Raw genomic sequence first — 86,035 nt, 5'->3', positions numbered from 1 at the left:
TCATTGGAAAAGCTTTACCATGAAATTGATAATTAGGAGATAAAGTAATCATATCCCCCTGGTTACCACCTAAACCTATGTACGTATTTTTATCCAATAATTTACCATATACAAAGGTTACATGTCCCTATAATTTTATATTGATTCCCGTAGAATCACAATCGGAAAATACAGCCATAGCTCCATAAAATACTTCACAACGCTCTACGAAATTATGGGTTAGAAAAGATCTGGAACCAGCTGAATGCGGTGAATCAAATTTTGGGGTTGAATTTCTAATACCCAGCATACAAAAGATGCACACCAAGCGGTATCACTTGCATAGTTAGAGGTCCCTGCACCGTCTTTATGATAAAATAATTTACTTTATATATTTAGCTCTTGATTCATAATCTGAGGGTTGGGGATCATCTTCCATTCCTTTGCCTCCATTAAAGTAGTCTTTTTCTTTTTTGGCGGCTTCATACCATTCTTTAAATTTGGGTAAGCCGTAATAGTTATTCTTTATAAACTCTTTTTCGTATAAATCTTTTTGATAATTATAATTGTAGAATCGGGTCATGAACATTTGATTATAATTATATTGTTTATCGTATTTATATTGTTCTCCCCAATATAAGATATATGCTGCTATCTTGGCTTGTTGTTCAATAGTTAATTCTTCTTCTTTAAATGGAAAAGATACCATATAATTAGATATATACTCTGCTATATATTTAATATAAAGATTATCATCCGGTGTGGATAATTCCTTTATTAAATCTAAAGTATTCTGATGAACTCGTATGTTTCCATTACAATCTTTTGTCCATATTAGTTTACTTAAATCCTTTAAATTTTCTGTTTTGGCATTCTTATCAAAATATGGTAATTCTGTATTTTCTATTACCCATTTGAGTAATTTTTTATCTTCTGTATAGCCAAAGGTGGTCACTAAGCTCCTCATAAAATATTTATCATTATTGATTAGCCAGGCAAATTGACTTTGATCATCGTTAAATAAATATTTATTGCGGGAAATAAGTAATTGCTGGTTAAATTTTCTTTGTTTTGATAAACTATAATCGTCATTTCTTGAATCTAAATCTTTCCATAACTCTATGGTATAATTATTTTCATTTAAACTATAATGTAACTGTACTTGATTTTCAATTTTAGATACATTAGGGTAGTTCTTTTGATAATCTATGAGTTCTGGAATGTAGTAAAATTTAGAAATTATTTTTCTAACTTTATCTATATAAATTCCATTATAATCTACTCCATTATTAGGGAAATAATTAAAATCTCTGTCACATTTATTAAAAAAATTAATATATAAAAATTGTTTATCTGAATTGTTATCAATTATTCTATTTAATTTTAATTTAATATTTTTATTGAAATCAGATTGAATTGGTGTTTTATATCCATTTGAATTTAATAAACTATCTACTAAAAACATAGATACATTTAGTTCCTCAAATTCAAAAGCTTTCTTTGGAATTTCAACTCCTGGATCATCAATATAATTATTAGCTCCTTGTTTAAGTTGTTTTTCCAATATAATTTCAATATTTTTATTGTCTTTTTCCATTTTTGATACTATATTACTTTTCTGTTTTTCTTGACAACCCATAATATTAAACACAAATAAAAAGAAACTTATATATTTAAATTTATTACTTAACATAATTTAATTTTTAAAATTTTATCTTGAACTAGCTTTTGTATTTTCTTTATTTACATCATATTTTGGAAGTTTTTTATCATCTTCCATAACTATATATTTTTTTGGTTTTGTAATTCCCAAAATCGACTTACTTTTTTTCGATACAGATCCCAAAGATATTTTTTGGTATCCAGCTCTTTTATCACCATTTCCTTGATTTCCTCCTAAATATACGTATTTGGTTCCATCTATATTTTCACCAACAATAAATGCTACATGAGAAAAATCAAAAATAATAGTTGCACCAACAAAAGCTTCACAATTTTCACCATTTTTCCAATTATTTGCTAACCATCCAAATGCAGCAGCACTCTTAGGATTATTAATATTTTTAAATTCTTTTGTCTGCTCAAAACACCAAACTATATAAGCTCCACACCAAGGATTTTTATGATTGTAATTCAAACCTTTTGCAGATGAAATTTCAAAATATATAGGAATTTTTTCTTTTAATGGGCTTTCTTGTTCAATCAATCCTTTATATTTTTCATATTCATCCCATGCAATTATCATCCAAGGAGCTCTACCTTCATTACTAAATTCCAATTCTTTTTCTCCCTTACAAACTTCCTTATCGTATTTAAACCATTGCTTTACTTTTCGTAATCCTTCTTTTCGTTTTGTCCAACCGTGGGGATCTGGAGAATCTCTGTCTGATAATGTATATCCATTTAATATTTTTGATTGAAACCAAAAGTATTTATCTTCTTCTGTTTCTTCATATACTAAAGCTATTTCATTTAAAGATTTACCCAATCCTTTCGGAAAAGTATCTCGTTTCCATTTAGCATCTGCATTTTTTGATGCAACGCCATAATCTCTCTCGTATGTTAGTGCCTTTTTATATACATTCCATTCCCAACCGGAACTATCTACTGCGTAGTGCAAATCTGTAGCTATTAATTCCGGATTCGTAATAAATATATTTTCTTGTCCGTTTTTCAGATAACCGTTTTTTACTAAATAAATTCCGTATTTTTCATAAGGCCCGGGAAGATCATAATTCTTGGTTGCATCATTAAAGTCTCCGGTTAACTGTATTAAACCACGTCCTTTATAAAAAGATTTACTCGATTTGTAAGCACTTTCTTTTTCTTTAGATAAGGTGAAAAATCCTATCTCTGCGTTTACCTGTGCTAAAAAGGTTATCTTTTGTATACACTTGTCTATATGATATCTGCGGAACATTAGATTTAATTCACGGGTAAGGCTTTTTATGCTTTTATCTGTTATCAATCCGTCTAACCAAATCTTATCATTTCCATTCATATGAATAAGTAGACTTTTCATTTCTTCTTCCGTAAAGTCTCGCTCGCAATAGCAGGTTCTTGTCTTTTTACTTTCTCCTCTTTCTACTAATACCGGAGAGATAACCTGCTGGTCTTCTATCGTTCCGGTTTCAGACACATAGAGCGGGTTATAAAAATGGAAAAATTTAGAAACAATGGCTTTCAGCTGTTCCGCCGTAGGGGTTTGACCTTCTTCCAGAGTGGGCATTACAATACCTACCTGCGTGGCATCTTTATTAAGCTCTTGATCAAACGGAAGGCTGTCCAATGATTTTAGCTGAGAGCCTAGTTCCATCAAAACCGTTTCGTCTTTCTCATTTTTTTGTTCTTTAAACACTGCCACATAGAACAATTGAGGGTCTCCGTCGGCATCCTTTTTCTCAGGAGTAAAATCCAGTGTCAATAAGCCGTCGGCTCCTACTTCTTTTGCTTCATATTTTTTCACCTGTGCCGTAGCGGCAAAAGCTTTTTCTTTATGGTTGTAGGTCTCCTTCAAATCTTCTTTCAGCAATTGTTTATATACTATGACGACCAGCTTTTGTTTGGGCATACCTACGGTGTGTATCCAGATTTTATGCTTTTTCCCGTACTGGGTTACCCCTACCTGTATATCGTCTGCGGCTTCATTAGAAAAGTTAATGGCTTTTATGCGGGGAACTGCCGGCAGTTTCAGATCTTCGTCAGGGTCCAGTACCAGGTGCTGGATTTTGCCTTGAGTTGCTACCGTGGGTACTTCCTGCTTGTTTTCCTGGTGTATCAGCGGGATGTCAGATAAGTCCAAGAGTTCCCCTGCGGTAAACTCCAGTGTAAAAAACAGCGAAACCTGCTTATTTTCTTCCGGTATAACTTTCTGTATTTTTTCTTTGATTTCCTTATCGGCAATAAAAGGTATCTGGCAGCTTCCCTTATCATTCAGGGTAGCCTCCATTTCTTTGAGCAGGCAGGCATCCTTAGCGATACTTGCTTCTTTTCCGGCCTCGGGATGTGCTACCCATACCCTGAGCTTAACGGGAGTACGTGTAAGCCCTTCCAAAGATACATGAATAAAGCATGGTTCCTCCCAGCCCGTTTCAGCTCTTCGCTTTCCGTTGCTGTAACACCAAAGGGCCTTTTTCAAAAAAACATAGGAAGCCTCCACGGTTTTCTGTATAGGCTGCGAGCTTACCTCGGCCCCTTCTAAAGAAGCAGACAAATGCGCCTTTCCCTGCTGGCTGAGTTGCAGCCGGGCTTCTTTCCGGTCTGCGGATAAGGAAAATTGTATAAACGGAGCCAGGGGCTGGGCCCACGCAACAGACTCGCCGGCTGCCAAAGACATTAACGCTTTAATTTTATAAGTTACCTGAGCTCCCACCGGTATTTTTTCGGGGCCTTCAATGCTTTCCATGCGGTTTTTACCTACCTCTACTACTGCCGTGTCTGAAGTGCTGCCAATGGATATCAGATTTTTTTCTTCCCCGTCAATCTGAAATTTATAAAGTCCATACGGGCTACTAATCAGCACCTGCTGCTTTTTAAATTCTTCTATCAGTTGGGAAACGGTCATGTTCACATCTTTACGAAGTCCTAAGTTAATAATTTTCCCGCTATCTTTCTGTACATGCCAGTAGGCTTTTTGTCCCAATCCTTCAAATCCGTAATCAAATTTAATACCGGAGGCTTCCAGATGGATACGACCGTTTTTCCGTATTTTTAAAGACTCACCGCTTTTATTTAGGATGGCTCCGGCTGTACGGTTTTTTATCGTAACCGACTGTGTTTTTTTCACTGACACCTGCGTGACTGAACTAAAGGTAAAATCTTCCAGGGTAACCTGATAGCTTCCGCTGTTGATAAACATGGCAACTAAGGTTTCTTCTGCGGTACTTATAGCAACAAGCCCCTGGGGGTAGCTGGACAATGGCCCCAAGGCGCTGGAATATAAAATCGTTCCTTTGTCATCCGCAATGGTCCATTTAGTCTTTCTTTTCCAGTTAATAGGGAAACCCTTTTTCGCAGGAAGAGGAAAGCTATATTGGGGGGTAAAGAGCACCGGAGTTTTTTTAGGTGCGGTTCCTGCAATTTCCATAGGAACTCCCGACAGGCTTACCCCAATCCCTTCCAGCTGATTATGCTTGCGGTTGATAATTATTTTGGTAGAGTCTCCGGAAGGCGTTTTTCCGTATCCGAAAATGGTGGTTTTGCCTTCGGGCAGCTCTTCCAGATTCAGATCTAACGTGCTTCCGTGTTCCAGATAGGTTTTTATCCTGTTTTTTTGATCGTCGCCCCGATATACTGCCCAGCTAACCAGGCTTTTATCATCTTTTTTACCCACGGTAGCAACCAGCGTAATTTTTTTAAGGGCTCCGCCTATTTCAAAAGCTACTTCTCGGTTGGCAGGAATAGTCTTGGAAGGTAAAACCACCAGATCTATTTTACTTACGGAAGGTGGCTGTTTGCCTTGGGTAGCAGCCACTTGAGGGCTGAGCATAAAAATTTCATAGGAATTTTTATTGTTTTTTTTATATAGCTGGGAAGAAGGCTGGCTTTTCTGCCCATGCTGGGCTATGGTTACCGTCCCTTTATATTTACATGTCCCCCGGGATTGATCAATCAGTATTTTTTGTTTTCCGAATTCGGCATTTTCGTAATAATCCTTCCAGGAAATATCAGGAGTGCAGGCAGGCTGTGGATTACTTCTTTTACAAGTTCCAAAATTCATGTGTTGTATGCTTTCCTCCCGCCAGGTGGCTATTTTCTTCTGGTTGATAAAATATTTATCATCTTCTTTATGATTTACCGTAAGGGGCACTTGAGATAAGTTACCCAGGGAACAGTTCATTTTCGCTCCTTCCACTACGATAACTCCGGTAATTTTTGATTTATTATCTGGCATATGAATGTACTGTTTTATATATCTTCTTCTTTTTCAGAAAGCTGAAAAGAAAAAGAGCGGGGATGCGTAATTTCCCTCATACTTATACTATGAAAGTTAATTTCTATTTTTTCTGAATAAGAATACTCCTGATCGATAGAATACACTTTTACATCTGCAGCTTTGGCAAGCAATTTTCCCGTATTTTTTTCCCAATGCGCCGTAACCGTACAATCGGCATTTAACTTTTCCGCAGTAAGAAATAAAGGCGTATTTTTTTTAATTTTCAAAAGTCTGTTAAGGTTCTCCGTAAAATTATCTTCCCAGAGCTCCGGAATTCCGGTATACCGGGAAAAAACTTCATTTTCTTTGATTGCCGTTTGAACGGCTCCCTGAAAATACAGGGTTCCGGCCTTCAGTATATTCCAACGGCAGGATTTCTCTTTTTGCTCTTCAGATATACCTAAAAAATACAATCGCCAGAACGCTTCTTCCTGAATTTTCTGCTTCAGTTTTTCTTCTGTTTCCATCATTTCCCGGTACTGGTTCCGCAAATTTTCAGCAAAGTCTCCCTCATATTTATTTTTTAAAACTTCCTCCGACTTTTTCCACCAGTCATTTTTCCATAAGCCAAAAGCGGGTATTCTTTCATAATTTTCATAGGGGCTGACTTCTATCACCAACGGATATAAGGCTTGCTCCAGATCACACACTAAACGAATATGATGATCGTTAGGCAACTGCGAATTTATCCGGTAATTTTCTTTGGTAAAAATCCTTTGAATGCTGCCTTCCTTCGAAAGGCAGCCAATTCCCATATCAAAAGTAATTCGGCTCTGCTTGTTTTGTGAGCGTTCCTTTACCTCCAACGTATGGTTTACTTTATATATCCGTGTATTTTTCCAGTCCTTTACTTGCATCGCTTATTTACATTTTAGGTCACTTTAATAAAACGTATTCAATCCCGTAGATCAAAAAAATGATCACAATCAGGATTCGACAGGGATATAAGCATCTATATATAAAATTTCATCAGGAATATAGTTTTTAGTTTCATCTCTGTCCAACAATAGAATTTGCAGTTTTCGTTGAGCACACAAAGTATCAATTTGATTAGTAATCTTTTTCCAGGCACTATTGGATGTATGCACTGCAAAAGCATTACTTTTCGGATCTAAGCTTGACGGATCTAAACTTTCAGATGCTTTTCTTGCCAATTCGGGAGTAGGTAAAATATTTTCTTTTTGTATAAAACCAAAACAACCATAGGATCCTCCCAAACGTTTCCCTAATATATCCACCGTATAATACCCTCCTATATGTACCATGACATCTGTTGCAAATCCAGGGTCTGTTCTGGTTCCGCTAATTTTTCTTCCGTCAAGGGTTTGCATTGTTTCTAATGGTTGGGCAGCAATCTTTCTGTTTCCGGAACAAGTCAGAATATAGGCTTTGGCATGAGCTCCAAAAATGGTAAATTTTGGATAATTGGCAACTTCAATAGTATCATATAAATTTTCAGTGTAACTGGAGGGAACAAAAGCTCTGTTTAAAAGTTTATATTTACCCTCTACGGGTATATTATACTCTTTAAATTCTGTAGCTCCTAAATAATACCAGGCATCCCGGGTTACATCAAATTCTCCGGCTGTTTCCTGAGATAAAATATTACCGTCTTTAGTTATTTTTACCTTTTTTATATTCGTTTTATAGGTAGGAACAATCACTGCTGTATCATAATAGGAAATACCAAAATCGCCATTGGTTTTCACTACGGCTTTTTCAAACCCTTTCAAATCCTGAAGGGTATATCCCGTAATTTCCTTGGTAATTTCTAACTGGATAACTTCAGTAACCTTATCTTCCTCTTTTTCCGGAACATAATCATTCCTATATTCTACTCCTCCTTGCTTTCCGTTAATTACTACCTGGGTGGGTGAATTAAAAGTGAGGTCACCCTGAGTAGCTGTTAATCTAAGGGAATAACTTGCCTTTTTTACACTTTCTCCCCCAATAGTTCGTATGATTTTGCCTTCAAACATGACTTTTTTTAATGTAAACTGGTTTGTTGCGCACTATTGGACTTCACCATGGAACCACTTTCCAAACGTACCAGATCTGTATCGGCTGAATAAGTTCCTTTTTCTGAGGTTTCAACTATTTCTTTAGCCTTACTTTCCCTGTAGGATCCGGCACTTTCATAAATATTAACGGCTGCCAGATGATAATCTTCCCCTGCCATCGTGGATATATTTTCTCCGGCACTCAGGCTAATATTCTGGGAAGCGGAAACCACTACATTCCTGGCATCCATAAATAGGGTTTCGGGTGCATGAACCTTTATATTCCCTTCCCCATCTAAAAACAAGGTATTTCCACTAGGATCTTCGATCAATATAGAGCCCTGTCCCTCAGCATCATTAAAAATGATCTTGGTTCCGCTTCTCGTTTGTATCACTTTAACATCATTCCCCTGCGTGTAGTACGCTGCAATCTCTCCTCCGTTATAGGCGGTTCCTAATACAATAGGACATTCCGCATTACCCCCCTGAAACGCACATAACACCGTTTCCCCTATCTCCGGATTGAAGTAGGTTCCTTTGCCTGTTCCGGCATGGGGCTGTATTACCTGTATCCAGGGAGTTTGCTCGTTGTCGGTCTGCTGCCAGACAAACTGTACCCGTACCCTCCCCATCTTTAACGGATCCTGATTATCGGTTACCGTGGCATGTTGCAGATCTGCTTTAGGGAAAAGAGTATCTTCAAATAGTAGAGGAACCGTCAAATCCCTCGGAACTCCTATCAGGCTGTTACTGTACCCTTCTCCATCGGCAAAACGATGGGTGATTTCTATTATTTTATAGGATTCTATCGGAACTTTCCCGGATTTGAAGGTCTCATGCCCCGGCATCCAGGCCATCATTTTGACTATATCTCCTACCTGTAAACCCGGATGATTGGTCGTGGCTTCCATAAAAACCAGATTCTGCCTTTTCTTTCCTTCCCTTTCCATCGTTTTTTGCATATCCATCTGATTTTGAGGCAGAAGATTCTGAGTAAAATGCCCTGTGGGCTCTACATTGAATATCTGTTCGGAGGCATTCTGGGCAAATTGCTGGAAAGGATTCTCCGAGGGTTGTATTCTCAGATTTTGGGAAGCGGTTGTATAGGAGGTTCCCTGTTGGGGGTCGTAGGCGGTATAGCTGAATTTCTGAGGCTGAACTTCCATCTTCAGTTCAAAATCATAGATGTCTTCCCCTTCTACCAATTCCACAATTTTACCTCCCCAGGCTGAAAAGATAAATTGCTCACCGGAATAATAAAAATACTCCCCATACCTCGCAGCCAGAGATTGCAGAAACTGATAATCACTCTGGTTATACTGCGTAGTATACGCCAGCTTTTCTTTATAGTTAGAATTCACATCAAACTGTATCAGGTTCCGCGGATAATTCCGGCTTACCTGTTTTATAATTTCTTCCAGGGTCTTTTGTTCAAAACTGCGACAGTGCCGTCCGTTCTCCATGAGCATAGAGGGAGATTTTCCCCTAAGAATGACCTGCTTGATGCCGTCCTTTTTGCTTGTGGACAACTGGGTGATAATACCGGTAAATACTGAAGCCGTAGATCCGGACTGACGGAATTGCAGAGTAATGCGACTCCCCAAATGCTCACGGGAATGCTGTAACAAATAGGCGGAACCTTCTCCGAATTCATCCGGATCGGCGGTTAATTGAAATTGATGTTCTCCATAAATGCTCTGTGTAAGTTCCAGCTGAACATGAGTCTGCTCAAAATAATCTTTTCCGTTAATCTGTACTTTCACTGACACCAGCTGAGAGTCTCCGTACTGGCTGTCTTTACTGCCTCCGTAGCGGGCGTAATATTTTTTTTCTTCTTCTTCCGGTAAAAGGCGAAACGGAAGACCGGCAAAATCTTCGGGATCATAAGTTTCCATGAAATCAGTTTATTAAAATTTATAAAAAAATTCAATTATTTAAATAACAAAATTAAAATTTATTTTAAGATAATAATAAAAATAATATTAAATTTTTATTAGAAATTATAACAATGTTATACAAATTAAACAAAATAACAGGGAATTTATCCCTATAAAAATTATTTTCTTTTTGTTTAGCTATTAAGAATCAGGCATTTATTTTTTCAAAATTTGTACTGAGTTATTATAAATTCGCGTAGGGATATAAAAATAAAAAAAGGCTAGCGGGTACGTTTGACTCCGGCCTGGCAGACTCCATACAAAAAACCATCTGGATTGCAGATGGTTTTTTATATTTCAGATTGTAGCCCCAGCGAGGATCGAACTCACATCTAAAGTTTAGGAAACTTTTGTTCTATCCATTGAACTATGAGGCTTTTTTGAATTTGATTTTGCAAAAGTATAAAAATTATCGGAAATATGCATAGTATAAATTTCATCCATAATTGTATAAGGAAGTTTCAAAACCTAACTTCTACCTTTGCTTTAATTAAAAACGGAATAACTTTTGACCGTTAGTAGTTAATTAACTCTAATACAACCCCATGAATAACACACATATACATACTAAGAATACCGTTTATATTCCTTTGGAAAATGTAGACAGCGAACATTGTGCCTTAGTGGTAGAAAAAGGATTGGAAAAACTTCCGGAAATTACGGAGCATCAGGTAGAACTGAATAACCGTCGGGCTAAAATAACGTCTGATAATCTGGCGGAGGCTATCCCCAAAGCTGTAAAAGAAATACGCGACCTGGGATACGAAGTGTCCACCGTGAAAAAAAATTTCCCGGTAATGAAGCTGAGCTGCGCATCCTGTGCCAACAGTTCGCAGAATATTCTTAAACAACAGCCCGGAATTATATCAGCTTCGGTAAACTACGCCAATGAAACCGCTTCTGTCGAATATATTCCCGGCCTTATAAGTCCCGAACAGTTAAAACACTCATTACAGGGAGCTGGCTATGATCTGCTCATTGATGAAAGTGAAGAAGCCCAGGATACCCTGGAAGATATACACAAAAATAATTTTAAAAAGTTAAAAGCCAAAACCCTGGGAGCCGTTGTGTTTTCAATTCCTTTAGTAGTATTGGGAATGACTCCCGGACTGATGCATGCCGGGTGGGCAAACTACGCCATGTGGCTGTTAGCAACTCCGGTCGTGTTTTTTTACGGAAGGCAGTTTTTTATAGGAGCCTACAAGCAGACCAAACACCGTTCTGCCAACATGGACACTCTGGTAGCCGTAAGTACAGGTATTGCGTATATATTCAGCGTTTTTAATACCTTATTTCCTTCATTCTGGACCAGCCGGGGATTAGAATCTCATGTGTATTTTGAAGCCTCAGCTGTCGTGATCACTTTTGTTCTATTAGGTAAAATTCTGGAAGAAAAAGCCAAAGGCAACACTTCTTCCGCCTTAAAAAAGCTGATGGGTTTACAACCAAAAACCGTTACGGTTGTTCATGAAGGCGGGCATCAGATGGAAATGCCGGTAGCTACGGTAAAACCGGGAATGATCTTATTGGTGAAACCCGGCGAAAAAATAGCCGTTGACGGAATCCTGACTTCCGGTTCTTCCTTTGTAGACGAAAGCATGATTAGCGGAGAACCAATAGCTGTAGAAAAGACCAGAGACTCACAGGTATTTGCAGGCACAATAAACCAAAAGGGAAGTTTTCAGTTTCGGGCTGAGAAAACAGGAGGTGATACTCTTTTATCTCAAATTATTAAAACCATACAGGAAGCACAGGGAAGTAAAGCTCCGGTTCAGAAATTAGTTGACAAAATAGCCGGTATATTCGTTCCGGTAGTTTTTTCAGTGGCTTTACTCTCCTTACTTTTGTGGATCCTTTGGGGGGGCAGCCACGGTTTTATCTACGGACTACAGTGTTTCGTTACCGTACTGGTAATTGCCTGTCCTTGTGCGCTGGGATTGGCTACGCCTACAGCGGTTATGGTAGGTGTAGGTAAAGGAGCGGAAAAAGGAATACTTATTAAAGATGCCGAAAGTCTGGAAACCACTAAAAATGTAACTTCTATGATCCTCGATAAAACAGGTACCATTACCGAAGGTAAACCCACAGTGAATGACTGTTTCTGGCTGGCTGATGACGATACGCAAATGAAAAGCATCCTGTACAGCATTGAAAAATCTTCCGAACATCCGCTGGCTGATGCTGTGGTAAACTATTTATCTGCGGAAGCCGTTACTTTTATCAATGATTTGAAAATTGAAAATGTATCCGGTAAAGGGATATCTGGAAGTTATCAAAATAAAAACTATTGGGTAGGAAATCCCTCACTTATCAACGAGCAAAAAATTCCAATACCTGAATCAGTAGTTACCTGGATTGATGAAAAAGAAAAACAGGCAAATACCGTCATCATTTTTGCCAGCCAGGAGAAAGTTTTAGGATGCCTTGCCCTATCAGATCAGATCAAAAAAACTTCAACACAGGCTATCCGTTTATTGCAGCAACAAAATATTGAGGTTTATATGCTAACCGGAGATAATGCTTCAACTGCAAAAGCTATTGCAGCGCAGACAGGAATCAAAAATTACGAATCAGCTGTATCTCCGCAGGGGAAAATAGATTTTGTGAAAAAATTACAAACTCAGGGAAAAGTGGTAGCTATGGTAGGAGACGGAATAAATGATAGTGCAGCTTTAGCACAGGCAAATGTAAGCATTGCAATGGGAAAAGGTTCGGATATAGCTATGGATACCGCTAAAATGACCATTATATCCGGTGACTTAATAAAAGTTTCCGAGGCAATAAAATTATCGAAACAAACTGTTACTACAATTAAACAAAATCTTTTCTGGGCTTTTATATACAATGTGATAGGGATACCTATTGCTGCCGGAATTCTGTATCCTGTAAACGGTTTTCTTCTGAGCCCTATGATTGCTGGTGCTGCCATGGCCCTCAGCAGTGTAAGTGTTGTGACAAACAGCTTGCTTCTGAAGCTTAAAAAGTAGCCTTATACGCTACCCTTTTTCTATCCTTTATTTATGGATTTAAAGGCAAATTTGTACTTTTTCGATTAATAATAAACTCAAATTTCTTAATATTTATTAAGAAATTTGAGTTTTTTTATTTACATATTTCTTCTCGCCTATACTTACATAAGATTTATGAATAGCTAGTTATAACTATTTACAATTAAATTATATTTATACATATTGATTGGTAATTATAACAAATATCAATTATTTATATAATTATTCAATAAATATATATTGTATATTTGTTCAATAAAAATTAATACTCCAGTATTCATTAAAACGAGTATTACTATTTAATTTTTTATTAACATGAAAAAACTTTTATTTACTTTAGGGACTTGTTCCCTATGTACAACTATGTACACTCAGGTAGGCATCGGAACAGACCAGCCAACAGCTATGCTGGATGTTGTAGGACAGATACGAATGCGCGATGCCGACCAAATTACTACATCTTCTACTAAAACTTCTAAAAGTGTAAAACAAATCATAACTATTGACGGAGACGGATACGTTAAACGGGGAGAGGTTACGGAATTTGTTAAAATGCCCCGCATATTTGTCAGAGGTTGCAGCAAATCAAAAAGTACTGTATTAGGATTAAATTTATTAAGCGGATGGAGAACCATTAATTTTGATAATGTAGCTTCTCCGGGATTTAATATTGGAAATGGTTTCGATATATCCACCTATCAATTTACGGCTCCTGAAGATGGCATTTATAATTTATATGCACAATTTACCATGGACAGCAGCTTTCTGGGACTTTCTGCTAATGCTAATACGGGCATAGGAATATTTATTACTCCTGTAGGAACAAAATCCCCCACTCTGATTGCAGAAGAAACTTTTACCAGCCTGAACATATCCGTGTTAGGAATTAGCCTGGGAAACATTTCTTCGCCGATACGCAAAGTATCGAGTGTTGTAAGTTTAAACGCCGGAGACAAAGTAGCTTTTGGCGCCAAAACCGTTTTAAGTGTAAGTGCTTTGAGTTCGGTTTCACCAACTTCGGATACTTTTTTCACAATTTCTCAAATAAAGTAATTTTTTCATTAAGTTTACTAGGAAAGGTAAGTTAGTTTCTAACTTACCTTTTTTATAATAATTATCTATAAATTTAATCTTACTTCAGTCTGTTTCCTGACATTTCGGATCCATCCTGAGGCTTTAAAAATTTAAATGTAAAAGCAGACAGTAGGGTAATTATTCCAAGAGTCAAAAATGAGGCTTTAAAAGCTCCGGATACAGAGTTGAACATGGGTATAGCTGTATAGGTTCTTAAGATCATGGCACTTAAAGATATACCAAAGCTAATGGATAATTGCTGCATGACAGACAGCATAGTATTTCCTCCGCTGGCACCTTCCGGAGTTAAATCGGCAAGAGCTATGCTGTTCATGGAGGCCATTTGTACTGAATTAAAAGCTCCGTAAACTACTAAAATAGGAATAAGCCAAAGCAATGAGGTTTCCCGATTGGGAAGGGCAAAACAAGAAATAGCTAATCCTAAAAAAAAAGTATTATACATTAATAACTTTCTATAACCAAAATATTTAACCAGAGGAACTACCCAGGATTTTGCTATAATAGTAGTTATGGCTGAAAAAATCAACATCATCCCGGATACCGTTGGACTTTTTCCAAATCCTACCTGCAACATTAGCGGAAGCATAAATGGTACCCCTCCTATTCCCAGTCGGGTAACCAGGTTCCCTATTAAACCTATTCTTAAGGTTCGTATTTTAAGCAGATTTAAATTGACCAGCGGATCTGAGGTTCTTTTTGAATAATATACATAAATCCTGAGAAGAATAATGCCTAATATAAACAATAAAAAGATGCTTGTTCCACCTGCCAGTCCGTCACCGGCAAATTCAAGGCTCAGTGAAAGCAATACCAGACCTATACTGAAAAGAAAAAGGCCTTTGAAATCAAAGGGTCCTTTAAGTCTTTTGTAATTAGGAACAATTTTCCATGCCAGCACTATGCCCAAAATTCCAATCGGTAAGTTAATTAAGAATATCCAATGCCAGGAAGCTACTTCTACCAGCCATCCTCCCAAAGTAGGGCCAATAACAGGTCCTACCAGTCCCGGCATAGTTACAAAATTTATTATTTTCAATAATTGGTTTTTGGGATACACATAAATAAGTACCAATCGTGATACGGGAACCATCATAGAGCCTCCTATCGCTTGAACAATTCTCATGGCTATAAGCATTGAGAGTGAAGTGGATAAAGCACAGGCTAAAGAACCTATCGTAAATATAGCTACTGCCAGTATAAATATATTGCGTGAACCAAACTTATCGGAAAGCCAGCCGCTTAAAGGTATCAATAAAGCCAGAGTTAAGGTATAGGCTATAATAATGGATTGCATCTCCAACGGAGACTTGTTTAAATTATGTGCAATGGATGGAAGTGCTGTATTAAGAATAGTACCATCCAGCGATTGCATAAAGATAGCCATAGCTCCAATCCAGGGAAGCCATTTTGAAATTTTTACCTCAGACATAATTAACTTTTTAAACTCTGTTGTAATTCAACACAGCCGTAATAATTTGTAATAATAAAAAGAAAAGATTCATCAAAAAATATTCCGTTGTGTATTATTGGAAAAAATTTTAACTACCTGATAAACCTTTTAGAGATTTGCTCTGCCTTCTTTGTTTCTGTATAATCATAAAAACCTTCTCCGCTTTTACATCCCAAGTTTCCGGAAGTAACCATATTGATAAGCAAGGGACAAGGTGCATACTTTGGATTTCTAAATCCTTCGTACATGATGGTAAGTATGGACAAGCAAACATCAAGACCTATAAAATCAGCCAGTTGCAAGGGTCCCATAGGATGTGCCATTCCCAGTTTCATTACCGTATCAATTTCTTTAATACCGGCAACACCTTCATACAAAGAGTAAATGGCTTCATTGATCATGGGCATTAAAATACGGTTAGCAACAAATCCGGGGTAATCACTTACTTCTACCGGAATTTTTTCTAACTTAGTGCATAGCTGTTTTACAGTTTCTATTGCTGATAAGCCGGTATTATAACCTTTAATGATTTCGACCAGCTTCATAAGAGGAACCGGATTCATAAAATGCATACCCACTACATCGGCCGGACGGCGGGTTACTGAGGCTATTTTTGATATGGATATTGAAGACGTATTGGAAGCTAATATAACTCCGGGTCCGGATAGCTGATCGAGCTGTCTGAAAATATTAAGTTTTATCTCCATATTTTCCGTAGCAGCTTCAATAATAAATTCTGCATCTGGAACTACATGTTCCAATGATTCATGAAAGGTTATTTGATTAAGTGTTTTTAACTTATCTTCAGGAGTAAGTTTTCCTTTGTAAATCATCCGATCCAGATTGCTCTCTATATTTTTTTGGGCTTCTTCAAGCATTTTATGAGAAATATCCACTAAAGAAACTTTGAATCCGTACTGGGCAAAAGTATGAGCAATACCATTCCCCATAGTTCCACCACCTAAAACAACTACCTTTTGTATCATTTATATGATTTTTGGAATAATTAATTTAAATATACGAATTCTTCTCTCGCAGATTTATCAAAAACAAACTTTTTTAAGTAGAAGGTTACTTTTTATATAATAACTGTTTTCGTAATGACTGAATATATTTTACTGATTGAAGAACATATGCGTTTTCTGGTTCCACTGCCCTCCAAAATGACAGATATCCTAGTATTTTTTCTAAATACCAGTCTTCTGCATCTTTGGAATTTATATGCAACAAATGTTTTGATATACCGCGTGTTTTTATGTAATATATAACTTTTCTAATCTCTCTCTTTTTACTCTTGGGTATTGTTAATTTTCCGGAGCTAATGGAAATTCCGGTAATAATTTTACGTTTAGCACCGGTTATAAACCGGGTTTTCTTTTTGTTAAGAATGAGTTTTTCTTCCTGAACTGTTTTTGAAATTTCAGCCAGCAATTCATTTTTTGATAAAATGTTTCCTGAAAATGAAAGATCGTCTGCATAACGGGTATATATAAATTGTCTGTTTCCGGCAATTTCACTTAATTTAGAATCCAGTCGCAATAAAGCCAGATTGCTCAATGCGGGACTGGCCGGACTGCCTTGCGGCAATTTTCCGTTTAAACAGCATAGATAGGCTAACTGATAAGCTAAAGTGTATTCGTATCCTAAATTTCTGAAGATAGCTACTACCCGGCTCTGATGTATAGATGGGAAAAAATTTCGTATATCAACTTTTAATAAATCTTTGGCATGTAGATGCTCTCTCGCATTGTGTACGATAGAAGTACTTATGCAAAAGCCTTTGGCTGCAGAATGCACACGCGCATGGATCAGTATTTTTTCATAAATTTTTTTTTGTATACGGTACAACGGAGTAAAAGGAGCGGAAATTAACCTTGACTTTCCATTTCTTTTCGGTATTCTGAAAGTTCGGTAATACTCTTCAGGATGTAATAGTATCGGAGCTAATTGAGTTTTGTTATCAATTTCCAATAGTTCACACAAATGTCCCAAATCTTTTGTTAGTAAATACTCTACCGAAGGTCTAAGACTTTTACTATTAATTTTATTATTTTGTACTTGGGTATCTGCATGCACGTCCGGAACATCCTCTTTATGAAAAGAGGTACTGAATAAAGACTTTAGTAGTTTCCATACCATACTCAAGAACTTTTTTAAGAAAAAGAGTGAGAATATTTACTTAAGTATATGTTTATCAATACTTAACTAAGTATAAAGATACTTTGTATCTTTTTTACTTGCTACTAAATATCCTCAGTAAACGAGGCGAATACACCTCTAATGCTAAATTTTGATTCTCACTCTTTTCTAGTTATAAATAAATTAAATCTTCAGAATTAAACATTGAATTTTTTTGCGTCTTCCAGGAACTGAGCCAGTCCTTTATCGGTTAACGGATGATTTAACAATGCGGTAATGGCATTTAATGGTGCTGTAATAACATCTGCACCTATTTTAGCACAGTTAATGATGTGTAATGGCCCTCTGATAGAAGCTGCGAGAATTTCAGTTGTATAACCGTAGTTATCAAATATAATACGAATATCTTCAATCAAAATAAGCCCGTCAGTAGACACATCATCCAGCCTCCCTAAAAAAGGAGATACATAAGTGGCTCCTGCTTTTGCTGCAAGTAAAGCCTGACCGGGAGAGAATACCAAGGTACAGTTTGTTTTAATTCCTTGTGATGAAAGCTTTTTTATAGCTTTAATTCCTTCGGCAATCATAGGAATTTTGATCACAATTTTCGGATCTATGTTACAAAGTTCTTCTGCTTCTTTAAGCATACCTTCGGTATCCGTTGAAATAACTTCTGCAGAAACATCACCATCTACAATATCACATATTGCTTTATAATGTGCCAGTATATTACTTTTCCCGGTAATTCCTTCTTTAGCCATTAAAGACGGATTAGTGGTTACACCATCCAGAACTCCCAGATTTTGTGCTTCTTTTATTTGAGCTAAATTAGCTGTATCTATAAAAAATTTCATCGTTTTTTGAGTACCAATTTACGCAATCCCGATTTAACTGCAAAAAATTTATCGTATTTTAATGCAAATCACTTTTATTCGTGTCATCTAAACCCTGGTAAAGATCTTTAATTAAACCAATTACTTTTTGGGTAGAGTAATAAAGTTGTCTTTGTTTTGTAGTGTCTGGCTTTATGATTTCCACACGCCAGACAAAACGACTGAAAGGATAAATTTTAATTTCAGTTTGAGTGTTTATAAGTAAACCTAGTATAATTGCCTCTTTTGAATCCAGCTTACTGAATATTTCCAGTACCTGTGATTGTTGTGCAGGCAGCGCATTTTCCCGGCTTACAGACAACAATTCGGGCTTATTTTCCAGATAAAGGCAAATCATAGATATATTAAATCTTGGTTTTAGTTAGTTTTAGAAAACGCCATAACAGCATGGTTCCGGCAAATGCCAGGCCTATACATAATCCTATCCAGGTCCCTACTGCTCCCATTTCCTGATGGATACATAAATAATATCCGATGGGTATGGCAAAAACGACATAAGCGATAAAGCAGATAAAGGTAGGTATAACCACATCTCTCATTCCTCTCAAACAGGCAAGGCTGACAACCTGTATTCCGTCAAAAATCTGAAAAAAGGCAGTTACAATGACTAACTTGGAGGCAATGCTGATCACTTCAATTTGTGTATTTTTAAAATAAATTAAGGGAAGCTGGTTCCTGAAAATAATGAAAAATATACCACATAAAGTCATAAATGCTGTAACTAAATACATGCTGGCCAAGCCGGCTTTACGAAGATCGTCACGGTTTTTAACACCATAAAAACCTGCGACACGAACTGTTGCCGCTACTCCGAACCCTACACAAATCTGAAACGTTATGGAGGCCAGATTGGCTGTAACCGAATGGGCTGAGGTATCCAGATAACTGTGTCTTCCTGCTATAAAAGCAGCTATGGCAAATGAACTGATTTCAAATAAAGATTGTAATGAGGAGGGTAATCCTATAGATATAAGTTTTCTGTAATAAATAGTTTTAATTTCTTTCAATTTAATAAAACTTAGGTAAAAGGAGGCTCTTTTGTTCATGTGCAACACCACCACAATAATAATCATCATGACAATACGGGCAATAAGCGTGGCTGTGGCTGAACCTTTTACTCCCATTTCCGGTAATCCCCATTGACCGTATATTAATCCGTAATTTAAAATTACATTAACAACATTGGACGTTACGGTTGCTACTGTAACCAGTATGGTCATAGAAATACCTTCTGAAAACTGGCGATACGACTGAAATATCATTAAAGGAAGTAAACTATAAGCACTAATATTTAAAAAGCTTATAGCATCAGGAATAACCATAGGGTTTTGTCCTGTTTTATATAATAAGGGGGAACAAATTTCCAATAAAAGGATAATGAAGATTGCCAAGGTCACATTCATTGTCATTCCATGTGTGAAAATTTTAGCTACTCTTTCGTTGTTGTTGTTTGCAACTGAAGAGGATATTAAAGGAGACATAGAATAAGAAAATCCTAGTAAAAAAACTAAAAAAATAATGAAAACACTGGTTGCGAGTGAGGCGGAAGCAATAGCTTTTTCACCCAGACCTGCAATGATGATGATGTCTATAAAATTTACGGAAACCTGCCCCAGCTGAGTAATAACTACAGGGAGTGCTAATTTCGTATTGGCTTTAAAATGTTCTTTAAGTTTCATTATTTCTGATTATGAGAGCCTGCAAAGGTACTAATTTTAACAGAGAAGTAAAAAAATCAGTACTTAATTTTATATTATATATTTATTTAAACTTTGTTTATTTCTATAAATTTTATATCACTGATACATTTATCCCAGGATACGTGTCATTATTTATAATCATAGATAATTTTTTAATTAAACAAATATACTACCTTTGCCCTGCATCTATTATTTTAATCTAAGCCTGAATTTATCATGAGCAATTCCGCAAAAGAAAATTATTCTTTTCAAAAAATTGTAGTTATTATAGGGATACTTTTATTTGGTTTCAAAATTGTTGCCTGGTATCTCACCCGTTCGGTATCCATTTTAACAGATACTCTTGAAAGTACTATAAATGTGCTGGCCGGATTATTCTCTTTGTACAGCCTTTATATCTCTTCCAAACCCAGAGATAAAGATCATCCGTACGGACATGGAAAAATCGAATTTATTTCAGCAGGAATTGAAGGAGGACTGATTTCTTTGGCCGGATTACTGATTATTTATGAAGCAGCTAAAAATGCATTTACTCCACACACCATTTCCCAGCTGGATTACGGAATAATTCTGGTTTCGATTGCCGGACTGGTAAATTATCTACTGGGAGTTGCCGCAGTAAATAAAGGTAAAAAAAACCATTCTCTGGCTCTTATTTCGGGAGGAGAGCATTTAAAATCCGATACATATTCTACGATTGGTTTGGTTATTGGGCTTATTTTAATGTATTTCACCGGATACTATTGGCTGGATAGCGTTATTGCACTTATTTTTGGAGGTATAATTATTTATACCGGGTTTAAAATCGTTCGTAAATCTCTTGCCGGAATTATGGATGAGGCGGATGAGGAACTTATAAAACAACTGGTTGATACGCTTGAACAAAATAGAAACCCTAACTGGATAGATATCCATAATGTGCGTTTTATTAAATATGGAAGCAGCCTTCATCTGGATTGTCATTTAACAATGCCCTGGTACTTTAACCTGAGAGAAGCCAAGCATGAGCTGGAGCATTTAGAAAAAATTATTAAAGACAATTTCGGGGACCGGTTTGAAATGTTTGTTCATGTGGATGATTGTTGTGAAAAATTTTCCTGCAAGATTTGTAATAAAACCAACTGTTTATATAGAAAACATCCGTTTGAAGAAAAAATAAAGTGGACGATTGAAAATATTGAAACCGATAAACATCATAAATTAGAAAATGAATAATCATGGCAAAAAGAAAAACTTATCTAGCTATTGAAGAAAAGATATTTAAATCATTAGGGAAAACAGGATATACGTTAACTTTTACTGTTTTGTTTATGATAGTTATGTGTATCGCTGACTTTCTTCTTTATTGTTTTCTGGATCATTATAATACTTCCAAATTTATTTTTACAGGAGAAATGAACTTTTCCGACTGGTTACATTTAATGGTATCCAGCTATCAGTTTTCCTATTTTAAAACAGGACTTTTTACATTAATTTTATTGCTTGTAGGTAACTACAGAAGCAAAACTTTAAAAAAAGAATTTTCAGAATAAAATTCTTATCTTTCCTGAAAACTTAACAAAACTAAAAAAGTTATGAATTTTAATAATTTACTGGTTTCGCAGGAAAACAAAATTTCATCGGTTACCATTCACAGACCTCAACAGTTAAATGCACTTAATTCAGCAACTTTAACGGAGTTAAGCGAATGCATTTCCATGCTGGAAGAAGACAGAAACACACGGGTAATCTTTATTACCGGAAGCGGTGATAAATCTTTTGTAGCTGGAGCTGATATAAAGGAGTTTTTAGATTTGGATGCCGGGCACATTAATGAGTTTGCTGAAAATATTCACGAAACTGTTTTTAACAAGATTGAAAATTTATCCAAACCGGTAATTGCTGCTATAAATGGTTTTGCACTGGGTGGCGGACTGGAACTTGCAATGGCCTGTCATATACGAATAGCTTCTGAAAATGCAAGAATGGGGCTTCCTGAAGTTACCCTGGGTCTTATACCCGGATACGGAGGCACGCAAAGATTACCTAAGCTGGTAGGAAAAGGATGGGCTAACCAGATTATTCTTTCAGCTGAAATGATAACCGCTCAAAAAGCTTTGGAAATTGGTTTAATCAATGAAGTGACTTCTCAGGGAAACTTATTACCCAGAGTTAAAGAACTGGCATTGAAAATTTCAAAAAATTCTTCTACTGCCATTACTCATGCTATAAAAGCTATTCAGGCTTCGGACAGTCCGCAAGGATTTGATAAGGAGATTGATCTTTTCGGAAATCTTTTTCAAACCCATGATTTTAAAGAGGGCGTTTCAGCATTTGTAGAAAAGAGAAAACCTAATTTTAATTAAATAAACTTTTTTAAAAAATTAAAAACCTAACCGGAAAGTATCCGGTCAGGTTAAATTTTAAGTTAAGATATGTATTTTTTGAGAGAGATTTAAAAAATAATTACACTTTTAAATCTGTTTCAATACCTAATAAATCTTTGTACTTATCCAGAATTGGCTGAACTTCGTGTTCCAAAAATTCAACGGTTTGTTCTGATGCAAAACCTATAAAATTGGAAGGATTTAACAATTGAACGAGTTTGTTTTTATCTATATTAACCCGTTGATCTTCAATAATTCTCTCAATCAGGTCATTGGATTTCCCTTCCATTTTCACTTGTCTGGCAGCTTCCATAGAGTGAGTACGGATAATTTCATGAAGTTCTTGTCTATCGCCTCCGTTTTTAACACCTTCCATAATGATATATTCCGTTGCCATAAATGGCAGTTCTTCATGAATGTGCTTTTCGATCATTTTAGGGTAAACAACCATTCCATCTAAAATATTATTCCATATAATTAATATGGCATCAACAGCTAAAAAAGCCTGAGGAATACTTAATCTTTTGTTAGCCGAATCATCAAGAGTTCTTTCAAACCACTGGGTGGAAGCAACCATAGCTGGTGATGCAGCTAAGGAAATAACAAATTTAGCAAGGGAAGAAATTCTTTCGGATCTCATAGGATTCCTTTTATACGCCATTGCGCTGGAACCTATCTGATTTTTTTCGAAAGGTTCTTCTACTTCCTTAAGGTTTTGTAATAATCTGAGATCATTGGTAAATTTATGTGCAGACTGCGCGATATTGGAAAGTAATTCCAATGCCTGTGCATCAACTTTTCTGTCATAGGTCTGCCCACTTACTTTAAAAACATTAGAAAATCCAAATCTGCCGGATAATTCTTTATCTAAATCTTTTACTTTCTGAAAATCTCCATTAAACAATTCTTTAAAGCTGGCAGCAGTTCCTGTGGTACCTTTTACTCCCCTGAAACGTAAAGTCTGAATACGAAATTCTAATTCTTCCAAATCAAGCAAAACGGATTGCAACCAAAGAGTTGCTCTTTTTCCAACCGTTGTTAATTGTGCAGGCTGATAATGGGTAAACCCTAAGGTAGGCAAGTCTTTGTACTCTAAAGCAAACTTGTGTAACCCGTTAATAACATTAACCAGTTTTTTCTTTATTAATTCAAATCCATCCCTGATTTGAATTAAATCGGTATTGTCTCCAACAAATGCAGAAGTTGCACCTAAGTGAATAATGGGACGGGCATTAGGAGCTACATCTCCATAAGCATGCACATGAGCCATGACATCATGTCTGAATTTTTTTTCGTATTCTGCCGCCTGAGCAAAATCTATATTGGAAACATTATCTTTAAGTTCTTTAATCTGTTCATCAGAAATATCTAAACCCAATTCTTTTTCGACTTCTGCCAATGCTACCCATAATTTCCTCCAGGTTGTAAATTTTTTATCAGGAGAAAAGTTATATAGCATTTCGTCGCTACAATAACGACTTTCTAAAGGATTTTGATACTTATCCATAAATTAGTTACTTTAAAATTTTTTCAAAAATACGCATTCTTAATTGAATTGTTTTAAAAACAAATTATTCAATTTATTCTAAATAAAGTTATACAAAAACATTGATTTTTTAATATCTTAGCATATTAAAAATTTAGCACTTAATTATATAGAGTTTATCCTTATAATCAATTGTTAAATAATAATATAAGTTTTTTTTTAATATTTAAATTTAAAAATATGCTAATATAAAATAAGTTTTTTTTTATAAAATAAACTAAAACTTAATATAAAATAACCTATTGTTTTTAATCTAAATTCATTGATAAAATAATATATGAAAAAAAAAGTACACATTCTTTTATTAATCTTTTTGAATGTTTGGGGAGGTATAAATGCACAGAATATTGAATTTTCTAACGATATACTTAAAAAACACCTGTTATCTTCATCATCTGAAAATGAGATAGCCAAAGATATTAATGGGAATCCTATGGCTATTGATGCCAACGGAGACGGAGAAATTTCACTTCAGGAAGCGCTAAATGTGTACCAGCTACAGGTGGGAATGAATAATATTTACCCTACAACTTATCCTAGTCTTGGTACTCCACCTGAAACAGATTCTTCTTCTGAACTTACTTATTTTACTAATGTCCGTATATTTAAATATGAGGGTAACACTCCTCATAATTGTTATAAGTGCTTTAACCGCATTGTAGATGCTACCGGATTTACAAATCTGGAAGAATTATACTATCTAGATGGACATTATTTTTATAAAGCTTACCCATTTAGTATTACTCTACCCAAATACCTACCAAATCTGAAAATTGTAGATGCCCCGATAAAAATATCTTACAGTCAGGCTCCCTATCTTGAAGATTTGAATTGTTCCTATACTGTCCAAACAGCATCTGATAGTTATGTTCAGCCACAAATCTTTAACAAATTAAATTTTTCAGATTTTAATAATCTAAAAAAAATAACGGCAAATGCTGACACTATTGTTTTAAAAAATCTCTCCAATCTGGATTCCATTTCATTAAATAGTAAATTTACTCATCTTGAAAATTTGCCTAAAATTGAGAATTTAGATTTTAGCACAACTACTTTTTCTAATGTTTATAGTAAAGAACTTACCATTAAAAATTTGATTGCTTTAAAAAAACTTAATTGTTCTCATAAAAAATATAAAAGTAGTTCTACATTAACTGCCGGAATAAAAACGTTAACACTTGAAAATTTACCTGAACTGGAATCTATTGATTGTTCTTACAATTATTTATCTTCATTAGATTTGTCACAAAATATTCCTAACTTAAAATATTTATTTGCGGGTAATAATTTATTTGATTCTACAATTAATTTATCTAAAAATACAAATATTGAACAAATATCTTTGTCAAATGATTATGAAATTGAACATTATGATGAAAATGGTATGTATGTGTCTTACAATATTAAGTCACTGGATGTTACATTAAATAAAAAACTGACATCACTGGATGTAACTCATAATGCAATATCTTCTTTAGACTTAACTTCAAACAAAAATCTGATTTCTTTAAACGCAAGAGATAACAAACTTTCATCTTTAGATACATCTAAGAATACTTTTTTATCAACCATTGATTTATCTCTTAATACAGAATTAGATCTAATAAATTTTGAAAATAATTTTAAACTTAAAAAAATAAATCTTAAGAAAACACAGATTAAAGAATTGGATCTAACGTCTAATATATTACTTGAAGAACTGAACATAGGAGGCACTCAGCTTTCTGATATTAATTTATCTAAAAATATATGGTTAAAACAACTGTTTTGCTATGGAAATTTTATAAAGACTTTAGATTTATCCAGTCAAAAATACATTTCTTATCTGGAGCTTAACGACAGTCCATATTTTGAACTTAAAAATCCTACGAAATTAGAAAATCTTATTATTAAAAATTCGGTACTCGATCCTTGGATCATCTCCAATAGTCACTATTTAATTAATTTACAAAATATGAAATATGTTTGTTGTGATAATGATGAAGAAATTGAAAACGTAAAAAATTCTGTTTTTAAAAATTTCACCTATTTAAATGATATAATATTTGATAGTAACTGTAATAAAAATTTAAATTCAGAAGAAGTACAAGCACCAGTAACAGTTACCCTATATCCTAATCCGGCTACTGATATCCTTTATATAAATACACGTGAAAAAATCACTAAAGTAGAAATTTTTGATACCAATGGAAGACTTTTAATTTCAGAGAAAATATCTTCTCCAAAATTTACTATTTCTACTCTTCCAGTGGGTTATTATTTTATAACCCTGCACCATGCTAAAGGCAAAATAAACAAACAATTTATAAAAAATTAATCCCTTAATAAAAAACTACTGAAAATTAAATTATATGAAATCAAAAATTTATCTTTTTTTATTTATTTTATTCTGTTTCTGCGGATATTTATCTGCCCAGAATATCGAGTTTACTAACGATATACTCAAAAACTACCTGTTATCCTCTTCTGCTGAAAATGAGGTAGCCAAAGATATCAATGGTAATCCTATGGCTATAGATACCAACGGAGATGGGGAAATTTCCCTTCAGGAAGCTTTAAAGGTTTATCAATTAAAAATAGGAATAAATAACATTTATCCTAGTACTTATCCTCAGTATCCGAATCAAACTGAAACAGGTTCTTCCGATCTGACATATTTTACCAACGTACGGATATTGTTATATAGTGGTACCGTTTCGTATTTAAAATCTAATTCGTTTCCCCGATTTTTAGACGCTACCGGATTTACTAATCTGAAAGAATTATATTATCAAAATGGTCATTCCTTTTATAAAGAATACCCCTTTTATCTTAAATTACCCGAGTATCTTCCTAATTTAAAAATTATGGATGCCCCACTAAAAATATCTTACAGTCAGGCTCCTAATCTGGAAGATTTGAATTGTTCCTATACTGTCCAAGGAAGTTCAGATAATTCGGGAACGACAATTACTTACGAAAAATTAAATTTGTCAGATTTTAAAAGTCTAAAAAAAATAACAGCAAATGCTGAAAATTTAGCTATAAATAATCTTCCTTCTCTTGAAGAGGCTGAAACTTACGCTTCAGATAGTTTAATAATGGCAAATCTTCCTTCTCTTAAAGCGCTTAATATTAACGGACGTTATTGTTATCTGGAAAATTTACCTAAGATTGATACTATATCTTTTAAAACTCCACAAAATAATGTGGTAATAGAAAAACACTTGGTAATTAAAAGACTGCCTTTTCTAAAATCGTTAGATTGTAAAAATACGATTACCAATTCTTCTACTATCAGATACTCCGGAATTAAAACGTTAGAGTTAGAGGATCTTCCTGAATTAACAAGTATTGACTGTACTGAAAATTTATTAACCTCGCTGGATTTATCTAAGAACATTCCTAATCTTTCCAGTTTGATTCTTAAAAAAAATAATTTAGAAGCTATTGATGTTTCCCAAAACATTCGATTAGATACTCTCGACTTGTCTAGTAACTATTACTTAAAGAAAATAGATTTAAGTAAAAACATTCAATTAAAAAAACTAAGTCTTTTTTATAATATGGATATTAAGGATCTAGATATCTCAAACAATCCACTAATTGAAGATCTGAACATATCCAGAACATCTATTTCCGATATTGACCTTTCCCTATTGAAAAATTTAAAATCTTTAAATTGCAGTGATAATAATATTACAACCTTAGATCTTTCTAAAAATCCTAATGTATCCGATTTAAAGCTCATTGATTATACTTACTATAATTATACAAAAGATCTAAAACATTTAATAATAAAAAATAATGTATTAGACTCCTGGATTAACGAAGGAGTATTAACCTACAGAAAACCAGGTTTAGAATCTATTTGCTGCGATAATCAGGAAGAAATTGATTTAATTTATAGGTATTTCTTACCTCAAAGTAGCGATGGACTGCGGTTTGATCCTAAAGATATATCAGTAACGACCAACTGCAATCAAAGTTTAGGCACCAATGAAATAAAAACACAAACTGAAATTACCCTGTATCCTAATCCGGCTACTGATTTTCTATACATAAATACAAAAGAAAAAATCACTAAAGTAGAAATTTTTGATACTAATGGAAGACTTTTAATTTCAGAGAACATAACTTCGCCCAAGGTTACTGTTTCTACTCTTCCGAAAGGTTCTTATTTTATGACCCTGCATTACGCTAAAGGCAAAATAAATAAACCGTTCATTAAAAACTAAATTTTAATTCCGGCATACAAAAATTAAAAAGCTTTTCTATTTTAGAAAAGCTTTTTTTTCTTTTATAAAAATTCATATAACCATATAAAAATTTTATTTTATCTTTTTAAGTATATTTGTTATCCCAAAAAGATATTATTTTTATGAATGCCCGTATATTTTCGTTCTCTTCATTCATTATTTTCATGATGTTAAGCAGTATTTTACCTGCTCAGAACATTAGTTTCAGAGATAGCTTCTTAAAAGAATATCTTTTAATTTCTTCGCCTTATAATGCAATAGCCCGCAACAGCCTAGGCAATGCTATAAAAATAGATAGTAATGGGGATGGTGAAATATCAAAAGAAGAAGCGTTAGAGGTATACAGCCTGGTATTATCATTAGAAAGTTTACTTATACCGGCGGAACGGCCGGATACCCGCTGGATTAAAAATTTCACTAATCTACGCAGCCTTACCTGTTACGGTTCACCGTATGCTAAGATAAAGTTTGATATTTCCGAACTTACCCAGCTTACCGAACTTTACCAATACAAAGTAACTATGCTGTATGGGCAACAACGTAATTTAAAAATCTTGTTTACCGACCAATTTCCTGAGCATTTAACTTCCGAGAATCTTAGCTTTGCACCTAATTTGGAGATACTAAAATGCGGGGACAATCAAAAATACGTAAGTCTTACTAAGCTGCCTGCTTTAAAAGAGCTGCATCTGGAAGGTAAAAATCTATCGAGAATAAAACTGGCAGATTTATCGGCCCTGTCTCTTTTTCATTATTCAGCCAAAGACGATAAAACCCCTTCTCTCCATCTGGAAAATTTACCACAAATCACTCAATTGCAATTACCTACTGATTCAGGTATAGATAGTCTGGTGGTAAAAAATTTACCTAACCTTAGGTCTTTGGATATTCAGGTAAAATCTCAGCAGCTGATGAATGTTAAAAATTTAGTTTTGGAAGGTCTTCCCCAACTTGCCTCTCTTACTTTTACCAACCGCAATGCAACCAGCCAACCGGATGCTCCTAAAACCTTAGCTGCACTACCGAAGGAAACAACCCAATCCGAACAGGTTCTACCTAACACAATGGACGAAAAAACCGAAAAAATTGCCGTTCAAATTCCTGCACAATCACCGGAAAGCTACCCATCTACAGCCATTGCGTCTACAAAAAACCTTTCATCGGTTACTCCTGAACAAACGTTTGCTCCTACTCCCAAAAAAAATATCTCCCAACTTATAGAAATTGATGAAGTTCCCACTAAATCTTTGGCTAAAGCACCTGAAGTACTACCCAATCCGGAAAGCTTGAAGGAAACAGAACCTACCAACAGTGTGGAACCCCAACTGGCTGAGCTTCTCCTCGATCAGGAAAAAGAGTTGCTTATCTCAACTGCTGAAAAAAATATTGAATTACCTCCGGTAGACAAGATACAAAATAATTCCTTTTCTGAGGTGTTAATTACTGTAAGAAACGAGGAACAGAAAGGAAAAAGTAATACGGAAATACAGAACAGTTCTGTTCAAAATATAATACTACCAGAACCGGAAAATTCTGAAAAAATCGCTGATTCTACTGATGAAATACATGTAACGGATACTTTTTCCAACCAAGAAAAAGAGTTACTTACCTCAACTGCAGAAAAAAATACTGAATTACCTCCGGTAGACAAGATAAAGGATGATTCCTTTTCGGAACTGTTAATTCCTGAAAAACCTGTAGAACAGAAAGTAACAATGCATACGGAAACAATGAGCGATTCTTCTATTATTATAAATCCTACTATAGTTACGGATACTTTATTTATCAAGAAAAATATAGCTCTTGCTCCATACGAAATATTCGACATAAATGATATAAAAGTACTCTCAGGAATCTTGACCAACGAACGATTTATTAACGTTGACGCTTTGTATGAGGGAGAGTATACCCTGGTTATTTATGCCCCTAACGGAAAAACTAAAGAATCTTTTATAAAAAATTAAAGAGAAAATAGTCTTAATGTATAAAATGAATTTACAAGATGTCATTTTAATGTATTCCTTTTTTTATTTAGTGAACCAAAAAAAATTTAAAAGAATTAATATTAAAAAACATAGTTATTAATACAACTACTTATTATTTTTTATTAAACTACAAATAAAAGTAGATCTATTTTTCACATTATTCCGTGAAAATGTGTAATTAATATTTCCCTCGGTTTTATAAATCCTGAAAGAGATACTTTTTTATACTCAGCATCAATTTTTTTGTTAATATTATTTGGATAACCTGAATGTTTATACAAATAAACTTTTATATCAATGTATATATCAAAACCACGTCCACCATTATATTGATATTCATATAATGTATAAACTTTACTATTCAATACATTTATTAATTCGGTTTCTAATAATATACTCCAACTATTTTCTCTAATAGAATCTATAAGTATTCTAGCTCTATCTTTTAATTCTATGTTCCTGTCGGATCCATCAGGAATTTCTATACTTTCTATACCTGACATAAGATGCTTTTTTCTAAAATCATCCCCAAAATTAACCGGTTTTTGCTGAAAATTTTCTATTAACTTCTCAGTAGTTATATCTTTTATTATAAATTGCATTTTTCTTTCAAATATAACTATTTTACCCTAATTGAGATAAAAAAATTATCTGATTAAGTATTTTTTTTCTTTTATACTCTCTTAAAGTAAAGGCAAATCTAACAGATTCGGTTATATTTTCTCTTCAAACTATTTACTTACTCAACAGTTTCTCTATAAGTTCATTTTTTTCCTGAATCATGCGCTCGTAAAGAGCTTCTTTTTCTGTATACAATTCTACAATTTTATCTATGGGATTAAAAGTAGGTTGATAACTAATTGTAGATGAATTATCATGATTATTAAAAGTATTTGCCACAAAATTTAAAGCTCCTTCGTCATTAAAATTCTCAATAGCTTCTACCGGAATATGTAAAGCTTCTGCAATTTTCGTTAGTGTTTCTTTATCTAAGATTTCTTTGTTTTCTAATTTTGATACCGTTTGCTGAGAAAGCTCCAGCTTATCTGCCAATACTTCCTGTTTTATTCCTAAAATTTCGCGTAATCTTTTTACATTTCTTCCGTGATGGGCTTTTGGGCTTACTGTATCTGTGTTCATGATATAACAAATTTATCTTTTAACAAAAATAGAAAAAATTCCGGTAAAAAAAGGTAAGTAGTTTTTTACAACTGTGAAAGGGTATTTTTATCCGGTTTTTGGTTCTTTTTTCAAAAATACTTCTTTTTCTTTGTGTTTTAAATACTATAAAATGGATGAAGAATTGAACACGGAAATAAAGGACTGGATCAAAGATTTAAAAAAAGACCGTACCCTGCGTTTTATGAATACCGGAACTACGAATTACAAGCAACTGGGTTTTACGATTCTTTCGTTACTCAATACCTCCCAAACGCATTTGTTTTCACTGGAAAATAAGAATCCTACGGAAGAAGAGGAAGAAGAAGTACGGATTGATATTTACAACCTGCTGGAAATGGCGAAACACCTCCTCCCCCACATAGAATTTGAATTTTTAGACAGGGTGCTGAGGGAAGAACTGAATGAGTACTAAATTGAGTATTAAAATTCAAAATATAAACCTAGAGTTTGTTTTATTAAACTCGTACTATATTTTAAATTTTAGATACTATGTACTAAGTTAACGAATTTTTATACACCAAAAAACTAAAGCTAAATAAGATAAAGTAATATTTTGAAATTATGCCTGATTATTATAATTTTATAAAAATTAAACAATTAGAGTTCAATATTCAATAAATAATTTATTTATTTTTGCCAAAAATAACTACTTATGAATAAAACATTTCTACTTTTAATTTTCACTTTATTCCTTTCCTTATTTTCATATTCCCAAATTATAAATTTTAAAATTATTTCTAATGATAATCAGGTATATACAGGAGTAACAAATAAATTTGAGATTTATTCAGATTTTAAAAAGATTAATATCCCAACTGAAAATGGTAAAATAACTTTGCTTAGTGAAAATCTTACTGATATTTATCTATGGAAAGAGCCTACAAATGTCTTTAGAATTACTCGGTTAACAAGTAAATTATACAGAACTAAAAAATGGATTTCAAAAAGCAAAAATCTATGGGTTGTTCAAACTTTATCAACTCCTAAACTTAATTTATATGAAGGTGGGCAGCTCTATACATTGAAAGATTCGTATCTTGAAATTTATTCAGTAGGTCAAAAAGGTCTTGTGGGTATTAAATATTTTTTCAAAAAACCAGAAGAGGAATGTATGACTTACATTGGAGATAATTCCATGACATTAAATCCTAATATATATTTACGATTGATTGCCGAAAGCTATTTTTCCGACTGTCCTGAACTAGCAACTAAAATAAGGAAAAGAGAATTTCAAATTCAAGATAAAGAAAAAATTATTGAATACTACAATAATCAATGTGAATAATACATTATAATTTTGACTCTTTAGTATAAAAATTAGGTCTTAAATTCCGGCAGATTTCAGATGTGAATTGCCTTGTTCTATATATAAGATACTGGAAGCCATTTTGTTTATTTCGTCTTCGTCATGACTTACCAATAAGGTGGTAGATTGTAACAAACGGTGGGCTTTAACGATTTCATCCTGTAGCTCCCGTCTGATTTTATTATCTACTGCCGAAAGAGGTTCATCCAGCAATAAAATACGCGCTTTAGATGCTAAGGCCCTAGCCAGAGCTACACGTTGCTTTTGCCCTCCCGACAGTTGGGTAACCTGCTGTTTTTTAAGATTTTCCAATCCAAAAGTGGTAATCAGCCGATGAATCCACTCCGGATCCTTTTCTCCTGACTGTGCAAAACGTATGTTTTTTTCCACATTCATATTCGGAAACAAAGCATAATCCTGAAACATAAATCCTACGTTCCTTTTCTGAGGCGAAAAATTTATTTTTTTAACAGAATCAAATACCTTCTGCCCGCCTATCTCAATCATTCCCCTGTCAGGAGTAACCAGTCCGGCAATCATTCTCAGCAAGGTAGTTTTGCCTGCTCCGGAGGCTCCGGATATGCAGATTAACTCATTTTCCCTGAAATGTTCATTTACTTTCAACGTCTTTTTACCTTCGGCGGTTAAAATGCTATGCTCAACATCTATCTTTATCATATCTACAACATGTTCACTCTAAAACTTTTATTGATACTATAAATCAGGGTCAGCAGGATAAAGGAAATAATAAAAAGAATAAAAGAGTACTGGTGAGCGGTTTCGTAATTTAGTGCCTGTACTTCATCGTAAATAGCAATAGAAGCAATACGGGTTTCTCCGGGAATGTTTCCTCCTACCATAAGAACAATACCAAATTCCCCGATGCAGTGGGCAAATGTTAACGCAATACCTGTAATAAGGGAAGATTTACAATTGGGAAGCAACACCCGGTAAAAAGTTACCCATTTTGATTTTCCCAAGGTATAGGAAGCTTCCCTGTAACTGGAAGGAAGCGATGAAAAACCGTTCTGAAGGGGTTGTATCATAAACGGCAGTCCGGCAATTACGCTGGCAATAACCACTCCTTCAAAGGTAAAGGCCAGACGTGTGCTCAGATATTTTTCCAAAAAGCCTCCGAAGCTGTTGGTAGGGCTAAAGGCTACCAGCAGATAGTAACCTATCACCGTGGGCGGCAGCACCATAGGCATACAAATAAGAGCTTCTACCAATGCCTTACCCCTAAAACGAGTATAAGCCAGCAGATAAGCTATAGGTAAGCCTAAAAGTAAAAGGATAGCTGTGGTACTAACGGCCAGTTTTCCAGTTAATACTAATGTATTTGAAAAGTCCGCTTCCAATACTAAATTTATTTTTTTACCAATCCGTAACCGTATTTAGTCCAGATACTATCACATCGGGAACTGGTTATATAATCCAGAAAGCGTGAGGCTTCTCCGTTTTTTTCCCATCCTTTGATTAATACGGCTGCCTGTGCTATAGGCGGACAAATGTTTTCGGGTAAAACATAATAACTTCCCTGGTTTGCCATTTCCGGAGCCAACGCCAGTGAAAGAGCTATAAAACCTACTTCTGCATTGCCTGAGAATGCAAATTGTGCAGTTTGATTTATATTCTCGCCCCATACGATTTTGTCTTTCACAGAATCGTAAATGCCTTGATCCTGTAGTGCTGTAACCGTATTTCTTCCATAAGGAGCATGTTCCGGATTAGCTATAGCTATTTTTTTAACCTCCGGAAGAAGTAAAACAGAAAGGCCTTTTTCTACTGGTATTTTCGCTGCCCATAAGGCTACCCTTCCATAACAATAATTTTTAGAAGAACCGGAAGTCTTTTCCTTTTCAACCAGCTTTTGAGGAAACTTGGTATCTGCCGACATAAATAAATCAAAAGGGGCTCCGTTGATAATCTGTTGGCTTAAAGTTCCGGAAGAACCATAAGTTATCTGTAGATCTGCCTCCGGGTTATCTTTTATATATTGGGTTTTAATTTCTTCTAAAACATATCGCAGATTGGCTGCCGCAGCCACTGTTGCTTTTCTTTCTTTGGTACAGGAAGAAATTCCGACTGTAAAAGCACAAAGGATTAATAAGTGTAAAAAACGTTTCATGAGTTATATATTTTAAGGTTATAAATTAATGCTGCCCTCCGTTTCTGATTTTAAAAATATGAAGCAGGGAGGGGAAAATGGCATCCATAGACTCTTCGGCTCCTTTGGTAGATCCCGGCAGGGTAACTACCAGTGTTTCTTTAACCAGGCCAGCTGCGCTTCTGGAGAGCATGGCCAGCGGAGTTCTGTTTTGCCCGTACGTGCGCATTGCTTCAGCAACACCGGGTATTTCTTTTTCCAGCAAAGGTTGTACTGCTTCCGGTGTGATATCGCGTTTGGATAATCCGGTTCCACCGGTTACCAGCACCATATCCAACTGTTGCGATACATATTTTTTTATATTTTCCTGAATCTGGACTATTTCATCGGGGATAATGAGATAATCGGAAATTTCAACCTGGCATTTCGAAAGTTTTTCCATAATCACCTTTCCTGCCCTGTCTTCTTTTCCTCCGGCTGAAATACTATCGGAACACACAATAACTGCTGCTTTAAGCGGAGTTTCAAAAACATCCTGTTTATCCGATTTACCTCCTCTTTTTTCAACTAACCGTATATTTTGAATTTCAATTTTTTTGTCGATAGGCTTCAGCATATCATACATGGTCAGCGCAACTACCGATGAAGCATGCATAGCTTCTACCTCTACACCGGTTTTATAGATCGTATGAATCTCTGTTTTTATAGTAATAATGAGTTCATTTATTTCAAAGGTAATAGAAGTAAATTCTATAGGTAACGGATGACAATCCGGAATAACATCACTGGTTTTTTTTGCAGCAAATAAACCGGCCGTTTTTGCCATTTCAAAAACATTTCCTTTGGGTACACGATTTTCTTTTATGGCATGAATAGTTTCCATAGAACTCACTTTTACTTCAGCCTGCGCAATGGCTTTACGTAAAGTGTTATTTTTTGAGGTTATATTTACCATAGGTTTATTGTTTGTTTTTGGTTTTGATTGTAAATTCAGGCTTATACGTAATCATAAGATAGGCCCAATATGGAAAACGTGTTTCTGTCTGAGTCTGTTTTTTCAATATATCGGTTCCTTTGTTTTTAAAATAACAACTCCAGCCTCCTTGCAGAGAGAATGACTGAGAAAACTTATAATCTACCTGCATATCCAGTTCAGAACCTATTCCTTTATTATTTCGATTTTGTATTTCCCGCGCGGTTGCAAAAGTGTGAAAGCTTCCGTTTACACTTAATTTTGGAAGCACTTTTACATCTGCTCCTGCAAAAATATCTACGAGCCCCTGAGTGGGTACTGCTATCCAATATTCCATAGTACCATTGTAATTATGGTGTGCCCCATAGAGCCTGTTAAATGTATGATCTGAACTGCCTGATGCCTTTGAACTGGTTCCGGATAAGTATTCTGCTCCCAGAGATGCTTTAATTTTATCAGAAAATGTATATTGATTTTTTAAACCAAGAAAAAAGGCATCGAGCTTTTTATCAGCCTTATCGTAACCGAACTGGTAATATCCTGTCAAATAGATGGAAAGAGGCATATTTTTATTTTTCATACCTATATTTCCCCCCAGTGTATTTTTATATATTGAAGTTTTATTTCCCCGGCCGGGCAGGGTATTTTTAATTCCTTCATTTACCCAGATACCAGATACATTGAAATTCTGAAATGAATACATTCCCCATCCATAAAACATAGATTCGTAACTTTTAGCCGCATTGTATAAGGAAACTGAAGCATTATTCCACGCACCTCCAACATTTACCTTTACTTTTTCGGTGTTATATTTCAATTTAACCAAATCGTGAGCATTGGGTGTATTACTCCAGGCACCTGCAGAAAACAAGCGGTTATCATCATACTCCAAAATTTGTCTTCCTGCTGAAACTGAAATTTGCGGATTAAAGAAATATTCACCCCAAGCTTCATAAATTCCAAAAAAATTATCGGTTCTTACGGAATGATCTGAACTGAATATCTTAGAATCCAACAAGGTTACTTTAGCTTTAAATTTTTCCGATGTATAAGAACCATAGAGCTTTAATCTGAGATTATGTACATATAAAGGATCTATGGAATCAGCCAATGGTTTTCTAAAACCATTTCTTAACTCTCCCCGGTTTCTTATTTCTCCACCCACCTGTATTTTTTGTGAATAAATAGTTTTCATAGTTCCTAATAAAAAAATGCATACCAGTGCTAATTTAAATTTCATATAAGTGAATTTTGTTACTTTTAATAATTAGTTAAATTTTATTTGTTTTGTAAATATAACCTTCTTTTCCAATCTTCCACTTCTCCTGTTTCCAATCGCTTAGTCAAAGTATTTTTCCAGCTTTCAGCCAGAATATTAATCTTCAGAATTTCATATAGAGCTTCTTTATTTAAACAATCTTTATATAAAATATGAAGTAGATAGGTTAAAGAAATTTCGGGATATGGCCTCTCCAATAATACAAATTTATCTCCTTCCTGTACTTGTCCTTCTTCCAAAACTCTGTAATACCAGCCTGTTTTGAGACTATTTTGTACTTCTTCTGCCATAGTTGGATACTTAAACCTATAGTTGAGCTTCCAGCAGGGCTGACGTGCCTGACTTACTTCCAGAATGCAGCCACCTAAACGATATTGATCTCCTATCATTACGGTATCTTCCGTCATTCCTACGGAAGTAATATTTTCTCCAAACGCTGCCATTTGCTTCAACCTTGTAGTATCCGGAAGAATATTTTCCCAAAAAGTATAATTTTCATACGCGTATTGATGAATAGCTTTATCTATTCCTCCATGAAAACGTTTATCTGACTGAACATCAGATTTTAATCCTAATTTGGTTACCAGCGCAGGCTCATTAAGCTTCTTTTTATTTATGGCACTTAAAAATCCTGAATCTTCCAGCGGTTCTTCTTTTCCTGCGTTTAATGATACTAAAACCGGTTGAGCTGTATTCATATTTTATCTATTTTCTTTCCAGTGATGTGTATGGTCGTCGTAAATTTCTTTCCCCCATATCGGCAATTCTTTTTTCAGCCTTTCCACCATTTCGTTACAGGCTTGAATGGCCGGCTCCCTATGGCCTGAGGAAGTAAATACAAACAGGCATATTTCTCCTTTTTTAACAATTCCCAGGCTGTGATAGACATGCATGCATACCAAGTTATATTTAGAGAATATGTCTTCACGAATTTCCGCAAGTTTTTTTTCTGCCATTTCCTGATACGCTGTAAATTCAATGGATTCTACTTCTTTACCATTTTTAGAATCTGCTCGTATTTGCCCCAGAAAAATACTATGCCCTCCGATATTGGTTTTTACAGTATGTTTTTCAATACTATCGGCTACAAATTGGGAGGAAATAGCTCCTTCGATAAATATTTTTTTTATTTTACTCATTATATTATTGTTTCTATTCCATCTTTGATATGGCGTATATCTTTAGTTGGATATTTTTCTTTGGCAATTTGTACCGCCCGTAAACTTCTCATTCCCAAACGGCATACAAAAATAATAGAATCAAATGACTTTAATTGTTCAATTTGCTGTTCCAATACAGATAATGGAATTAGTGTATAATCAAATTCCTGTATTTTGGGTAATTCGTCTTCATTACGAACATCTACCAGCACGGAATTTTTTTTACTCAGAAGCGATTTTAGCTGCTCTTTATCATCTATCTCATTATTTGGCGTAAAAAAACCGCAAAGTTCTTCGTAAGAAGTTGTCAACAGTTCTTCAATAGTTTCAGGAGAAGTGTTGGAATCTCCTTTTTTATATTTAATTGTCCGGGTTTCATAAGTTAAGATATTCATAATCCATAATTTATGAACCAAGGGCTTACCTATACCGGTTAGCAATTTGATGACCTCGTTAGCCTGAACAACTCCAATAATTCCGGATAATGTTCCTAAAACTCCTGCTTCATTACAGGTAGGTACTTCTGCCGGTTGAGGTGGCGTAGGAAATAAATCTCTGTAATTGGTAGATTCACCGTCTTTTTCAACATTAAAGACCGATACTTGTCCTTCATACTGATAAATAGCGCCATATACCAATGGTTTATTTAATAGCCGTGATAAATCATTGGCAAGATATCTGACCTGAAAATTATCGGTACAATCTACAATAACCTGATAAGGGGTAAATATGGATAATGCATTGTCTGAAGTTAATTTTTCAGAATGTATCCGAATTTCAGTTTCAGAATTCATTTTTTGCAGTTTAGCTTTTGCTGCTTCTGTCTTTAGCTTTCCTACATCATTTTCATCAAATAGAATCTGTCTTTGCAAGTTTGAAATATCAACCGTATCATAGTCTACAATTCCCAGTGTACCTACTCCTGCAGCAGTCAGAAATTGTAATACCGGACATCCTAAACCTCCTGCTCCCAGTACCAATACTTTGGATTGAAAAAGTTTTTCCTGTGCATTTTTACCAAATCCTGATAATATGGTTTGTCTGTTATATCGTTGTAAATTCATTGTTTACAAATGGTTTATCCACCGGAATACGGGGGTAATAATGCTATTTCTGAATTTGTTGAAATTGAATCGTTATCCTGTGTATTTTCGTTATTAACTATTACCAGATAAGTAAGAGATTGTAACGAAGGAAAAAGGACTTCCAGTTTCTGTTTTAAATCGGAAACGGTGGTTATCTTCTCGTTTAACAAATATTCTTCTGTCTGAAAGATATCTGTTAGTTTTCCAAAAATTTTAATATTCATATTTTATTAGTTTTTCAACGGACCTGATTTCTTCTGGTGTATTTATATTTGCTAAAAAATCTGTAGGGAAGTTTATGCTCATTTCTACAATATCAGCTTCTACCTCTTCTATAAAACTCCTCATTTTCAGCTTATTATTTTCTATTTTCTTTTTAAGTTTCGGTACTATCTCTTGAGTATAAATTCCAAACAACGGATGTATATTTCCCTTATAGGAGGCTACGGTTACTTTTCCTTTTTTATGTTGTTTCAGTATATATTGAATAGATTCTGAAGATATTAATGGTATATCACAACTGGCCACAAATATATCTCCTCCCGAATCGTTTAAAGCAGTGTAAATACCTCCCAGCGGACCTTTGTCCTGTATTATATCGGGAATTAATTGCAATTCAAATATTTTATAATCAATATTTTGAGTATTTATCTTCACTACAGAAAAGTTTTTTTTTAATTGTTGAATTACCGATTCAATCATGGGCTTATGACCGATGTTTTTTAAGCCTTTATCTTCTCCCATTCTGCTACTTTTTCCTCCGGCCAGAATATAGGCTTCTTGAATCATAATGTGCTGTTTTTAAATAAAAAAAATTGTTGATCTATCCTTTTAAATTCAGCAAGTATTTTTTTCCCTTCATGAGTTAAAACTGCTCCTCCTCCTTCGCGTCCACCCACACTTTTTATCACTAGCGGTTGTGTATTGCCTTTATTTAATTCCTTAATCATTCCCCAAGCCTTTCTGTAGGGAATATTAGTATTGCGTGCAGCAGCAGCTATAGATCCGGTCTTATCTATTTCTTCCAGCAATAAGGCTCTTCCTTTTCCTATTTTCAATCCTGCGGAAGTCTCCAGCCATATATGTCCCTCAATTTTTAAATTTTCCATACTGTAATTTCTTCCCCTTTTTTTAAAGTACGTGGCTGCCCATCCAGTTCTATCCAGCAATTGGCAATAGTAAAAGAATCCATTTTATACGATTCCTGTGAAGATAAAATCCGTACTTTTCCTTCTTCCCAATACCCTTTTAAAAATAAGGTTAATGTGTTTTTTTTATAAAAATCAGTATCTAAAACCGCTTTAGCTTTATAGTTATTACATTTTTTGTTTCCTTTTATACCTTCTAAAAAAGGACGTACATACTGATAAAAACATGAAAGCACTGAGGCCGGATTTCCGGGAAGTGCAAAAACGTATTTATTATCTTTTTTACCAAAAAAAAGTGGTTTTCCAGGTTTTTGCTGCACTTTATAGAACAATTGTTTTACCCCGCATTCTTGTAAAGATTCTTTTACAAAATCATAATCACCTACCGAAATTCCACCGGTTATTAAAAGCACATCTACTTTATTTAAACTATCATTGATTGATTCTATCGTTGATTGTTTATCATCTTTGACTTTTTCAGGCGGAAATGAAGTTATGTTCATATCACGCAATACTGATTGCAGAGAGGGAGAGTTACTTTCATAAATTTGTCCGGGTTGTAAAGGTTTTCCGGGCTCAACAAGTTCGCTTCCTGTAACTAAAATACCAACATCGGGAAAAGAATAAACCGGAATTTTATCAAATCCAAAGCCTGCCAACAAACTCAGCAACCCTGAATTGATATATGTATTTTCAGAAACTAAAATTTCTCCTTTTCTGGTCTGCGATGCTCGCAATCTAACATTAAGACCTTTATAAATTTCCTGCTCTTCCAGAAATAACTGGTTATTTTCAACCTTCACTTTTTCTTGCATTACTACCGTATCTGCCCCATCAGGCATAGGTGCTCCTGTAAATATACGTGCAGCTTCTCCTTCTTTTATATGAGGAAGTGATGTATCCCCCGCTTTTATAACATGTGTAATTTTTAAAGGCAGCTTTTTTTCAAAATCAGCATATGCAAAAGCATAGCCATCCATTGCAGAATTATCAAAGCCGGGAACATCTACACCTGCTATTAACTCTTTGGCTGTATAATGATATAAAGCATCCGTAAGACTAAGGTATGTTACGCTTTTAGTTTCTATTTCTTCATTTAAGATTGTTCGTGCCTGATTTACTGTAATAAATTCCATATCAATAGGTCTTTTTTGTCACAACGGTATTAAAGTATTTAACCTCCTATTTTAATCATACTACGGTTAGTTAAATCTTCAGGATTTACTTTTTTAAAATCTTCAAACTGTCCTCCCATCTTTTTATGCTTATAGAATAAGCATTGTTGTATTACAGGAAGTATATCTTCATTTTTACGCAGAGTTCCCAGTATATCAAATTCTTCTTTTCCAAATAAACAATTTTTCATTTTACCATCTGCTGTTAGCCTCATTCGGTTACATCCTCCACAAAAAGGCTGACTCATGGTAGTAATGAAAGCAAAGGTTCCAACGGCATCCTGAATCATATATTTTTTGGCTGTATCGTTTACCTCATCTTTCAACTTGGCAATAGATTCTTGCTCAGCAATAACCTGCAACATCTGAGGCATGGTGACCACTCTGTCTTTTTCCCACTGATTACCGCTAAAAGGCATAAATTCTATGAACCGAACGTGTAAAGGTAATTTTTTTGTCAGCTCTACAAAGTTAACGATTTCTTTATCGTTAATTCCTTTCATAACGACTACATTGAGCTTAACGTGAAAACCTTCCTCTACGTATAACAAAATATTTTCCCAAACCCGGGATAATACATTCCGCTTTGTCAAAGATTGAAAGACTTGAGGATCGAGACTGTCTATGCTTATGTTTACTGACTTGATGCCTTTATCTTTAAAAAGCTTAAGGTATTTATGTAATAATACCCCATTGGTAGTTAGAGTTATTTCGGCGGGAAGCTGGGATAATTTTTCGACTATTTCCGAAAAATCATGTCTTACCAGAGGTTCCCCTCCGGTAAGACGTATTTTATTTGTATTAAAGTTTGTAAACGTTTTTGCTATCTCATAAATTTCATCTGGCTGCATCAATTCCTTGTGTGGAAGACATTGCATGTTTTCATCGGGCATACAATATAAACACCGGAAATTACAACTGTCTGTAAGAGAAATTCTCAGATAGTCATGTTTTCTATTAAACGAATCAACCAGTTTACTCATATTTGTTGTTCGGATTTTGTTCTCTTTTTCTTCTTGGCTCAGGTAAGTATTTTAATAAAAACAAACCGGCAATAAATAAGAATAAAGAACCTATAAATGTGGCTATTGCAAACCCATGGTTGTCATCCAGTGCATTGTTTAATGCTCCGTACATCATCCAAATCTGAAGGGTAAGTATCAGTATAAGGGTTACTATGATGGCAGACATCAAAATATTGGTTTTATTAGGATGTGCCGTATTTTGGGCTTCTCTAAAATCGCTCATATTGTTATGCTATTTCTTTTTCTGTCACAAAAACTTTACCATCTCTGATCACAACGGATAATTGTGGCAATGGTCTTGGTGGCGGACCTTGTAATACTTCTCCGGTTTCAGGATCAAAAAATCCTTTGTGACACGGACATTCAATTTTTTTCAAATCGTGACGGTAAAGTACCGCACAGGATAAATGTGTACATTTTTGTTCAAAACATCGCCATTTATCTTCTCCTAAATGAATTAATATATAAGGTATTTTATGATTATCATTTATAACAAAAGCTTTCATTTTCCCAATTGGAACTTCCGAGGAATTACAAACAAAATATTCTTCGTTAACTTTATCTTTGGGAAAAAATAAGGATTTAGCAGCAATTGCTCCATTTCCTAAAGCCAAACTTCCTGATAATAAACATAAAAATTTAGCAAATTCTCTCCGGGATACATGGACAGATTCATCTTGTTTAACAGGAAAGTCGGATTTCCATACGGGTGTCTTATTATCTTTCGACATTATTCTTGATTTTAGGTTAGTGAACTTTTAATTCTTTGCTGCCTTTAGGCATCATAATATTAACTTTTGTTTTTACTTCCTGATCTCCGAATATGAATTTATTAACCGGAGTACTATGCGGTCGTTTTTCTTCTATTTCTTCCAGGGTGCCATAAAATAATGCTCCACTCGGACAAACGGTTGCACACATAGGCTTTAATCCTGCACTGGTTCGGTCATAGCACATGTTACATTTCATCATTAATTCGGCTTCTTCTTTTTTATTAGGAACACCGAACGGACAAGCCATTACACAGTTGGAACAGCCTATACAACGAGCCGTATTGGCTGATTGTACAACTCCGAAGGTATCTTTGGTAATTGCATCTGCCGGACATACATTAGCACATACCGGATCATCACAATGCATACAAACCTGTACGGTGGTCTGAATGGTATGCTTTCTGTCTACATAGTGAATATGAATCATACTTTCCTGACCATTGGTTTCACATTCTGCACAAGCCATTTCACAGGAATGACATCCTATGCAACGCTGCATATCTACATAGAAACCCATATTTTTATTATAATCTGTGGTAGTCATAATCTGATTTTATTAATTGTCAAAACTTTGAAAAGCATCTGATAACTGAGAATCCTGAGCTTTTATTCCTGTATCTTCTATTTTACATGCACATACTTTAAATTCGGGTATTTTGGATACCGGATCTAAAGCTCCTATAGTGAGCATGTTGGCGGAATGTTTTCCTCCCCAGTGATATGGAATAAAAATTGTATCTTCCCTAATCGTTTCAACTACATTTGCTGGTAAAGTCAGCTCCCCTCTTCTTGTTGATACTTTTATCAAATTTCCATCGGTAATATTATATTGACGAGCCAGCTTCGGATGAATTTCCATTAACGGTTCCGGATACTGATCTACTAATTTTCCTATTCGTCTTGTTTGACATCCACTTAAATATTGAGAAACGACCCTTCCAGTTGTTAGTATAATCGGATATTCCTCGTCAGTCATCTCTGTAGATAATTTATAAGGCGCAGGATTGAAATGAGCCTTTCCGTCAGGAGTCTTAAATTTCCTATCTTCCCATAATCTTGGTGTTCCCGGATGATCTAATGACGGACATGGCCAGAATACTCCCATGTTTTTTTCAATCTTTTCGTATGTAATGCCATAATAATCTGCAGTTCCTCCTTTGGATGCAACTCTTAACTCATTAAATATTGCTTCATTGTTTTCAAAGCTAAATTTATCTCCGGCTCCCAAACGTCTGGCTAATTCTTTTATAATATCACTGTCTTTTCTGGCTTTCCCTGGTGATGTTATTGCCTGATTAATTCTTACTACTCTTCCTTCTGCCGTAGTTACTGTACCGTCTTCTTCTTCGTGTAATGATCCTGGTAAAACAATATCAGCATGTCGCCCGGTTTCGCTTAAAAAGAAATCTATCGTTACATAAAATTCTAATTTTTCAAGTGCTGCCCGAACATAATTGTTATTAGGAAGTGATACTAAGGGATTAAAGCAAATAGAAAGTAATCCTCTGATTTCTCCTCTGTGTATGGCTTCTATTATTTCCCAGGCACTAAATCCTTTACCTGGCAAATCTTTTTCATCTATTCCCCATACGCTGGAAATATATTTACGATGTTCCGGATTTTCAATATCTCTGTTTCCCGGTAGCTGATCACATTTATGACCATGCTCTCTACCGCCTTGTCCGTTCCCCTGACCGGTAATGGTTGCATATCCGCAGTATGGTTTACCTATTCTTCCGGTAGCCAGTACAAGGTTAATACATCCAACCACATTATCTACTCCTTTTGTATGGTGCTCGATTCCTCGTGCATGAAGTAAAAAGCTGGTTTTTGCTTTTCCCCACATTTCAGCAGCTTTATAAATTTTTTCCGCTGGAACTCCGGTAATATTTTCTGCCCATTCCAAAGTATGATCCTGAACAGAAGCTAATGTATCTTCAAATCCTGACGTATGTTCTTCAATAAATTCTCTGTCAATCCAGTCATTATCAAATAAAACTTTTAGCATTGCTCCATATAAAGCAGAGTCCGTACCCGGACGTAAAGCTAAATGTAAATCAGCTGTTCTAGCTAAAGGAATAATCCTTGGATCTATCACTATAAGCTTGGCTCCATTATCTCTAGCTTCCCAAATAGGGTAGGTTAGTGTAGGAAATGTTTCACTTACATTTGCTCCTGTAACAATTATAACCTCTGCGTGTTTAAGATCGGTCCAGTTATTGGACGCTCTGTCTAAGCCGAATGCTTTTTTATTTCCTCCACCTGCACTTACCATACAAAGTCTCCCGTTATAGTCCAGGTTTTTGGTTTTTAATGCTACTCTGGCAAATTTACCGATCATGTAGCTTTTTTCATTGGTAAGGGATACTCCGGACAACATGGCAAATGAATCGTTTCCATAAGTGCTCTGAATACGTTGAATTTCAGAGACAGTCTTATTCATTGCCTCTTCCCATTCAATAGGTTCAAAACCTACTCCTTCCACTCTTTTCATTGGAGACAGCAACCTGTCCGGATGATTATTTTGAAGGTATCTCTGAACCCCTTTAGGACAAAGTCTTCCTTCGTTAAAAGGAAATTCTTTCCAAGGTTCAAATCCTACTACTTTGTTATCTTTTACTTTTAACTGAATTCCACATTGCATACCACAATAGCAACAGTGTGTTTTCACTAATTTGTCCGGCTCTGATACTCCCTTGAAACCATCTTTAGGTGTATATTGTTTATGAGGCCCAAATTTCTCAATGATTAACTCATCGTTTACGGGTAATTTAGCCATACAATTTTTTTATAATCTATTAATTAATTTAAATGTTATTCTTCTAGTATTATCCAAAAAAACTTCCGGATTCTTCTCTTGCTCTCAGATGCGCTTTTGCTAAAGCTGATCTTTTTCCTTCCGGACTAAAGTCCAAATGATTAGTTCCGTCTTCGAGTGTAAAATCAAATCCTAATTCTTCGGTAATTGTTTTCAGATCGTCTATATGCATTTGAGTTGCAAATTTTTCATGTGTATGAGGACACTCTGCCATACCGTTCTTTATTCCCTCAGTTTTATAAATATTTGCTCCTAATTGTGCTGGTCTCTGGAAAATGTGGAAAAATTTCCCGAAAGGCATCCATACAAGAAATAATATAACGGTAACTGCGTGAGCTACTGACATGAATTGATTGGTTTTCCCTTCAAGATATGTATAGTCAAAGGATATTCCTATCCCTGTTACTGATATAGCTATCAGTAATAATAACGGCAACCAGTCTCCTTCGAACGTTTGAGTAGCAATCAGCCCTCCATTGGTCATTCTTCGTTTCATCATCATAATAGCTCCAATGATTACCAGTACAGAGCACCATACCAAAGCATGAAAGGTTACAAAGGCTATCAGTGAACCTAATTCAAAATCCAGCATTTTGAAACCGAACATATGGGCTTCGTAAGTTGTCAAAGACCCTGATTCTAATGTAAAATGTATCCACCCGAACGTAAGAGGAAAGGTAATACAAAATGCAATCATACATCCGGTAGCTAAAAGAAAATGCCCAATCCAGCGAGTTCTTCCTCTAGGATATATAAATTTCTGAAATAGAATGTTCTGAAATAGTAATCTTACTGATCGTACAGTATATGCAACAAAATGTTTACTAAAGAAAAACTGCCATGAGCGTTTCCAATACATCTTGGTTGGAGGTCTTTGTAACCAGATAGAATATCTGTAAGTTACTCCAAAAACAGCAAATACAGCTCCGAACAGGTAAGCGATTAAAGCGGCATCAAAATTCTGCAAATCTCTGGAACCTACAAATACCAAAATAATGGTAAGAGCAGATACAATGATTGCTTTTATTAAAGCCGGCCTGTTTAAGGTTTGAAATAATTTAAACATAATTTGTACTTTTTTATTTTAGCTAGGTCTTTCAGCTCCTTTTCTTTGGTAGTAATACCAATTTATAAATGTAGCCAGTATTGAAAATACTAAAACACCCCAGAAAAAGCTGTTTGCATTTTTCATACCTGCTTCTTTGGTTGCATGAAGAACAGCACCAATAATTAATGAAAATATGAAAGGTCCGTAAGCCGCTATGGCTGCAGTCCAGCCGATAACTCCTGCGGCATGTACGGGATTATCTTTAAATATTATAGGATATTGGCGGAAGGTCCCTGCATTTCCTATTCCGGAGAAAAAGAATATGGTTAACATCATTGCCAAAAATAATGGAAATTGTTCCATAGATGTTGGAGCAACTGATCCCATAGCAATCATAACTCCTATACAAACGACAAAACCTATTCCTGTAATGGTAGTTAACACTGCTCCTCCAACTTTATCTGCAACAAAACCGAAAGCAACACGACTGGCAGATCCAATTAATGGACCATAGAATGCATACTTAAGTGGATCCGGTGCTCCAGGAAAATCTCCGTACAGTGATTTAATCATTAAAGGAAATGCTGCTGCAAGTCCTGAAAATGTACCGAAAGTCATAAAATAGGTTATAGTACAAAACCAAGTATGTTTTATTTTGAATATTTCCAATTGTTCTTTGAAAGAAGATTTTAGTGGAATACTTTTTAATCCGAACCAACATACAACAGTCATTATAATAAGTATTGGTACATATATTAATGCTGGACTCTGCAGATAAACCTCTTTGGTTACAATTTCATGAGTAACAGAATCCGTAGTTTTTAAAATTTGTGGAGCTCCAACAATTGCTACTCCTAAAAGAGCAGGCGTCAGAAACTGCACCACACTAACCCCAAAGTTTCCAATCCCTGCCTGAATACCTAAAGCGGTACCTTTAAGTCTTGCTGGAAAAAACAGGTTGGTTGATGGCATAAATGAAGAGAAATCTCCTCCTCCAAATCCCATCGTAAATGCTAATACAGCAAACACCCAAAATGGAGTTTGTGGATTCATAACTGCCAAGGCTATACCTACAACAGGAATTAATTTAATAAGAGTTGAAATGGTAACTGTATGGCGGGTACCATAAATAGGAATTAAAAACGTGTGTACAATACGTAAGGTACCTGCTGCTAAACCTGGCAAAGATGCCAGCCAGAAAAGCTCTTTTTCAGTAAAATTAAAGCCTATTCCCGGAAGTTTAGTTACTATTCCACTCATTAAATACCAAACAATAAAAGATAGGGTTAATGAAATAGTGGTTATTGTTAGTGTTCTCCAGGCAATTTTTTTCCCGGTTGATTCCCAAAAATTATTATCTTCAGGTTTCCATTCTTTAAGCCATGTAGCCATATTTGTTATTAGTTTTTAATTATATATTCAGTATTATTTTTTTTCAATGTCTTTGGATATTTCCGGCATTTTATCTCTCATCATTTTCACTATAACTCTATGCATACATATTAGACATATTAATGAAATGACAAAAATAAATATCCATGAACTCGTCCAAAGTCCAGTATAATTTAATAGATAGCCAAAAATAATAGGTCCGACAAATCCTCCGAGTCCTCCTATCAGTCCAACCATTCCTCCCACTACTCCTACTTCATTAGGGAAATATTCAGGAATATGCTTATAAACAGCTGCTTTTCCTATCCCCCATGAAATACCTATCAGAATTACTAGAACCAAATATACCCACATATCAGCTCCAAATTTAATTTCTGTAATTCCCTTAGCTAACAGTTCTTTCTTTTTAACCGGCTGATTTTCTTTCACCACTATTTCCTGCCATGATTTTTTCTCTGGTAGCAAACTTTTCTCTTCTTTTGTCTCTTTCTTATTATTTATCTGATATTCTTTTGTATCAATAGTAATACTATTTTCTGTTACTTTAGTGACAATTCCGTCTTTTGCTGCCAAAACTCCCTGCCCATCCGTATAAATATCCATTTTTGGAAACATAAGCAAAAAGCTAAATACTACTGATGTACCCAATACCCAGTACATCACTTTTCTTGCTCCGTATTTATCTGACAAATAACCTCCGAAAGCTCTTATTACCCCTGAAGGTAAACTGAAAAATGAAGCAAACATTCCTGCCATTACCAATGTTGTGCCATATACATTCATAAAATTAGGAACCAGCCATTGTGAATAGGCTACAAAAAAACCAAAAACTAAAAGGTAGTATAAACCAAATCTCCATACTCTTCCTTTTTTTAGTGGTTGAAGCAACTGAGTAATTGTTTTAGAACTACTGGCTGGTTTTTTATTTTTAGCAAAAATTATAAATAATAAACCAATAATTACTAATACTACAGCATAAGTCACCGGCAACATTTTCCATCCGTTCTGAGGATCGTGCTGTGAAAAATAATTTAGTAAACTGGGTGCAAAAAATGTAGTTAATGCAGCACCTGCATTTCCCATTCCAAATATACCTAATGCTCTTCCCTGCCAGTCTTTAGGATACCATACAGATGTATATCCTATACCAATTGCAAAACTTGTACCCACAATTCCAAATAAAAAGCTCAGTAAAGCAAACATCCAGAAAGATTGAGCCATAGTTAGTAAAAATAAAGGTATTGCGCAGAAAAATAAAAGTCCGGCAAATACATATTTGCCACCAAACTTATCGGTCATAATTCCTACCGGAAGTCTAAGCAATGAACCCGTTAATACGGGTATACCTAATAACCATCCTGTTTGTACAACTGTAAAATCAAAAATTCCTTTGTCTACCAAATAAGTAACTAAAACCCCGTTAAGAGTCCAGCAGGCAAAACATATTGTAAAGGCCAGTGTATTAAGAAATAATATCTTGTGTGACTGAAAAAGACTAGTACTCATAAAAATGTTATTTTGATAATAGTTTTAATTTTCTATTTGATAAAATATACTTTTCATTCCCCCTAGTTTTCCAGTTATAATTTCAAGAGAATTTGCAACCTTCATGCCACTAACGTAATTTTAAATATTTTAACTTATTTTTTAAATCATCAAGATTAGCTTCCAATATATTCTCTTTTATAAGGGCTTTGATTTTGTAATATTTATGATGCAAAGGACATGGGTTTTCGGTTGAACATTCATTCAAACCTAAAATACAAGCCGATACTGATTTTTCCCCATCTATCGCTATCACGATATCGTATATTTTAATATTATTAACTTCTCTTCCCACTGTAAATCCACCATTTTTCCCTTTCATAGAATATAGTAAACCTACCTTCGCCAATTGTTGTAAAATTTTAGCTGTGAAGGCCTCCGGTGATTCTAAAGAATCACTAATCTCTTTTACCTGCCGCAAATTATTTTTATCACTATAAGCACTGAGATAAATCATAATTTTTATTGCATATTCACTGGTTTTTGAGAACATTCTATAGGGTCTTGGATAATTTCATTGCCCAAATATATATATTAAAAAACATAAAAAGACATAAACATCTTAATATCTTTAAATCTTTTGAAATTTAGAATCATTATAAATAATACTTGTTGATTTTCAGAAATATAGAGTTTTTTATCCGAATATGATATTTTTAACCAAATAAAACAACTTCGAATTATAAAATTTATATTAATATCAAATATTAGCAGGAAAAAATAGATATTATTTAGGAAGAATATGACAGTTTACGAAAAAGTTAAAATATGACAACACTAAATTTATATTAAAATTGAAAATATTATAATAGCAATGTTTTAATTTATCTATATTGAATATAGAATTAAACTAAATAATAAGATAAAACAGAGAAGTTTACTAATTTGATTAAATTTAAAGAGATTTTTAATATAAAATAGTTGCTACTATTTTTCGTACTCCTCCCCGATTTCTGAATTCACATAAATAGAGTCCCTGCCAGGTTCCTAAATTTAATTTATGTTTGGTAATTGGTACTGTTACACTTGCCCCTATAATTACACTTTTAGCATGGGCAGGCATATCATCGTCTCCTTCATAAGTATGTATATAGTAAGGTTCATTTTCTTTAATCAAACGGTTAAAAATATTTTCCATGTCTATTCTTACCTCTGGATCTGTATTTTCATTTATGGATAAAGCCGCAGATGTATGTTGTATGAAAAGTGTAAGAATTCCTTTTTCTGGCAAAGGAGATATATTTTGGAGAATTTCCGTTGTAATTAAGTGAAAACCTCTTTCTCTGGCTTTCAAAAAAAATTCAAATTGAGATACCATGAAGTTTAATAATTAACTAACAGCAATCGTTTGAATATATTCTTCATATTTATCAAAAATTATTTTGAACCATTCGGTAAATTTATCCGGTTCCTGATTCATTTCTTGTTTTAATTGATCAAGATCTATCCATTTAACTTCTTCAACTTCTAATGGATTTATTAAAACAGGACCTTCATAATAACCTATAAAAACACGATCAAATTCATGTTCTATTAATCCGCTTCCAACTTCTGCTTTATATATAAAATGAAATTTTTCAGTTAGTTCCGTATCGAAACCCAGTTCTTCCTGTAATCGTCTGTGGGCTGCCTCTATATAGGATTCCTCTTTTCTCGGATGACTGCAACATGTATTGGTCCATTGCAAGGGTGAATGATATTTTATGGCAGCACGCTGCTGTAATAAAAGTTTTTTCTGCGAATTAAAAATGAAGATAGAAAATGCTCTGTGAAGGACTCCTTGAACATGAGCTTCCTGCTTTTCCATTTCTCCGATAACTTCATCCTTTTCATTTACCAGTATTACATACTCTTCTTTTGCCATAAGAACTATCTGTATCTAAATCCATTAGGGTTAATGAAGTTATCTATGTTGTAACCTAAACCAACAATTAATCCATCCCCTCCTTCTTTGTAAATATCTGTAATTCCAAAATTATATCCGAACGTAAAGTTAAGTTTACCAAATTCAGCCTGCAAAAACGGAGTGAAAGAAAGTCCTCCGTTAAATTGCTTGTCTTTGGCAGTACGGTAACTTACACCCACTGCAAAAGCGTTGAATTCATTTTTGTATTTTGCCTTGACATTAAAATCCATAATTCTTTCGGAATTAGTATTTAAAGACATTAAAAATGAAGGTTCAATGTATAACTCATCTGCAACTGTCCAATCGTATCCTACATTAAAGTAGTACCAACTTGGAGAAGGTTCTATTGAATTTACCACCGGTTTATTTTTTCCTAAAGGAATATCAAGTACGGACACTCCTGCAAAAAAACCAGAATAAGCGAAAGACATTCCTAAATTAAGATAGGGCAGAAATACAGATTTATCTCCATATAGGAGTGGATCGTTAGCATTTTCAGGTCGTAATTTTGCATAATCAAAAGATTGTGAAAATAAGCTTACTGATGTACCAAATGAAAACTGACTTTTTGTTCTGTCCTCTTCATCGCCTAAAGGTATATGATATGCTGCCGAAATGTTTGCTCCGGCCAAAGTTATCGGACCGTTTTCATCTCTAAAAAAATAAGCTCCTAAACCAACACGGTCAAATGCATTCATATGCACACTCACCGTTTGTGTATTCGGACTTTCATTAAAATTATTCCACTGCTGATGGTAAGTGGCTTTCATAACTAAATCATCAGTAGCCCCTGTATAAGAGGGATTGATCAATACTTTATCCGATAAAAGATATTGCTGGTCAAAAGGTATACTTTGCTGCCCATAGGTTTGTAAGCATAATAGCAGAAGTACGGGTATGTATATTTTTATGAATTTCATTCGTAATTTTTTAACTTACGGTTTGACTATTAACTGCAAACTTAGCGAAAAAACAAAACATAATAATTATCTTAACTTTTTATTTCAAAATTGTTGTTATTACTTTAGAGTCAGAATTTATCAAAAATCAAACGGGACTAAAAGTATTTGCAATCAACTTTATTTTAAATAAACTAAAAAAAACTTTAAATATTATATATTTTTATAGTTTGCAAAGGCAAAAATAATAATATTTGTCGAATATAATCTTTAATTGTTCAATAAGATATTTTTAAATGCTTCATTAACCTTTTTAGGTTTTTCTAATACCAATATGTGATTGGCCTCTGGAATTGTAAATAAATGTTGCCTATTTTTCTCATAACTTTTTCTAATTTTTTTATACGGAAAAATAGGATCTTTGGTTCCGTGTATCTGAAAAATATTTTTGCATTGAATAGTGGATTTCCAGCTGGATATTGCATTTATAGACCACTTCAGATATTTAGGGTTGGTTTGAGATAAATATTCTTCTATTTTAAGTGTTTCTTTTATTTTTTGGTTTTTAGACTTATAATAAACTGAACGGGCAAAAGCATAAGATAAAAGTCCCTGAGAAGAAAAAAACCTCATGGGAAACCAATAGGCAAAACGCAGGGCTTTTATAATCTTGAAAAGATTGGGAATTTGCTGGTCATTTTTCATACTCGCAATAAGAATTGTTTTTTGAGGATTCAAAAATTTATTCATTTCCTGTACAATCACTCCTCCAAATGAATATCCTACTAATATAAATGGTTCCGATGTATCTATACTTTCTGCCAGTTTCCGGGTATATTCTTCGAGCGTTTCATTCCCTTCCGGTGTAAACCATTCAATATAAACTTTTTCAAATCCTTCCGGAAGAGTTATAAATTTAAAACAATTAGAACTGGCTCCTAAACCTGGAATAAAATAAACTTTCATGCGTTTACGAAGTTATAATGATACTTATAAATTTACAAAAACTCTACCATATTTAAAAGATATTTTAATGTAATCCTTATTTTCGAGTTTTACACTTATATTTGCAAACACATTTAGCTCAAATAATGAAAATAATACATAGAAATCTTATCCAAGGAATTGAAAAAGCTTTAAAAGAAAGTTTTTTTGAACCTAATAAATATGCTGACAAAGTTCTTGAACGTACTTTGAAGTTTAATAAGAAATGGGGTAGTAAAGATCGAGGATTTGTTTCTGAAACTTTCTATGAGATTATCCGCTGGAAAAGAAGACTTGAGTTTTATGCAAACAGAGAAATGACTCCGGATAATATTTATATAATTATAGCTACGCATCTTTTGCTAAATAAAGTGGAATTGCCTGATTTTCCTGAGTTTGAAAAGGTATATATAAAAAAAATCAAAGATCGTTTTAAGCTTCCTTTTCCATCTAAAGCTATTGATTATTCCATTCCAGACTGGATGATGGCAAGAATGCAAAAAGAATTGGGTGAAAACTGGTATAAAGAAATGAGAGCTTTGAATGTTCCTGCACAAACAATTTTGAGAGCTAATACTTTAAAAACAAGTGCTGAAGAACTAAAAAATTTACTGGCTGAAGAAAAAATATCTACTGATTTTATTACGGGATATAAAGATGCCTTAATTCTTGAATATAAGAGAAATGTCTTCAAGAGTCAGGCATTTAAAGATGGCTTATTCGAAGTACAGGATGCTTCTTCTCAGCTTGTGAGCGAGTTTACTGACGTTAAACCGGGAATGAGAGTAATTGATGCCTGTGCAGGAGCAGGAGGAAAATCACTTCATTTAGCTGCTTTAATGCAAAATAAGGGACTTATTATCGCTCTGGATATTCATGAATGGAAACTGCAAACATTAAAACAGAGAGCCAGAAGAAACGGAGCTCATAACATTCAAACAAAAGCTATTGAGGATTCTAAAACTTTTAAAAGACTTGAGCAAACGGCTGACAGGGTTTTAATTGATGCGCCCTGCAGTGGTATGGGGGTCTTAAGAAGAAATCCAGATGCTAAATGGAAATTACAGGAAGACTTCCTTGACAGAATTATAGAAGAGCAAAAAGAAATATTGCTGAATAATTCCAGATTAGTTAAAAAAGAGGGTTTATTGATTTATGCTACCTGCTCTATATTGCCCTCTGAAAATGCTCAGCAGGTGCGATCATTTTTAGAAAATAATACGCAGTTTGAATTAGTGGATGAGAAAATAGTTATGCCATCTAACAGCAGGTTTGATGGTTTTTACATGGCTAAAATGAAAAGAATAAGTTAAATTAATTAATTCCCCAATCTTATTTTTATTTTCTCTATAAGCTGAAGGACTTGTTGGGTAAGATAATTTAAATCTAAATTATTTTCAATCTGGTAATCAGATAATTCAACAAGTTTTTTTTGAGACCATTGGTTATCAAGCCTTTTTCTTACTTCTTCCACTGTAGTTAAATCTCTGGATAATATTCTCTTTATCCGTACTTCTTCAGAGGCTGTTACAACTATTGTAAAATCACAATCTTTGTAAGAACCGCTTTCAAATAATATTGCTGCTTCTCTAATGCAGAAAATATTATTTTTTTGACTGATAAACCAATTTTTAAAATCTTTTTTAACTGCTGCGTGAACATATGAATTTTGCTTAGCTAATATTTCTTTGTCTGAAAATATCCTTTTTGCAATATACTTTGTATTTAAATTATTGTTTTGATATGCATCCGGACCTAATAAATCAATAATATTCTTCTTGAGTGTGAGATCTTCCTGCATCAATTGTTTAGCTCTGATATCTGCTCCATATACCGGATATCCTAATGAATCAAAAATTTTCGCAACGGTTGATTTACCGGCTCCCATCCCTCCTGTAAGACCTATAATTTTCATTTTAATAAATTATCTTAATTAATCAGACGATTGAATATATCATTATGTAATGTGATAAACTACCTCCCAAAACAAAAAGGTGCCAGATAAAATGAGAATAAGGGATTTTTTCAATGGCATAAAAAATTGTACCTAAAGTATATAGGGCTCCTCCAATAGCCAAAAAAAGTAATCCATGAAAAGACATTTCAGATATCACAGTTTTTAAATCAAAAATGACCATCCATCCCATGGCTAAATAAAGAATTAATGATAGCCAATCCACTTTACCTGTCAAAAATATTTTCATAACCACCCCCAAAGCAGCTATTGTCCAAACGATAAAAAACAAAGTCCATCCGGAAGCATGAGATAAGGTTATTAAACATACAGGTGTATAGGTACCTGCAATTAAGAGGTATATACTCATATGATCAAACATACGGGCTTTTTTCTTCAGATTTTCGTTGGCAAAATAATGATATATAGTAGAAGATGAATACAGTACTATTACAGATATACCGTACATCCAGATACTGAACGTGCTGTAAGAAGTAATATTTCTGTTTTTAATTAATAAAAAAATCAAACCTACAATTCCCAAAAGTATTCCTAATGCATGAGAAATAGTATTAAGTATTTCGTGTCTGTCTTTAGTCATTCCAATCATCATACTCGAACATTTAAAAATTTATAACAAAAATACTTATAAAATATATTTGTTTATTTTTTTTTACATTTTTTAACAATTTAATAAAAGCTGACAAATACCATCTTAATCTATATTAATAATTTTTAGAGTTCTGATTAATTTTGCAATTGTAAATCTATTAAATAATGGGTGCAAACGAAAAAAAAGTACTTATTGTATACTCTTCTACTGATGGACAAAGTCGCAAAATATCGAATTTTATAGCTCAAAATTTAACCGTTTCTGCTGATATATTTTCTATTGAAACTGAAATTCCTGAAATAGGCTGCTATGATGGTATTATAATTGGCGCAAGTATCAGGTATGGTGTACATCGAAAGAAAATTATTGATTTTATCAACTTGAATTATCCTAAAATATCAATGAAGTGCAATGCTTTTTTCTCTGTAAGTTTAGTATCCAGAAAAACTGAGAAAAGAACAGTAAGCACTAATCCATATATTCAAAAATTTTTAAGACGTATTTTGTGGAAACCTGATCAAATAGCTTTATTTGCCGGAATGTTGGATTATCCTAGTTATGGACTTCTGGATCGGATCTTGATTCAGCTAATAATGAGAATTACCAAAGGTCCTACCGATTCTAAAACTAAAATTGAATATACGGACTGGTCGCAGGTAAAACAATTTACTTCCGATTTTAATTCACGTTTGCGTTAAAGTTATCATATATAAATACGGAATTGAAAAATATGCCTTATTTTTGCATATTATAATTTATATATTTACCTAAATGGCTAAAGTAAAAATAGGACTTGTACAATCCAGCTGTTCTAACAATGTAGAAACTAACATTGAAAAAGCTATAAACGGAATAAAAAAAGCTGCGTCAGACGGGGCTCAAATTGTTTGTTTACAAGAATTATTCACATCTTTGTATTTTTGCGATGTTGAAGATTATGATAATTTTAAGCTTGCAGAACCGATTCCAGGTCCCACCACTGATCAATTATCTAAAGTGGCATTAGAATGCAATGTTGTGATTGTAGCTTCTTTGTTTGAAAAAAGAGCGGAAGGCTTGTATCATAATACAACGGCAGTTATTGATGCTGATGGTGCATATTTAGGTAAATATAGAAAAATGCATATTCCTGATGATCCTGCTTTTTATGAAAAATTTTATTTTACACCAGGTGATTTAGGCTATAAAGTATTTAAAACTAAATTTGCAAAAATAGGTGTGCTCATTTGTTGGGATCAATGGTATCCGGAAGCTTCCAGAATCACGGCTTTAATGGGTGCGGATGTTTTATTTTATCCTACAGCTATAGGTTGGGCCACTAATCAGGACGAGACTACAAATGTAGAACAATATAATGCATGGCAAACTATACAAAGAGGGCATGCAATTGCTAACGGAGTGCATACTGTTAGTGTAAACCGTGTAGGCTTTGAGCAGGAAGGTGCAATGAAATTCTGGGGAGGTTCTTTTGTTTCTAATCCGTTTGGCAGCATACTATTTCAGGCTTCCCATGATCATGAAGAAGTAAAAGTTATTGAAATTGATACTAAAAAATCTGACAATTACAGAGTGCACTGGCCTTTTTTGAGGGATAGGCGTATTGATTCTTATGCACCTATTACCAAAAGATATTTAGACGAAGAGTAATTAGTTAATTTATATATATTTACATATTGGACGCATTTTCCTTACGAGTACCCTTAGGAGATAATCTTATAAATTTCATTTTTTTAGGAAGCTTATTACTGCTTGTAGCAGCAAGGTTTGTTCTTATTCCTAAAGATGAGTCTATATTTAAATTTAAATCTCTGGTTATTGAAAATGAAAATTTCACGTTGTATGTTACATTGTGTAGCCTCATACATATTGTATTGCTTACTCTTGCATTATTTCCTTTTTTCAATCTTGTAATTCCTTTTTATAATTCTGAAATTTTAAAACTATTAATTTTATTTATTATCATATTCATATATCAAGTAGTTTCTTACACACTAGGTAACGGTTTTTTTCTTATTTTGGGAAAGAACAAAGAGTATCAGGAAAATTACAAAAACAGATACATTTTTTTATTTATTAAGCTGTTGATAGCAATTTTTCTTTGCTTTATCGTATATTATACATCCATACCAAAGGTGTATATACCCTATATAGCTATTGGGATAATATCCGTATCCCTAATAGCAGAATGGATTTGGCTTATGTTCTTCATTAAAAAACAAATAAATCTACCAGGATATTACGAATTTTTGTACCTTTGCACTTTCGAAATATTACCTGCACTATGTATTTTAAAATTAGTGTTTTTAGGAGATAAACCTTAATTAATTATGAAGATAAAATCCGTATTAATCTCTCAAGTTAAACCCGCTGGTGAAAGCTCCCCTTACTTTGATTTGGAAAAAAAACATAAAATCAAAATTGATTTTATGCCTTTTATACATGTTCAGGGGGCTGATGCTAAAGATGTCAGAATTCAGAAAATTGATTTTTCTCAATTTACTGCTGTTATATTTACCAGTAGAAATGCTATAGATCATTTTTTCAGATTAGCAGAAGAAATGCGTTTTGCTGTACCAGACTCGATGAAATATGTCTGTCAGTCTGAAACTATTGCTTTATACCTTCAACGGTATATTGTTTACAGGAAAAGAAAAATATATTTCGGTGAAAAAGAAGCTGAAGATATGATTCCGCTTTTCAAAAAAAATCCAGATGAAAAATATTTACTTCCTACTTCTGATATTTTGAATCAAGATATTCCGGACGCTTTAAATAAAGCCGGTATAAATTGGACCAGAGCCATATTATTCAGCACAGTAAGTAGTGATATAGCTTCAAAGATTTCTAATATCGATGATTATGATGCATTAGTTTTTTTCAGTCCTTCAGGAATTAAATCTTTATTTGATAATTATCCCGATTTTAAACAAAACGAAACAATAATCGGAACTTTTGGTGTTTCTACAAAACAAACTGCTGAAGAGGCAGGGCTTAAAGTTGAGTTTTTTGCTCCAACCAAAGAAAGTCCATCAATGGCAAAAGCATTAGATGATTTTTTAGATTAGATATAAATTATAATATATTTAAGTAAAGCCCGGATTAAATCAATTCGGGCTTTACTTTTTAAAACAAAAAGATTTTTTAATCTTTTTTAATCTTAGATTCATTGAAAACAAGTAAATATTAATATTTTTGTGCAACTAAACAAAATTAAACTATGGCAACATATAAAGATTCGGGTGTAGATAAAGAAGAGGGATACCAGACAGTTTCCAAAATAAAAAAAGCTGTTTCTGAAACTCACAATTCTAATGTTTTAAACGGAATAGGAAGTTTTGGGGCTTTTTACCAACTTTCCGGTTATAAAAATCCCGTTTTAGTATCCGGTACCGATGGTGTAGGAACTAAATTACGAATTGCACTGGATTCAAAAGTTTACGATACTGTAGGGATAGACTGTTTTGCTATGTGTGCTAATGATATTTTATGTCATGGAGCTAAACCGTTGTTCTTTCTTGATTATCTTGCCTGCGGAAAATTAGACTCTGATGTTGCAGCAGAAATAGTTTCCGGAATAGCCAATGCCTGCAAAGAAACAGGTACAGCTTTAATAGGGGGAGAAACTGCTGAAATGCCCGGAATGTATCAAGTGGGCGACTATGATGTTGCTGGTTTTTGTGTTGGTGTGGTAGAGAAAGATGAAATAATTGACGGTTCTGAAATTAAAGAAAATCAAATAATTATAGGACTACCTTCGAGTGGTTTTCATTCCAATGGATTTTCTCTGGTGCGAAAAATATTTACTGATTTTAATGAAGAATTTGAGGGGAAACCTCTTTATGAAACTTTATTAGTACCTACCAGCTTGTATCAAAATGATATTTTCTCAATTCGTGAAAAATATCCTTTGTATGGAATAGCACATATAACTGGCGGAGGATTAATTGAAAATGTACCTAGAATTATACCGGAAGGTCTTTGTGCTGAAGTCTATACCTCAAAAATAAATATCCCATCTATTATGAAGGAATTACAAAAAAGAGGTAACATTGATGAAAAAGAAATGTTCGGAACTTTTAATATGGGGGTAGGTATGTGTATTATAACCGATGACAAGTATGCTTCCGAAATTCTTGATTTAGTTAAAGGCAGTATGCTTATAGGAAAGATTAAGAGTGGGGCCGAAAAAATAGAATTACTATAGAAATTTCAATATGAATATAGCTGTATTAGTATCCGGAGGAGGAACGAACCTGCAAAGAATTTTAGATGCTCTGGAATCAGGAGAACTAATTGATTGTAACCTGCAATCTGTAATTGCAGATAGAGATTGTTATGCGATTGAAAGAGCTTTAGATAAAGATATTTCAACTTTTTTACTGGAAAGAGGTAAAAATTTATCTGTTGATATAGACCATATACTTGAAGATCAAAATATTGACATTATAGTATTGGCTGGTTTTCTTTCAATTTTATCTGTAGAATTTTGTCATAAATGGTCGGGTAAAATTATAAATATTCATCCTTCGTTATTACCCAAATTTGGAGGAAAAGGTATGTATGGAGCCAAGGTACATCAGGCTGTTTTGGATGCAGGTGAAGTTGAATCCGGAGCAACTGTTCATTTTGTAACACAGGGCATTGATGAAGGTGAAATAATTTTACAGGGAACATTCTCTATTGATAAAAACGATACAGTTGCAGATCTTCAACAAAAAGTCATGATTGTAGAACAAAAAATTCTTATTGAAGCCATAAATTCACTTTCATCTAAAAATAAATAACTCAAATTAAAAATTGAAAATTTATCGGGCTATTTAAAATTCCGTTATGTTTTTTAATTAGCCTTTAATGTATTATTCATTAATATTTGTCTGTGTTTAGGAAAGCGCAGACTTTTATCTGCTTTAGAAAGTGTTGAGGGAGATATTATAAAATTAGTTTTTTCTTTGGGTATGGTTCTTATCTTTACAGATATAGAGTCAAAACTTACAACAGATTCATTGATTGCCAACGATTGATTTAGCATATCTCCTTTGTAATAAAAATAAATAATATACCAATATTTATCCCGATCATAACTATCCATATGCTCTTCTATTTCTCTTCCTTTCACCCATACATTCTTTTGAGGATCTATGTCTACCAGTTTAAAATTCATGCATGGATAATCCAGATAAGAACTTCGCATACCAATTTCTAATGAATCCCATTTAAAACAGTTTATCTCTCTCGCAAAGTTAATATGTGAGATAGAGTCTCTTAATATTTTATTATCAAGTTCATTAAAACAGTGTAATGTATTCGTATTAACGTTTATACAATTTTTATTTTTACAACTTATTGTTAACAAAAAAAAGGGTAGCAGACTAAATAATAAAACGAATTTTAATAAGTTCATAGATATAATTTATTATTTTGATAGAGAATTCAACACAAATATAAATAAATTTTTACTTTTTTTTTAATATTAACAAGCATTATATTTAATTATATTAAATCTATAGTTGTTTAATATATTCAATTAACATATTATTTTGATATTAATTGTTAATTAATCATAAAACAAACAAAAATCTTTTGGCTATATATGATTGAATTAAACCTCTTGATAAAAGATATAGCAAGAAAGAAAACCATAGTGTATGATTATTCTGATATTTATCTAATCCATAGTAGCATACAAAAAAGATAGATACGGATATGAGCATAGAATTTCTCATTTGCCTGGAGGCAGTAGCCCCAACAAATATTCCATCCCAAACAAAAGCTAAAAATCCTGCTAAAGGTATACAAATTACCCACCAACGGTATTGGTAACATATTTCAAGTAAGCTTGCTTTATCCGTAAAAAATGAAAGTAAGTGAGTTAAAGAAAATGTATAAAGTAGTGTAAATATTATAGCTATTGTAAATGACCATATTAAAAGCTTATTTATAAGCTGTTTAAGGGATGTAAACTTATTTGCTCCAACAAATTTTCCTGTCAAGGATTCTGCTGCATATGCAAATCCATCCATGATATATGAAAATAAAACAAACATCTGCATGAGTAAGGCATTGGCAGATAAAATAAGATTTCCTTGTTTTGATGAAGCATACATAAAAAATGAACTAACCGATAATAATGCTAAAGTTCTGATAAAGATATCTCTATTTACTTTTAAAAATGGAATAAATGAACTAATGGATGATATTTTTTTTAGGCTTATGTTTTCTAACCAATGTTTATATCTGAATTTACAAATAAGTAAATAGGTAACCATCCCTGTATATTGAGCTATTAATGAAGCATAAGCAATACCTCTTATTTCGAGTTTCCATTGATAAACAAAAAGAAATGATAGCAAGATATTAAGACTGTTAATAGCTATAGTTATTACCATAGGAATTTTAGAGTTTTGCATACCTATAAACCAGCCATTTAAGCTAAATAAAATTAATACTGCTGGTGCAGACCAAATATAAATATCAAAATATTGTTTAGTCAGTATTTTGATATTTTCATCTACATTCAATAAATAAAAGCTTACTAATGCAATCATTCCTTGTAATGCAATAATAATTATTCCAGCTAAAAGAGCAAGATATAAAGAACGTATAAGCACTTCTGTTTGCTCATTTCTATTTTGTTTACCATAGGCTTGAGCTGCAAATCCACTGGTTCCCATTCTTAAAAAAGAAAAGCCCCAGTAAATAAAATTAAATATAATTGATGCGATTGCTATAGCTCCTATATAGTTTTCATCGGTTAAATGTCCAGCGATAAACATATCTACCATTCCAAGCAAGGGTACTGATAAATTTGATATAATATTGGGTATAGCGAGTCTTAATATGCTTCTATTCATATCTTTATTATATACACCTTAGTAATTCTTCAACAACAAAGCCGGCAATATGCCGGCTTTATCATTACTATTTATATAAGTGTTATTTTCCAAAAATTTTTCCAAAAATCCCCCCTAATCCTTCTTTTTTATCTCCTGAAAGAAAACTACCTAAATCATCCAATCCTAATTTCCCATCCCCGTTTTGATCTAATATTTTACTTAAAATGCTACTTCCTGCAGTTCCTCCCAACATACCGCTTAACATATCTGTAAGTCCGCCTGTATTTTCAACATTGTTTTTTTGAGTCAGTTTTCCTAAATACCCCATCACTATTGGTGCTAAAAGAATTAAAATCTGAGAAACTTTTCCTGAAGAAACTCCAGTTATGGAACTTATACTTTCTTCAAGCTCTTTTTGCTGGCTGCCAAATATATGTCCTAAAATTCCTTTTCCATCAGAATTGTCTGATCCTGTAAAGAAACCTGAAAGATTATCTAATATACTACCGCTGTGGTTAGAAGATGTTAAAGCTCCTAGTATTCCATTTGCCCCATCAGTGGAAGTTGCATTATTTTGTAATGCTCCGAGTAAAGCAGGAACAGCTGAGGCTATAACAGAAGATGTTTCTTTTTCTGTTGTTCCTGTTTTTTGTCCTATTCCTTCTATTATTTGTTTTCCTAAATCTGAATTGAATAAATCTGTTATGTTCATTATATTGTTATTAATAATTATAATAATACGAAGTTATAGTTTTTTTAATAAATATTCTTTGATCATGATGCATATATTGACAGAGGTTTAAAATGTATTTAGTTTTAAATATTAATATATTTATAAACTAATTAAAAAATTAATATTTTTACAATAAAAATGTTAGTTGAAAGTCAAATATCTGCTAAAGAGTATAAATATTTAATCTTAAATTTATTTTATAAAAAAACATCATTTCTAATTTTTTGTTTTATCGGACTTTTATTATTGGTAATGTATTTATTTAATGTAAATATAGAAGGCTTAGAAAAAACTCCAGTATATTATTTATATTTTTCTTCTTTTTTCTTAGTTATCAATCCATTGCTTGTATATTATACGATTTATAAACAAATTAATTCCAATATTGAGTTTACTGAAAAAATAAAATATAATTTTACTAATGAGAATATCAATATTGATGGAGAAACATTTTCTCAAATAATCTACTGGCGTGAAATTAAACAAATAAAAAAAACACAAAACTGGATTTTTATTTTTCTAAAGGATAAAACTATTTACATTATTTCAATAAAAAACAATACAGCTCAGTATAGTGAACTGGAAAATATAATTTCCGGGCAAGGATTCTAATACTAATTATTTAACAACCAACCGTTTCCATTCAGGATGCTTTTTTAAATAGCCTGCTACAAACGGACACATAGGTACAAGTCTTAATCCCTGCTTATCAATATCTATCAGTACCTGTTCCAAAAATCCGGATCCTACTCCTCTTCCTTCCAATTCCATCGGAACTTCTGTGTGAGTAAGATATATTTCATCATCTGTCTTTATATATTCTATTCTGGGAGTAAACCTACCAATCTGTATTTCATACTGATTATTTTCAGTATTATCAATTAATTCGTATTCACTCATATTTGTTTTTTAGATAAAACTGATCAAAATTCCGGCCAATTCACTAAGATTTATTCAAATTTTCAGGTTGAAATAAATCACATTAATATTATTTCCATTATAAACTTGAAAAAATACTCTCTTTAAATTTACTAAAAAATGGTTCAACTTATAATCTTGTTGTATTTTTGTCTCTTAATATTTTTGAGCATCATATTTCCATGTCAGGACTTTATATCCACATTCCTTTTTGTCATAAAAAATGCAATTATTGTAATTTTCATTTTTCAACTCAGTTAGACTTTAAGCCTCAACTAGTAAAAGCTATAGAAAAGGAATTATTTTTAAGGAAAGACGAATTTAAAAATATTAAAATTGAGACTTTATATTTTGGTGGAGGAACTCCTTCCCTGCTTTCAAAAAATGAATTATACTCGATATTTAACACCCTGCATTCTCATTATTCAATTTCAGAATTACAAGAAATAACTTTAGAGTCCAATCCTGAGGATCTTACTTCTGATTTCTTACTTTTTTTAAAAAATGAAACTCCTATAAATCGTTTAAGTATTGGTATACAATCATTTAATGATTATGACCTAAAACTAATGAATCGTTCCCATTCATCTTTAGAAGCGGAAAAATCTATCATGAGGGCACAGAATATAGGATTAAATAACATTACTATAGATCTCATTTATGGAGGCCAAAGTACTTCTAATCAAATTTGGATTGATAATTTACAAAAAGCAATACAATTAAATATTCCTCATATTTCATCCTATGCTTTAACGGTGGAACCCAAGACAGCTTTTGAATCGCTTATAAAAAAAGGAAAATTACCGGATATTGATGAAGACCGTCAACTCAAACAGTTTGAATTATTAAGAAAAATACTTTATAATAATGATTTTATCCAATACGAATTTTCGAATTTTGGTAAAAAAGGATATTTTTCAAAGCATAACACTTCCTATTGGAATTCTAAAGCTTATATAGGAATAGGACCATCGGCTCATTCATTTAACGGAACAAATATCAGAAGCTGGAATATTTCCAATAATATTCATTATATTAAATCTCTGAATAATAATATTTTACCTTTAGAACAAGAATTTCTTGATGAAAAAGACGTATATAATGAAAAAATTATGCTGGGACTTAGAACACAATGGGGAATTAATATAAATTCTGTATTAGATAATTTTTCAAAAAAAATAGTCGCTCATTTTTTAAAAGAAACCGAATTTTTAAAACAGGAACGTTTAATTATAACAAACAGTAATTCAATGATGATTAATCCGGAATACCTGTTTCAAACGGATGGTATTATATCTCGGCTATTTTTCATTGATTAATTAGTAATAAACACTTAATTTTGCACTGGATTATAAAAAAATGAGAGAAAATCAACCTATAGGTATTTTTGATTCCGGTATGGGAGGGCTTACAACAGCAAAAGAAATTAAGAGATTGCTGCCTAATGAAAGCGTAATTTATTTTGGAGATTCTAAACATCTTCCTTATGGAGATAAATCTAAGGATGTAATTATTGAATATTCTGAACAAATTACCCGGTTTCTAATTGAAAAAGGTTGCAAAGCTATTGTTATAGCTTGCAACACAGCTACATCTAATGCGCTTCATGAAGTTAAAGCAATTGCTGAATCGCATAAGGTACCTGTTTATGATGTTATTTCTCCCGTTGCGGAGAAAGTAGCCTATGCTTTTAATCAAAATATAGGAGTCATAGCTACAAAATCCACTATTGCATCTCATATTTACAGAAAAAGCATACGTAAGCTTAACAAGCACATAGAGGTTCAGGAACTTGCTACACCTTTATTGGCTCCGGTAATAGAAGAAGGTTTTAATAATCATGCTATTTCTGAAATTGTATTAAGAACATATTTAAACAATAAAAAATTACAAAATATAGATTCCCTGATTTTAGGATGCACTCATTACCCTCTTATTCTTAATGAAGTTAAACAATTTTATCAGAACAAAATTCAGGTAATAGACTCTCCTTTAATTGTAGCCAATTTTATTAAACACGATCTGGAAAAAAGAAAATTGTTATCTAATACAAGTAACTCCGTTTATGAATTTTACGTTTCTGACTTAAATCCTAATTTTGCCAGACTGGCAAAAAAATTTTTTGGTAGTAATATAAATTTAGAGACTATAAATTTAAATAATCCGATTCCCGCTTTATCTAATGAATAGGATCATATAAACTCAAATAAATATAAACAATTTATTGGGAGCGTCTATGAAAACATTAATTTATCCGATTTATGAAATTATAAAAAAAATTGTAAATTGCAACTCAATTTATACAGACCTTTATTTTCCGAGCGAAATAATTTATGGATTTAATAAGATTAAATATTAGAGGAATTTCTTACAGCCAAACACAGACCGGAGCTTATGCACTTATTCTTGAAGAAGATTTTGGAAAACGTAAAATACCGGTAATTATAGGAAGTTTTGAAGCCCAATCTATTGCTTTAGCTTTAGAAAAAGACATAACTCCTCCCCGTCCTATTACCCATGATTTATTTACAACTTTTGCTAAAAGTTTTCATATTCAGGTTAAAGCCGTTTTTATCTATAAACTAGTTGATGGAGTTTTCTATTCTAACATATTGTTCCAGAATTCTGATACAGATGAAGAAAAAGAAATAGATTCCCGCACTTCCGATGCTATTGCTTTGGCAGTAAGATTTAATGCTCCTATATATACCACGAAAGAAATTATGGAAAAAGCGGGTGTGTACATGGATATGAAAGAGGAAAATTCTGAAGATGCAACCATTGAAAAAGCAATTGATAATATTGAAAATCAATTGAAAATGGATAATTTAGAAGATTCTTTTGCTCATTTATCCGAAATGGAAATTAATGATTTATTATCCAAGGCTTTAGAAAGCGAAGATTATGAGACAGCAGCCAAATTACGTGATGAGCTGAATAGAAGAACTGAAATTTAATTTTAGAGTAATAATTAATCAAAACGATAGCTAGTTCCATCTTCTTTTGTCATACTTTGAATATACTCTGAGGGTGTAACTCCTTCAATTTGTTTAAAAACCTTGTTAAATGTTGTTTGTTGTTTAAAACCTGAATACGTATAAATATATTTCAGACTATATTTAATATGGTAATTATTTTCTAACATTTTTTTTACTTTACTTATTCTGTATAAGTTAATGAATGAAGTAAAATTCATATTTTTTTTAATTTTAATAGTCCTGGATATGTACGAGACATTACTGTTCAACTCTGATGCCAGTTGGGAAATAGTGAACCCCGGATCGCAATATGGTTCTTTATTTTCCATATAATCTAAAATTTTATCATATAACTCAGAATATTTTGAATCATCAAGATGAGTTGATTCTAAATGTGTAGTTTTTACTTCTTTTACAGGTATGCTTACTGAAATAAATCGTAATTTATTCATATAATAGAGAATAAGACTAATCAATATCAAAGCAAAAAACACGGTTGCAACATTAATAATAACAAGTTGTTTATCAACAAAACTAATGTATTGTTCTTCGGGTATCACTTGAACTAAAAGAAATGCTGTACATATAAGAACAACAATATAGATTCCCATTGATATTATTGTCTTAAAATTATAAAACAACGTCATTCCGAAAGGAATTAAAAAATACCACATAAAAGGAGTTATTCTTCCGGCTTCCCAAAACAAAACCATAAATGGATATAACAATAAGGTTAGTACCACAACATATACCATAATATATGACTTTAAATAATCATATTTTACCTTATAGACTATAATAATTAATAGCAAATGTAAAACTAAGTATGATGCTGTCAGATAATTGAAAGGATATAGCTGTACACTCCAATAATAAATTAAGTAAAGCGCTAAAATACCTGTAATGCAAAGCAAATAACTTTGTAAAAATTGTTTTTTAATCGAATCAGATTCTTCTGTGTAAGAAACCGGCTGCGCCATGTTTATTTTAGTATTAATTAACTATGCAAAATTAAGCAAAAATGTTAACATAAAATTCCAACATCATTTAACTTTTTTTATACTTATTAAATTCGTTAACTGTTGAAGTTAATAATATATTGATACCGGTTTTATAGTTTATAATTAAAGTGCTTCAGAATCATTTTCGTGATTCATAGCATTAATATATTGAGAAGGAGTTATTCCTTCTATCAGTTTAAAAACTTTATTAAATGTAGATTGATGTTTGAAACCAGCAGAAGTATAAATAAATTTTAATGTATATTTATTATGATAATCTTTATTGATCATATCTTTTACTTTATTTATCCTGTAAGTATTCACAAAATAAACAAAGTTCATATTTCTTTTTATTCTTATAGATTTGGAAATATACGTTATGTTAGTATTTAAGCTTGATGCTACTTGGGCAATATTAAAATCCGGATCACAATAAGGTTCTTTAGAATTAAAATAATCAACTATATTATTATATAAAGTTTCATATTTTTCATCGGATTCATCTGTTTTGTCAGATGTTGTAGAACTGATTGTACTTGTTGTTTTGTCTGGTTTATTAATCATCTGTATCATTCCTGCTTTATTAATATAATACATAATAAAAGTAACAAAACATAAACTGAAAAGTATAGTTATTATGTTTAAAACAGTCAATTGATGTGAAGAGAAAGGACGTATATATTTTTGAAAAAGATTGAAATCTGACATAATGAATATGCTCCCTATCAGAACTAAAATATACAAAGACCAGTATAATACAGTTTTAAATGAGAAAATGATCATTATACCGAATGGAATTAAAAAGTACCAGATAAAAGCAGTAACCTGTCCCGATTGCCATAATAATGCGTTAAAGGGGTACAACATTAAAGATAAAAAAATTAAATATACCGGAACTAATAATTTTATTGAGTTGTAATTTAATTTAATTGATATGACCAATACAAATAAATGAAACAAAAGACCTAAGGACGCAAGATAATTAAGAGGGAACATGTTTTCATACCAATAAAATACAGAAAAAGAAAACAATACACTAATAATAATACATAGATATTGAATAATATATTTTTTTCTTATTTTATTTAATTCTGAAAGCTCAGTGGGCCTCATTATTTCAAAATTTATTAGTAAAATCCGACAAGTATAAAAGTTATTTAAAAGTTTTTAAATATGCAGAAATCATTCCACATACAGTAAAATTCAATAATTTTATTGATTTAAATGTCAAATATAAAAAAGAAACTTCTTATATAAGAAGTTTCTTTTAATTAATATTGAATGAGTAGACTAGTATAATTCTATAGATAAGCTTTTAAATCTGAAAAATTTATTATAATTAAGATATTTTACAAAACTTTCCCAATTAAATAAGCTAATATATTCAGATTAAATGCAGTATTAATTTTTGTTTGATCACCTTGTCCAGCCTGAACCATATTTTCATATTTACATTGAGTAGCTGAAACTGAAGAACAATTAAACATATTGGGTCCTGCAAATATTCCTGTATCACCACCTCCGGTATCATTTAAATTGTTAGAAAAATTAAATGAAAAACTGGCAATTACATTATCAGAATAATCTTTAGGGGTAAATGTTACGGCCTGTACAATATTATTATTTACAATAAATGAATTTTTTTCCTTAGCAAATACTTTACCTACAGTATTATTCAAATATAAACCATCATCGTAAGAAGTATAAGGTAAGCCTCTTAAATTTCCGAAAGGTCCATTAGTAAGTGGATGATCAATATTTTCAATAGCTCCGTTTACAGAAGAAGGTGTTGCCCTGCTGCCTTGTAAACCGGTTACAGTGTCAGCACTTCCAGAAACTAAAAGATTAGATAATTTAGCATAAACCTGCGAATCCTGAGTTAGTAAAAATAAAGCAGCTTTTTTTTCTTGAGTTAAAAAAACTTTCACTGCATTAGCTAAATCTTGCCTGTTTGCAGCCGTTGCTCCATCATCTCCCCAACTGGTTATCACAATATCATAGGTACCTGACTGAAGTGCATTAATTGCCTGAATTCTGTTGGTTGTAGTTGATAAAGAAATCGTAGTCATAGAAACATTTTTAAATCCTGAAACTATACCGTTGTTTGTACCGTCATTTCCAAAAACCATAGGATTTGATAAAACTGCTGAAAAGTTTGAAAAACCAGATGCTGATGTACTATTTGGAGTATAAGCATCATTCAGTCCTAAAAATAGTACATTAATTGTTCTTGTACTTAACCCATCGGTTGTTGCTGTGAATGAACATCCCTTAGCTCCAGAAATTTTAAAATTACTGGACAATTTAGGTGTTATTGGTCTACCTTCTCCCGTTAGACGAATACTACGTTTTCCAACCTCAGTAATCGTTCCGGAATAAGTAAAGTAATACCCATTAACTATGTTAGTGGTTAAAGATAAGGGTCCCGGATTGGTAACATTAATAGTAACTTCAACATAATCATTTTCGTCCAGTTCCTTGTTGGGTACTAATTTACTAATAGTAGGCCCCAGTACTAATGTAGCACAATCCATAGTATACTCAATACCTGGAGTTTCACCACAAAGGTTTAGCCATTGATCCCCTTGCCAGAAATTATAACAGTTGGAATCTGTATTGAATATTAATAAGGATTTTTCTGAAGAACTTAAATCCATCGCATCTCTCTCGGCTTTACTCACCCTTGGTAGTAAAACTCCTAAATTATCAGATTCAACATCTAATATAGATTTTACATTTGGGAATTCCGTCCCAATACCTACCTGACCAGACATATATGATACAGATAAAATAAATAACGAACTAATTAATACAAAATTTTTCATGAATGTTAGTCTCTTTTTAAATATTTCGCAAAAATATACAAGTAATATAAGTAAATTTTAAAATGACCAACAGATTATACAAAAATAGCTTACATAACTTAACTCATTGATTTACATATAAAAAAAACAACATTTTTCTAAAAACAACTTAATATTTATTAATCTATATTATTATTTTTCTAATATGCATGGAATATATATAAAATCTTATATACTAGATTATTAATTATATATTCGTAAATTTGATATATGAAGTTTGAAGTAGTTTCTCCTTTCCAACCTACAGGAGATCAGCCCAGAGCAATTGAATCACTATCCAAAGGAATATTAAATGATGAAAGATATCAAACCTTATTAGGAGTGACAGGTTCTGGTAAAACCTTTACCATTGCAAATGTTATCCAAAATATACAACGCCCTACAATTATCTTAGCACATAATAAAACACTTGCTGCTCAGCTATATATGGAGTTTAAAGAGTTTTTTCCTAATAATGCAGTTGAATATTTTGTTTCTTACTATGATTATTATCAACCGGAAGCATTTATGCCTACCACAAATACTTATATCGAAAAAGATTTATCAATCAACGAAAATCTTGAAAAACTTCGATTAAGTGCATCATCAGCCTTACTTTCAGGAAGAAGAGACGTATTAGTTGTTTCCTCTGTATCCTGTTTATATGGTATAGGAAATCCGCAGGAATTCCAAAAAAACCTTGTGGCATTAGAGGTTGGCCAACAAATCACAAAAACCAAATTATTGCAATCGTTAGTCTCAGCACTTTATTCTCGATCCGAAATGAATTTTGGAAGAGGTAATTTTAGAGTTAAAGGTGATGTTATAGACGTTTTTCCCGCATATTCAGACACGGGAATACGTATACAATTATTTGGAAATGAAGTAGATAGAATTGAAAACGTAGATTATGTTTCCAATAATGTAATAGATTCCATTGAAAATATAAACATTTATCCTGCCAATCTGTTTGTTACCTCACCAGATACCTTAAACCAAGCGATAAAAAATATACAAATTGATTTGGGTAAACAGGTAGAATATTATAATGAAATTGGTAAATCATTAGAAGCTCATCGTTTAAAAGAACGAACTGAATTTGATTTAGAAATGATTAAAGAGCTAGGGTATTGTTCAGGAATTGAAAATTATTCAAGATATTTAGATGGGAGAGCTCCCGGATCTCGCCCTTTCTGTCTATTGGATTATTTTCCTAAAGATTTTCTTATGGTTGTAGATGAAAGCCACGTTACTCTTCCACAGGTTCACGCCATGTACGGAGGAGATAGAAGCAGAAAAGAAACTTTAGTTGAATACGGTTTCAGGTTACCTGCAGCTATGGATAACCGCCCATTAAAATTTGAAGAATTTGAAATGATGCAAAATCAGGTAATTTATGTAAGTGCAACCCCTGCGGATTATGAGCTTCAAAAAAGTGAAGGAGTTTTTGTTGAACAAATTATCAGACCTACCGGACTATTAGATCCAGAAATAGAAGTCCGGCCTTCTTTAAATCAAATTGATGATTTAATGGCCGAAATACAAAAACGGATTGAAGAAGATGAAAGGGTTTTAGTTACTACTTTAACCAAAAGAATGGCAGAAGAACTGACCAAATACCTGACCAAATTCGGTATAAGAACACGATATATACATTCAGATATAGATACATTGGAAAGAGTTGAAATAATGCAGGATTTAAGATTAGGAAAATTTGATGTTCTTGTGGGAGTAAATTTGTTAAGGGAAGGTCTGGATTTACCCGAAGTTTCATTAGTTGCCATATTAGATGCGGACAAAGAGGGTTTTTTACGCTCCCACCGTTCGCTTACTCAAACTGCCGGACGTGCTGCCAGAAATATTCACGGTAAAGTAATTATGTATGCAGATAAGATGACTGATAGTATGAAAAAAACCATTGATGAAACATCTCGAAGAAGGGAAATTCAGAATCAGTTTAATATAGATCATCATATTACCCCTAAACCATTAAACAAAAAAATCACAAAAATATCCATAGGTGACCAAGAGGCTGCTATTGAAACCTACAATGTCAAAGATGATATAAAAACAGCTGCTGAACCTTCTGTGCAATATAATAACGAAAATCTGGAAAAAATTATTTCTAAAAAACAAAAAGAAATGGAAAAAGCAGCTAAAAATCTGGACTTTTTAACCGCTGCTAAATTCCGTGATGAAATCAATGAACTGAAAGAGACTTTAAATAAAAATAATTCTTAATGCTACCATAGAAAGCATAATTTAACCTATATTTTTTTTAAAATTTAGATTAATAATTTCATATTATATCCGCTCTTTTTATAATTTTGTTATAAGACCATAAAATTATAAGATATGATTATAGGAGTACCTAAAGAAATCAAGAATAACGAAAACAGAGTAGCGCTTACAGCTGCAGGAGTTTTCGAACTTTCTCACCGGGGACATAAAGTCTTGATTGAAAAAAATGCCGGTGTAGGAAGTGGAATATCTAATGAAGAGTATATTCAGGCAGGAGGACATATATATGATTCTCCTGAAAAAATCTGGTCTGAAGCCGAGATGATATTAAAAGTCAAAGAACCTATTGAGCAGGAGCTTTCACTGGCTAGGAAAGATCAAATCATTTTTACATACTTCCATTTTGCCTCAAGTGAAAAGCTTACTCATGCTATGATTGAAAGCAAATCAGTTTGCCTTGCTTACGAAACAGTAGAACGTAAAGATCGAAGCCTTCCTTTATTAATTCCTATGTCTGAAGTGGCCGGAAGAATGGCTATTCAGCAAGGAGCTAAATTTCTTGAAAAACCTGCAAAAGGAAGAGGGGTTCTCTTAGGTGGAGTTCCGGGAGTACCTCCGGGAAAAGTGCTTATTTTAGGAGCTGGAATAGTGGGTATTCAGGCAGCTAAAATGGCATCCGGCTTAGGTGCGCAGGTAACCATTGTGGATATTGACATGAATAAACTAAGATACATTAGCGATATACTTCCCCCACATGTTATTACAGAATATTCAAGCAGGTACAATATAAAAAACCTTATAAAAACTCATGATTTAATTATTGGAGCTGTATTAATTCCGGGTGCAAAAGCACCGAAACTTATTACCCGGGATATGCTGAAAGATATGCGACCAGGGACTGTAATTGTGGATGTTGCTGTGGATCAGGGAGGCTGTGTTGAAACCTGTACTCCTACAACTCATAATGATCCTACTTTTATCATCGATGACGTCTTACATTATTGTGTAGCCAATATGCCGGGAGCTGTGCCATATACCTCAACCCTGGCATTAACCAACTGTACGCTTCCTTATATACTGGAAGTTGCGGATAAAGGTTGGAAAAAAGCTTGTTCTGAAAAAGAAGAATTGAAAAAAGGATTAAATATTATTCAGGGAAATGTAGTTTATCCGGGAGTTGCTGAAGCATTTAATCTGGAATTTGTTCAACCAGATCTATTTTTATAATTTTTAATTTTTAAACGATTATCATAAACACCAATAAAAAAACCTCCTGAAAAACAGGAGGTTTTTATATGGATAGTTAAATATCTCAAATTAAACTTTGATTTCAACTTCTACTCCACTAGGAAGTTCAAGTTTCATTAAAGCATCTACAGTCTTAGAAGAAGAGCTGTAAATATCCATTAACCTCTTATGAGAATTTAATTGAAACTGCTCACGAGATTTTTTATTTACGTGTGGAGAACGTAAAACAGTAAAGATTCTTTTGTGAGTAGGTAATGGAATAGGTCCGTTAACTACAGCACCAGTCGCTTTTACAGTTTTTACGATTTTCTCAGCTGATTTATCAACTAAATTATAATCGTAAGATTTAAGTTTTATTCTTATTTTTTGACTCATTGTTTTAAATATTAAGCATTTGTACCTTTAGCTTTAGCGATAACCTCATCTGCTACGTTCTGAGGAGCTGCTTCGTAATGATCAAACTCCATAGTTGAAGTTGCACGTCCTGAAGATAAAGTTCTTAAAGACGTTACATATCCAAACATTTCTGATAACGGAACAAATGCTTTGATAACTTTTGCGTTATTTCTATCATCCATACCATTTACAGTAGCTCTACGACGGTTCAAGTCACCAACAATATCCCCCATATATTCCTCAGGAGTTAATACCTCCAATTTCATAATAGGTTCCATTATTACCGGTTTCGCTTTTCTAGCAGCTTCTTTAAATCCTAATTTGGCTGCTAATTCGAAAGATAACTGGTCAGAGTCAACCGGGTGGAAAGATCCGTCTTTCAACGTAATCTTCATTCCGTCTATTTCATATCCTGCTAAAGGACCGTTTTTCATAGCTTCTTTGAAACCTTTTTCTACAGAAGGAACAAATTCTCTTGGAATATTCCCACCTTTGATTTCATTCACAAACTCAAGACCTGTTTTACCTTCATCAGCTGTAGATATATCAAATACAATGTCTGCGAATTTACCACGTCCACCGGTTTGTTTTTTGTAAACTTCACGATGAGAAGCAGTTCCCATAAGAGCTTCTTTGTACTCAACCTGAGGTTGCCCCTGGTTAACTTCAACTTTAAACTCTCTTCTTAAACGGTCTACAATAATATCTAAGTGAAGCTCACCCATACCTGAAATTACAGTTTGTCCGGAAGCTTCGTCTGTTTTAACCTGGAAGGTTGGATCTTCTTCAGCTAATTTAGATAAAGCCATACCTAATTTATCAACGTCTGCTTTAGTTTTTGGTTCTACAGCAATACCGATAACCGGGTCCGGGAATACCATACTTTCTAAGATAATCGGAGATTTTTCCTCACAAAGGGTGTCTCCTGTTTTTATATCTTTAAAACCTACCGCTGCACCAATATCTCCTGCCTCAATATATTCGATAGGATTTTGTTTATTTGCGTGCATCTGATAGATTCTTGAAATTCTTTCTTTATCTCCTGAACGGGTATTCAGAACATAAGAACCTGCATCCAAATGACCGGAATAAGCTCTGAAGAAAGCTAAACGACCTACATAAGGGTCAGTAGCAATTTTAAATGCTAAAGCTGAAAACGGCTCTTTTGCATCCGGTTTTCTTGAAATAGGCTCATCAGTTTTTGGGTCTATACCTTCGATAGCTTCTTTATCCAAAGGAGAAGGAAGATAACGACATACTGCATCCAACATAAACTGAACTCCTTTATTTTTGAATGAAGAACCACAAACCATAGGAATAATACTAATATCTATAGTTGCTTTACGAAGTGCTTCGTGAATTTCTTCTTCAGAAATTGAATCCGGATCTTCAAAGAATTTTTCCATCAGACTTTCGTCATACTCAGCCACAGCCTCGATAAGGTTTTGACGGTATTCTAAAACTTCTTCCTGCATATCTTCAGGAATATCAACAATATCAAAAGTTGAACCGAAGTTATCATTATGCCATACTATTGCACGGTTTTTAACCAGGTCAACAACTCCTTTGAAATCTTCTTCTGAACCAATAGGTAGAACGATAGGAACTGCATTAGATCCTAACATGTCTTTAACCTGGCGACAAACGTTCAAGAAATCGGAACCTTGTCTGTCCATTTTATTTACAAATCCCATTCTCGGAACTTTGTAATTATCGGCAAGTCTCCAGTTAGTTTCAGATTGAGGTTCCACACCATCCACTGCACTAAATAAGAAAACTAAACCGTCTAATACCCGTAAAGATCGGTTCACCTCAACAGTAAAGTCAACGTGTCCCGGAGTGTCAATGATATTAAAGTGGTAAGACTGAGTGTCTGATAATTTTTTACCATCATCAGTTAAAGGGAAATTCCAGTTACAGGTAGTAGCTGCGGAAGTAATGGTGATACCTCTTTCAGCTTCCTGAACCATCCAGTCCATAGTAGAAGCACCATCGTGAACCTCTCCTATTTTATGGTTAACCCCAGTATAAAATAAAATCCTTTCCGTTGTTGTGGTTTTTCCTGCATCGATATGAGCAGCAATACCTATATTACGTGTATATTTTAAATCTCTTGACATACAATCTTAGAATTTGAAATGTGAGAATGCTTTGTTAGCTTCAGCCATACGGTGAGTATCTGTTTTCTTTTTAACAGCAGCACCTTCCTCTTTTGCAGCTGCTATAATTTCAGAAGCTAACTTTTGAGACATGGACTTTTCATTTCTATCTCTGGAGTATTTAATCAACCATTTCATCGCCATAGAAATTTTTCTATCCGGACGAATAGGCATTGGAATCTGGAAGTTAGCTCCACCTACTCTACGGCTACGTACTTCTACATGAGGCATTACATTTTCCAAAGCATCTTTCCATATTTCCAAAGATGTTTTTTCCTGATCTTCTTTTTTCGATTCTACAATTTCTAATGCATCGTAGAAAATTTTAAAAGCTATACTTTTTTTACCGTCTTTCATTAAGTTATTAACGAAACGTGTTACCAATTGATCATTAAATTTAGGATCTGGTAAAAGCGGGCGTTTTTTTGCTTTCGTTTTTCTCATTTTACCTGAATAATTTCGTTATTACTATTTTTTGTCTTTAGGACGTTTTGCTCCGTATTTACTTCTTCTTTGTAAACGACCTTGTACACCAGCGGTGTCTAAAGCTCCCCTAACAATGTGATAACGAACTCCCGGTAAATCTTTTACTCTTCCGCCTCTCACCAATACTATCGAGTGCTCTTGTAGATTATGTCCTTCTCCTGGAATGTACGCGTTCACCTCTTTACCGTTTGTTAAACGAACCCTTGCAACTTTTCTAAGTGCTGAATTCGGTTTTTTCGGTGTAGTGGTATATACACGGGTACATACTCCACGTCTTTGTGGACAAGAATCTAAAGCAGCCGATTTACTCTTCTTGGCAAGTGTGGCTCTTCCTTTTCTTACTAATTGTTGAATAGTTGGCATTTATGCTCTTTTAATTTTAGGTCGCAAATGTAGTGTTTTTTTTAGATATACAAAAATAATATCCTCATATTCTAGCCATTTAATCTCAGATTTTTACGAAGTTAAAGCTTATCATAAAACAGATTCCTATTTTTTTTTAAATCAAAACACAAAAATCACCTATCAATCTGACTATCAAAAACATATAATCATACCTATAAAAACCCAATAAACCAAAAAGTTAAATTGATTTTCATTTTCCTCATTAACAATTACTTTCTACCTTTGCAATTCAATAACCATATAAATTACATTCATGAATTTAACCTACTTAAAATCTTTATTTTTTGTAGCCTTTGCTGCTTCCTCATACGGAGTTTTGGCAACCTTTGTAAGGCTAGCCTATAATGAGGGTTATACCACGGCAGAGGTCACTTTTTCACAAGCCGTTCTGGGGTTGCTGGGACTCCTGATCATTCATTTATTCAGCAAAAAAAAAGACGCTGGAAACCTTCCTCCTGCCAGCCGTAAAGATAAACTGTATTTAATACTTTGCGGAACTTCTTTTGGACTTACCAGTACTTTCTATTATCTGGCTGTACATTATAAAATTCCGGTTTCCATTTGTATCGTATTATTAATGCAGGCCGTATGGATGGGAGCATTGGTGGATTTCATCATTAACAGAAAAAAGCCAACACTGGTTCAGAAACTTGCAATTTTATTAATACTTACCGGAACCTTATTGGCCACCAACTTAATTAATGAATCAAACATTAAACTAAACATAACGGGAGTAATTTTCGGATTATTATCCGCTTTGTCGTATACCTTTTCCATGTTTTCTTCTAATAAAATAGGAACCAAGCTTCCCTCCTCCTTACGCTCCGTATATCTTTTAACAGGAGCCACACTTATGGTTACCCTTATCTGGGGATACACCATCGTTACCGAACCCTTTAATTTTTCAATTTTTTATACCTGGGGCATCATACTCGCAGTATTCGGAACCATTCTCCCTCCGTTTTTATTTACCAAAGGAATGCCGGTAGTGGGCATTGGCGTGGGAAGTATTATTGCCTCGCTGGAACTTCCGGTTTCCGTATTAATGGCAAAATTCCTACTGCACGAAAAAGTAAATGCTTTACAATGGACCGGTATTGCACTCATATTATTATCCATAGTTTTGTTAAATCTTGTTTTCATCATTCCTAAACGTTTCAGAACCAAAAAAACACAATAATTATTTATCATTTTGTACATTTCAATATTGCTTTCCATTCATATTTTAAATAACTTGCCGACAAATGAAATTGGATACTTTAAAACATAAAGGAAAACGAAATCAGCTAATTAGCTTACTAAAACTAAAAGGAATATCAGACCCCGCAGTGCTTCACGCAATTAATCAGGTTCCCCGGCATCTGTTCATAGACTCCATATTTGAAGATTTGGCGTATGAAGACCGGGCATTTCCTATATTATCAGGACAAACTATTTCTCACCCTTATACCGTTGCTTTTCAAAGTCAGCTTTTACACATTCAGAAAGGAGAAAAAATTCTGGAAATAGGTACCGGTTCCGGCTACCAGACTGCTGTACTTGTGGCTTTGGGTGCTCAGGTATATACTATTGAAAGGCAGAAAGAGCTTTTTGAATTTTCAAGGAATATTTTAAGAAAAATCCATTTTCTACCTAAACATCAGACTTTCGGAGACGGATACGCCGGTCTTCCTTCTTTTGCACCTTTTGACAAGATTATTGTTACCGCAGGTGCTCCCCAAATGCCTAAAATGTTACTAAAGCAGTTAGCTGTCGGAGGCATTATGGTTATACCTATCGGGGAAAAAGAACAAAAAATGTATACGGTACTTAAACTGGATGCTACTACTTTTGAAACTATGGAATTTGGCGATTACCAATTTGTTCCTATGCTGGAAAACAGAGAACTGGGATAATAATATATGAAAGTTTTTTATACAATAATTATTTTATATATATAGCCTAACCTTCCGGAATCGAAATATGGAAAAGAAATACTCAGTTTTTAGTATTCTAATATCTTATTCTGCTTTAACCAGTTTAAAAACAGTTTAGGCCATTCTAAAGTTTCCGATCTTGATTTTCCCATTCCCCAACCATGACCTCCGGTTTGAAAAAGATGCATTTCAACCGGGATTTTCTGCTCTCTTAAAGAATGAAATATAAGTAAACTATTTTCTATAGGAGAAACAGGATCATCTACTGACTGAGCTATAAAGGTTGGAGGGGTATGAGAGTTTACCTGCTTTTCAACAGAAAATAAATTTTCATTTTCTTTGGAAGGATTGGGTCCTAATAAATTTTTAAATGAGTTGGTTTTACTATTTATTGGCTGCATAGATACAATAGGATAAATAAGTCCGCAAAAATCTGGCCGGGCAGAAACAAAATCAAGGGAATCCTGAGGTTTATAAAATGAATACTCAGACATAGAAGAAATATAACCGGCTAAATGACCTCCGGCAGAAAAACCAAGAATCCCAATTTTCTCGGGATTTATTTTATAGGTAACTGCATAATTTCTAATCATTCGCATAGCCCGCTGTGCATCCTGAAAAGGAACCTGCCTGTTATTCTCATTTTCTCCGGGTAAACGGTAAATGAGTTCAAAAGCTGTTATGCCTAACGAATTAAGCCATTGAGAAACCGGATATCCCTCATTTCCTGAAGCTATATGAGAATATCCGCCTCCACTTATAACCAACACAGCCAATCCGTTGGGAAGTTCAGGCTTATGAACAACCAGTAAAGGAGTTGTTACATTTGTGTATGAACCTTTGGGAGATATTTTGTTAGTTCCGGTAAGTTGTGAATTTTCAGGAATATTGGTACTCCATAATAAAATTTCGTTCGGTTTTACGATCATTAAATGATTATTTTGTCCAGATAGCCAATTTATACAAAAAATAAATACTATTACATTTTTCATTTCTCTTTGATTACGTAAGTTAAACCTATTTTTATATAACGTACAGATCTTAAGTTGCAGTTACCGTTAATAAAAACGTAGCCTTTATATTCGTATCCTTCACAGAATATCTTCATATATTTTTATAATTAGAAATCGAATAAGTCTTTATAATTCTAATCCTAAAAGAGTATGAGTTCTTTGCCTTACCTGATCACAATAGGCTTCGTCATTAAAATTTCCAGCATAAGAAGGAACCATTTCTTTTAGTTTAGCCTGCCATTGAGGCGAATTAAATTCTTCACTGAAACACTCTTTTAATAAATCCAGCATGATGGCTACCGCCGTAGAAGCTCCCGGCGAAGCCCCCAATAAAGCAGATAAGCTGCCATCTTCAGAACTTATAACTTCGGTTCCGAACTTTAAGACTCCTCCTTTTTTTTCATCCTTTTCGATCACCTGTACCCGTTGTCCGGCAACTTTTTCTTCCCAGTCTTCCGATACAGCCTCTGGAAAATATTGTTTCAGAGAATCTATTTTCTGGCTTTTGGTAAGTTTTACCTGATCGATCAGATATTTTGTTAAATCCATATTATGCCAGCCCGCCTGTATCATAGCTCCGATATTTTCAAATCGCAGTGATTTAAATAAATCCAGAAAAGAGCCATGCTTTAAAAATTTGGTGGAAAAAACAGCAAAAGGGCCGAATAACAACTGCTGTTTTCCATCAATAGTACGAGAATCCAGATGAGGAACTGACATGGGAGGTGCACCGATTCCTGCCTGTCCGTATACTTTTGCATGATGTCTTTTAATAACCGCTTCATTCGTACAAACCAGCCATTCGCCCCCCACAGGAAAGCCTCCGAATCCACGAGCTTCCCTGATTCCTGATTTTTCCAATAAAAGGATTGCTCCACCTCCGGCTCCTATAAAAACAAAATCAGCCGTGGTAGTAAATGTTTCTTCCGTATCCCTGTTTTTCACTTTTATATCCCATCTCCCATCTTCCCGGCGCGTTAAATCTTTCACCTTATGATGAAGGTTCATTTCAATCTCGCCATTCTCTATCAGGGTAGAAAACATTTCTTTAGTGAGAGAACCAAAATTAACATCGGTTCCTAATCTTATTTTGGTAGCTGCATTTTTCTCTTCCCGGGATCTGCCTTCCATTACCAAAGGAATCCAGTTTTTTATTCCGGAATATTCTTCAGAATACTCCATTTGTTTAAATAAAGGATGCTTATGAATGGTTTCGTACCTCTTTCTTAAAAAATTTATATCTTTTTCTCCGGTTACAAAACTATAATGCGGAGTGGTATGTATAAAATTGTCAGGTGAAGATATATAGCCATGCTCAACCAGATAGCTCCAGAACTCCTTGGACAGTTCAAACTGGGAGGCCACATAAACGGCTTTACTTATATCAATAGTACCATCGGCAAGTTCCGGAGTATAATTAAGCTCACAAAAACCGGAATGTCCGGTTCCTGCATTATTCATGGCTGAGGAACTTTCATCTGCCATTTCATCCAGCATTTCATAGACTTTTATATGTATTTCCGGATCCAGTTGTTTCAGCATCATGCTTAAGGTAGCACTCATAATTCCTGCCCCTATCAAAACCACTTCTTTTTTAGATGTTTCTTTACGATTATTCATGGTTGTATCATTCTTTTTAAACCCACAGCTTACACTGCAAAATTAATGCCTTATCCCAATTTTTATCCTCGGATTTTATCTGCTGTCAAATATTATATACGGAGAGTTTCTTAAAAATAAGTACATTTGTTGTTAAAGAATATTATACAGGTATGGTACATTATTTACTCAGAGAACCTAAATCGGCTACGGAAACTCCTTCATTAATCTTATTATTACACGGCTATGGAAGCAATGAGCAGGATTTGTTCAGTTTTGCAGAGGAATTGCCGGATGATGCATACGTCATAAGCCTTAGAGCTGTAAGGGAAACCCCGATGGGAGGATTTTCATGGTACGATTTGGATTTTTCAGGAGGTGCCCGAATGACGGATGTTCAACAGGCGGTTGAATCTCAAGAAATAATCATCCAATTTATTACTCAGATTCATGAAAAGTTTCCTTTTGATAAAAACTCAATCACACTGTTAGGGTTCAGCCAGGGGGCTATTTTATCCTTTTCTCTGGCCCTGCACCATCCTCAAACCTTTAAAAAGATTCTTTGTTTAAGCGGGTACCCTGATCCGGAGTTATTAAAAGATATTGATATGGGAACAGATTTTTCCCAGCTGGAATTCTTTATATCTCATGGAAAAGAAGATCCTGTCATTCCTATTCAGTGGGCAAGACAGTTTAAGCCTATCTGCGAAGAACTGGATTTAGATTTTGAGTACCATGAATACGAACAGGGACACGGAATTAATGCAGAAAACTATTACGATTTACTGAACTTTTTACAATAATTGATATATGAAAATAGGTATTGTCTGTTACCCGACATTCGGCGGTAGTGGAATTGTAGCAACCCAGCTCGGCATGGAAATGGCAGCGCAGGGACACGAGGCTCATTTTATCAGTTACAGTTTACCTGCAAAGCTGGATATTACCCTGCCCAATATCTATTTTCATCAGGTACATGTCAAGCCCTATCCGCTTTTCGAATATCAGCCTTTTTCACTGGCTCTTTCCACTATCATAGTTAATATCGTGGAAACCTACGGTCTGGATTTGCTTCATGTTCACTATGCTATCCCTCATGCCTACGCCGCCTACTTTGCCAAACAGATACTAAAAGAAGAAGGCATCCGCCTGCCTGTGATCACCACACTGCACGGAACCGATATCACTCTGGTAGGAAAACACCCGATTTATAAATCGGCTGTGGAATTTTCCATTAATCAGTCCGATTATATAACAGCAGTATCCGAAAGCCTGAAGCAAGATACTTATGAGGTTTTCAAAATACGTAAAGAAATTGAAGTTATACCCAATTTTATAGACAACCAGCTGGTAGCTCCTGTTTTACCCTGTACCCGTAAAAATTTTGTAGCAGAAGATGAAAAACTTTTAATTCATGTCTCCAATCTTCGTTCAGTCAAACGAATAGATGATGTTATGAAAATTTTTAATCTTGTCCAAAAACAGGTTAAATCCCGGTTACTTATTGTTGGTGAAGGTCCGGAGGCAGAAACCATTGAACACTATACCCATGAGTATCAGCTGGGAGATAAAGTAAAAACATTTGGAAAAATGCTGGATGTACAGTCGGTTTTACAACTTGCCGATTTATTTCTTCTTCCTTCCGAACAGGAAAGTTTCGGTCTGGCTGCCCTGGAGGCTATGGCCTGTGGAATTCCCGTAATTTCCAGCAATGCCGGAGGAATTAAAGAAGTAAACCGGGATGGATTTTCGGGATTTGTCTCCCCGGTCGGTGATGTGGAGGCTATGGCACAAAATGCCATTAAACTTTTATCTCAGCCTTCTTTACTGGAACTTTTTAAAAAACAAGCAAAAGAAGAAGCATTATTATTTGATAAAACGAAAATCCTTCCTTTGTATACACAATTATATAATAAAGCTCTTATTCATTAAAAAAATAGACTAGCATTTGCTGAATATTTATAGTTTAAGTCCCTAATCTCCAACTATTTTCGTGAAAAAAAATATAAAATAATCTTAATTTAGGTTATCGTATAAAATTTATTAGTATTTTTACCCGATATATATTTTTTATTAATTAATCAATAAATTTAAATCATTTAGTTATGAGTCAGATGGACAAAAACTCCTTCCAGGCTCCTAAGGCATCCGAATTGGCCAAAAATGCAGCCGATGCCAGCGGAGTCACCGATAAGGTAAACCAGAAACTTACCGAAGCCACCGCTCCTTTATCCGAAGCCGCCCAACAAGCCCAAGAGGCTTATTCCCAAGCCCAATCCGCCGCTTCGGAAATACAGCAGGGACTTTCCACCCTTAGCCAGAAATATTCCGATATACCCGATAGTGAACTATTCAAACCCTTAAATAACTTTACGGTCACTCCTCCCGAAGTTCTGGAAAAAGAACTCAGGGAAGAGGCCAGTAAATACTATGCCAAATACGGAGGAGACATAGCCTCCCAGCTGCAGAACTCCCATATCGTGTATGCAACGATCCAGATAGGCGGGCAGGACGTACTGAAAGACAGCCATTTTACCCTGGATATCCACCAGCGCATGGCCGACCATGATGAATTTATGATCAGCTGTTATGCCGAAGCCTTCGGAGATAAGAATGCCTACCC

Annotated in this window: 83 protein-coding genes and 1 tRNA gene; 28 read left to right on the top strand and 56 right to left on the bottom strand. The window is 33.9% G+C overall.

Annotated features, from left to right (window positions below; all coding sequences use genetic code 11):
• Window positions 1-127: 127 nt before the first annotated feature.
• The 7 genes from EQ921_RS14790 to EQ921_RS14485 all read right to left on the bottom strand — a co-directional run bounded on the left by EQ921_RS14790 (window position 128) and on the right by EQ921_RS14485 (window position 10,228).
• Window positions 128-289 carry a hypothetical protein gene (locus tag EQ921_RS14790; protein WP_164875655.1) on the bottom strand — a complete coding sequence of 54 codons (162 nt, stop codon included), beginning with the start codon at window positions 287-289 and terminating at the stop codon, window positions 128-130.
• 72 nt (window positions 290-361) lie between these two features.
• Complete coding sequence (locus EQ921_RS14510) at window positions 362-1,576, bottom strand: hypothetical protein (protein WP_128332173.1); 1,215 nt, start codon at window positions 1,574-1,576, stop codon at window positions 362-364.
• Between the two features lie 114 nt (window positions 1,577-1,690).
• Entirely contained in the window at window positions 1,691-5,872 is a 4,182-nt protein-coding gene (locus EQ921_RS14505) for a PAAR-like protein (RefSeq protein WP_128332172.1), read from the bottom strand.
• A gap of 14 nt (window positions 5,873-5,886) precedes the next feature.
• Window positions 5,887-6,771 (bottom strand): hypothetical protein, encoded by an 885-nt coding sequence (locus EQ921_RS14500; protein ID WP_128332171.1) that lies wholly within the window; start codon window positions 6,769-6,771, stop codon window positions 5,887-5,889.
• 69 nt (window positions 6,772-6,840) lie between these two features.
• Window positions 6,841-7,893 (bottom strand): hypothetical protein, encoded by a 1,053-nt coding sequence (locus EQ921_RS14495; protein WP_128332170.1) that lies wholly within the window; start codon window positions 7,891-7,893, stop codon window positions 6,841-6,843.
• Between the two features lie 8 nt (window positions 7,894-7,901).
• The gene (locus EQ921_RS14490; protein ID WP_128332169.1) at window positions 7,902-9,809 is read right to left on the bottom strand and encodes a type VI secretion system Vgr family protein; all 1,908 of its coding nucleotides are present in this window, start codon (window positions 9,807-9,809) and stop codon (window positions 7,902-7,904) included.
• Window positions 9,810-10,156: 347 nt separating this feature from the next.
• Window positions 10,157-10,228 (bottom strand) — tRNA-Arg (locus EQ921_RS14485).
• A 168-nt stretch (window positions 10,229-10,396) separates the two neighbouring features.
• Here EQ921_RS14485 and EQ921_RS14480 point away from each other — a divergent pair.
• Together EQ921_RS14480 and EQ921_RS14475 are read left to right on the top strand one after the other, a co-directional pair.
• A complete protein-coding gene (locus EQ921_RS14480) occupies window positions 10,397-12,838 on the top strand; it encodes a heavy metal translocating P-type ATPase (protein WP_128332168.1) in 2,442 nt (813 codons plus the stop codon).
• Window positions 12,839-13,174: 336 nt separating this feature from the next.
• The gene (locus EQ921_RS14475; RefSeq protein WP_128332167.1) at window positions 13,175-13,912 is read left to right on the top strand and encodes a hypothetical protein; all 738 of its coding nucleotides are present in this window, start codon (window positions 13,175-13,177) and stop codon (window positions 13,910-13,912) included.
• Between the two features lie 79 nt (window positions 13,913-13,991).
• On the opposite strand, the gene EQ921_RS14470 is transcribed toward EQ921_RS14475, so the two are convergent.
• The 6 genes from EQ921_RS14470 to EQ921_RS14445 form a co-directional block, all read right to left on the bottom strand.
• Window positions 13,992-15,383 carry a DHA2 family efflux MFS transporter permease subunit gene (locus tag EQ921_RS14470; protein ID WP_128332166.1) on the bottom strand — a complete coding sequence of 464 codons (1,392 nt, stop codon included), beginning with the start codon at window positions 15,381-15,383 and terminating at the stop codon, window positions 13,992-13,994.
• Between the two features lie 113 nt (window positions 15,384-15,496).
• Entirely contained in the window at window positions 15,497-16,387 is an 891-nt protein-coding gene (locus EQ921_RS14465; protein ID WP_185144520.1) for a 3-hydroxyacyl-CoA dehydrogenase family protein, read from the bottom strand.
• An 88-nt stretch (window positions 16,388-16,475) separates the two neighbouring features.
• Window positions 16,476-17,543 (bottom strand): reverse transcriptase domain-containing protein, encoded by a 1,068-nt coding sequence (locus EQ921_RS14460; protein ID WP_128332164.1) that lies wholly within the window; start codon window positions 17,541-17,543, stop codon window positions 16,476-16,478.
• A 197-nt stretch (window positions 17,544-17,740) separates the two neighbouring features.
• Window positions 17,741-18,397, bottom strand: a complete 657-nt coding sequence (fsa, locus tag EQ921_RS14455; protein WP_128152303.1) for a fructose-6-phosphate aldolase — start codon at window positions 18,395-18,397, stop codon at window positions 17,741-17,743.
• Window positions 18,398-18,455: 58 nt separating this feature from the next.
• Complete coding sequence (locus EQ921_RS14450) at window positions 18,456-18,773, bottom strand: hypothetical protein (RefSeq protein WP_128332163.1); 318 nt, start codon at window positions 18,771-18,773, stop codon at window positions 18,456-18,458.
• Between the two features lie 7 nt (window positions 18,774-18,780).
• Complete coding sequence (locus tag EQ921_RS14445; protein ID WP_128332162.1) at window positions 18,781-20,115, bottom strand: MATE family efflux transporter; 1,335 nt, start codon at window positions 20,113-20,115, stop codon at window positions 18,781-18,783.
• Between the two features lie 237 nt (window positions 20,116-20,352).
• Here EQ921_RS14445 and EQ921_RS14440 point away from each other — a divergent pair, with 237 nt between their 5' ends.
• The 3 genes from EQ921_RS14440 to EQ921_RS14430 are packed head-to-tail and all read left to right on the top strand — an operon-like array spanning window position 20,353 to window position 22,481.
• On the top strand, window positions 20,353-21,351 hold the full coding sequence (locus tag EQ921_RS14440; RefSeq protein WP_128332161.1) for a cation diffusion facilitator family transporter: 999 nt from the start codon (window positions 20,353-20,355) through the stop codon (window positions 21,349-21,351).
• A gap of 2 nt (window positions 21,352-21,353) precedes the next feature.
• On the top strand, window positions 21,354-21,668 hold the full coding sequence (locus EQ921_RS14435) for a hypothetical protein (protein ID WP_128332160.1): 315 nt from the start codon (window positions 21,354-21,356) through the stop codon (window positions 21,666-21,668).
• A gap of 42 nt (window positions 21,669-21,710) precedes the next feature.
• Window positions 21,711-22,481 (top strand): enoyl-CoA hydratase/isomerase family protein, encoded by a 771-nt coding sequence (locus EQ921_RS14430; protein ID WP_128332159.1) that lies wholly within the window; start codon window positions 21,711-21,713, stop codon window positions 22,479-22,481.
• A gap of 100 nt (window positions 22,482-22,581) precedes the next feature.
• On the opposite strand, the gene purB is transcribed toward EQ921_RS14430, so the two are convergent.
• Window positions 22,582-24,009 carry an adenylosuccinate lyase gene (gene purB / locus EQ921_RS14425; RefSeq protein WP_128332158.1) on the bottom strand — a complete coding sequence of 476 codons (1,428 nt, stop codon included), beginning with the start codon at window positions 24,007-24,009 and terminating at the stop codon, window positions 22,582-22,584.
• A 316-nt stretch (window positions 24,010-24,325) separates the two neighbouring features.
• Between purB and EQ921_RS14420 the strand changes: the two genes are divergently transcribed.
• The 3 genes from EQ921_RS14420 (at window position 24,326) to EQ921_RS14410 (ending at window position 30,250) form a co-directional block, all read left to right on the top strand.
• The gene (locus EQ921_RS14420; RefSeq protein WP_128332157.1) at window positions 24,326-26,365 is read left to right on the top strand and encodes a T9SS type A sorting domain-containing protein; all 2,040 of its coding nucleotides are present in this window, start codon (window positions 24,326-24,328) and stop codon (window positions 26,363-26,365) included.
• Between the two features lie 34 nt (window positions 26,366-26,399).
• A complete protein-coding gene (locus EQ921_RS14415) occupies window positions 26,400-28,265 on the top strand; it encodes a T9SS type A sorting domain-containing protein (protein WP_128332156.1) in 1,866 nt (621 codons plus the stop codon).
• A 143-nt stretch (window positions 28,266-28,408) separates the two neighbouring features.
• Window positions 28,409-30,250, top strand: a complete 1,842-nt coding sequence (locus EQ921_RS14410; RefSeq protein ID WP_128332155.1) for a T9SS type A sorting domain-containing protein — start codon at window positions 28,409-28,411, stop codon at window positions 30,248-30,250.
• A 173-nt stretch (window positions 30,251-30,423) separates the two neighbouring features.
• On the opposite strand, the gene EQ921_RS14405 is transcribed toward EQ921_RS14410, so the two are convergent.
• Window positions 30,424-30,873, bottom strand: a complete 450-nt coding sequence (locus EQ921_RS14405; protein ID WP_128332154.1) for a hypothetical protein — start codon at window positions 30,871-30,873, stop codon at window positions 30,424-30,426.
• 133 nt (window positions 30,874-31,006) lie between these two features.
• A complete protein-coding gene (locus EQ921_RS14400; protein WP_128332153.1) occupies window positions 31,007-31,411 on the bottom strand; it encodes a helix-turn-helix transcriptional regulator in 405 nt (134 codons plus the stop codon).
• Between the two features lie 151 nt (window positions 31,412-31,562).
• On the opposite strand from EQ921_RS14400, the gene EQ921_RS14395 reads away from it, so the two are divergent.
• Window positions 31,563-31,865, top strand: a complete 303-nt coding sequence (locus EQ921_RS14395; RefSeq protein ID WP_128332152.1) for a hypothetical protein — start codon at window positions 31,563-31,565, stop codon at window positions 31,863-31,865.
• 240 nt (window positions 31,866-32,105) lie between these two features.
• Window positions 32,106-32,738: a hypothetical protein gene (locus tag EQ921_RS14390; protein WP_128332151.1), complete on the top strand. Its 633-nt coding sequence runs from the start codon at window positions 32,106-32,108 to the stop codon at window positions 32,736-32,738.
• Window positions 32,739-32,777: 39 nt separating this feature from the next.
• Here the strand turns inward: EQ921_RS14390 and EQ921_RS14385 are convergent, their stop codons facing one another.
• The 25 genes from EQ921_RS14385 to EQ921_RS14265 all read right to left on the bottom strand — a co-directional run bounded on the left by EQ921_RS14385 (window position 32,778) and on the right by EQ921_RS14265 (window position 54,058).
• Window positions 32,778-33,437 (bottom strand): sulfate/molybdate ABC transporter ATP-binding protein, encoded by a 660-nt coding sequence (locus EQ921_RS14385; protein WP_128332150.1) that lies wholly within the window; start codon window positions 33,435-33,437, stop codon window positions 32,778-32,780.
• A gap of 2 nt (window positions 33,438-33,439) precedes the next feature.
• On the bottom strand, window positions 33,440-34,117 hold the full coding sequence (gene modB / locus EQ921_RS14380; protein ID WP_128332149.1) for a molybdate ABC transporter permease subunit: 678 nt from the start codon (window positions 34,115-34,117) through the stop codon (window positions 33,440-33,442).
• Window positions 34,118-34,125: 8 nt separating this feature from the next.
• Window positions 34,126-34,887 carry a molybdate ABC transporter substrate-binding protein gene (modA, locus tag EQ921_RS14375; RefSeq protein ID WP_128332148.1) on the bottom strand — a complete coding sequence of 254 codons (762 nt, stop codon included), beginning with the start codon at window positions 34,885-34,887 and terminating at the stop codon, window positions 34,126-34,128.
• Window positions 34,888-34,912: 25 nt separating this feature from the next.
• Window positions 34,913-35,821 (bottom strand): bifunctional molybdenum cofactor biosynthesis protein MoaC/MoaB, encoded by a 909-nt coding sequence (gene moaCB / locus EQ921_RS14370; protein ID WP_128332147.1) that lies wholly within the window; start codon window positions 35,819-35,821, stop codon window positions 34,913-34,915.
• 4 nt (window positions 35,822-35,825) lie between these two features.
• Window positions 35,826-37,079, bottom strand: coding sequence for an alginate export family protein (locus tag EQ921_RS14365; RefSeq protein WP_128332146.1), 1,254 nt, complete (start codon window positions 37,077-37,079; stop codon window positions 35,826-35,828).
• A gap of 38 nt (window positions 37,080-37,117) precedes the next feature.
• Complete coding sequence (locus EQ921_RS14360) at window positions 37,118-37,816, bottom strand: MOSC domain-containing protein (protein WP_128332145.1); 699 nt, start codon at window positions 37,814-37,816, stop codon at window positions 37,118-37,120.
• A 3-nt stretch (window positions 37,817-37,819) separates the two neighbouring features.
• Window positions 37,820-38,257 carry a molybdenum cofactor biosynthesis protein MoaE gene (locus EQ921_RS14355; RefSeq protein WP_128152262.1) on the bottom strand — a complete coding sequence of 146 codons (438 nt, stop codon included), beginning with the start codon at window positions 38,255-38,257 and terminating at the stop codon, window positions 37,820-37,822.
• Window positions 38,257-39,342 (bottom strand): HesA/MoeB/ThiF family protein, encoded by a 1,086-nt coding sequence (moeB, locus tag EQ921_RS14350; RefSeq protein ID WP_128332144.1) that lies wholly within the window; start codon window positions 39,340-39,342, stop codon window positions 38,257-38,259. Before moeB ends, EQ921_RS14355 begins: the two co-directional genes overlap by 1 nt.
• A gap of 14 nt (window positions 39,343-39,356) precedes the next feature.
• Entirely contained in the window at window positions 39,357-39,587 is a 231-nt protein-coding gene (locus tag EQ921_RS14345) for a MoaD/ThiS family protein (RefSeq protein WP_128152258.1), read from the bottom strand.
• Entirely contained in the window at window positions 39,577-40,152 is a 576-nt protein-coding gene (locus EQ921_RS14340; RefSeq protein WP_128332143.1) for a molybdenum cofactor guanylyltransferase, read from the bottom strand. The genes EQ921_RS14345 and EQ921_RS14340 overlap by 11 nt, the downstream gene beginning before the upstream one ends.
• Window positions 40,149-40,472, bottom strand: a complete 324-nt coding sequence (locus tag EQ921_RS14335) for a winged helix-turn-helix domain-containing protein (protein ID WP_128152254.1) — start codon at window positions 40,470-40,472, stop codon at window positions 40,149-40,151. The genes EQ921_RS14340 and EQ921_RS14335 overlap by 4 nt, the downstream gene beginning before the upstream one ends.
• Window positions 40,460-41,647: a molybdopterin molybdotransferase MoeA gene (locus tag EQ921_RS14330; RefSeq protein WP_128332142.1), complete on the bottom strand. Its 1,188-nt coding sequence runs from the start codon at window positions 41,645-41,647 to the stop codon at window positions 40,460-40,462. The genes EQ921_RS14335 and EQ921_RS14330 overlap by 13 nt, the downstream gene beginning before the upstream one ends.
• Window positions 41,648-41,685: 38 nt before the next feature.
• Window positions 41,686-42,669, bottom strand: coding sequence for a GTP 3',8-cyclase MoaA (moaA, locus tag EQ921_RS14325; protein WP_128332141.1), 984 nt, complete (start codon window positions 42,667-42,669; stop codon window positions 41,686-41,688).
• The gene (locus tag EQ921_RS14320) at window positions 42,662-42,934 is read right to left on the bottom strand and encodes a DUF6755 family protein (RefSeq protein ID WP_128152247.1); all 273 of its coding nucleotides are present in this window, start codon (window positions 42,932-42,934) and stop codon (window positions 42,662-42,664) included. The genes moaA and EQ921_RS14320 overlap by 8 nt, the downstream gene beginning before the upstream one ends.
• Window positions 42,935-42,938: 4 nt before the next feature.
• Complete coding sequence (locus tag EQ921_RS14315; protein ID WP_128152245.1) at window positions 42,939-43,442, bottom strand: ubiquinol-cytochrome c reductase iron-sulfur subunit; 504 nt, start codon at window positions 43,440-43,442, stop codon at window positions 42,939-42,941.
• A 16-nt stretch (window positions 43,443-43,458) separates the two neighbouring features.
• Entirely contained in the window at window positions 43,459-44,028 is a 570-nt protein-coding gene (locus EQ921_RS14310) for a 4Fe-4S dicluster domain-containing protein (RefSeq protein WP_128152243.1), read from the bottom strand.
• A gap of 12 nt (window positions 44,029-44,040) precedes the next feature.
• A complete protein-coding gene (locus EQ921_RS14305; protein ID WP_128152241.1) occupies window positions 44,041-46,263 on the bottom strand; it encodes a molybdopterin oxidoreductase family protein in 2,223 nt (740 codons plus the stop codon).
• Between the two features lie 49 nt (window positions 46,264-46,312).
• On the bottom strand, window positions 46,313-47,368 hold the full coding sequence (locus tag EQ921_RS14300) for an MFS transporter (RefSeq protein WP_128152239.1): 1,056 nt from the start codon (window positions 47,366-47,368) through the stop codon (window positions 46,313-46,315).
• An 18-nt stretch (window positions 47,369-47,386) separates the two neighbouring features.
• The gene (locus EQ921_RS14295; protein WP_128152237.1) at window positions 47,387-48,742 is read right to left on the bottom strand and encodes an MFS transporter; all 1,356 of its coding nucleotides are present in this window, start codon (window positions 48,740-48,742) and stop codon (window positions 47,387-47,389) included.
• A 33-nt stretch (window positions 48,743-48,775) separates the two neighbouring features.
• Window positions 48,776-50,248, bottom strand: coding sequence for a nitrate/nitrite transporter (locus EQ921_RS14290; RefSeq protein WP_128152235.1), 1,473 nt, complete (start codon window positions 50,246-50,248; stop codon window positions 48,776-48,778).
• A gap of 109 nt (window positions 50,249-50,357) precedes the next feature.
• Window positions 50,358-50,780 (bottom strand): Rrf2 family transcriptional regulator, encoded by a 423-nt coding sequence (locus EQ921_RS14285; protein WP_128332140.1) that lies wholly within the window; start codon window positions 50,778-50,780, stop codon window positions 50,358-50,360.
• 414 nt (window positions 50,781-51,194) lie between these two features.
• On the bottom strand, window positions 51,195-51,605 hold the full coding sequence (locus tag EQ921_RS14280; RefSeq protein WP_128332139.1) for a secondary thiamine-phosphate synthase enzyme YjbQ: 411 nt from the start codon (window positions 51,603-51,605) through the stop codon (window positions 51,195-51,197).
• 12 nt (window positions 51,606-51,617) lie between these two features.
• The gene (gene idi, locus EQ921_RS14275) at window positions 51,618-52,151 is read right to left on the bottom strand and encodes an isopentenyl-diphosphate Delta-isomerase (protein ID WP_128332138.1); all 534 of its coding nucleotides are present in this window, start codon (window positions 52,149-52,151) and stop codon (window positions 51,618-51,620) included.
• Window positions 52,152-52,156: 5 nt separating this feature from the next.
• Entirely contained in the window at window positions 52,157-53,113 is a 957-nt protein-coding gene (locus tag EQ921_RS14270; RefSeq protein ID WP_128152226.1) for a PorP/SprF family type IX secretion system membrane protein, read from the bottom strand.
• A gap of 249 nt (window positions 53,114-53,362) precedes the next feature.
• The gene (locus EQ921_RS14265) at window positions 53,363-54,058 is read right to left on the bottom strand and encodes an alpha/beta fold hydrolase (protein ID WP_128152223.1); all 696 of its coding nucleotides are present in this window, start codon (window positions 54,056-54,058) and stop codon (window positions 53,363-53,365) included.
• A 125-nt stretch (window positions 54,059-54,183) separates the two neighbouring features.
• Here EQ921_RS14265 and EQ921_RS14260 point away from each other — a divergent pair, with 125 nt between their 5' ends.
• The gene (locus EQ921_RS14260) at window positions 54,184-55,389 is read left to right on the top strand and encodes an RsmB/NOP family class I SAM-dependent RNA methyltransferase (RefSeq protein WP_128152221.1); all 1,206 of its coding nucleotides are present in this window, start codon (window positions 54,184-54,186) and stop codon (window positions 55,387-55,389) included.
• A gap of 5 nt (window positions 55,390-55,394) precedes the next feature.
• Here the strand turns inward: EQ921_RS14260 and coaE are convergent, their stop codons facing one another.
• Window positions 55,395-55,991, bottom strand: a complete 597-nt coding sequence (coaE, locus tag EQ921_RS14255) for a dephospho-CoA kinase (RefSeq protein WP_128332137.1) — start codon at window positions 55,989-55,991, stop codon at window positions 55,395-55,397.
• Between the two features lie 22 nt (window positions 55,992-56,013).
• Window positions 56,014-56,643, bottom strand: a complete 630-nt coding sequence (locus EQ921_RS14250) for a hemolysin III family protein (RefSeq protein WP_255424507.1) — start codon at window positions 56,641-56,643, stop codon at window positions 56,014-56,016.
• Window positions 56,644-56,807: 164 nt separating this feature from the next.
• Here EQ921_RS14250 and hemG point away from each other — a divergent pair, with 164 nt between their 5' ends.
• The 6 genes from hemG (at window position 56,808) to purN (ending at window position 61,427) form a co-directional block, all read left to right on the top strand.
• Window positions 56,808-57,341 carry a menaquinone-dependent protoporphyrinogen IX dehydrogenase gene (gene hemG / locus EQ921_RS14245; RefSeq protein ID WP_128332136.1) on the top strand — a complete coding sequence of 178 codons (534 nt, stop codon included), beginning with the start codon at window positions 56,808-56,810 and terminating at the stop codon, window positions 57,339-57,341.
• Window positions 57,342-57,414: 73 nt separating this feature from the next.
• A complete protein-coding gene (locus EQ921_RS14240; protein WP_128332135.1) occupies window positions 57,415-58,290 on the top strand; it encodes a carbon-nitrogen hydrolase in 876 nt (291 codons plus the stop codon).
• Between the two features lie 26 nt (window positions 58,291-58,316).
• Window positions 58,317-58,964, top strand: a complete 648-nt coding sequence (locus EQ921_RS14235; RefSeq protein ID WP_164875654.1) for a DUF4271 domain-containing protein — start codon at window positions 58,317-58,319, stop codon at window positions 58,962-58,964.
• A gap of 6 nt (window positions 58,965-58,970) precedes the next feature.
• Window positions 58,971-59,708 (top strand): uroporphyrinogen-III synthase, encoded by a 738-nt coding sequence (locus EQ921_RS14230; protein WP_128332133.1) that lies wholly within the window; start codon window positions 58,971-58,973, stop codon window positions 59,706-59,708.
• A 152-nt stretch (window positions 59,709-59,860) separates the two neighbouring features.
• Window positions 59,861-60,847, top strand: coding sequence for a phosphoribosylformylglycinamidine cyclo-ligase (purM, locus tag EQ921_RS14225; RefSeq protein ID WP_128152209.1), 987 nt, complete (start codon window positions 59,861-59,863; stop codon window positions 60,845-60,847).
• 10 nt (window positions 60,848-60,857) lie between these two features.
• Window positions 60,858-61,427, top strand: a complete 570-nt coding sequence (gene purN, locus EQ921_RS14220; protein WP_128152207.1) for a phosphoribosylglycinamide formyltransferase — start codon at window positions 60,858-60,860, stop codon at window positions 61,425-61,427.
• Window positions 61,428-61,480: 53 nt separating this feature from the next.
• Here the strand turns inward: purN and EQ921_RS14215 are convergent, their stop codons facing one another.
• From EQ921_RS14215 to EQ921_RS14205, 3 genes are all read right to left on the bottom strand, one after another.
• Entirely contained in the window at window positions 61,481-62,044 is a 564-nt protein-coding gene (locus EQ921_RS14215) for a hypothetical protein (RefSeq protein WP_128332132.1), read from the bottom strand.
• Window positions 62,045-62,201: 157 nt separating this feature from the next.
• Window positions 62,202-63,494: an MATE family efflux transporter gene (locus tag EQ921_RS14210; RefSeq protein WP_128332131.1), complete on the bottom strand. Its 1,293-nt coding sequence runs from the start codon at window positions 63,492-63,494 to the stop codon at window positions 62,202-62,204.
• Window positions 63,495-63,576: 82 nt separating this feature from the next.
• Entirely contained in the window at window positions 63,577-64,188 is a 612-nt protein-coding gene (locus tag EQ921_RS14205; RefSeq protein ID WP_255424506.1) for a DUF937 domain-containing protein, read from the bottom strand.
• 159 nt (window positions 64,189-64,347) lie between these two features.
• Here EQ921_RS14205 and EQ921_RS14200 point away from each other — a divergent pair, with 159 nt between their 5' ends.
• Window positions 64,348-64,821, top strand: coding sequence for a YcxB family protein (locus EQ921_RS14200; RefSeq protein WP_128152198.1), 474 nt, complete (start codon window positions 64,348-64,350; stop codon window positions 64,819-64,821).
• Between the two features lie 6 nt (window positions 64,822-64,827).
• Here EQ921_RS14200 and EQ921_RS14195 read toward each other — a convergent pair whose 3' ends face one another.
• Entirely contained in the window at window positions 64,828-65,109 is a 282-nt protein-coding gene (locus EQ921_RS14195; RefSeq protein WP_128152196.1) for a GNAT family N-acetyltransferase, read from the bottom strand.
• Between the two features lie 167 nt (window positions 65,110-65,276).
• On the opposite strand from EQ921_RS14195, the gene hemW reads away from it, so the two are divergent.
• The 3 genes from hemW (at window position 65,277) to EQ921_RS14180 (ending at window position 68,084) form a co-directional block, all read left to right on the top strand.
• Window positions 65,277-66,446 (top strand): radical SAM family heme chaperone HemW, encoded by a 1,170-nt coding sequence (gene hemW, locus EQ921_RS14190; protein ID WP_370449530.1) that lies wholly within the window; start codon window positions 65,277-65,279, stop codon window positions 66,444-66,446.
• 40 nt (window positions 66,447-66,486) lie between these two features.
• The gene (gene murI / locus EQ921_RS14185) at window positions 66,487-67,317 is read left to right on the top strand and encodes a glutamate racemase (RefSeq protein WP_128332129.1); all 831 of its coding nucleotides are present in this window, start codon (window positions 66,487-66,489) and stop codon (window positions 67,315-67,317) included.
• Window positions 67,318-67,460: 143 nt separating this feature from the next.
• On the top strand, window positions 67,461-68,084 hold the full coding sequence (locus EQ921_RS14180; RefSeq protein ID WP_128152192.1) for a bifunctional nuclease family protein: 624 nt from the start codon (window positions 67,461-67,463) through the stop codon (window positions 68,082-68,084).
• Window positions 68,085-68,098: 14 nt separating this feature from the next.
• Here the strand turns inward: EQ921_RS14180 and EQ921_RS14175 are convergent, their stop codons facing one another.
• The 3 genes from EQ921_RS14175 to EQ921_RS14165 all read right to left on the bottom strand — a co-directional run bounded on the left by EQ921_RS14175 (window position 68,099) and on the right by EQ921_RS14165 (window position 71,931).
• The gene (locus EQ921_RS14175) at window positions 68,099-69,085 is read right to left on the bottom strand and encodes an AraC family transcriptional regulator (RefSeq protein ID WP_128332128.1); all 987 of its coding nucleotides are present in this window, start codon (window positions 69,083-69,085) and stop codon (window positions 68,099-68,101) included.
• Between the two features lie 144 nt (window positions 69,086-69,229).
• On the bottom strand, window positions 69,230-70,219 hold the full coding sequence (locus EQ921_RS14170; protein WP_128152187.1) for a helix-turn-helix domain-containing protein: 990 nt from the start codon (window positions 70,217-70,219) through the stop codon (window positions 69,230-69,232).
• 236 nt (window positions 70,220-70,455) lie between these two features.
• Window positions 70,456-71,931 (bottom strand): hypothetical protein, encoded by a 1,476-nt coding sequence (locus EQ921_RS14165; protein ID WP_128332127.1) that lies wholly within the window; start codon window positions 71,929-71,931, stop codon window positions 70,456-70,458.
• Window positions 71,932-72,180: 249 nt separating this feature from the next.
• Here EQ921_RS14165 and uvrB point away from each other — a divergent pair, with 249 nt between their 5' ends.
• Together uvrB and ald are read left to right on the top strand one after the other, a co-directional pair.
• On the top strand, window positions 72,181-74,190 hold the full coding sequence (gene uvrB, locus EQ921_RS14160) for an excinuclease ABC subunit UvrB (protein WP_128332126.1): 2,010 nt from the start codon (window positions 72,181-72,183) through the stop codon (window positions 74,188-74,190).
• A gap of 114 nt (window positions 74,191-74,304) precedes the next feature.
• Window positions 74,305-75,417, top strand: coding sequence for an alanine dehydrogenase (gene ald, locus EQ921_RS14155; protein ID WP_128332125.1), 1,113 nt, complete (start codon window positions 74,305-74,307; stop codon window positions 75,415-75,417).
• A gap of 90 nt (window positions 75,418-75,507) precedes the next feature.
• Here ald and rpsJ read toward each other — a convergent pair whose 3' ends face one another.
• The 4 genes from rpsJ to rpsL are packed head-to-tail and all read right to left on the bottom strand — an operon-like array spanning window position 75,508 to window position 78,842.
• Window positions 75,508-75,813 (bottom strand): 30S ribosomal protein S10, encoded by a 306-nt coding sequence (gene rpsJ, locus EQ921_RS14150; protein WP_055425679.1) that lies wholly within the window; start codon window positions 75,811-75,813, stop codon window positions 75,508-75,510.
• 11 nt (window positions 75,814-75,824) lie between these two features.
• Window positions 75,825-77,954, bottom strand: a complete 2,130-nt coding sequence (gene fusA, locus EQ921_RS14145; protein WP_128332124.1) for an elongation factor G — start codon at window positions 77,952-77,954, stop codon at window positions 75,825-75,827.
• Between the two features lie 6 nt (window positions 77,955-77,960).
• Window positions 77,961-78,437, bottom strand: a complete 477-nt coding sequence (rpsG, locus tag EQ921_RS14140) for a 30S ribosomal protein S7 (RefSeq protein ID WP_128152177.1) — start codon at window positions 78,435-78,437, stop codon at window positions 77,961-77,963.
• Between the two features lie 24 nt (window positions 78,438-78,461).
• Window positions 78,462-78,842 (bottom strand): 30S ribosomal protein S12, encoded by a 381-nt coding sequence (gene rpsL, locus EQ921_RS14135; RefSeq protein ID WP_128152175.1) that lies wholly within the window; start codon window positions 78,840-78,842, stop codon window positions 78,462-78,464.
• Between the two features lie 295 nt (window positions 78,843-79,137).
• Between rpsL and EQ921_RS14130 the strand changes: the two genes are divergently transcribed.
• Window positions 79,138-80,064, top strand: coding sequence for an EamA family transporter (locus EQ921_RS14130; RefSeq protein ID WP_128152173.1), 927 nt, complete (start codon window positions 79,138-79,140; stop codon window positions 80,062-80,064).
• Window positions 80,065-80,128: 64 nt separating this feature from the next.
• Complete coding sequence (locus tag EQ921_RS14125) at window positions 80,129-80,779, top strand: protein-L-isoaspartate(D-aspartate) O-methyltransferase (protein ID WP_128152171.1); 651 nt, start codon at window positions 80,129-80,131, stop codon at window positions 80,777-80,779.
• 89 nt (window positions 80,780-80,868) lie between these two features.
• Here EQ921_RS14125 and EQ921_RS14120 read toward each other — a convergent pair whose 3' ends face one another.
• On the bottom strand, window positions 80,869-81,729 hold the full coding sequence (locus EQ921_RS14120) for an alpha/beta hydrolase (protein ID WP_164875653.1): 861 nt from the start codon (window positions 81,727-81,729) through the stop codon (window positions 80,869-80,871).
• 210 nt (window positions 81,730-81,939) lie between these two features.
• Complete coding sequence (gene mqo, locus EQ921_RS14115) at window positions 81,940-83,433, bottom strand: malate dehydrogenase (quinone) (protein WP_128332122.1); 1,494 nt, start codon at window positions 83,431-83,433, stop codon at window positions 81,940-81,942.
• Window positions 83,434-83,585: 152 nt separating this feature from the next.
• Here mqo and EQ921_RS14110 point away from each other — a divergent pair, with 152 nt between their 5' ends.
• The 3 genes from EQ921_RS14110 to EQ921_RS14100 form a co-directional block, all read left to right on the top strand.
• Window positions 83,586-84,215 (top strand): alpha/beta hydrolase, encoded by a 630-nt coding sequence (locus EQ921_RS14110; protein WP_128332121.1) that lies wholly within the window; start codon window positions 83,586-83,588, stop codon window positions 84,213-84,215.
• Window positions 84,216-84,222: 7 nt separating this feature from the next.
• Window positions 84,223-85,344: an N-acetyl-alpha-D-glucosaminyl L-malate synthase BshA gene (gene bshA / locus EQ921_RS14105; protein WP_128152163.1), complete on the top strand. Its 1,122-nt coding sequence runs from the start codon at window positions 84,223-84,225 to the stop codon at window positions 85,342-85,344.
• Window positions 85,345-85,517: 173 nt separating this feature from the next.
• Window positions 85,518-86,035: hypothetical protein (locus EQ921_RS14100; protein WP_164875652.1), on the top strand; the 518-nt coding region annotated here is incomplete at its 3' end.

The organism is Apibacter sp. HY039, from assembly GCF_004023655.1.
Classification (GTDB): Bacteria; Bacteroidota; Bacteroidia; order Flavobacteriales; family Weeksellaceae; genus Apibacter; species Apibacter raozihei.
This window is presented reverse-complemented; position numbering and strand designations above follow the sequence as displayed.

Coding starts and splice junctions, on each gene's coding strand:
- EQ921_RS14500 (WP_128332171.1), bottom strand. CDS start 6,771: ATGCAAGTAAAGGACTGGAAAAATACACGGATATATAAAGTAAACCAT.
- fusA (WP_128332124.1), bottom strand. CDS start 77,954: ATGTCAAGAGATTTAAAATATACACGTAATATAGGTATTGCTGCTCAT.
- EQ921_RS14285 (WP_128332140.1), bottom strand. CDS start 50,780: ATGTTCTCAAAAACCAGTGAATATGCAATAAAAATTATGATTTATCTC.
- EQ921_RS14205 (WP_255424506.1), bottom strand. CDS start 64,188: ATGAACATAACAGATTTATTCAATTCAGATTTAGGAAAACAAATAATA.
- EQ921_RS14260 (WP_128152221.1), top strand. CDS start 54,184: ATGAAAATAATACATAGAAATCTTATCCAAGGAATTGAAAAAGCTTTA.
- EQ921_RS14340 (WP_128332143.1), bottom strand. CDS start 40,152: ATGATTCAAGAAGCCTATATTCTGGCCGGAGGAAAAAGTAGCAGAATG.
- EQ921_RS14490 (WP_128332169.1), bottom strand. CDS start 9,809: ATGGAAACTTATGATCCCGAAGATTTTGCCGGTCTTCCGTTTCGCCTT.
- EQ921_RS14345 (WP_128152258.1), bottom strand. CDS start 39,587: ATGAATATTAAAATTTTTGGAAAACTAACAGATATCTTTCAGACAGAA.
- EQ921_RS14230 (WP_128332133.1), top strand. CDS start 58,971: ATGAAGATAAAATCCGTATTAATCTCTCAAGTTAAACCCGCTGGTGAA.
- bshA (WP_128152163.1), top strand. CDS start 84,223: ATGAAAATAGGTATTGTCTGTTACCCGACATTCGGCGGTAGTGGAATT.
- EQ921_RS14180 (WP_128152192.1), top strand. CDS start 67,461: ATGGATTTAATAAGATTAAATATTAGAGGAATTTCTTACAGCCAAACA.
- EQ921_RS14290 (WP_128152235.1), bottom strand. CDS start 50,248: ATGAGTACTAGTCTTTTTCAGTCACACAAGATATTATTTCTTAATACA.
- EQ921_RS14305 (WP_128152241.1), bottom strand. CDS start 46,263: ATGGCTAAATTACCCGTAAACGATGAGTTAATCATTGAGAAATTTGGG.
- EQ921_RS14450 (WP_128332163.1), bottom strand. CDS start 18,773: ATGATTTGCCTTTATCTGGAAAATAAGCCCGAATTGTTGTCTGTAAGC.
- EQ921_RS14495 (WP_128332170.1), bottom strand. CDS start 7,893: ATGTTTGAAGGCAAAATCATACGAACTATTGGGGGAGAAAGTGTAAAA.
- EQ921_RS14215 (WP_128332132.1), bottom strand. CDS start 62,044: ATGAACTTATTAAAATTCGTTTTATTATTTAGTCTGCTACCCTTTTTT.
- rpsG (WP_128152177.1), bottom strand. CDS start 78,437: ATGAGAAAAACGAAAGCAAAAAAACGCCCGCTTTTACCAGATCCTAAA.
- EQ921_RS14360 (WP_128332145.1), bottom strand. CDS start 37,816: ATGAATACAGCTCAACCGGTTTTAGTATCATTAAACGCAGGAAAAGAA.
- EQ921_RS14120 (WP_164875653.1), bottom strand. CDS start 81,729: ATGATCGTAAAACCGAACGAAATTTTATTATGGAGTACCAATATTCCT.
- EQ921_RS14440 (WP_128332161.1), top strand. CDS start 20,353: ATGAGCAATTCCGCAAAAGAAAATTATTCTTTTCAAAAAATTGTAGTT.
- EQ921_RS14470 (WP_128332166.1), bottom strand. CDS start 15,383: ATGTCTGAGGTAAAAATTTCAAAATGGCTTCCCTGGATTGGAGCTATG.
- EQ921_RS14320 (WP_128152247.1), bottom strand. CDS start 42,934: ATGAGCGATTTTAGAGAAGCCCAAAATACGGCACATCCTAATAAAACC.
- EQ921_RS14790 (WP_164875655.1), bottom strand. CDS start 289: ATGCTGGGTATTAGAAATTCAACCCCAAAATTTGATTCACCGCATTCA.
- EQ921_RS14435 (WP_128332160.1), top strand. CDS start 21,354: ATGGCAAAAAGAAAAACTTATCTAGCTATTGAAGAAAAGATATTTAAA.
- EQ921_RS14480 (WP_128332168.1), top strand. CDS start 10,397: ATGAATAACACACATATACATACTAAGAATACCGTTTATATTCCTTTG.
- EQ921_RS14280 (WP_128332139.1), bottom strand. CDS start 51,605: ATGGTATCTCAATTTGAATTTTTTTTGAAAGCCAGAGAAAGAGGTTTT.
- modA (WP_128332148.1), bottom strand. CDS start 34,887: ATGAAACGTTTTTTACACTTATTAATCCTTTGTGCTTTTACAGTCGGA.
- EQ921_RS14445 (WP_128332162.1), bottom strand. CDS start 20,115: ATGAAACTTAAAGAACATTTTAAAGCCAATACGAAATTAGCACTCCCT.
- EQ921_RS14165 (WP_128332127.1), bottom strand. CDS start 71,931: ATGAAAAATTTTGTATTAATTAGTTCGTTATTTATTTTATCTGTATCA.
- mqo (WP_128332122.1), bottom strand. CDS start 83,433: ATGAATAATCGTAAAGAAACATCTAAAAAAGAAGTGGTTTTGATAGGG.
- coaE (WP_128332137.1), bottom strand. CDS start 55,991: ATGAAAATTATAGGTCTTACAGGAGGGATGGGAGCCGGTAAATCAACC.
- EQ921_RS14300 (WP_128152239.1), bottom strand. CDS start 47,368: ATGTTTAAATTATTTCAAACCTTAAACAGGCCGGCTTTAATAAAAGCA.
- EQ921_RS14265 (WP_128152223.1), bottom strand. CDS start 54,058: ATGAAAGTTTATTTTATTCCAGGTTTAGGAGCCAGTTCTAATTGTTTT.
- EQ921_RS14210 (WP_128332131.1), bottom strand. CDS start 63,494: ATGAATAGAAGCATATTAAGACTCGCTATACCCAATATTATATCAAAT.
- EQ921_RS14460 (WP_128332164.1), bottom strand. CDS start 17,543: ATGGTATGGAAACTACTAAAGTCTTTATTCAGTACCTCTTTTCATAAA.
- EQ921_RS14200 (WP_128152198.1), top strand. CDS start 64,348: ATGTTAGTTGAAAGTCAAATATCTGCTAAAGAGTATAAATATTTAATC.
- EQ921_RS14330 (WP_128332142.1), bottom strand. CDS start 41,647: ATGGAATTTATTACAGTAAATCAGGCACGAACAATCTTAAATGAAGAA.
- purB (WP_128332158.1), bottom strand. CDS start 24,009: ATGGATAAGTATCAAAATCCTTTAGAAAGTCGTTATTGTAGCGACGAA.
- EQ921_RS14365 (WP_128332146.1), bottom strand. CDS start 37,079: ATGAAATTTAAATTAGCACTGGTATGCATTTTTTTATTAGGAACTATG.
- EQ921_RS14510 (WP_128332173.1), bottom strand. CDS start 1,576: ATGGAAAAAGACAATAAAAATATTGAAATTATATTGGAAAAACAACTT.
- EQ921_RS14335 (WP_128152254.1), bottom strand. CDS start 40,472: ATGGAAAATTTAAAAATTGAGGGACATATATGGCTGGAGACTTCCGCA.
- uvrB (WP_128332126.1), top strand. CDS start 72,181: ATGAAGTTTGAAGTAGTTTCTCCTTTCCAACCTACAGGAGATCAGCCC.
- EQ921_RS14505 (WP_128332172.1), bottom strand. CDS start 5,872: ATGCCAGATAATAAATCAAAAATTACCGGAGTTATCGTAGTGGAAGGA.
- ald (WP_128332125.1), top strand. CDS start 74,305: ATGATTATAGGAGTACCTAAAGAAATCAAGAATAACGAAAACAGAGTA.
- EQ921_RS14250 (WP_255424507.1), bottom strand. CDS start 56,643: ATGATGATTGGAATGACTAAAGACAGACACGAAATACTTAATACTATT.
- EQ921_RS14170 (WP_128152187.1), bottom strand. CDS start 70,219: ATGAGGCCCACTGAGCTTTCAGAATTAAATAAAATAAGAAAAAAATAT.
- moeB (WP_128332144.1), bottom strand. CDS start 39,342: ATGAATTTACAACGATATAACAGACAAACCATATTATCAGGATTTGGT.
- EQ921_RS14355 (WP_128152262.1), bottom strand. CDS start 38,257: ATGAGTAAAATAAAAAAAATATTTATCGAAGGAGCTATTTCCTCCCAA.
- idi (WP_128332138.1), bottom strand. CDS start 52,151: ATGGCAAAAGAAGAGTATGTAATACTGGTAAATGAAAAGGATGAAGTT.
- hemG (WP_128332136.1), top strand. CDS start 56,808: ATGGGTGCAAACGAAAAAAAAGTACTTATTGTATACTCTTCTACTGAT.
- purM (WP_128152209.1), top strand. CDS start 59,861: ATGGCAACATATAAAGATTCGGGTGTAGATAAAGAAGAGGGATACCAG.
- EQ921_RS14295 (WP_128152237.1), bottom strand. CDS start 48,742: ATGGCTACATGGCTTAAAGAATGGAAACCTGAAGATAATAATTTTTGG.
- EQ921_RS14410 (WP_128332155.1), top strand. CDS start 28,409: ATGAATGCCCGTATATTTTCGTTCTCTTCATTCATTATTTTCATGATG.
- EQ921_RS14110 (WP_128332121.1), top strand. CDS start 83,586: ATGGTACATTATTTACTCAGAGAACCTAAATCGGCTACGGAAACTCCT.
- EQ921_RS14475 (WP_128332167.1), top strand. CDS start 13,175: ATGAAAAAACTTTTATTTACTTTAGGGACTTGTTCCCTATGTACAACT.
- EQ921_RS14390 (WP_128332151.1), top strand. CDS start 32,106: ATGAATAAAACATTTCTACTTTTAATTTTCACTTTATTCCTTTCCTTA.
- murI (WP_128332129.1), top strand. CDS start 66,487: ATGAGAGAAAATCAACCTATAGGTATTTTTGATTCCGGTATGGGAGGG.
- EQ921_RS14420 (WP_128332157.1), top strand. CDS start 24,326: ATGAAAAAAAAAGTACACATTCTTTTATTAATCTTTTTGAATGTTTGG.
- EQ921_RS14195 (WP_128152196.1), bottom strand. CDS start 65,109: ATGAGTGAATACGAATTAATTGATAATACTGAAAATAATCAGTATGAA.
- EQ921_RS14175 (WP_128332128.1), bottom strand. CDS start 69,085: ATGGCGCAGCCGGTTTCTTACACAGAAGAATCTGATTCGATTAAAAAA.
- EQ921_RS14415 (WP_128332156.1), top strand. CDS start 26,400: ATGAAATCAAAAATTTATCTTTTTTTATTTATTTTATTCTGTTTCTGC.
- EQ921_RS14310 (WP_128152243.1), bottom strand. CDS start 44,028: ATGACTACCACAGATTATAATAAAAATATGGGTTTCTATGTAGATATG.
- purN (WP_128152207.1), top strand. CDS start 60,858: ATGAATATAGCTGTATTAGTATCCGGAGGAGGAACGAACCTGCAAAGA.
- rpsJ (WP_055425679.1), bottom strand. CDS start 75,813: ATGAGTCAAAAAATAAGAATAAAACTTAAATCTTACGATTATAATTTA.
- EQ921_RS14125 (WP_128152171.1), top strand. CDS start 80,129: ATGAAATTGGATACTTTAAAACATAAAGGAAAACGAAATCAGCTAATT.
- moaCB (WP_128332147.1), bottom strand. CDS start 35,821: ATGGTAAATATAACCTCAAAAAATAACACTTTACGTAAAGCCATTGCG.
- EQ921_RS14315 (WP_128152245.1), bottom strand. CDS start 43,442: ATGTCGAAAGATAATAAGACACCCGTATGGAAATCCGACTTTCCTGTT.
- EQ921_RS14400 (WP_128332153.1), bottom strand. CDS start 31,411: ATGAACACAGATACAGTAAGCCCAAAAGCCCATCACGGAAGAAATGTA.
- EQ921_RS14130 (WP_128152173.1), top strand. CDS start 79,138: ATGAATTTAACCTACTTAAAATCTTTATTTTTTGTAGCCTTTGCTGCT.
- EQ921_RS14385 (WP_128332150.1), bottom strand. CDS start 33,437: ATGATAAAGATAGATGTTGAGCATAGCATTTTAACCGCCGAAGGTAAA.
- EQ921_RS14430 (WP_128332159.1), top strand. CDS start 21,711: ATGAATTTTAATAATTTACTGGTTTCGCAGGAAAACAAAATTTCATCG.
- EQ921_RS14270 (WP_128152226.1), bottom strand. CDS start 53,113: ATGAAATTCATAAAAATATACATACCCGTACTTCTGCTATTATGCTTA.
- EQ921_RS14395 (WP_128332152.1), top strand. CDS start 31,563: ATGGATGAAGAATTGAACACGGAAATAAAGGACTGGATCAAAGATTTA.
- EQ921_RS14405 (WP_128332154.1), bottom strand. CDS start 30,873: ATGCAATTTATAATAAAAGATATAACTACTGAGAAGTTAATAGAAAAT.
- moaA (WP_128332141.1), bottom strand. CDS start 42,669: ATGAGTAAACTGGTTGATTCGTTTAATAGAAAACATGACTATCTGAGA.
- rpsL (WP_128152175.1), bottom strand. CDS start 78,842: ATGCCAACTATTCAACAATTAGTAAGAAAAGGAAGAGCCACACTTGCC.
- fsa (WP_128152303.1), bottom strand. CDS start 18,397: ATGAAATTTTTTATAGATACAGCTAATTTAGCTCAAATAAAAGAAGCA.
- EQ921_RS14240 (WP_128332135.1), top strand. CDS start 57,415: ATGGCTAAAGTAAAAATAGGACTTGTACAATCCAGCTGTTCTAACAAT.